Origin of the sequence: Citrobacter sp. Cu231, from assembly GCF_030332265.1 — a bacterium.
GTDB lineage: Bacteria > Pseudomonadota > Gammaproteobacteria > Enterobacterales > Enterobacteriaceae > Citrobacter > Citrobacter meridianamericanus.
In genome coordinates this window covers 1-91249 of the sequence record NZ_JAOWIE010000030.1, presented here as the reverse complement: position 1 = coordinate 91249, position 91249 = coordinate 1, and the positions used below count along the sequence as shown (strand labels likewise).

Sequence of the window (91249 nt, the reverse complement as noted above, 5' to 3'; positions counted from 1 at the left end):
GCCGGACATCAGCGCTATCTCTGCTCTCACTGCCGTAAAACATGGCAACTGCAGTTCACTTACACCGCTTCTCAACCCGGTACGCACCAGAAAATCATTGATATGGCCATGAATGGCGTTGGATGCCGGGCAACAGCCCGCATTATGGGCATTGGCCTCAACACGATTTTACGTCACTTAAAAAACTCAGGCCGCAGTCGGTAACCTCGCGCATACAGCCGGGCAGTGACGTCATCGTCTGCGCGGAAATGGACGAACAGTGGGGCTATGTCGGGGCTAAATCGCGCCAGCGCTGGCTGTTTTACGCGTATGACAGGCTCCGGAAGACGGTTGTTGCGCACGTATTCGGTGAACGCACTATGGCGACGCTGGGGCGTCTTATGAGCCTGCTGTCACCCTTTGACGTGGTGATATGGATGACGGATGGCTGGCCGCTGTATGAATCCCGCCTGAAGGGAAAGCTGCACGTAATCAGCAAGCGATATACGCAGCGAATTGAGCGGCATAACCTGAATCTGAGGCAGCACCTGGCACGGCTGGGACGGAAGTCGCTGTCGTTCTCAAAATCGGTGGAGCTGCATGACAAAGTCATCGGGCATTATCTGAACATAAAACACTATCAATAAGTTGGAGTCATTACCCATCACACTAAAGAATGCGATAACCAGCAGCAGTGCAATAAACGTTCTGGCCTTCAACAGGTACATATAAATCATATATTTCTGGTTCATGATGGATTCCAGCCTGATTAATCTTGAGGTGTCGAAGCCGCGATTAAGGTCTCGCGGGTGACCGCATGACGGGGGACATCAGCGGTGATTCGGCCATCAGCCATCACCAGAATACGGTCCGCCAGCGCCATCACTTCGTCCAGCTCTGATGAAGAGAACATCACCGCCAGCCCTTGCTGCGCCATTTTGCCAATAAGGTGATACACGTCGGTTTTCGCGCCCACATCAATGCCTCGGGTGGGCTCGTCAAGGAAAACCACCTGCGGTTGCGTCATTAATGCCTTACCCAGCACCACTTTTTGCTGATTACCGCCGCTTAATGAGGTGATAGGCAGTTCGGGATCGCTCACTTTGATAGCCAGTTGCTGGATCATTGCCTTCACACTGGTCTGCTCTTTGTGCGGATTCAGCCATTTCCAGGCTCGGCGAAAGCCTTGCAGGCTGAAGTCAGACAGCGTCATGTTGGACTGAATCGACATCATCTGAACAACGCCTTCGCCCTGTCTGTCTTCAGGCACCAGTGCCAACCCCTTTTTAAGGCGTGACTGAAAATGGGCTTTATCAATGCATTCGCCGTTAAGCTGCACACTCCCACTCTGGCAGGGCATAAGTCCCACCAGGCCTTTGAACAGTTCCGTCCGTCCTGCGCCCAGCAGACCATAGATTCCGATGACTTCGCCTTTACTGAGGCTAAACGTCACGTCATTAAGCTTATAGCCGCCGCTCGGATGAAGGGCTGTGAGACCCTGTACGGATAGAACCGTTTCACCTTTTGGTGCGGGTTGATAATCAAAATGTTTTTTCTTGTCTCCCACCATTTGTTCAATGATCCACGGAATACTGGCATCATTGACTGGGCGTTCACTGATAAAACGGCCGTCGCGGAAAATCGTGATGTAATCACCAATTTCCATCAACTCTTCCAGACGGTGGGATATATAGATGATGGTGACGCCGCGCCGTTTGAGTTGCTCAATGACGTTAAACAACACTTTCACCTCAGACTGGCTGAGGGCGGAGGTCGGTTCATCCATGATTAAAACACGGGTATCTTTGGAGAGCGCACGAGCAATTTCGACCAGTTGCTGATGACCGATCCCTAGTTCTTCCAGAGGTGTATACGGATCAACATCCAGCTCGAGTCTTTCCAGTAATGATTTTGCCAGTGCGTATTGGTATTTTTCGTTGATTTTCCCTTTCTGAAAGAACTCGTTAGCCATGAAAATATTATCCATGACATTCATGTTTGGGAATAAATTCAACTCCTGAAAAATAATGCTGATACCCAGTTTTTCGGCCTGATGAGTAGAATTTAATGTGACAGGTATGCCATCCATAATAATTTTCCCGGAAGAGGGGCTTTCGACACCAGCAAGCATTTTCATCATGGTGGACTTACCCGCACCATTTTCTCCGATCAGCACGTTTACTTTATTTCGATATACCCGATAGTTGACGCTATCTAATGCCACCACCCCAGGGTAAACACGCGATAAATCTTGTGTTTCGATAATAACTTCAGATTCGACGGAATGAGGAGTGACGATATCTTGCTGCTGCATGTTATTGTCCTCCTACGGATTCAATTTTCGCTGGTGTAATAACCGGGATGGATTCTGGAATCTCCCACTCAGAAAAAACACCATAAACGTGCACTGATTCTCCGGTTTTAAGTTGCGCAGATTGGACCATCTTTATTGCTTGTTCGTTAATTCCTCGACCATATTCACCAAATAATACCTGGTCATTGAAATCACTATAACTTGCGCCTTTAAAGGCATCGCGTAATTGTGTGCCGCGCAGCGTCGGACCAATCTGCACAATAATGTTGTTGCCGCTTTTATCGACGATGGTCATTTTTCCACTACGAGAGGCGGTATCAAGATTGCTAATTTTTCCCTCCACTTGTACGTAAAAGATGCAGGGATTCTCTTCCTGAGAGCGATAGCCGAGATTTTTACAGGCGCTGTCAAAATCTTTTTCAGCATGCAAGGCCATTAATAAATCGGCCACCGGACGAGCCTGCCCGACAATTTGCGGGACAATCTTGTTTTGCCACGTTTGGGCTATATTACCCATGTGTGGATTCGGTGGCGACTTGAGGTCCGCAAGTTCCTGCTGCGAGACGATGCGACATCCTCCCACGGTCAGCACGACCAGCGCAAGCCAGGCTTTCTTAGACATAATGTTCTCCTCTGCGCCTCCTGAGAGGCGCAACAACCCGGGATCAGGACTTGATATTGAAATCCTGCACTTTATCTGCGTTTTCTTTAGTGATAAGAATTCCGCGGAACATGACGCGTTGTTTTTCTGGTTTTATGCCTTTTTGCAGGTAGTTATCCAGATCGGTAACTCCTTGCGCTGCGATAGCCTGTGCCTGGAGCATGACGGTCGCCTGTAGAGTGCCAGCTTTCACTGCATCACGTTCGTCGTTGCTACCGTCGATACCGACCACGACCACGTCACTGCGGTTCGCCGCTTTTAATGCAGCAATAGCCCCCAGTGCTACTGGACCGTTACCGCAGATAATACCTTTCACGTCCGGGTGGGCCTGTAGGATGCTGTCCATAATACGTTTACCGTCGATAAGCGTGCCTTTGGCATCCTGTCTGGCGACACTAACCATATCCGGGAACTGATCAATAACCTGATGAAAGGATTTGGAGCGCGTAACACAATTATTATCGGCAAGGTTACATGTCAGTTCAGCATATTTACCTTTTTCACCCATTTTCTCGACGAAAATATTTGCAACTTCTGAACCAGCCTGGAAGTTATTATGGGTAATTTGCACCAGTGCAACATCATCAACGGGAATTTCACGGTTGATCAATATGACGGGAATTCCAGCTTTTTTCGCTTTTTCAATTGCCGCAACGCTGGCCGTTGAATCTGCATTATCCAGAACAATACCCTGGACTTTTTTGCCGATTGCCGTATCAATCAATTCATTCTGTTTTTTTACATCTTCACTGTGCGACAAAATTGTGGTTTTGTAGCCTAGTTCCTGGGCTTTTTCACTGGCACCTTTTGCTTCTGAGGCGTAATACGGATTATCCAGTGAATTCACCATAATCATGATTGTCCCTTTTTCCGCTGCATGAGCAGTAAAAGACAAAGCAGTCAGGGTTGCAGCAGTTAACAGCGTTAAACGTAATTTCATGACAATGTTCTCTCTGTGTTGTTATTGTCGGGTACGGTGAAACAACGTAAAGCCTGAGTTTTTTATGATCCGGTGCCCTCCTGTATATGTGGTAAATAACGTCGCGTGTTTTCCCTGGCGAGGCATCAGGCGGACGGGGCCGGTTTCCATAATGTTCTGTTTACCGCATGGCGCCATTCCTGCCATCTTTTTTGCAACCGATGATGGCGATCCATGTCGGGTTTAAATGTGCTATGTACGGTTAAAAAAGCTTTTAAATCAGTCAGTGAGCCAGGATAAAGCGCTTTACGCGCCAGTAATGCCGCGCCAATGGCGGACAGTTCTGGCACATCGCTACGCATAACCGGATAACCAAGCAGATCTGCCTGATATTGCATTAGCCAGTCGTTTTTGGTGGGGCCACCGTCAACCATTAATGCCGTTAACTTGAAATCATCGTGCTGCTGCATGGCAACTACAACATCGGCGATTTGATAGGTAATCGACTCAAGTGCGGCACGGATCAGATGGGCACGTTTAACTCCCCGACTGAGTCCGCAGATAACTCCACGGGCACTGTCATCCCACCACGGCGCCCCAAGCCCGGTCAGTGCTGGCACAAAATAAACGCCGAGGGTTGAATCAACAGAGGCGGGAAGGGTGTTGAGTTCGTTTGCCAGTTCGGCATCCGAAAGTTCGCTCAAACCCGTACTGTCCGCCATCCATGCCACCGCATCACCCGTGTGCGGGATATTGCCCTCCAGACCGTATATGATGCTATTGCCATCGTGCCAGGCGATGGTGGTAGCCAGAGCGTCAATATCGCATTGGGCTGATTTGACCGGCGACATCACTGATGACCCGGTACCATAAGTTGCTTTAACGCATCCCATTTCGCCAAGAGCATGACCAAACAGAGCGGCATGTGAGTCACCCACCATCGACATCACAGGAATGCCGTCTGGAATGCCATCCAGTCCACGAGTATGACCAAATAATCCACTGGAGGGTTTTATTTCCGGTAAGGCGACACGCGGAATGTGGAAGAGTGCCAGCATGGCTTCATCCCACTCTCCAGAGTGCAGGTTTAGCAACTGTGTGCGGGCGGCGTTGGAATAGTCACAGCAGAAGGTTTCACCAGCGGTTAAATTCCATAGCAACCAACTGTCGATCGTTCCCAGGCAAATTTGTCCCTGCGCAGCCAGCTGTGGGCCATCGGTCACGGATTCCAGTAGCCAGCGCATTTTTGATGCGGAGAAAAGTGGTGCGATTGGCAGACCAGTGGTTGATTTTATTAGTTGTTCTTTATTTTCATGCCGCAGTTCCTCGCAGTAAGCCGCACTGCGCGTACATTGCCAGGTGATTGCGGAATTTAGCGGTCTGCCAGTCTGGCGATACCAGCCTATGGCGGTTTCACGCTGATTACTAATAGCCAGTGCTGCGACGTTTTCAGCACCAACATGATTCATAGCTTTGGCTATGACGCTAATAGACGCATCAATCAACGCCTCCCCAGATTGTTCAACCCAGCCATCCCGGGGGGTCTGAATCGCCAGTGGCTGAGAAAACTTTGCGACCACATTGCCCTGTGCATCAAGCGCGATTGCTTTGGCGTTAGTTGTGCCTTCATCCAGCGCAATGATGAACTCTTTCTTCGCTGCACACATAGATTATCTCCTGAGTCACATTGCGTCCCGGTTTAGAGGATAAAACCCTCTCATTGTCGCGTCATTACTGCATCAGGCCTGGCTGTGACATCGCTTTTTTAATTATTGAATATATATTCGGTATTGATTATTTATTTAATACCTTAGCTACAATCTTTCCGTTGGGCTACAGAAAAAATCATCAATTGTGCTGAGAATCACACTTACACAGACGGGACAATAACAGAAAAAAGAATAAATTAAGGCGAGGTGAAACCTTTCAGTCTATTGAAATATATAGATTTTAGTCACAGCCTTTGCTTTTTATCTTTCGTGCAAAGGCTACCAGCGAATTAAGGATCAGGAGGTGACCAGCATACGGGCCGTAGGATAGTCGGTAATGAGCACGTCGATATAACCTCCGTTCAACGCCCCTTTAATTGCCGCGACTTTGTCTGTACCGCCAGCAAGCGCCACGACATTCGGGCATTTTTTTACCTTGTCCAGTGCCATGCCAATCACTGGATCTTCGTCATCTTGTAATACCGGCTGTCCCTCGTTGTCGTAGTAATGCAGGCAAATGTCCCCGACCGCGCCGCGATCGGCCAGTACCTGCAACATATCTTCGTGGTAGTAGTTACCTGATGTTTTCAGCAATTGGGATGGTTCGAGGATCCCGACGCCAACAATGGCGATGTCGACATTATCAAAGCGTGAAATCACATCGGCGACATCTTTGCTGGCAACGAGACGGTTTTTCTCTTCAACCGAACCTTCGATACTCTGAGAAGGAAGTAGCCAGGCTTCACAATTCAGATGTTGCGCCAGCGTCTGCGTCAGAATTGTGGCTTGTACGTTGCCGTTGGGACCTACGCCGCCCAACAATTGAATTACGCCGCCGGCTTTCAGATTCTGTGTATGGACTTCATCCACCATCGCTCGGATAGTCGAACTCCATGAGGAAACGCCCACCAGGTCTTTGGGGCGCAATCGGGTTTCCAGATAGTGGGCTGCGGCAGAACCAATGGCGCGTTTGATGGTGTGGTCGCTGGCATCCTCTTCGGTATCAACCACTATGGCCTGCTTAATGCCGTAACGTTCCTCGATCCCTTTTTCAAGATTCAGGAAGATATTTGAGGGCTGGACAACGCTGATTTTCACCACCCCTTCTTTCTGACAGCGGGTGATGGCGCGGGAGATAAACGACTGAGAAAGCGAGAGAAGTTGAGCAATATCGGACTGTTTGCGTCCTTCAAGATAGTAAAGGGTAGCGATTTTAACCAATAGCCGTTGTTCGTCCTGCTTAGCCATATATTTCCCCGAAAATCATTTACGTACCGCCATTATCTTAATGCGTTTTATCATACGCGAAAATTTAAGACAGGTAAGTGTGATAAAGCTCTAACTTTAACCAATCCTCAAAAACAGCTATGGACAAATACGAAAATTAGGTTGCATAATTGAATAAAGAATCATTTATGAATATATATTCATAGTGGTGACAGGTCAACTTATTATTACCAGCGTCAGTGTGGTCGCGGTAAGGAGGCAGAATGTACCTGAGTATGATACAAGGGCGTAAGCCTGATGATGTGACGTATGGGAAATTCTGGTTTTTTTAGTCCCATACGGAATAAATATTCCACATTGAAAATAAATTCAGAGGTGCTAAATGAATCCCTGGAACTATGATATCCAGACTCTTGAGCGCAAAGCGCGGGCGGTTCGCCGTCACATCGTCAGATTAAATGCTAACAGTCCTGCGGGTGGGCATACTGGTGCGGACCTGTCTCAGGTTGAACTGTTGACGGCACTCTATTTTCGGATACTCAATGTCGCTCCGGAGCGTATCGCTGATGAAGCTCGGGATATCTACATCCAATCTAAAGGTCACGCGGTGGGCTGTTACTACTGTGTTCTGGCGGAAGCGGGTTTTTTCCCCGTTGACTGGCTGGAAACCTATCAACATGCCAATTCCCATCTTCCCGGACATCCGGTTCGCCAGAAAACGCCGGGTATTGAACTGAATACAGGTGCTCTGGGCCACGGTTTACCTGTTGCGGTGGGACTGGCTCTGGCTGCGAAGAAAAATAACAGTTCACGCCGCATCTTTTTAATCACAGGTGATGGTGAACTGGCCGAAGGAAGTAACTGGGAAGCGGCACTGGCTGCTGCTCATTATGGCCTCGACAACCTGATCATTATTAATGACAAGAACAATCTTCAATTAGCCGGACCGACTCGCGAAATCATGAATACCGATCCGCTTGCCGCAAAATGGCAGGCATTTGGTATGACAGTGACTGAATGTCAGGGGAATGATATGGCGTCGGTTGTCGCCACTCTGGAAGGACTTAAGCAGGAAGGAAAACCTAACGTCATCATTGCCAATACCACGAAAGGCGCGGGTATATCGTTTATCCAGGGGCGCTCTGAATGGCACCATCGGGTGCCAAAAGGTGAAGAGATCGAACTGGCTCTGGAGGAGTTAAAAGATGAGTAATGCAGAACACCTCGCAAACGTCATGGTTCAGGCGTTCATTGATGCAGTTGAAAAGGGGGTTGACCTGGTTCCGGTCGTAGCGGACTCGACATCAACAGCGAAAATTTCTCCTTTTATAAAGCAGTTTCCTGATCGGTTGGTCAACGTAGGTATTGCTGAACAAAGCATGGTTGGAACGGCGGCAGGACTTGCTCTTGGCGGTAAGGTAGCCGTCACCTGTAACGCTGCGCCATTTCTGATCTCCCGTGCCAATGAGCAAATTAAAGTCGATGTTTGCTACAACAATACCAATGTGAAGCTATTCGGTCTTAATGCCGGTGCCAGCTATGGCCCGTTGGCGAGCACTCACCATTCGATCGATGATATTGCCATTATGCGAGGCTTCGGCAATATCCAGATTTTCGCCCCATCTTCGCCACGAGAGTGCCGACAGATTATCGATTATGCGATTGGCTATCAGGGACCGGTATATATTCGTCTTGATGGAAAAGCACTGCCGGAACTTCATGACGAGAGTTACCGTTTTGTTCCGGGGGCGGTGTTAACACTGCGCGAGGGGGAACATGTGGCGCTGGTGGCAACTGGCTCGACAGTTCATGAAATTGTTGATGCCGCTGCGCTGTTGGCTGATGCAGGTATTCAGGCGAAAGTGGTCAGTGTACCTTCAATTCGACCATGTGATACCAAAGCTCTGTTATCAGTATTACAGGGCTGCAAAGCGGTGATTACCGTAGAAGAGCACAATATTAATGGTGGGTTGGGAAGCCTGGTGGCAGAAGTACTGGCTGAGGGCGGAGTCGGGGCAGTGTTAAAGCGTTTAGGTATTCCGGATGGAGAGTACGCAGCGGCAGCGGATCGTGGCTGGCTACGTCAGCATCATGGTTTTGACGCCGCAGCTATCGCTGCTCAGGCGCGAGACCTGCTGTGACGTTCACACTGTTGCCAGTGTGATTACATCATTGCCCGAGAACCGCCATTGCACGCGATACATTTGGCTGTGAGCACGTAGTATCATTTGGTTGTGTTGCAACTCAACGATTTGATACTGCGAAAATCCGGCGTTTGCCTGTTGTGATGCCAGGGTTACTTTAAAAGCACTTTCTTTGGCGGAAAATGCCAGTGTGAGAGCCTGTTCCACTGTCAGGCCGCTATTGGCCAACCACTCTTTTTCTGTATTGGTGACAATACTACTTAACAGTTCGTTCGCGGTTTGCAGCGTAAATATAGTTTCTATATCCAGCCCGACGGGATGCGTCGATACCGTCGCCAGGGCAATTGTTGCGCAATGACTGATGCTGCCAAACAGATTTTGCGGCCACAACGGTTGGCGTTGTGCGCCGATGCCGGGTACGGCTTTGTGGCCAAATTCACGCAGCGCGTGCACGGCGGCAATACGGCCTGCCAAGTGCTCGGCTTTACGCTTACGTCCACTGGACAGAAGTTGAGTGTGGTGGGGCAGCCAGAGCATGTCGTGCTCATGGAAGCTGTCGGGATCGAACTCGACAACGTGCAGCGTATGGTTTGCGAAGGTGAGTGGTGTGTGAGTTGTGCGCATGATAGTGATGAGTTCCCTCTCCCCGCAGTGAGGAGAGGGAGAAACGTTATCAGAAGTGCGTGTTAACGCTCATGAACCACGTGCGGCCCGGTTCGTTATAGGTGTGCGCGCCAGCGCCCGCCATATAGTTCCCGGTGACGATATCACCCGTGGTCTGGGCATTACCTTCACGCCACAAACGTTTATCAAAGACGTTATCCACGCCGCCGGTCAGGCTGACGTTTTTCGTCACGTCCCAGGTCGCACTCAGGCCGACGATACTGTACGGACTAACTTCGCTGGCCGAGCTGCCGGTCACCGGTTTACCCTGGTAATCGTATTTCTTAGGCTGCTGTTTGCCATACCAGGTGAAGGTTGACTGCAGCGACAAATCTTCGCGTGCCTGCCAGCTCAGGGTCGAATTCAACGTGTATTCAGGAATAATCGACAGGCGCTCGCCGGTCTCTTTATTCTTACTTTGCAGCATGTAGGTGATGTTGTTGGTCCAGGTAACGGTTTCGCTAACTGGCACGTTCAACGTACCTTCCAGACCCTCAACCACCGCTTTAGGAATGTTTTCCCACTGATAGATATCGGTGTAAGTCGTCTTTCCTTTATTGGTGATAGATGTTCTGTCGAAAGGTACCGTACCCGCTTCAATCTTGTTGCGATAATCATTGCGGAACCAGGTTACCCCGGCCAGCCAGCCGTCACGTTTGAACTCAAGACCAATCTCTTTATTGATACTGGTTTCGGCCTTCAGATCGTCATTGCCCATCATGTAGCAACCAATACCGGTCGCGGAGCCGGTGGCGTAGCAACCCTGCCCCTTGCTGTACAGAATGTAATTCGGGTTGAGCTGGTACAGACTTGGCGCTTTATAGGCGCGCGCAATGCCCATTTTCAGCGTAAAGTCATCTCCCAGACCTTGGGACAGGTTCAGAGACGGACTCCAGTTGTCGCCGACGATGCTGTGATGGTCGAAACGTAGACCCGGCGTCAGCATGGTGCTGTCGGTCAGTTCCATGTTGTTTTCAGCAAACAGAGAGAAAATCTCTGCGTCTGAGTACGGGCTACGGTTGGTGCTGCTCGAACCTGGAATATCACCGCCCATAAAGGTCTGTGAATTGGACAACATATCCTTCATGCGCTGCTGATTCCATTCGGTACCGAGCGTCAGGTTTTGGTTGACCAGTAGATCTAACGGAATGCTGACCTCACTGTGCAGCATGACGTCACTCAGGTCGGCGTCGAGATATTTTTGTGACGCATTCGGGTCGAAGATCCCCTCAGTACCGCCCGCCAGACCTTCCGGCGTACGGGAGTTACGCGTATGTTCGTACTGTACCCAGTTGCTGGTGGTGACGCCGTTATCCCAGCCACCATTCCAGGTCAGAGAGTAGTTCTGGCGGTAAAGACGGTTGGTCTCTTTCCCGTAGTTATCTTTCACCAGTTGGTTGGTGTTGGTGTTTTGGGTGTCACCCGCATAAAGATTGCCTTGACGGCTATAGCCAGCTTCCAGTTCCAGTGACTGGAGCGGGGCGAAATCCCAGCGAACCACGCCGTTAATATCTTTGTTGATCACCCCTTCACGACCGGCTGGTAGGGTATTTGAATATGTGCCGGTACGTTCTGACTGATACCCTGGTTGATGTCCCATGCGTCGGCCTGGGTTTTATCGAGATTACCGTAAAGACGGAAGCTGAAATCTCCGCCCATTGGACCATTCAGGCTAAAGTTGGTACGTTTGGTCGAACCTTCGTCTTTGTGTTCCGGGGCATTGAAATAGGTATCCCAGGAGCCGTGCCATTCGTTGCTGCCTTTTTTGGTGATGATATTCACCACGCCGCCAGCCGCACCGTTGCCATAGCGTGCCGCGGCAGGACCGCGCAGCACTTCAATACGCTCGATCATTTCCGGCGGCACCCAGGCGGTATCGCCACGGGTATCACGCTCGCCGCGCCAGCCCTGACGCACGGAGTTGCGGCTGGTGACCGGTTTGCCGTCGATAAGAATCAGGGTGTTTTCCGGCCCCATACCGCGAATATCGATCTGGCGGTTGTTGCCGCGTTGGCCGCTGGTTGAGTTACCGGTCAGGTTAACGCCTGGCATGGTACGGATGATTTCCGACACGTCGCGAGCGGGAGGATTCTTACGGATTTCATCAGCGGTAATGGTTGAAACGCCCGGCGCCTGCAGGTTCTGCTGGGCGGCGGTAACCACAATAGTGTCTTCATGAGAGACTGCGGCGTTCTCGGTTTGATCTTCTGCCATTGCTGGCAGGGCTACCCCGTAAATCCCTAAATTGACCAATAAGGCCAGTGAATGAATCTTGTTGTTCATTGTTTGTCCTGCTGTTCTTTTAGCCACGAGTCCCAATCTGCCGTAGTACGGCATTTGGCCTGATGTCGCCCGTATCCGCGTAAACCCTCCATTCCAGAAAAAGTACGCAGCGTCAGGTCGGTTTATAAGTGGTGAAAAACTGTGCGCGCTTCCCACAGCGCGACAATACGCTATTGCAAATGCAAATAGTTATCAATAATATTATCAATATATTTCACGCTAAATCATAAAATTTCACAATAAACATGGGGTTATGGCGGTGACGACGTTAATGATGGGAAGCGAGGCGTGGTGGCAGTCGAAAAAGGGCCCGGAGTGGGAGCGTGAAGACAACGGAAATTATCGGGTAACTTTTTGGTGGCGTGACCCGCAGGGAACGGAAAAAGAGTCCGCTATTCGTCGCGTATGGGTCTACGTCACCGGCGTCACCGATCACCATCAAAACGCGACCCCTCAGTCGATGCAACGCATTGATGGAACAAATGTTTGGTGCTGGCGTATTTCACTCAGCGCCAACTGGCGCGGCAGTTACTGCTTTATTCCAACAGAACGAAACGATATTTTTGCTGCGCTGGCAGCGGGCGAAGCGCCTGACCGAACAGTGCTGCGTGAAGGCTGGCGAAAATTGCTGCCGCAGGCCATTGCCGATCCGCTTAATCCACAGAGCTGGCAGGGCGGTCGTGGTCACGCGGTGTCTGCGCTGGAGATGCCGGAGGCTCCCGTACAACCTGGATGGGATCGACCTGAAAACCCCGGTTCTCCCGCAGTTTGCCTGCAATGGCGTAGCGGCAGGCTTGGCAATACGCGCCGCGTGTGGGTGTTTACCACCGGTGATGCCCAACCGGAAGCACGTCCGTTGGCTATCCTGCTGGACGGACAGTTTTGGGCGCAGAGTATGCCGGTCTGGCCTGCGCTAACTTCACTTACGCATTGCGGACACCTCCCTCCCGCCGTTTATCTCCTGATTGATGCCATCGATACGGCTCACCGCAGCCACGAATTGCCGTGTAATGCCGATTTTTGGTTGGCAGTACAGCAGGAGCTATTGCCGCTGGTGAAGGCGACGACCGCGTTCAGTGACGACCCGCAGCGTACCGTGGTCGCCGGGCAAAGTTTTGGCGGGTTGTCATCGCTGTATGCCGGACTGCACTGGCCGGAACGCTTTGGCTGCGTACTCAGTCAGTCTGGATCTTACTGGTGGCCGCATCGCGGTGGTCATCAGGACGGAGCGATCGTCGAGCAACTGAAGACCGGGACCATCAGCGCTCAGGGGCTGCGGATTGTCCTGGAAGCGGGGATACGAGAGCCCATTATTTTTCATGCAAATCAGGCGCTATATGCCCAGTTACCCTCTGCGCCACAGTCTATTTTCTGGCGTCAGGTTGATGGTGGACACGATGCGCTTTGCTGGCGCGGCGGTTTGATGCAAGGGCTAATGACGCTCTGGCAGCCGCTTACCGACACGATTTAACCGGACGATGTTCCACGACAGGAGTTGAGTATGGAATTCAGTAATCCCTTCGATAATCCGCAGGGTCAGTTTTACATTCTGCAAAATCCCCAACGCCAGTTTAGTCTTTGGCCGCAACAGTGCTCACTTCCTGCTGGCTGGAAGGTCGTGTGTGAACCCCAATCCCAGGAAGCCTGCCAGCAATGGCTGGATGCAAACTGGACCGCGCTGACGCCAGCGAACTATGTCGATGTGCAGGAGGCTCCATGACTCAACGTTTACCGTTAGTGGCGGCTCAGCCGGGGATCTGGATGGCGGAAAAACTCTCCACATTGCCCTCGGCGTGGAGCGTAGCGCACTACGTAGAATTAACCGGCGAACTGGACGCGCCGTTGCTGGCGAAAGCGGTTGTGGCTGGCCTGGAGCAGGCCGATACCTTGCGAATGCAGTTTAGCGAAGATAACGGCGAGGTCTGGCAATGGGTGGATCCTGCGCTCACTTTTGCGCAACCCGGAATCATCGATCTGCGCGAAAAATCCAACCCACATGAGGTGGCGCGGGCGTTGATGCAAGCTGACCTGCAGCAGGATCTGCGTGCTGACGGCGACAAGCCGCTGGTTTTTCATTTGCTTATACAGGTGGGAGACAAACGCTGGTATTGGTATCAACGTTATCATCATCTGCTGGTTGATGGCTTCAGTTTCCCGGCTATTACCCGACAGATAGCCGCAATTTACCGCGCATGGCTGCACGGCGAGTCAACGCCAGACTCACCGTTTACGCCGTTTACTGAGGTGGTGGAAGAGTATCAACAGTATCGTCAAAGCGATGCCTGGCAACGCGACGGCGCATTCTGGCGCGAGCAGCGAAAACAACTACCACCACCGGCTTCGCTGTCGAACAAACCGTTGCCGGGGCGATCGGCCAGCGCGGAGATTATTCGCCTGAAGTTAACCGCGCCTGAAGGCGTGTTCCGCCAGCTTGCGGCACGCATGCCTGATGTTCAGCGTGCGGATCTGGCTCTTGCGCTGGTGGCGTTGTGGCTGGGACGCTTATGCAGCCGAATGGATTATGCCGCCGGGTTTATCTTTATGCGGCGCATGGGCTCGGCGGCGTTGACGTCCACAGGACCGGTTTTAAACGTTCTGCCGTTTGGCGTGCAACTGGATGCGACAGAAAGCTTGCCTGCGCTTGCACAACGACTGGCCGGACAGTTGAAGAAAATGCGTCGGCATCAACGTTATGATGCCGAACAAATCGTTCGCGACAGCGGGCGTGCAGCCGGGGCCGAACCGCTGTTTGGCCCGGTGCTGAACGTGAAAATATTCGACTACCAGCTGAATATTCCCAGCGTACAGGCGCAAACCCATACGCTGGCGACAGGGCCGGTGAATGATCTTGAACTGGCATTGTTCCCGGATGAAAACGGCGGGCTGAGTATTGAAATCCTGGCCAATAAACAGCGCTACGATGCAGCGACGCTGGCGCAGCATGCCTCGCGTTTAATCGCGCTTATTGAGCAATTTGCCGACAATCCGTCGCTATGCTGTGGCGACGCTGAAATGTTGTTGCCGACAGAACATGAACGGCTGGCGAAGATTAACGACACGAGCGTGGAGATCCCGTCCACTACGCTGAGCGCGCTGGTGGCGCAACAAGCCGATAAAACACCGGATGCCCCGGCACTGGCCGATGCCCGCTATCAGTTTAGCTATCGCGAAATGCGCCAGCAGGTTGTGGCGCTGGCGAGCCTTCTGCGTGAACGCGGCGTACAGCCGGGTGACAGCGTTGCCGTGGCATTACCGCGTTCCGTGTTCCTGACGCTGGCGCTGCATGGCATTGTTGAGGCGGGAGCCGCCTGGCTGCCATTGGATACCGGATACCCGGACGATCGCCTGCGGATGATGCTCGAAGATGCGCAGCCAAAACTGTTGATCGCGACCGAGGAACAACTGGCGCGCTTTAGTGACATCCCTGGCCTGGAAAGCCTGTGCTACGACGCGCCGCTGCCAGCAGATGATGCAGCTCCGTTGGCGCTATCTCGACCCAATCATACGGCCTATATCATTTTTACTTCCGGTTCAACCGGCAGGCCAAAAGGGGTGATGGTTGGGCAAACCGCCATCGTTAACCGTTTGCTGTGGATGCAAAATCACTATCCGCTGACCGCAGATGATGTGGTGGCGCAAAAAACACCGTGCAGTTTTGACGTCTCGGTATGGGAGTTTTTCTGGCCGTTTATTGCCGGGGCAAAACTGGTCATGGCAGAACCTGAGGCGCACCGCGATCCACTGGCGATGCAGCAGTTTTTTGCCCAATACGGGGTGACGACCACGCACTTTGTTCCTTCTATGCTGGCTGCTTTTGTCGCTTCATTGACGGCGGAAACTGCGCGGGAGAGTTGTGCCTCGCTGAAACAGGTATTTTGTAGCGGTGAAGCCTTGCCTGCAGACTTATGCCGCGAGTGGGAACAGTTGACTCATGTGCCGTTGCACAATTTATACGGGCCAACGGAAGCGGCGGTCGATGTGAGCTGGTATCCGGCTTGGGGGGAAGAACTTGCCGCCGTAACCGGCAACAGCGTGCCGATTGGCTATCCGGTATGGAATACTGGTTTACGTATTCTGGATGCCATGATGCGACCGGTGCCTTTCGGCGTGGCGGGCGATCTGTATCTGACGGGGATCCAACTGGCACAAGGCTATTTGGGCCGTCCGGATCTGACGGCGAGCCGTTTTATCGCCGATCCGTTTAACGCGGGCGAACGCATGTATCGTACCGGGGATGTGGCGCGCTGGTTGGAAAATGGCGCGGTGGAATACCTCGGGCGCAGCGATGACCAGCTTAAAATTCGCGGACAGCGCATTGAGCTCGGTGAGATTGACCGGGCGATGCAACAAATGCCTGACATCGAACATGCCGTTGCCCATGCCTGCGTATTCAACCAGGCCGCGGCGACAGGCGGGGATGCGCGCCAACTGGTGGGGTATCTGGTGTCTCAATCGGGTCTACCGCTGGAGACGTCTGCATTACGGGAACGTCTGCGCGAAAAACTGCCTGCGCACATGGTACCAGCGGTATTGTTACAACTGGCGGAGTTGCCGCTTAGCGCGAACGGCAAACTGGATCGTAAAGCGCTACCCATGCCGCAGTTGACGTCGCGTACTTCCGGGCGCGCGCCGCGAGCAGGGACGGAGACAACCATCGCGCAGTCTTTTGCGGCCTTGCTGAATTGCGAGGTGAATGATGTAGAGGCTGATTTCTTTGCGCTTGGCGGGCATTCACTGCTGGCGATGAAGCTGGCAGCGCAGTTGAGCCGCATTTTTGAGCGTCAGGTAACACCCGGGCAGATTATGGTGGCTTCTACCGTGGAACGACTGAGTGCATTGCTGGAGAGCAATGATGATGAACAGTCGCAGCGTCTGGGATTCGAGACGCTGCTGCCACTGCGTGAAAGTCACGGTCCAACGTTGTTCTGCTTCCATCCGGCGTCGGGTTTTGCCTGGCAGTTTAGCGTGCTGTCACGTTATCTCAGCCCGCAGTGGTCGATTATTGGTATTCAGTCGCCGCGACCGGATGGCCCGATGCAGATGGCGGAAAACCTCGATGCGGTATGCGAACATCATCTGGCAACGCTACTCAGTCAGCAGCCTCATGGCCCCTACTATTTGTTAGGTTATTCACTGGGAGGGACGCTGGCGCAGGGAATTGCCGCGCGTTTACAGGCCAGAGGTGAGACGGTTGCCTTCCTGGGGCTGCTGGATACCTGGCCGCCGGAGACGCAAAACTGGCAGGAAAAAGAGGCCAATGGTTTAGATCCTGCCGTACTGGCGGAGATCGAGCGGGAGCGTGAAGCGTTTCTGGCAGCACAGCAGGGGAATGCGTCGGAGGTTTTATTTACCGCTATCGAAGGCAACTACGCTGATGCGGTTCGCCTGCTCACGACGGCACACAGCGTGCCGTTTGCGGGCCACGCCACGCTGTTCGTTGCTGAGCGTACCTTAGTGCCGGGCGTCAGCCCTGAACGTAGCTGGTCCCCGTGGATATCCAGTCTGGATGTTTACCACCACGACTGCGCGCATGTCGATATTATCTCCCCTGCCTCGTTTGAGGATATAGGGCCGATAATTAATTCTCGAATCAATAATTCGATGTAACAAAGCCATTCTTGCTATCGCGGCGATCAAATAGCTCCATAATGTAAATTATATGTTATGGAGATGATCTTTTTTGTGGGGCGGATGGCGATTAAAGGGGTGAATAAATTCCGAATATTATTATTGGTAGGGCTTCAGGCACAAAGAATGTTTCGGATAATTCTTACTAACTGGTAGACTTCTCTTTCGAAAATGTTCTTCTTTGGGCGCGGATCTCAGGTCACACAACATGTCATCATTAAATATTAAGCAAGACAACGTTTCGGAACTTACTGCTTATCCCCAGCCAACGGCTAATGCCAACGAAATTGATTTAGTGAATCTTATCGAAATTTTATGGCGCGCCAGGACGAAAATTATGGCGACCGTATTAGCCTTTGCTTGTGTGGGTATTCTGGTCTCTTTTTTGCTGCCACAAAAATGGACCAGTCAGGCCATCGTGACCCCTGCAGAACCGGTCCAGTGGCAGGAGCTTGAGAATACGTTGACCAAATTGCGCGTGTTGGATATGGATATAAACGTTAGCCGTGGTGATGTATTTAACCTGTTTATCAAAAAATTTCAGTCGCCCTCATTGTTAGGAGCGTATCTGCGTTCTTCACCCTACGTGATGGATCAACTGAAAGGCGCTGATATCGATGAAATGGACCTGCATCGGGCCATCGTCAGGCTCAGTGAGAAAATGAAAGCGGTTGACAGCAACGTAGGAAAAAAGAATGAAACCTCGTTGTATACCGCATGGACGCTGAGTTTTACCGCGCCACAGGCTGAAGAAGCCCAGTCGGTATTGAAAGGCTACATCCAGTACATTTCCGACATTGTGGAAAAAGAAACGCTGGAAGATATTCGCAATAAACTGTCGATCAAAACCAGCTTTGAAAAAGAAAGACTGGAGATGGATCGCGTCAGGCTCAAGAATCAGCTGGAAGCCAATATCCAGCGGTTGAACTACTCCCTGGAGATTGCGAATGCTGCCGGGATTAAAAAACCAGTCTACAGTAATGGTCAGGCAGTGAAAGATGACCCTGATTTTTCTATTTCACTTGGCGCCGACGGCATCGCGCGTAAATTAGAAATAGAAAAATCAGTAACAGATGTTGCTGAAATTAACGGTGAATTACGTAATCGCCAATATCACGTTGAGCAGCTGTTAGCGATGAATGTGAGCGACGTACAATTCGCTCCGTTTAAATATCAACTTTCACCTTCGCTGCCGGTGCATAAAGATGGTGCGGCTAAATCAATGATCGTTGTTCTGGCTGCTTTACTGGGCGGTATGGTGGCATGTGGTGGCGTTTTACTGAACTACGCCATGGCGTCGCGTAAGCAAAAAATGACGTTTGTTGACCAACAACTGGTGTGATGAATTGTCGTATGGCGGCGAACAGGCCGCCATACGACAAATCTTGCTATTTGTTGCGCCCGAGCGGTACCACTAACGGCGTTCCGGCAACCGGATCGTCGATTATCATACAGCGCAGCCCATAGATTTTTTCGATAAGCTCCGCCGTGACAATCTCCTTCGGCGCGCCCTCGGCAATAATATGCCCGTCACGGAGTGCAATCAGATGCGTCGCATAGCGACAGGCCTGATTGAGGTCGTGTAAAACGGCGGCCAGCGTATAGCCTTTCTCCCGGTTTAGTTCACTCAGTAGCTCCAGCAGATCGATCTGATGACTGATATCCAGCCAGGTGGTGGGCTCATCGAGCAGCATAATGGATGTTTCCTGCGCCAGTACCATCGCAATCCATGCGCGCTGCCGTTGTCCGCCGGAAAGGGTATCCACACTTTGTGATGCCAGGTGGGTGATCCCCGTCGCCTGCATGGCGTTTGAGACCGCTATTTCATCTTCATTCCGCCAGCGGGTAAACAATGGCTGGTGCGGGTAGCGCCCACGGGCAACCAGCTCCTGCACCGTAATATCACCCGGCGTAGTGGCGTTTTGCGCAAGTAAACCAATTCTGCGGGCTACTTCTTTGCTGGGATAGTGCTGAATATGCTCACCGTCGAGCCAGACCTGACCGCGTGCAGGTGTCATCAAACGACTCAACGTGCGCAGTAGCGTTGATTTCCCGCAGCCGTTTGGCCCAATAATTGCGGTGAAGTGACCGTCGGGAATCGACACATTGAGGTTTTCCGCTACGGTAAACTTGCCATAACCCAGCGTTAACTGGTCGCCACGCAAACGGGCTACTGATTCGATCATTTTTTGCGGGACTCCTGAATTAACAAGACGATAAGATAAATACCGCCGAGGCTTACGGTGACAACGCCCACCGGAAGCTGATAAGGCATAAACAGCTGTTGAGCGCACAAATCCGCCATCAGCAGCAGCAATGCGCCGCACAATGCCGACAGGGTTAATCCCCAGCGCGATGTGCCGCTAACCCGCCGCGCGATATGCGGGGCGACAAGAGCAATAAATGAGATGGGGCCTGCCAGCGCGGTGGCGGCGGCGGTCAGCACAACGGCGACCAGCATCATCATCAAACGTGAACGTTCTACGCTGACCCCAAGCGCGCAGGCACTGTCATCACCCATTTCCAGTAAACGCATCCGGCGCACCAGCAACGTGGCGCACACCAGCATAATGATGATCAACGGTGCAGCAGGCCAGGTCTTAGCCCAGGTCAGACCATTGAGCGATCCGGCGTTCCACAGCCCAGCCGTCAATGCGGTTTCTAATGAAGCCTTCAGCAGCAGCCAGGTGTTGAACGCGACCAGCATGGCACGTATGCCAATACCGATAATAATCAGTCGGAAGGTGTCAATACCGTTGCGCCAGGCAAGCGCCCAGACCACCAGAGAGGTCAGGATCCCACCCAGCATCGCCGCAAGAGCAATAGCGGTGAGATGTTGTCCAAACAGCACCATTGCCACCAGTACACCGCTCCAGGCACCGGTATTGAAACCCATCACATCCGGACTGCCCAACGGGTTACGCATTAACGACTGGAATATTGCGCCGCTCACGCCGAGCGCCGCGCCAATCAATAGCGCCATGAGCATGCGAGGCAAACGCCATTCGGTCACCACCAGCGTAATACTGCGTGGCGCATCGCCAAACAGAGCAGCAAAAATTTGCTGGGTTTCCAGCATCACGACGCCGCTACGCAGGCTCCATAAGCCAACGGCGAGACAGCCTACAATCAGCAACAGGCTGCTGATTATCAGACGGCGAGAGAGGTGCATCATGCGCCACCTCCGCGTGGTTTCCGTCGTACCAGAAAGATAAGCACCGGCGCGCCGATGAATGCGCTGACCACCGAAACACGCAGCTCCCCGGGGACAATCAGGCGACCGATGATATCGGCAATCAGTAGCAGAGACGGGGTAGCCAGCAGGGTAGCGGGCAGTGACCAACGGTGATCTGCCCCTACCAGCCAGCGCGCCATATGCGGCATCATCAGACCGATAAAGGCGATAGGGCCGACAATCGCGGTTGCACTACCACACAGTACGGTAATAACCAGCAGGCCAATAAACTGCGTGCGAGCGACTTTGCTGCCCAGTGCGGTAGCGGTGTCGCTTCCGAGGCTCAGACTATTCAGGGCGCGGCTGAGGAACAACGCAACAGTAGCGGCAATCAGCACCGGCACAAGTACTACTTTAAGCGTTTGCAGGCTGCGGATATCCAGTGAACCGGCCTGCCAGAAACGTAGCTGATCGTAGACATCCGGGTTGAGCAGGGCGATGCCGGTGGATAATCCTTCCAGCACCGCGCCCAGCGCAACCCCTGCCAGCGTCAGACGTACCGGGCTTAACTGCCCACCGCCCTGACTACCGGTAAATGCCACGATCAGCGACGCGGCCAGCGCACCGGCAAAAGCCATCAGCAGTTGTTCTTGTGCAGAGGAGAAGCCGAACAGCGCGGCGCCCAGCACAATAGCGAAGCTGGCACCGGAGTTGACACCCAGAATGCCGGGATCGGCGAGAGGGTTACGCGTGAGCGTTTGCATTAATGCGCCAGCCAGGCCCAGCGCACCACCTGCGAGCAGTCCTGCCAGTGTGCGCGGCAGGCGCGCGTCCAGCACGATGGTGCAATCAGCGCTTTGACAACTGCCGGTGAGCGCATCCAGCACCACGGAAGCAGGTAGCGATTTTGCGCCAATCACCAGGCTTAGTACCGTGATGAGAACAAGTAATAACAATAGTCCGGGCACGGCGAAGGCGCGTGTCGCGGAAACAGAGCATGGCATATCAACTTCCCTGATAATGATAGTAATTATCGTTATCGATCTTATTTGGATATGTTAGCATGTGCAGCCATCGAATGGATATTGAAAAAGTACCTGGTAAGGCTCTGTAATGAATCGACAATCATGGCTGCTCAATCTCAGCCTGTTAAAGACCCACCCTGCATTTCGTGCCGTCTTCCTCGCCCGTTTTATTTCCATTGTCTCTCTGGGGCTACTCGGTGTGGCGGTTCCGGTACAGATCCAGATGATGACGCAGTCGACCTGGCAGGTTGGTTTGTCGGTGACGTTGACTGGTAGCGCGATGTTTATTGGCCTGATGGTGGGCGGCGTGCTGGCCGATCGCTATGAACGTAAAAAAGTGATCCTGTTGGCGCGTGGAACCTGCGGAATCGGCTTTATTGGTCTGTGTCTGAATGCGCTACTGCCTGAACCGTCATTACTGGTGATTTATCTGCTTGGCTTGTGGGACGGTTTCTTTGCCTCACTGGGTGTAACCGCTTTGCTGGCAGCAACGCCGGCGCTGGTCGGGCGGGAGAATTTGATGCAGGCCGGGGCGATTACCATGCTGACGGTGCGTCTGGGGTCGGTCATTTCGCCAATGCTTGGCGGGGGGCTGCTCGCAACCGGTGGCGTGGCCTGGAACTACGGGCTGGCGGCGGCGGGGACCTTCATTACATTGCTGCCGTTGCTGAGCCTTCCCGCGTTGCCGCCTCCGCCGCAGCCGCGTGAGCATCCGCTGAAATCGCTGCTGGCAGCATTTCGTTTTCTGCTTGCCAGTCCGCTGATTGGCGGCATTGCGTTGCTCGGCGGTCTGTTGACCATGGCGAGCGCTGTACGCGTGTTGTATCCGGCGCTGGCGATTAACTGGCAAATGTCGAGCGCGCAAATTGGTCTGCTGTATGCGGCTATTCCCCTGGGGGCGGCGGTGGGCGCATTGACCAGCGGGCAACTGGCGCACAGCATTCGCCCGGGACTGATCATGTTGGCATCGACCGTGGCGTCGTTCCTGGCTATCGGGCTGTTTGGGTTGATGCCGGTGTGGGAGCTTGGGGTTGTTTGCCTGGCGCTGTTTGGCTGGCTGAGTGCGGTCAGCTCTTTGTTGCAGTACACCCTGTTACAGACGCAGACGCCGGAAGCGATGCTCGGGCGAATTAACGGTTTGTGGACCGCGCAGAATGTCACTGGTGATGCCATCGGAGCGGCGTTGTTAGGTGGTCTGGGCGCGATAATGACGCCAGTCGCTTCGGCAAGCGTCAGTGGATTTGGCCTTGCGATCGCAGGACTGCTGCTGTTGCTGCTGTTGAATGAGTTACGTCGTTTCCGTCAGACACCGCCTGAACTGGCGTGAGGCTTCAGGCCGGATGCGGCGTAAACCACATCCGGTACGAACCATTAAAACAGTGAGGAGAAGCGTTGCAGCAACAGCGTCGCGCTGTAGTAGTCCAGACGGAAAGTTTCCGTTCCCAGGGCGTAAACACGCTTGTTCTGCACGGCCGGCAGATGTGCCAGCAGCGGATTGGCATAAATGGCGTCGGCATCTTTGTTGTCGCCCGCGAACAGGAATAGCGCTTCGCCATTCAGTCCGGTCGCCAGATTCTCACCGCCGATTTGAATGATATCGTGGCGCTTGCCCTGACTCTGGCTGGTGTGCAGTCCGGCTGGCAGCTGCGCTAACGTGAAACCTAACTGCTCCATTAACTTGCCTTGCGCAGATTCCGGCGTCCACAGGTTGGCGCTGTGCGCGGCGGCGGTGTACACCAGTGCGTTAACCGGCTGTGGCGGTAGGGTAATACGTTGTTTAACCGTCTGCAGTTGCTTATCAAACTCGGCAATACGTGCTGCCGCCTGTTGCTCATGCCCGGTGATGCCTCCTAACTGCGTCAGCAGTGACTGCCAGCTTTTGTCGTCGTAATTAATGATAAGTGTGGGCGCAATGGTGGACAGTTGATCGTACAGTGCGAGGGCAGAATCCCCGCCGGTGGCGCTTATCAGAATCAGATCCGGCATTTGCGCCGCAACGGCTTCAGCGCTCGGTTCACCAATATACAGACGACTCAATTTGCGCTCTTTTGCGACTTCGCTCCACTGACGCAAAAAGCCCTGCGCATCGCCAATGCGATTGTTCGGCGTGGTGGCCCCGCTGGCGATGACCGGAGCATCAATCGCCAGTAGCGAGCCAGTGAGGGTGACGCTGGTGGAGACAATGCGCTGCGGCTTATGCTCCAGCGTATGCGTGCCGCGGCTGTCGGTAACCTGACGCGGCCACTCGGCGGCGTGACCTGAAGAAATTCCTGAAATAGACAAACCTGTCAGCAAGAGCATGGTGCGGCAAAAAGAGGGGAGACTCACGAATCAGCTTCCTGTTATCAGTATGAGTAATGCTTCTCATTTTCATTGTTAGTGAACAAGGATGCAAGCCAAAGTCGCACATTGTGCTACCTCAAGAGTTGACATACTGCCGCTTTACTTTTAGGTTAGCGACCGAAAATATAAATGATAATCATTATTAGAGCCTTTATCATTTTTGGAGGATGATATGGATACGTCACTGGCCGAGGAAAAAACGCAGACTATGCCGACGCTCGCTCCCGACAGTTTTTTCTTTATGTCGCCGTACCGTAGTTTTACGACGTCAGGATGCTTCGCCCGCTATGCGGAACCGGCAATTGATGGCGACGCGCCAGACAGCCCTTTCCAACAGAAAATGCGCGCCCTGTTTGCTGATGCCAAATCGCAGGGTATCGCTAACCCTATCATGGTCGGGGCGATCCCTTTTGACACCCGCCAGCCGTCATCGTTGTTTATTCCCCAGTCGTGGCAGACGTTTTCCCGCACGGCGAAGCAGCAGTCATCACGTTATTTTAATGCGCATCAGTCGCTGAACGTCGTGGAACGTAAATCGATCCCAGAACAGGACTTTTTTGAAGACATGGTCGCCCGGGCGGCTGCGCTGACGTCTACCCCGGAAGTTGACAAAGTGGTGTTATCCCGCCTGATCGATATCACTGTAGACGCCAATATAGACAGCGGCGCCCTGCTGGAGCGGCTGGTGGCGCAAAATCCGGCGAGCTACAACTTCCACGTGCCTCTTGAAGACGACGGCGTATTGATTGGCGCCAGTCCGGAACTGCTGTTACGCAAAGAAGACGATCGTTTCAGCTCATTACCTCTGGCCGGTTCCGCGCGCCGTCAGCCGGACGATGTGCTGGACAGGGAGGCGGGTAATCGCCTGCTGGCATCCGAGAAGGATCGCCATGAACACGAACTGGTGACGCAGGCGATGAAAAATGTATTGCGCGATCGTAGCCGTGAACTGCAACTCCCTTCCTCTCCGCAACTGGTTACCACGCCTACGCTGTGGCACCTCGGTACGCCGTTTGAAGGTAAAGCCAACGCGCAGGAAAACGCCCTGACGTTGGCGTGCCTGCTACACCCGACGCCTGCGCTGAGCGGCTTCCCGCATCAGGTCGCACGCAAACTTATCGCCGAACTGGAGCCGTTCGATCGTGAACTGTTCGGCGGCATTGTCGGCTGGTGTGATGCCGAAGGTAACGGTGAATGGGTCGTGACGATCCGCTGCGCGAGGCTGCTGCGCAATCAGGTTCGTTTCTTCGCCGGAGCAGGAATTGTGCCAGCCTCTTCCCCGGTTGCGGAATGGCGTGAAACGGGAGCCAAGCTTTCCACCATGTTGAATGTTTTTGGCCTGCATTAAGAGCCTGGTCCATCAGGCTATTTTATTTGCCAGTTTGACCCTGGGCAGTGCTCACAATCCTCACGTACCACAAGTACGCTCCGGTTGCTCCGCGCTGTCCGTGTCCAAACTGGCTGCAACAATATACGCCTTATTGACAGGCTCTAAGGAGTAATCATGAGTATTCCTTTCACCCGTTGGCCGGAAGAATTTGCCCGCCGCTATCGTGAAAAAGGTTACTGGCAGGATTTGCCGCTGACCGACATTTTGACTCGCCACGCCGATAGTGACCAGACGGCGGTGATTGATGGTGAACGCCATCTGAGCTATCGCCAGTTGAACCAGGCAGCAGATAATCTCGCCAGCAGCCTGCGCCGCCTGGGGATCAAACCCGGCGAAACCGCGCTGGTGCAACTGGGCAATGTGGCTGAACTGTATGTCACCTTTTTTGCCCTGCTCAAGCTGGGAGTGGCGCCTGTTTTTGGGCTGTACAGCCATCAACGCACCGAGCTCAACGCCTACGCGACACAAATTAAACCGGCGCTGCTGATCGCTGACCGCGCGCATACGCTGTTTACCGCAGATGACTTTCTGAACACATTTGTTGCCGAGCACAGCTCGGTGCGCGTGGTTCTGCTGCTCAATGACGAGGGTGAACACAACCTGCAAAACGCGATAAGCCAGTCGGCGACTGATTTTACCGCTACGCCATCGCCTGCAGATGAAGTGGCGTATTTCCAGCTTTCCGGTGGCACTACCGGGACGCCGAAGCTGATCCCGCGTACCCATAACGATTATTACTACAGCGTGCGCCGCAGCAACGAGATTTGCCATTTCACTGGAGAAACGCGCTATCTGTGCGCTATTCCGGCGGCGCATAACTACGCCATGAGTTCACCTGGCGCGCTGGGGGTGTTCCTTGCGGGTGGAACTGTAGTGCTGGCGGCCGATCCAAGCGCCACGCTGTGCTTCCCGTTGATTGAACAGCATCAGGTGAACGTTACGGCGCTGGTGCCGCCAGCCGTGAGCCTGTGGCTGCAGGCGATTGCGGAGTGGGGCAGTAATGCGCAATTGGCATCGCTGAAATTGTTACAGGTTGGCGGAGCGCGCTTGTCCGCGACGCTTGCCGCCCGCATTCCGGCGGAAATAGGCTGCCAGTTGCAGCAGGTCTTCGGTATGGCGGAAGGGCTGGTGAACTACACCCGCCTGGACGACAGTCCTGAGCGCATCATCAATACCCAGGGTCGCCCGATGTGTCCCGATGATGAGGTTTGGGTGGCAGACGCTGACGGTAATCCTTTGCCACAGGGCGAAACCGGACGCCTGATGACGCGTGGCCCGTACACCTTCCGTGGCTATTTCAACAGCCCTGAACACAATGCCAGCGCCTTTGATGCCAACGGGTTTTACTGCTCCGGCGATCTGATCGCTATCGATCGGGATGGCTACATCACCGTGCAGGGGCGCGAAAAAGATCAGATCAACCGTGGCGGGGAGAAGATCGCTGCCGAAGAAATCGAAAACTTGTTACTGCGCCATCCGGCGGTGATTCATGCGGCGCTGGTCAGTGTGGATGACGAGCTGATGGGCGAGAAAAGCTGCGCCTGCCTGGTAGTAAAAGAGCCGCTACGCGCGGTGCAGGTGCGTCGTTTTCTGCGCGAGCAGGGCGTGGCGGAATTCAAATTACCTGACCGTGTGGAATGCGTTGAGTCATTACCGCTGACGCCGGTTGGGAAAGTGGATAAAAAACAATTACGTCAGTGGCTGGCATCACGTTCACTGGCCTGAAGGAGAAAAAGAGATGGCAATTCCTAAACTGCAGGCTTATGCGCTACCCACAGCGCTTGATGTTCCGGTGAACAAAGTGGACTGGGCCTTTGAACCTGAACGCGCCGCGCTGCTGATCCATGACATGCAGGACTATTTTATCGGTTTTTGGGGCGATAACTGCCCGATGATGGAGCAGGTCGTCGCGAACATCGCCGCGCTGCGCCAGTACTGCAAAGCGCATAATATTCCGGTGTATTACACCGCCCAGCCGAAAGAGCAGAGTGATGAGGACCGTGCTTTGCTTAATGATATGTGGGGGCCGGGCCTGACGCGTTCGCCTGAGCAGCAAAAAATCGTTGAAGCGCTGGCACCGGATGCAGCAGATACTATCCTGGTGAAATGGCGTTACAGCGCATTTCATCGCTCTCCGTTAGAACAGATGCTTAAGGAAACCGGGCGTAATCAACTGATTATTACCGGCGTGTATGCGCATATTGGCTGTATGACCACTGCAACAGACGCCTTCATGCGTGATATCAAACCGTTTATGGTTGCCGATGCGTTGGCGGACTTTAGCCGTGACGAACATCTGATGTCGCTGAAATATGTGGCGGGACGTTCCGGGCGTGTGGTGATGACGCAGGAATTATTGCCGATGCCTGTCCCGGCCAGTAAAGAGGCGTTGCGCCGCGTTATTCTGCCGCTGCTGGATGAATCAGAAGAGCCGATGGATGATGAAAACCTGATCGACTATGGACTGGATTCGGTTCGCATGATGGCGCTGGCCGCCCGCTGGCGTAAAGTGCATGGCGACATTGATTTCGTCATGCTGGCGAAAAAACCGACCATTGACGCCTGGTGGACGCTGCTCTCCCGCGAGGTGAAGTAATGGCCGGATTTGACTTCACAGGGAAAACCGTCTGGGTAACCGGCGCGGGAAAAGGAATCGGCTACACCACGGCGCTGGCGTTTATTGACGCCGGGGCACAGGTTACGGGCTTTGACCGCGAGTTCGCGCTGGCAGAGTATCCCTTTGCCACCGAGGTGATGGACGTGGCGAACGCGCAGCAGGTGGCGCAGGTATGCGGGCGTTTGCTCGCGAATACCGAATGTCTCGACATACTGGTGAATGCCGCAGGGATCCTGCGTATGGGACCAACCGACGCGCTTAGCGTTGAGGACTGGCAGCAAACCTTCGCCGTCAACGTGGGCGGGGCGTTCAATCTGTTTCAGCAGACGATGGCGCAGTTTCGTCGCCAGCAGGGCGGGGCGATCGTCACCGTTGCATCGGATGCGGCGCACACGCCGCGTATCGGCATGAGTGCTTATGGGGCGTCAAAAGCCGCGCTGAAAAGCCTGGCGTTAACCGTCGGACTTGAACTGGCGGGTAGCGGTGTGCGCTGTAATGTGGTTTCGCCTGGCTCGACCGATACCGATATGCAGCGTACGTTGTGGGTCAGCGATGACGCGGAACAGCAGCGTATTCGTGGATTTGGCGAGCAGTATAAGCTCGGCATTCCGTTGGGGAAAATCGCCCAGCCGCAGGAGATCGCCCACACGATTTTATTTCTTGCCTCCGATTTAGCCAGCCACATTACGTTGCAGGATATCGTGGTAGACGGCGGCTCTACGCTGGGAGCATGACGATGATCTGGAAACGTCATTTAACGCTGGATGAACTCAATGCCACCAGTCAGAACACCATGGTGGCGCACCTGGGCATGGTCTATACCCGACTGAGTGATGATGTGCTGGAAGCCGAAATGCCGGTGGATGAGCGTACGCATCAGCCGTTTGGTTTGCTGCACGGCGGAGCGTCTGCGGCTCTGGCAGAAACGTTGGGTTCGATGGCAGGTTATCTGATGACTCGCGACGGGCAGTGTGTGGTGGGGACGGAACTCAACGCCACGCACCATCGGGCGGTTTCGCAGGGTAAAGTGCGCGGTGTCTGCCAACCTTTGCACCTCGGGCGTCAGAATCAGAGCTGGGAAATTGTCATCTTTGATGAGCAGGGACGACGCTGTTGCACCTGCCGTTTAGGTACTGCGGTGATGGGGTGAAGTGACCCTGAAAAGTAAAATGAAATTGCAGCGTTAACAGGTAAATGAAGTGATCTAGTTAACAATGCAATGTAAATACTCAGTGATACTTCGGGTTTGTATGGTTGTCAGGTTGTTAAATTCAGAAAAGATGTTATAGAAACAAAATGTAACATCTCTCTGGAGCGGACAACGGATAACAACTATGAACAAATCAGGGAAGTACCTCGTCTGGACAGTGCTCTCCGTAATGGGAGCATTTGCCCTCGGCTATATCGCATTAAACCGCGGTGAACAGATCAACGCGTTGTGGATAGTCGTGGCGTCGGTCTGTGTCTACCTTATCGCTTATCGTTTCTACGGCCTGTACATCGCTAAAAATGTACTGGCGCTGGACCCGACGCGTATGACGCCAGCCGTGCGTCATAACGATGGTCTGGACTATGTTCCCACCGATAAAAAAGTGCTGTTTGGTCACCATTTTGCGGCGATTGCCGGAGCGGGGCCATTAGTTGGACCTGTACTGGCGGCGCAAATGGGCTATCTGCCAGGTATGATCTGGTTGCTGGCCGGGGTGGTGCTGGCGGGTGCGGTGCAGGACTTCATGGTACTGTTTGTATCTACCCGTCGCGATGGTCGTTCCCTTGGCGAACTGGTTAAAGAAGAGATGGGCCCAACGGCAGGCGTTATTGCGCTGGTGGCCTGTTTTATGATCATGGTGATTATCCTGGCGGTACTGGCGATGATCGTCGTGAAAGCGCTGACCCACAGTCCGTGGGGAACCTATACCGTGGCGTTCACAATCCCGCTGGCGATTTTTATGGGGATTTACCTGCGTTATCTGCGCCCAGGTCGCATTGGTGAAGTGTCGGTCATCGGTCTGGTCTTCCTGGTATTCGCCATTATTTCCGGCGGCTGGGTGGCGGAAAGTCCCACCTGGGCTCCTTATTTTGACTTTACCGGCGTACAGCTGACATGGATGCTGGTGGGATACGGTTTTGTCGCTGCCGTGCTGCCGGTATGGCTGCTGCTGGCACCGCGTGATTATCTTTCTACCTTCCTGAAAATTGGCACCATTGTTGGTCTGGCGGTAGGGATCCTGATCATGCGCCCGACACTGACCATGCCTGCGTTGACCAAGTTTGTTGACGGTACAGGCCCGGTCTGGAGTGGTAACTTGTTCCCGTTCCTGTTTATTACCATCGCCTGCGGTGCAGTCTCGGGTTTCCACGCGCTGATTGCCTCCGGCACCACGCCGAAGATGCTGGCGAATGAAGGTCAGGCCTGCTTTATCGGTTACGGCGGGATGCTGATGGAATCCTTTGTCGCCATTATGGCGCTGGTGGCGGCCTGCGTTATCGATCCAGGTGTTTACTTTGCGATGAACAGCCCGATGGCGGTACTGGCACCTGCCGGAACCACCGATGTGGTTGCGTCAGCGGCACAAGTCGTGAGCAGTTGGGGCTTTGTTATCACGCCTGATACGCTGCATCAGATTGCGAACGATGTCGGCGAACAATCCATTATCTCCCGCGCAGGCGGTGCGCCGACGCTGGCGGTGGGCATGGCGTATATTCTGCACGGTGCGCTGGGTGGCATGATGGATGTGGCGTTCTGGTATCACTTCGCCATTTTGTTTGAAGCCCTGTTTATTCTGACGGCAGTCGACGCCGGTACGCGCGCCGCGCGCTTTATGTTGCAGGATCTGCTGGGCGTGATGTCACCGGGTCTGAAACGTACCGATTCGCTGCCAGCGAACCTGTTGGCGACAGCGCTGTGCGTGCTGGCCTGGGGTTATTTCTTGCACCAGGGCGTGGTGGATCCACTGGGCGGTATTAATACCCTGTGGCCACTGTTTGGTATCGCCAACCAGATGCTGGCCGGTATGGCGCTGATGCTTTGTGCAGTGGTACTGTTCAAGATGAAACGTCAACGCTACGCATGGGTGGCGCTGGTGCCAACCGCCTGGCTGCTGATTTGTACCCTGACTGCTGGCTGGCAGAAAGCGTTTAGCCCGGATGCGAAAATCGGCTTCCTGGCTATCGCCAACAAGTTCCAGGCTATGATCGACAGCGGAAACATTCCGGCACAGTACACCCAGTCACAGCTGACGCAGCTGGTGTTTAACAACCGTCTGGATGCGGGGCTTACCATTTTCTTCATGGTGGTCGTGGTGGTGCTGGGTCTGTTCTCTATCAAAACTGCACTGGCAGCGTTGAAAGAAGATAAACCTACGTCGAAAGAAACGCCATACGAACCGATGCCTGAGAATGTCGAAGAGATCGTGGCGCAGGCGAAAGGCGCGCACTAATATTCTCTTAACCAATTAGCCCTCTCCTGAACGGGGAGGGCGTTTGTACGACAGGTAACCACTATGTTTGAAACGCTCTCTAAAGCCGGAAAGTATTTAGGCCAAACCGCCCGGTTAATGATCGGTGTACCGGATTACGACAACTATGTTGAACATATGCGAGTCACGCACCCGGATCAGACGCCGATGACCTACGAAGAATTTTTCCGCGAGCGCCAGGATGCGCGTTATGGGGGCAAAGGCGGCGCGCGCTGTTGTTAATGATCTTCATAATTCAAGCTGCAGGTATGTGGGCTTTGTTACTCGGCCCATCCCTGGGCTTCGCCCCTACAGGGCCGCTGCAAGCAGTGTGCAAATCTGCTCCCGGCAGATTTTTCGCTCACCCTGTAAACGATTCTACCTTTTCGAACGCCGTGCGCAGGGTATCCGGGGTTAACGTCACCGCTAGCGCGTGAATGGATTCTACCGGGCGCAGAGTGTGGGCAATCACCTTATCAATCTCGGCCTGATTCTTGATATCCACATCTAATTGAGCCAGCCGCGTTGGCAGGTTGAAGCGCTGATAAGCGGCTATCAATTGCGCCAGTGCATCATCTTGTTCCAGCAGCGCGCTCTGCACCAGTATGCCGTACGCCACTTTGGTGCCGTGTAAAAACCTCTCCGTTTGCGGAAGGACGGTCAGGCCATTGTGTACCGAATGTGCTGCCGCCACCCGGGTGTAACGTTCGCCCAGACCGCCAACCATGCCGCCTCCGGCAATAATGGCATCAACCACATCGCAAAATGTGCGGCTTAACTTGCCTTGTTGTTTATCGGCTAGCGCCTGCTCGCTGCTTTCCAGCAGGACATCGCGGATCGTCTGTGCGGCATGGATACCCAGGCGTACGGTCAACGGCAAAGTTTCCGGCTGAGGCGCGAGAACGACAGCTTCATACCACTTCGCCAGCGTATCGCCGATCCCCGCCAGTAAATACTCCTCTGGGGCGTTGAGTATGATTTCCGGCTCTACCAGTACGAGAAAATTAGCATCATCGAAAATGTCAAAATGTAGCGCCTGGCCAGCATCGTTGTACCAGACAGAGAGCGGTGTCCAGGCCGCGCAGGTGGCGGCAATGGTCGGGATCGCCACGAAAGGCAAACCGAGACGACGAGCCAGCGCTTTGGCGGTGTCGAGCAAGGTTCCGCCGCCCACGCCAATCACCACGCTGCGATCCTCTCCTGACAGTTTTTGCAGTTCAGTTACATCGGTTTCGCTGCAGTGTCCTGTGAACAACAGGCGCTTAGCTTCGGCAAGATGAAATGCATCTGGCAGATAAGGGCGGGCCGCATCAATGGCGCGCTCACCATAAACCCAGACAGCGTGTGAGAGTTGATCGGCAGTGAAAAAATCGTTGAGTCTTGACAGGCTGCCGGTATGGGAAAAATAGTTGGCCGGGCCGGTGACGACGCGAATCTCGGTATTACTCATGTTGTGTTTGTCCTTTTGGCTGTCCTGTCCTGGCAGGTTATTTTTATATAGACGTCTGAACGTCTTGATTGCCAAATGCTAGCATCGTGCTATAGTGGCTTCAACCACAACATCACACGCTGGGATAACAATAATGAGTAATAACCCGCTGATTCCGCAAAGCAAACTACCTAATCTGGGCACCACTATTTTCACGCAAATGAGCGCGCTGGCGCAGCAGCATCAGGCCATTAACCTCTCGCAGGGATTTCCTGATTTTGACGGTCCACTTTTTTTGCAGGAACGTCTGGCGTATCACGTCGCGCATGGTGCAAACCAGTATGCGCCGATGACGGGTGTGCAGCCGCTGCGCGAAGCTATTGCGGATAAAACCACGCAGTTATACGGCTTTAGTCCCGACGCAAATAGTGAAGTGACCGTCACCGCAGGGGCAACGGAAGCATTGTACGCCGCAATTACGGCGCTGGTGCGTCAGGGTGATGAGGTGATTTGTTTTGACCCAAGTTACGATAGCTATGCGCCTGCGGTCGAATTATCCGGCGGGGTGGTGAAACGTATCGCGCTGCAACCGCCGTCTTTTCGCGTCGACTGGCGGGCGTTTAGCGCTTTGCTCAGCGAACGTACCCGGCTGGTGATCCTTAACACACCGCATAACCCTTCTGCCACCGTGTGGCATCACGCCGATTTTGATGCGCTGTGGCAGGCGATTAAAGAACGCGAGATCTTTGTCATCAGTGATGAAGTTTATGAACATATCTGCTTCGCTGAACAGGGTCATGCCAGCGTGCTGGCGCATCCCCAGCTACGTGAACGCGCTGTTGCCGTTTCATCATTTGGTAAGACTTATCATATGACCGGCTGGAAAGTCGGCTACTGCGTCGCGCCTGCCGCCATTAGCGCAGAATTGCGCAAGGTTCACCAGTATCTGACGTTTTCTGTCAATACGCCGGCGCAGCTGGCGCTGGCGGATATGCTGCGCGAAGATCCAGCGCACTATCATGAGCTGCCAGCATTTTATCAGCAAAAACGCGACATATTGGTGAATGCCTTGCGTGATAGCCGCCTGGAAATACTCCCGTGTGAAGGCACGTATTTTCTGCTGATCGATTACAGCGCTGTCTCTACGCTTAACGACGTTGAGTTTTGCCAGTGGCTAACGACTGAGGTGGGCGTTGCGGCGATCCCGTTGTCGGTTTTTTGCGCCGATCCTTTTCCGCATAAGTTGATTCGCCTCTGTTTTGCCAAGCAAGAATCGACGCTACTAGCGGCAGCCGAACGTTTGGTTTCGCTATAGCTATTTCACCGTCCAGGCTTTAGAGAATCGACGGTCGGCAAACAACTCTTGCAGGCCGTTGATTTGTTTTAGACGTAAAACCTCATCGTCGTCCATACCTAGCTCTTTACTTATTTTCTCTTCACTCCACCCCAGCTGTGATAATTCACGAACGATTTCCGACATAGCGTGAATTTGATGCCGCCCGCGAGCACGGTTATGGCGAATGGTCGCTGCCATACGTTCGTGGCGTTCGCGTTGTAAACAGGTGACGGGCAGATAGCCATGCAGGCGTGATCTCAGCAATGGCTTGCTTTTACCTAACTCATGACGGTGAAATCCATCGACGATTTCATAGTCTTCCGCCGTTGACTGGACCACCACAATAGGTTGAGTGAATCCGTCGGCTTCGATGGATCTCAGCAGCAACTTTTTCTCCGGCGGGGCAACGTTATTGGGATTGTAATCGTTGGGCGAGATATGATCATTTTTAACCCATAACACACAATCGACAGGCTCATCGCGAAAGGGGCTGACGCTGTGTATCGCCATTCTGAATTGATTGATCGCTTCAATTCGCTCTTCTTCTGACAGGCCAGAAAGAAAACCAGTGAGTTCCTGAGTTAATCGTTGCTGCATAAAATCCCCCATTCCTGGCGTTTTGTTTTCATACGTTCGTTATAACGTTGGTAGTTTTTAGGTTTTGTTGGGCTGAAAGAAAGTGCCCGGCACCAGTAGTCATTATTCAGCAAGACTTTGCAGATACGCCGCCACGATGGAATATCCTTTGAACCAATATCTTTTTCCTGAATTTGCGGGATATTGTCCATGCCCTTTTTCTTATACCACTGTAAATAAACGGCGATTTTATTGCGGTAATGTTCTGCAGTCGTCTCTGGCATGCTGTTCAATAGCAGCATGGCATATTCCTGCCAGCTTAAATGCTCTGGTTTGAGTATTTTCCGGTGACCGTAAAAATGATTATCATGTCCAGCGTAAATTCCCCCGCTTTTGACGCCGCTAACACGGGCGCACATGGCTGCCCAGCGCTCGGGTTCAATGACATGATATAGCCATAATCCCTGGCGCTGTTCCGGGCCAAAGGGCTCACAAATGCGCATGTAGCGCGTTGGGACACCAGCCTGATACATCAGGTTGTATAGGGGATTGCTCGGCATTCTGGTTTTTGCAAACCAGGTCCATATATCGGCGGTTTTCCAGTCATAAAGCGGATAAATATACCAGGTGTGCCCGCCGGGGGCGCTGGTAGTCCAGGGTTTATCATCGGCAAAACGTTGCTTATGAGAATTGGCGATAGCGACGAAACGATTGTATGACTCATCGGCGCGGATGCCCACCATCATGGCGGCTGGTCGTTTCTCTGAAAACCAGTCAGCAAATTCACGAACAAATTGTTCAAATGTCATGCCGGGTTGATAGAAAGAGAAGAACTCAGGGTCGGTTATAGCATCCGCAGGTGGTTGACGAACCCACGGTGTATCAGGTTCCCAGCACTGCCATTCGGGTTGAAATTGTGAGAGTGAATTTTGGGTGGTGAGCGGTAAGGCCACCCAATAAAATCGTTCAATGACATCGGCATAACGTTCACGTAGAGCTACTACATAGTCGATAGTGCAGGAAAATTGTGCTTCCCAGTCGATAAACAGGACGTTAATTTTTTTTCCTAACTGACGAGCGAGCGTGGCTGTCAGGTGTAGCATTAGCCCTGAATCTTTTCCTCCAGAGAATGAGACGCACACGCGTGGCAGAGTTTCTAGTGTCCAGGTTATGCGTTCCTGAGCGGCCTCCAGAACATTTTGTACCAGAGGAATTTTATAAACAGACATATCAAGTCCATATCGGCATCTTATTATTTACAGACATAATAAATGCTTGTAATTGGATATGCCAGTTTATGTGTTATGCAATTTACGCTGTATTCTTTATTTGTATGGTTCGCCAGGGATTATTCTCTGGATGAATTAAATTTATTGATTGAATATATCACTTGCTGTTTTAAATAATATTCTGGCTGATTCTTGCTATGTATTCAGCGAAAGCATTATTGTTGAGTGAGGCTCTGTTGTACATTAAATAAAGTGTAATGGATGGTAATGTAAAATCAATATTGATCTCTTTTAAATCTAAAGAAGTACGATAGTATTCGTATATAGCCCGAGGAATAACGCCGATTATGTCCGTGCTGGCAATGATATTGGTGATTGAGATCGTCGAATCGCTGCTGAAACCAATGTTACGATTGATTAAAGCATTATCTATTTGTGACTGGAAGTTTTTAATACCTTCATTTTCAGTAAGAAAAAATGTAAACTTCTCTTGTATAATGTCATCAATCGTACTTGACTCATTGATTCTTGAGTGATTTTTTCTGCAAACCAGGACATGCTCGAGTGTTGTGAATGGCGTACAGATAATGGAGCGGTTATTGATTGACTCTGTCGTAATGACCAGGTCAGCCTTGCGGTATACCAATATGTTCTCCGCCGTTTCTGAGGAGATTAATATATCGTGATGCTCAATTTCGATATCTGACTCATCTCTGAGAGAATGAATTAACTCGTTGATAATCAGTCTGGTTGCAAATTGCGGGCTGTAAATAACAAATTTTTTGCTCAGACTGGAACTGTGCATTATGTTTATTGTTTGTTCCAGATTGTTGAGGTTTTTCTCAAGATGATGATGAAGATTAATGCCTGTCACCGTCGGGGTAATACCCTTACCGGAACGAATAAACAGTGGATCATTAAATTGCGTACGCAGTCGCTGCAACGACTGACTAACAGCAGAAGGTGTAATATACAGCGTTTCAGCAGCCTTACTGATGCTCAAATGTTGATAAATACACTCAAATATAACCAGTAGATTGAGATCGAATTTTTTAAGATCGTAGAGATTAGCCATATATGCCTTCCAATAATAGTTATGTTGAGAAAAATAAAGATTTTGAATATTTTAAATGGTAGTTATTCTGGTGGTTTATGTTTCTGTGCTTAATGAATCATTAACTTTAACTAAAATAGCACAATCTGCGTAATTTTCACGAGGGGAATTTGAATTGTGCTGAGTGATTGAAATGAGAACGATAACAATCACTCATTCTATTACCTTTATTTATTTCCCATGATAATGTTTAATTTATCCTTATCGGGCAACCCGACCTCCTGTTGTAACGTATTGTCCTTGCTCATGTAATAGATAGCCGGCGTTACGTTAGCCCCCAGGTCATCCATCAACTTTTGATTGATATTCAATACTTTCATCTGTTCTGGGGGGACGGCGGTCGGGATTTCCAACTTTATTTTCCCACCAGATGCCTCATAGTCATGCCAGGTTTTGGCCGGATCTTTTGCGGCCAGAATCGCAGCGGCGGTAGCCGGACTTTCGGGTTTAATTACGCCAACCAGCAATGTGCGCAACTGAACTTTTCCGGAATCCACCCACGGGCGCGCCTGCTGCCAGAATTGTTTACAATAAGGACAGAAAGGATCGGCAAACACGTAGACAATGACTGGTGCCTCTTTTTTCCCGTCCAGGATCCAGGATGCCTTTTCCATCCGTTGCCACATCTCGCGACCTGCAGGGGCATAAACCTCTTTTTCGATTAGCGCATTGCTGAGGTTTTCTCCTTTTTCGTTATACATGTAGCCCGAGATGGCATGTTTACCGTCAGGCGTGACGTAGATAGTAACGCCCATATCCTGGTATTTTCCCAGATAGCCTTTCATTCCTCCCGGCGCGTCGAAGGGTTTCAGGATAGTAATGCCCTGTTTCTCAATCGCTTTAACAGGAGCAGGCAGTTCTTCGGCATACACCACTGCAGGGAGCAGGCTTAAAAGTAAGGTGCGTTTAAACATTGATTTTCCTTATAAAATAAGAAGGACAGGGGACTCTGTTGTAAAACCTATCGCAGCCATAGGTAAGATCGACCGTCCATCGATTGCCCTTTCTTTAGTTGGGTGATGTAATCCCAATCGCTGTTACGACCTTTGTTAAGGTAATGTAGAGCGCAACACATAGCCAGTCCTGCTGGCACTGATGTTACCTGCGGGTAGCTCGGGTAATGGGGCTCCCTGCAAAGGGGGCCTTTTTTACTTTTATCGTTAAGTTCACAACATGTGTTTGAGTGGGTTGTTAGTTATCGCTTATTGATTTGATAAAGGAAACGCATTAGCCCTGCGAAGAGATTTTCGTTAACTTATCTCTCAACGAAAACACGGAGGAAGTACAGATGTCTTTGATTAATACTAAAATTAAACCTTTCAAAAACCAGGCGTTCAAAAACGGTGAGTTCATCGAAGTAACCGAGAAAGATACCGAAGGTCGCTGGAGCGTCTTCTTCTTCTACCCGGCTGACTTTACTTTCGTATGCCCGACCGAATTGGGTGACGTTGCAGACCATTATGAAGAACTGCAGAAACTGGGCGTAGATGTCTATTCCGTCTCTACTGACACCCACTTCACTCACAAGGCATGGCACAGCAGCTCTGACACTATCGCGAAAATCAAATACGCGATGATCGGCGACCCGACTGGCGCCCTGACCCGTAACTTCGACAACATGCGTGAAGATGAAGGTCTGGCTGATCGCGCAACTTTCGTTGTTGACCCGCAGGGTATCATCCAGGCAATCGAAGTTACCGCTGAAGGTATCGGCCGTGATGCATCTGACCTGCTGCGCAAAATTAAAGCTGCTCAGTACGTCGCTTCTCACCCAGGTGAAGTTTGCCCGGCGAAATGGAAAGAAGGTGAAGCGACCTTAGCGCCATCTTTAGATCTGGTCGGCAAGATCTAAGCCAGTTTTGCCTTGCGGTGATGCGCTTGCACAGGCCTATGAAACCGTAGGCCGGTAAACGAAGTGCCACCCGGCAATCAATGGGCGCAGACGCGCCCATTTCATTCCAGCACCATGATGCAAGTTGCATTAATGCAGTCCAGCGAAGTCGGCTTGCATGATGATGTTTTCAGAGAGGGAAGAAGAATGCTCGACACAAATATGAAAACCCAGCTCAGGGCTTACCTTGAGAAACTGACCAAACCTGTTGAGTTGATTGCTACGCTGGATGACAGCGCTAAATCGGCAGAAATCAAGGAACTGCTGACTGAACTTGCTGAATTGTCAGAAAAAGTCACCTTCAAAGAAGACAATACTCTGGCGGTACGTAAGCCATCGTTTCTGATTACTAACCCCGGTTCTCATCAGGGACCACGCTTTGCCGGTTCTCCTCTGGGTCATGAATTTACCTCTCTGGTGCTGGCGCTGCTGTGGACCGGCGGTCATCCGTCAAAAGAAGCGCAGGCGTTGCTGGAGCAAATCCGCGATCTCGACGGTGATTTTGAGTTTGAAACCTATTATTCGCTTTCCTGCCATAACTGTCCGGACGTAGTGCAAGCGCTGAACCTGATGTCTGTACTCAACCCCCGTATCAAGCATACGGCGATTGACGGCGGGACATTCCAGAACGAAATCACCGAGCGCAACGTGATGGGCGTTCCAGCGGTCTATATGAACGGCAAAGAGTTCGGTCAGGGTCGTATGACGCTGACTGAGATCGTGGCGAAAGTGGATACCGGTGCAGAAAAACGTGCAGCCGAAGAGCTGAACAAGCGCGATGCCTATGATGTGCTGATTGTCGGTTCTGGTCCTGCGGGCGCGGCAGCGGCGGTGTACTCTGCACGTAAAGGTATTCGCACCGGACTGATGGGCGAACGCTTTGGTGGTCAGGTTCTTGATACCGTTGATATTGAAAACTATATCTCGGTGCCCAAAACTGAAGGTCAGAAACTGGCCGGCGCGCTGAAAGCACACGTTGATGATTATGATGTTGATGTGATCGACAGCCAGAGCGCGAGCAAACTGGTCCCGGCGGCGCAGGAAGGCGGTCTGCATCAGATCGAAACGGCATCCGGTGCAGTGCTGAAAGCTCGCAGTATTATCATTGCCACTGGTGCGAAATGGCGCAACATGAACGTGCCGGGCGAAGATCAGTATCGTACCAAGGGCGTAACCTACTGCCCACATTGCGATGGCCCGCTGTTTAAAGGCAAGCGCGTCGCAGTGATTGGCGGCGGTAACTCTGGTGTTGAGGCCGCAATCGACCTCGCTGGTATTGTTGAACATGTCACGCTGCTGGAGTTTGCTCCAGAAATGAAGGCCGATCAGGTGCTGCAGAATAAACTTCGCAGTCTGAAAAACGTCGATATCATTCTGAACGCGCAAACGACAGAAGTGAAAGGCGATGGCAGCAAAGTCACTGGTCTGGCGTATCGTGATCGCGTAAGCGGCGATGTTCACAGCGTAGAACTGGCTGGTATTTTTGTACAGATTGGTCTGTTGCCAAATACCAACTGGCTGGAAGGTGCCGTTGAGCGTAATCGCATGGGTGAAATCATCATTGATGCCAAGTGCGAAACGAGCGTTAAGGGCGTTTTTGCTGCCGGTGATTGCACCACCGTACCGTATAAGCAGATTATCATTGCGACTGGCGAAGGTGCCAAGGCATCATTGAGTTCGTTTGATTATCTGATTCGCACGACAGTAGCATAAAAAAGTAAGACACACCTGCAATACCAAAACCGCCAGTTTTCCGCTGGCGGTTTTTTTATTTCCGCCGCTCACAAATTTTCAATTCCTGAAACAATAAAACGCATAAAACATTACTTAAGTTAGCCTGATCATTTTTTTAGTCAAAGAAAGCGTTAGCGTTTCATTTATTATATTAACCCACATTATGTTCTTATTTATTTTATGAATAAATGGTTGGTTAATTCATGGGTGAAATATATAAAACCCTGACGAACTTTGAATCGACAGGGTTATTTTTGCGTGACTTTTTTATCTCTTATGACAGTAACGCGCTGAAAGAGGCTTATTCTGCCCTGGATAGAAATGCCGAGTCGCTAACAGAGCAGGAGTGGCTGGAAGTGGAGTACGACTTCAATGCACTGTTTGTCGGACCGCAGAAGCTTAAGGCCGCGCCGTTTGCCTCGGTTTATCTTGAAGAAGATGCCCTCGTAATGGGCAAATCAACCCGAAGCATTCGGGAATTCATGGCAAATATGGGCTTATCTATAAATGACAGGAATAATATTCCGGATGATCATATTTCCTGTGTATTGGAATTGGCGGTTTTATTATCAGCTAATGCCAGAGCATCATCTGAATACCAGGTGACCCTTACTCGATATGCATCTGAGTATGTCGCGGTGTGGGTGCCCAAGTATATAGAAAAAATAAATATAAATGCACAAACCGTCACGTTGAAAAACGTAGCGGGAAGATTGTCTTCTTGGCTTGATGAATTAAAAACGAGAGTATCAATATGAGTAATGAACCGGGAGTTCTGAACAGACGTTCATTTTTGAAAGGGTTGATTGCCCTTGGCACGGTCGCAGCCCTGCCAGGGGGATTGCTGACTTCACGCTGCGCATTGGCGCAACCGCCAATCCCGTTTAACCCCAAAACCTACAAAATTTATCGCAACGCTTGTCCGCGTAACTGCTATGACACCTGTAGCCTGAAAACCTGGGTGAAAGACGGTGTCATCACCTTTGTCGAAGGGGCGCCGGAGTCAACATTTACACACGGTACTCCTTGTGTAAAAGGCCTGACTTATCCCCGTCGCGTCTATAGTCCGGATCGTATTAAATATCCGATGGTTCAGGATGTTCGCGGTAGCGGGAACTGGCGTCGCATCTCATGGGAAGACGCAATGCAGCGTATTGCGACCAAGATGCTGGAGATCAAAAAGAAAGACGGCTCAATGCTGGGTCTGGCGCTGACTAAGTACTCCGGCAAATTCGGTGTGCTGAACTATGCCGTTGAAGGCATGATGTCTTCGCTGGGCTACACCACCCGTTTTGCCGGAACGCCGTGCTGGCCGGCCGGTATTGACGCGCAGAACTATGACATGGGCGACATGTGGTGTAACGACCCGGAAGATATGGTGAAAGCCAAATACATCATCATCTGGGGGGCTAACCCGGCCTGGTGTTCAATGCACACCATGAAATATGTCTATCAGGCGCGGGAAAAAGGCGCAAAAGTGGTCGTTATCGATCCGCTGTTAACCCAGACTGCCGCGAAAGCCGATCTCTACTTGCGTGTACGTCCAGGCTCAGATGGCGCTCTGGCGTTGGGAATGGCGCGCCATCTGGTGGATAAAGGTCTGGTGGATCAGGATTTCGTCAATAACTATTCCCACGGTTATCCGGAATTCGAAGCCTATCTGCGCAACAATGTGACCGTTGAGTGGGCCGCTGAAATCTGTGGTCTTTCCGCTGATGTTGTTCGTCAATTGGCGGAAGAATTTACCGCAGTTAATCCTGCCACCGTGTGGATTGGCTACGGTATGCAGCGCCATGTCAACGGCGGCGCAAACGTCCGTGCGATTGATGCCTTTGTGGCAATGACCGGCAATATTGGGGTTGAAGGCGGCGGGGCGCGTTATGGTCACCTGCATACCTGGGGCTTTAACTACAATGCCATGCTGCAGAAACCGCCGGTAGGTTCTGTTGGTATGCCCGGTGCTGCTGGGGCAACCAGCGAATTTGGCGCCGCGGGCGCAGTTGCGCAATATTCCGATCGTTCGCTTAATATCAACCAGACGGCACAAGGGTTGCTTGATGCCAACGATCCCCCTGTGCGCATGCTTTGGGTCGCTTGTAAGAACCCGTTTGCTCAGGATTTTGATCGTAGCAAGATGGAAAAAGCGTTCGAAAAACTGGAAATGGTGGTGTGCGCCGATCAGTTCTTTAACGAAACCGTTGGGCATGCCGATATCGTTTTGCCGGTGACTACCGCATTTGAAGAGTGGAACGTAGACGCCTCTTACTGGCACTACTGGCTCTCTATCAACCAGCCAGCCATTAAGCCGATGTATGAGGCGAAATGCGACCTGGAAATTGCCGTTTTACTTTCCCGCACGATCAACAAACTGGAGCCGGGTTCCTGTACGTTCCCGCAGGAGTTCGATCATAAACGTTGGTTGGATCAGGAATTCAATGACGGGATGGGCAAAATGTTTGGTATCTCTTCCTGGGACGATCTGCTGGACGGCCCGAAAAAAGCCATTCTACCAAGCTCTGCGGCCTGGTATGACCGCAAGTTCAAAACGCCCTCCGGCAAGTTTGAGTTCAAATCTGAGCTATGCGAGAAAAATGGTCATACTGCGCTGCCGGAGTACAAACCGGAAGCCAAAAGCACCTTGCCATTCCACCTGTTTACGCCACATGTGCAGTTCGGTATCCATTCCCAGTTTATCAACCTTGACTGGATGCAGGTTTTCTATCCGGAGCCGTTTGTTTATATGCATCCGCTTTCCGCAGCGAAAAGAGGAATTACTGAAAACGACCTGGTGAAAGTGTTTAACACCGCCGGAGAAGTGGAACTGCGTGCGAAGGTCACCGCTAACGTACCGGAAGATTTCCTGGTGATGTATGAGGCGTGGTTCCCGAAACGCAAATACAACGTACAAAACGTGGTGGCTGATACCCCAGCCGATATGGGGTTGATGAAAACCGGCGCACCGGGTGCGGCGATCCACAGTCAGTTTGCGGACATCATTTTGGTAAGTAAAGGAGCAGCGGCATGAGACGCGCGTTTTTAGTCAATAGCGATAAGTGCATCGGCTGCCGTGGCTGTGCGATGGCGTGTAAGAGTTTTAACCAGTTGGAGCCTGAACGCTTCTGGCGCTATGTCTATCCATTGGATAAAGAAATTTATCCGCATGAAGAGCGAGCATTTTATTCGCTGGCCTGTAATCACTGCGAAAACCCAGCCTGTCTGGCGGCGTGTCCGGTAGAGGCGTATACCAAACGTGAAGATGGTGTAGTGGTGCATAACCCGGAGCGCTGTATCGGATGCAAAAACTGTATCCGCAACTGCCCATACGGTGCGCCGCGCTTTAATGAGGAGACGAAGAAAGCGGAAAAATGCAGCATGTGCTACGAGCGACTTGATGTTGGTATGCAGCCGGCGTGCGTGAATGCCTGTCCGGTCGGTGCGCTGACGCTTATCGACCTGGATGCCGACCCGATCCCCAATAATGCCGTACAGTATCCGCCGGGATTCCCGCGTATGCCGCAGCTGAATCCGGGCACGCGTTTTATCCTTGCGCGCCAACCGAAGCAGCCGGAGGGCAAGTAATGGAAAAGTATGAACTTCCGCTGGTTATTTTTACCGTATTGAGCCAGATGTCGGTTGGGATCACACTCATTCTGACGCTGCGTGCCTTGCAGGGAAAACTGGAGAGCAAGCGCCTGTATTGGCTGATAAGCGGGCTGGTTCTGGCTGCTGCGTCCGTGGCGGCAGTATTGCACCTTGCGCATCCGGATCGCGCCTACAACGCCCTGATAAACCTGCAGCACGCCTGGCTGAGCCGTGAAATTCTTGGCGCAACCTTATACGGCGCGGCGGTGGGCGTGACGTTTTTGGCGAAAGGGCACAAAGCCCCAGCTTTACTGGCATCCATTCTCGGGATCGCGCTGGTGGCGGTACAGGGGATGACTTATGCGGCCCCAGCTATGGCGGCGATCGCCAATGGTCTGACGATGCTGCTGTTCTTCATCACGGTGTGGGTGATGGGGTGTGCCGCGATTCCGTTGCTTAATCTCACGCCTGCCATTGCCGCATTACGCCAGGGGATTGTCGCTTGTCTGGCGGTCATGATTGCCGCGCCGATTATCTGGTTAAGCGGCGGTACTATCATGCAGATGACGGCGCATGCCTGGCTGACGTCGCCGCTTTATCTGGCAAGTTTGGTTTGTCTGGCGGTGGCCTTTGTACTCAGCCGCCAGGGAGAGCGTCGTGCAAAAGCGCTTTTTGTTCTGCTGTTTGTTGGTCTGTTTCTGAGTCGTCTGACGTTCTTTGGCGATACGGTCAGTACCATTGTGAATATCGGTCACTTGTATTGATTGTGAGCGAATAAAAACCCCTGTCAGGCGGTTAACCTGGCAGGGGTTTTCTATCTATCGCAAAGATAGTAAATCAGCGGCTGTTAGCGGACAACCAGCACCGGCAGTGTTGCGTGGCGAACAACGCTGGACGCGTTTGAGCCTAGCAGATGGGTGCTGATTGATGGATTGCGTGACCCAATGACAACGACATCCGCATTCAACTCTTCACCTAACTCGTTGACCACGTCACGTACGCTGCCAAAGCGGACGTGTTGTTTGATACGAGAAGGATCGATACTGAAATGACCGACCATCGTTTGCAGACGGGATTCCGCTTCGTGTTGCAGATGCTCTTCAAAACGACGAACGTCAGCGGCAAAGCGATGCAGACTTAAGCTCGCCGATCCTGGCAACACGTGCAGCAGATGGATAACGCCTTTTTCCTGTGCCAGAAATTCTGCATGGCGAATAGCCTTATCGCTCAGTTCCATCTCGAATACATCAACAGGCATTATGATTGTGTTGTACATAAACATTCTCCTTGTCATTACATGAACACATAACAGCATAGTATTAAAAATGATTCTGTCAGTCACGACACAGATTTATGTTTTGCGAACAGGAAGAAAAACAAGGAACTGGGGCTAACCGGAAAGAGGATGCGGATGCATCCCCTGTAAGATAAAGCGAGTCGCTTTGATAAGACAGAGTTAGCGCAGGTAATCGCCAGCAGCTTCAGGTTGGTACTCAAGCTCAATGACTTCGAGATGTGTTGATGTCCCGCCTGGCAGTTCCCAGTGAATGGTGTCGCCAACGCGCAGACCCAAAAGTGCAGCGCCAACCGGCGCCATTACCGAAAGCTGTGTGCTGCTGTCAGTCATATTAGCTGGATACACCAGGCTACGCACGCGGACTTCGCCATCACTCAGATTGCGGAATTTCACGCGGCTGTTCATGGTCACAACATCGTGCGGCATGGTTTCTGGAGAACACATTTGGGCACGATCCAGCTCGGCGTTCAGGGCGTCGGCAATCGGTAAACCAGCAAACGCAGGTTGCTCCAACAGGCGGTCAATGCGTTCCGCATCGAGGTCGTTAATGATGATAGTTGGTCTGGACATTTATTACTCCATGTCGTCGATACTGCGGGTGCGCAGGTAAATAATCCCAAAAGAAAACCCTCACCGTCAGGCGGCAAGGGTTTAGCTTTTATGATGATACTGAGACTTACCCCATGTTTGAAGTGATTTAGTTCACATTCAGGCAAATCATCAATATTGTCGCGTATGGTGTGATTTTAGCCGAAAAACGTGATCGTTCTCCAATTTGCATTATGCTTTTTAAGCGCTCGCTGCGGGCGCGTCAAACAACTCAGTGTTCCGCGACAGGAGATCTCATGAGCCAGTACGACAAACTAACCTTGAAAGACGGCAGCTATTTGCATTTTAAAGACTGGGGAAGTGGACAGCCCATTGTCTTTAGTCATGGTTGGCCGCTGACGGCGGATGCGTTTGAGGATCAGATGTTGTTCCTCGCGTCGAAAGGATTTCGTGTGATCGCCCATGACAGGCGTGGGCATGGGCGCTCGGCCCAACCCTGGGATGGTCACAATATGGATCAGTATGCTGACGATCTGGCTGAACTTACCGCGTATCTCAATCTTAAAGATGCCGTCCATGTCGGACACTCTACGGGCGGTGGGGAAGTGGCGCGGTACATTGGTCGCCATGGAACGCAACGGGTAGCAAAAGCGGTATTAATCGGCGCGGTGACGCCCATTATGATCAAGACCGATTTTAATCCAAACGGCGTGCCGAAAGAGGTGTTTGAGGGTATCCGTGAAGGGGTGATAAACGATCGCGCTGCCTTTTTCTATGAACTGACCGCAGCATTCTATGGCTACAACCGACCGGGCGTAAATGAGTCGAAAGCCGTACGCGAAAGCTTTGTTGCACAGGGCTTACAAGGCTCCATCAAAGCGTTGTACGACTGTATCCATGCGTTTTCAGAAACTGACCTGCGTGAGGATCTCAAAAAGATGACTATCCCGACGCTGGTGATCCACGGTGATGACGATCAGATTGTCCCGTTTGAAACCTGCGGGAAGGTCGCGGCGGAAATATTACCGGACTCGCAACTGAAGGTGTATGTTGGTGGATCGCATGGCATTTGCACCACCCATAAACATCAGATCAACGGCGATCTGCTCAACTTTATTCAGTCTTAATCTTTGGGGACGTACTACGCTGTTCCGCCCGACGAGGGAGCAGCGTAGTGTTCGATCAGGCTGTTTAGTATCCCACTTTGTCGATAATAAACTGTTTACCACAGTTACCCGGATGCGGTTGCGGTAAGAATGACTGTGCGGATAACGTCTGGTTGATGGTGTCGGCTTTCAGAGATAACTGGATCTCCGTGAGATAAGCCGGATTACCGTGGCAGCTTAACTTCACGGCTTTAACGTTCTCTTTACCCCAGCTTTTGGCGACGGCGGCGTCAAATGCGCTACGGCTGACGGTTTTACCGTAGTTGTCTGCCAGGAACTTGCCAGCTTCGCTGTTTTTAACCTCATTATTCAGCCGTACCATCGTGCCGAAGTACGCGTCGGGGTCAAAACCGAAACAGGCGCCATGTTTGGCATACTCGTAACGCTCCAGACAGGATCTCCCACCGGCGCCGGGCATTACGGCGCTGAGCTTTGCCGCGCTTTCCAGAGAAAGTCCCGTTTCAGGTGCCGCGCATTTACGGCTGGCGCGCGCTTCAGGTAGGTTGGGAATTGGTCGCGTCGCGCAGCCAAAACGCATCCAGCGGCGGTTGTCGACTCCCCGGGCGGCGATAGATTTTGGCAGGCTGGGCCATAAACCGTGAACGGTCAGGAAATCCGCTTTGTTCGCGCTCTCTTTTTGCAGGCGACATTCGTCAGGCTCCTGACGATTACGCTCATGCTGGCTCTGACAAAATCCGGTTTGCCAGGAGAGGGCCAGCACGTAGCTGTCAAAATCAGCGTACTGTTTTGCCTGAAGTTCATCGGCCTGAGCCGCAGAAACTGGCAGCAGAAGTGCTGCCAGCAACGAAGAATAACGCCATGTTGATCTCATGATGATGTCGAATACTTATATAAATTCTGAATATCATCTATTTAATCATAAAAAATGCCAGTCAGGTTCAGCTGACTGGCATCATTTTCATCAGGCGTGAACCGAAATGATTAGCTCCACATTGCCAGAATCGGCCAGCCGACCAGCAGAAGCATAGAGATGTAGATAACGCCGAAGATAGCACCCAGACGCCAGTAGTCTTTGGATTTCACATAACCACAGCCGTAGATGATTACGCCAGGGCCTGTTGCATACGGAGTCAGACAGCCCATGATACCGATGGACAGCACCAGCAAGATACACAGGTGTTCCATCGGAACGCCCGGGATACCTTTACCAACCGCCAGAATAACCGGCAGCATGGTGGCGGTGTGTGCAGAAAGACTGGCAAACAGGTAGTGAGCAAAGTAGAACACCAGCACCAGCACGATTACGGTCGCGTTAGGCGAGAAGCCTTCCAGGTGCGTACTCATGGTGTTGGCGAACCAGTCGATAAAGCCTGAACGGGTTAATCCATTCGCCATAACGACCAGTGTGGCAAGGTTGACCAGGGTGTTCCATGCGCTGTTATAGCGGGTAATGTCTTTCCACGGTACCACGTGCAGCGCCAGCATCAGGGAGACTGCCAGCAGGCCCACTGCGGTTGCGTCAATCAGCTTACCACCGAAAACCCACAGACCCAGGCTCAGTATAACCAGACCGATCAGAGTCAGCTCTTTACGGGTCAATTTACCCATGGTTTTCAGTTCATCACCAGCCCATGCGGCAACTTCAGCACTGTGCGTAACTTCTGGCTTGTACAGAACATAGGACAGCCACGGAGCAACGATCAGCAAAATAATACCAACTGGCAGGAAGCTGAGGAACCACTGCAACCAGCTGATTTGAATACCGGCAATTTTGTTGACGAATTCCAGACCCAGCACGTTAGGCGCAGCGCCGGTTACGAACATAGAGGAGCTCAGGCTGGTACTGATAACCATCATCCACATCAGATATCCGCCGATACGGCGCGCGGAAGGATCGTTTGGGAATGATTTAAACAGCGGCGGCAGGTTTTTGATAACCGGGAATACGGTCCCACCGGTACGCGCGGTGTTAGATGGTGTAAACGGCGCCAGCAAAATGTCGATAATAACAATCGCATAGCCCAGCGTCAGGGTACGTTTCCCCATGAATTTCACCATAAACAACGCGATACGGCGACCCAGACCGGTGACTTCATAGCCCAGCGCGAAAATAAACGCGCCAAACACCAGCCACACGGTCGTGCTGGAGAAGCCTGCCAGACCCCATTTCAGCGCTTGCTTACCCGCTTTAAACGCCGGGTCGGCCAGCTCTGAAGCATCAAATAGCAGATAGTTGCTGCCGATGACGCAGATCGTTACGGCGATAAAGCTAATCGCTGTTGCCGGGATTGGCTCAAGGATCATCCCGACAATCATTGCCACGAACACGGCAAAGTAGTGCCAGGCCTGCGGGGGCATTCCATCAGGGACGGGGATAAGAAACATGACGCCCATGACGATCAGTGGGGCCAGCAACTTCCATATTTTATCTTTTGCTAAAGACATGTGTGTGATTCTCCGGAAAGGATCTTTAATTGTGATAATGATGAACTTGTGAAATCTGAGCTAAGAACCAGGTGATGATCAGCAGATCGGCACAGCCTCCAGGGCTGAGATTGCGTTCAATGCACTGTTGGTCGAACTGGCGCAGGTATTCGAGATCGGCAGGGGTGCGAATTCCCCCTTGCTGCAACAGTGTGGCGGCCTGTTGTTGTAGCCAGCGCAGACCTTCAGCGCCACCGCGAGAGGCCACGTTGGTATCGCCATTGATGGACATCAGCAGCAGTAACGTATCGAGTAACGCCAGTTCAGGATCGCGCCCCTGTGCCAGCAGGGCACGGTAGTGCGGCAGAGCATGCTGGATGACTAACGGGTAACCCGCTTCGGCTTCACCTCGTGCGCCGGTTAATCCCAGTTGCTGATAAAGACGTTGGCCAGCCGTGAGTTGTTGATTATTCTGGCGCAGTTCGCGCTCGGTCAGGCCACGGCAAAATGCGGCTGCCGTAGAGCAAAGGATTTCAGGAGTGACGGTCAGGCCTAGCTGGAGCAGGCGGCCAATGGCGGCACACAGTAGTCCCAGTGAAAAGATGCTCCCTTTATGGGTGTTCACCCCGGCGGTGGCGCGAAACATGTCGGCTTCGCAGGCCATGCCCAGCGGCCGCAGCCCTTGCAGCACATCTTCAGGCGACAATTGCGCGCTAAACGCCCCGTATTCAATAAAACGCGGCAGCCAGGCCTGAATCGCCTCAGCGCTGCGATGGAAATCTTCCAGCGCCATATCTTTATGTGCGCCGTTGTTAAAACGATCCACCAGACCCGGTTTGGGCGACAGGTTGACTTCAGTCAACATGGCGCGCCACGCAAGCGTTGCGTAGGCATCCGGGAGATCCAGAGGAAGGACTGCGTTATGGGGTGATGTTGCGGGAATCGGCATCATGCAGCAGTGCCTCCATTTGAGTCAGTAAATCGGAAAGCGCGTGAGTTTTACCCCGCGCACAGTCGGCAGCACTTTGCCCGCACAGCAGACAGCGACGGGCAGGGAGTGCGAAATGACGCCGGGACAGAATTTCCCCTTCTGGGGTCAGGACATCGATGTCCCACAACCGTCCCAGCGGGTGAGAATGCTCAAGCTCAATGGTGGCGAGCTTGAGGTCATGGGCCGGAGCCTCAATAGACAAAAGACCTTCCGGACCGCTGGCCGAAACCAGCGCTGTTTGCTCCCTGATAATCCAGGCAGATTTTTCTGCCAGTGCGAGCAGGGCGGTTACGCCGTGATTAAAGATGCGACGGGTTAATGCGCTGTCTTTAATCGGACCCGGTGCAACCACAGTGAATGAGACCAGTGGCGCGTGGTGGCGCGTCAGCCAGGCATGTTGCCTTGCTTGTCTCTCATCGCGGCTGGCGAGCAGCTCGGGAATCGAAACCGCGTGTTGGGTGGCGAATTCAGGGAGCAGGTGCATGGCTTATTCCTTCACCTGATGCACAACGTCAATCACCGAGCCATCGCGATAACGCACAACGGCAATCACACGATCGGTGAATTCGATAGCGCGTGGTTGACCAGTAAGTTGCTGAGCTCGTTCGCGCAGCCATTCAATGGATACCACTTTCATACCAGCTTCTTTCAGACGTTCTGCCAGTTCAGGACGCGCAGGGTTGACGGCGATACCGTGGTCAGTGACCAGGATATCGACGCTGGAGCCCGGCGTTACGCAGGTCAGGACGTTATCAACCAGCGTCGGAATGCGTCCGCGAACCAGTGGAGCAACAATGATGGAGAGCGCAGCGGCAACTGCGGTATCGCAGTGACCACCGGATGCGCCGCGCAGTACGCCGTCAGAGCCGGTCAGGACGTTAACGTTGAAGCTGGTGTCAACTTCCAGCGCACTCAGTACCACGACGTCCAGACGATCGACAGATGCGCCTTTCGAGCCCCAGTTGGCATACTGGTTGGCACTGATTTCAATGTGGTTTGGGTTGCGGGCCAGCGACTCAGCCGCGTTACGGTCGAAGCTCTGCACGTCCAGCAGTTTGCGGATCAGACCTTTTTCGTGCAGATCCACGATGGTGGCGGTGATGCCGCCCAGCGCGAAGTCAGCACGGATATCGCGGCTGCGCATTTTGTCTTCCAGGAAACGCGTCACGGCCAAAGAGGCGCCGCCGGTTCCTGTCTGCAGTGAGAAGCCTTCATTGAAGTAGCCGGAGTTAACAATGACGTCTGCTGCGCTACGGGCGATTAACAGTTCACGTGGGTTGGTGGTCATGCGGGTCGCATCAGCACCGATTTTGTCTGCATCGCCAACCTGATCGATCTGGACGATCAGATCCACCTGATCCTGCGTAATGCTCGCCGGGTTATGTGGGTAGGTCAGTAGCTGTTCTGTCAGCAGGACAACCTGTTTTGCGTTTTCGGCATCAACGCGAGCATAGCCCAGTGAGCCGCAGCATGCTTTACCGGTATAACCGTTGGCGTTACCAAACTGATCGCAGGACGGTACGCCGAGGAAGGCGACATCAATGCTGAGTTCGCCGCTTTGTACCAGGTGTACACGGCCACCGTGGGAGTGGATCTGGACTGGTTCTGCCAGCAGGCCACGGGAGATCTCTTCCGCCAGCGGGCCACGCAACCCGGAGGTATAAATACGGCTGACTACACCCTGACGGATGTGCTCAACCAGTGGTGCATGGCAATCGCTCAGAGAGCTGGAGGCCAGCGTCAGGTTTTTGAAACCCATCCTGGCGATGGCGTCCATCACCAGATTAATCGTCAGATCGCCACCGCGGAAAGCGTGGTGGAAAGAGATGGTCATGCCATCCTGTAAACCCGAACGACGAATGGCGTCTTCCAGGTTAGCGCACAGCTTTTTGTCGCGCGGTTTTTGCGCCTGTAATTCTACTTTTGCGGTGCTCTGATAAGCGGAAAGCTCACTTTCTGCATGACGGCTCCAGGTCGCCACGCGATCCTGGCGTTGAGACTGTTCGATTTTCTGCGTCATTTTTTTGCCTTATTCTTCGCGAATGCCTGAAAGTTCTGCACGGGAGATAACCAGAAGGGCGCGCTCGATAACCGGGCTGTCGACCATTTTGCCGTTGAGGGAAACTACGCCACGACCCTCGCGAGCGGCGGCTTCAGCTGCCTCCACGACCAGGCGCGCATGAGCCAGCTCTTTGCGCGTTGGGGCGTACAGGTTGTGCAGGAGTTCGATCTGGCGCGGGTTGATCAGCGATTTACCGTCAAAACCCAACTGCTTGATGTGTGCAGCTTCGTGCAGGAAACCTGCTTCGTTGTTGGCATCGGAATACACGGTGTCGAACGCCTGAATACCGGCAGAGCGTGCCGCCTGCAAAATAGAACAGCGGGCAAACAGCAGTTCAGTACCCTCCGGCGAGCGCTCAGTACGCAGGTTACGCACATAATCTTCCGCACCCAGAGCAATGCCGATCAGACGCTCGGAAGCGTGGGCAATTTCTACCGCGCGGGTAATGCCTAACGGCGATTCGATAGCGGCTAACAGACCGGTGCTGCCGGGCTCACGGCCACAGGCTTTCTCGATACGCAGAATTTCGCTTTCGATGTCGATGACATCCTGCGCGGTATCAGTTTTCGGTAAACGCACGATGTCTGCACCACCGCGTACCACGGCTTCGAGATCGTTAATGCCCCATTCGGAGTCGAGGGCGTTTACACGCACGATAGTTTCAACGTCGTGATACAGCGGATGCTGCAGGGCGTGATACACCATACGGCGGGCAGTATCTTTCTCGCGCAGCGCGACGGAGTCTTCGAGGTCGAACATCAACGCATCTGCCGGGTAGATGAACGAGTTGCTGACCATGGCGGCATTGGCACCAGGTACGAACAGCATGCTGCGGCGGGTACGGGTTTTACGTTGATGTAAAGATGCGGAAATCACTGGCAATCCTCCCATGGCAGTGCCGAAATACCACCAGCGCGGGCCAGTAGTGCTTCCAGTCGCGCACGTAAAATGCAGTCCAGTGCGCCTTTATCATCAACATTTAATTGCACGCCGCGTACGTTGTAGCGGGACAGAACGTCCAGAATGGTGGTCCGGATGGCATCACCGAACTGTTTTTCGACGCTACTGTTAACCTGCAGGTCAATATCCTGCGAATCGAGTGGGGCGATGCGAATCATCACATCACCGGACTCAAGTGTGCCTGCGACGGCTGCCTGGTTTATTTTCATTTTTCACCTGTTGCTAATGCGGGGGTATTTTGGCGGACTGCCGCACCCGATGAGGCTCGTTCAACCATGCTTTGCAAGTAGTGCAGCGTGGCGTCAGGGACCAGGGATGCGATAGCCGTGAGATCTTTTTTAACCAGCAGCTTGCGCACCCAGGAGGCGGAAATCGGCATCTCCTGGAAACACAGCCGCTCAATTTCCACCAGTTCAATTGGTGGGGCGGGAAGCGTTGGGGTCTCCAGCCAGTAACGCATATCGTTGTTGTACTGGGAGGTGACGGTGCAATACGGCTCGGTACCGACGAAGCGGTGCGTAACGCCGAGAGCCGGGGCCAGATATTGGCGGAAGATTTTCAGGTCAATTTCGGTGTAGCAGTGGTTAATAACGCTCTGCTCTTTGATGAAGTAGCACGGGAATGTGGCGCGGGAAATGATATATTCCGAACCGCGATGCACGGTTAAACGTGGAATGTCTTTTGTTCCTTTAAGCACCAGATCCAGTCGGTCTTCATACGGAAAACGCGAAGTATCCTCTTTGACCAAAAACAGATGCAGCCAGTCACATTGTGCGGCTGCCTGTTGGATCAGAAAACGGTGTCCGTTGGTGAAGGGGTTGGCGTTCATGACGATACAACCAATTTTTTTCCCTTCACGACGCAGTTTTGCCAGAGATTCAGCGTAACGCTTCAGACGCGTGGTGCTGTTTTCCATCAGCACCATAATGCCGGGAACGCTGGTCAGCGTAGAAAAGCCACACTGTTTAAACAGCGATTCGTACTCGGTTTTGGTATAGATGAAGAGGTGCGTACAGTGGCGCTCATAGGCGAGGTTGATTAACTCGGTCGCCAGTGTCAGCGCTAAGCCTTCGCCGCGTACGGATTCGCAGATGGCGACACACTTAATGATATTGCCAGCAATACCGCCACAGGCGATCAGGCGGTCATCACGGGTGACGGTGATAAATACTTCAACGGTGGTATCAACGCTCAAATCATTTTCTTTCAGAAATTGCGCGATAGCCGCCATCTTTTTATTTTCTGAGCGTTTAACTTGCGTGAATATATTATTACCGAACATAGTGAAAAGAGTCCCGATGCTATATTTTGTTACTGGGTTTCTGTTTTTGTTGCTCCGCTTAGCAACTTGATAACGTTTTGTTCGCAATTGAAGGGAATGGTTTTTTATTACCGAGTATTTCTTTTTTTCCCTGATGCATACATCGTAAGGGGTATTTTGGAGGTAATTTTTGATTTATTTCACAATAAGTTAGAAGGTTTTAATGTGTTTTATGGTTTTAAGTTTTTTAATTAATTTAACCCCCAAATAACCGGTGGTTTTTATTTGTTTAATTGATTTAAGGTGGGGAATCTGCAACGATCTTGCTTTATACCGTAACGTGTAAATAGAACATTTTAATTACAACTACAATGATAAATAAGTTTTGGTTAATGTCGGTGAGGGAAGGGGTGATGACAGAACAGAAAAATAAAACAAGGTTTCCTTTTTTTCGTCGCCTGGCATTTCCATTGCGTATCTTTCTGCTTATTTTGGTCGTTTCCGTTTTTATTATCGCCGCGCTAGCGCAATACTTTACCGCCAGCTTTGAGGATTATCTGGCAACGCATGTCCGAGATATGGCGATGAACCAGGCCAAAATCATCGCCTCTAACGACAGTATCATCACTGCGGTGAAACATCGCGATTACAAGCGTCTGGCGACCATTGCCGACAAACTGCAGAGCGGGACTGACTTTGACTATGTGGTTATCGGGGATACCCACTCTATCCGGCTTTATCATCCGAATCCGGAAAAAATTGGCTACCCGATGCAGTTCACCAAGCCTGGTGCGCTGGAAAAAGGGGAGAGTTATTTTATTACCGGCAAAGGGTCGATTGGGATGGCGATGCGCGCCAAAACCCCGATCTTTGACAACGATGGTAAAATCATTGGTGTTGTCTCCATTGGCTATCTAATCAGTAAAATCGACAGCTGGCGTTCGGACTTTTTACTCCCCATGGCAGGGGTGTTTATTCTGTTGTTGCTGGTACTGATGCTGCTCTCCTGGTTCTTTGCCGCCCATATTCGGCGGCAGATGTTGGGGATGGAGCCCAAACAAATCGCGCGGGTGGTGCGCCAACAGGAAGCGCTCTTCAGCTCGGTGTATGAAGGGTTGATTGCCGTGGATCCTGATGGATATATCACCGCAATAAACCGCAGCGCGAGGAAGATGCTGGGGTTGTCTTCACCTGGGCGAAAGTGGCTGGGAAAACCGGTTAACGAGGTGGTTAAACCCGCAGACTTTTTTACCCAGCAGATTGCGGAAAAACGTCAGGACGCAATGGTGAACTTTAATGGCCTGAGCGTTATCGCCAACCGGGAGGCGATTCGCTCCGGCGATGAGCTGCTCGGCGCCATCATCAGTTTTCGTAGTAAAGATGAAATTGCTACCCTTAATGCGCAATTAACGCAAATCAAACAGTATGTAGAAAGCCTGAGAACGCTGCGCCATGAGCATCTGAACTGGATGTCGACCATTAATGGCCTGCTGCAAATGAAAGAATATGATCGGGTTCTGGCAATGGTGCAGGGGGAATCCCAGGCGCAGCAGCAGCTGATTGACAGCCTGCGCGGTGCGTTTGCCGATCGCCAGGTCGCTGGTCTCTTATTTGGCAAGGTGCAGCGCGCGCGGGAGCTGGGCCTTACTATGATCATCGTTCCTGGCAGCCAGTTGCATCAACTCCCCGAGGGGCTGGATAGCACAGAGTTTGCAGCAATTGTTGGCAATCTGCTTGATAATGCATTTGAAGCGAGTTTGCGCACCCAGCAAGGCAACAAGGTCGTCGAACTCTATTTGAGTGATGAAGGGGATGACGTCGTCATCGAAGTTGCCGATCAGGGATGCGGTGTGCCGGACGCGCTACGTGAAAAAATATTTGAGCAGGGTGTGAGCACCCGTACCGATGAACCCGGTGAACATGGCATCGGTTTGTATCTGATTGCAAGTTATGTGAGGCGCTGTGATGGGGTGATTACGCTCGAAGATAACTCCCCTTGCGGTACCTTATTTTCTTTATTTCTTCCGAAAGTGAAAAAAAATAATGACGGAACCATTAACGCTGTTGATCGTTGAGGATGAAACGCTACTGGCGGAAATGCATGCTGAATATATCCGCCATATACCCGGATTTAGCCAGATATGGCTGGCGGGTAATCTTGCACAGGCAAGGATGATGATTGAGCGTTTTAAACCCGGTCTGATACTGCTCGATAACTACTTGCCGGACGGCAAGGGAATTACGTTGTTGCATGAGCTGACTCAGGCGCGCTATCCGGGCGGCATCGTGTTTACCACGGCTGCCAGCGATATGGAAACGGTCTCCGAGGCTGTGCGCAGCGGCGCGTTTGATTACCTGGTCAAACCCATAGCCTACGAGCGCCTGGGGCAGACGCTGACGCGCTATCAACAGCGCAGACGCATGCTGGCCGGTAATGACAGCGCCAGTCAAAAACAGATTGACGAAATGTTTAATGCCTATGCCCGTGGCGAGCCGAAAGGTGATTTGCCGACCGGGATTGATGCGTTAACCCTGAATGCGGTGTTGAAGTTATTTGCCGATCCGACGGTACAGCACACAGCGGAAACGATCGCTCAGGCTCTCACCATCAGCCGTACCACCTCCAGGCGCTACCTCGAGTACTGTGCCAGCCGTCATTTGATTATTGCGGAAATTATTCACGGTAAAGTAGGCAGACCGCAGCGTATTTATCACGGCGGTTAATACACGTCATCCTTTAAGCTGCCACTTTGTTGGCGGCGTGAAGAAACCCCAGTCACATAGTTATCTATGCTCCTGGGGATGTCTTCACTTGCCGCCTCAATGCAGCTTAAATGATTTTGTGTATCACGGTCAGATAATGAAAGTTATCGTCAACCGCCAATCAGAGCAGACGTAGCGGGTACCATCACTTCAGTGGCGATAATCACCACCAGCAGTCCAACCAGAACCGGAACCGAGGTACGTTTAACTACTTCGAACGGAGATATTTTTGCCATACCTGCGACAGCGACAACCACGCCGGAGACCGGGGAGATGGTGCGTCCAAGATTTGATGCCTGCAACATCGGGATAGCAAGATATGCTGGGTTAATGCCAGAAGAGTGAGCCAGTTTAGGGATCATCTCAACGAAGGCATAGAACGGTGCGTTACCGGAACCTGTGGTCATTGCCGCCAGCATGGTCAGGATAACCAGCACCAGCATCAGAATAATACTCGCTGAGCCAAACGAGGTGGCGATAGAAATCAGGCTCTGAATAAAGCCGATAGTGCTCAAGCCCTGGGCAAATACACCCGCCGCGACGAGCAGCATCACTACGTTAGCAAAGGCGTCCGCCATGCCCCGGTAAGCGACTTCCAGACCTGAAAACACCTTCTGGGTGTTGAATCCGCGCACAAATTCCAGAACAGCAGCGATGAGCATGCACAGCACCAGAATTGTGATGATGTGCAGTTGTGGACCCCATTTACCATCAAAAATCAGCACGCCAACGATCGGTGTAAACGGCAGGATGGCATAAAACGACGGAGCGGTAGTGGTGATTTCTGCCACGTCTAACATTTCGTGAGAAATGTGCTCTTTTTTATCCAGGTAGCGCTGCCAGAAAAAGTGGGCAATCGCCATAGCAATGATGGCGGCAATGGAAATCGGCAAAGTGGTTTTAAACGCGAAATCGATGAGCGGCATTTCTGCGGCTTTTGCCGCTAGCACCACATCACCGGATGTCGGCGAAAGAATAATAGCAGCAGGAGAGGCACAAATAGCCGCTGCAGCACCACGGCTGATTCCAACGTTAACCATGACCGGGAACAGCGTTGCCATCAGCAATACGCCCAGGCCGGTAGCTGACGAGACGGCCAGGGACATCAGACAGGCGACAAAATAGGCGGCAATCATAAGCAGATAAGGTGAATTGATGTACTGCAGCGGCTTAGAGGCAAGCTTAACTACCATATCGTTTGCGCCAATATGCGTCATATAGGCAGCAAAACCACACAGCATCATAATCATCATGCCGAGATCGCCACCACGGCTCATCAGCAAAATTTTAATATATTCAACAATATCTGTTGCGGTATAGCCCGTCGTTGCCGCGCTGGACGGCAAAACTTTATGCCCCATCAGCGCACTGATAATCAGCAAAACCAGACCACCAACAAACAGTACGCCTGTGGCTGAATAACCTTTAATGATGTAGCGCGCCACACCCACAATAACCACAACCCCAATAAGGAGTTCAATAATTGTCAACATTGTTTCCCCTGTCGCATTGCTGCCCGGAAAGTAAAAAAAACTAAAAAAAGTAAAAAGTGGTGACAGAATGTGCCTAATAAACTGATAACTCTTGCTGATTGAAATCAATAAAAATACGGATTAAAGCGATAGCTAAGTCGTTTTTTCAGCATCGCGGCAAACAAAAGAATCTCACAATAAAAAACTGTGATGCGCAGCACTGATGTGAGTGTTTTGTAGCTATATTGATTCCCATTTGTTAATTTATTGTGATTTTATTTAACTTTTTCCGGAGGGAAGAGCAATTTATTGGCAATAAAGAGAAAATAGTTCCTCTGAGATGGCTCAATATATAAAGGGATAATTATCTTAAAAATTATAGGCTGAGGATTATTCTGATTTTTTATTTGTGCGTTTTTGTTAAGCTAACATTAAGGTTGGGTTTGCTAAAATTAGTAATAAATCCCAGGATGGTAATTAAGTTGTGATTGTTGCTAAACGATATTTTCTCATTTTTTCATTTCTTTTTATTCAGTTAGCTTTCATTCCACAGGGAGCAGCTGATGATAAAGGCTGGTTTGCTACTTTTAAAGATAATGTCAGTGAAACCTGGCAGCAACCAGAACATTATGATCTGTATGTACCTGCTATTACCTGGCATGCGCGTTTTGCCTACGATAAAGAAAAAACGGATCGCTACAATGAACGTCCCTGGGGGGCTGGATTTGGTCAATCCCGTTGGGATGATAAAGGTAACTGGCACGGACTTTATATAATGGCCTTTAAGGATTCCTACAATAAATGGGAACCCATTGGCGGTTATGGCTGGGAAAAAACCTGGCGACCACTGGCTGATGAAAATTTCCATGCGGGCCTCGGTTTTACCGCCGGTTTCACTGCGCGCGATAACTGGAACTACATTCCGATCCCGGTGCTGTTACCGCTGGCATCAATTGGCTATGGTCCGGCAACGTTTCAGATGACCTACATTCCAGGAACGTATAACAACGGCAACGTCTACTTTGCCTGGATGCGTTTTCAGTTTTGATAGACTACCTGTATTGTCAGGTGGTTTATTAAAAAACTTTTTAAAAACAGATATATAAGAGGTTTAACTGAAAAATAACGCGACATTTATCACTTTTTGATAAAGTTCGACTGGACAAAGTGCATCACAATTGTTGTACTGATACCCGACACAGCATTTGTGTCTATTTTTCATGTAAAGGTAATTTTGATGTCTAAGATTAAAGGTAACGTTAAGTGGTTTAATGAGTCCAAAGGATTCGGTTTCATTACTCCGGAAGATGGCAGCAAAGATGTGTTCGTACACTTCTCTGCAATCCAGACCAATGGTTTTAAAACTCTGGCTGAAGGTCAGCGTGTAGAGTTCGAAATCACTAACGGTGCCAAAGGCCCTTCTGCTGCAAACGTAATCGCTCTGTAAGCATACGACAGCAAGCATTCAAAACCCGCTTAATTGCGGGTTTTTTTCGCTCTAATGTGCGGGTGAGGCGGAAATCAGCCAGAATGCCAGGGCGGTCATCGCAAATGATCCCAACAGATTAACCAGTACATTCACCATAGCCCAACCTAAGCGTCCTTCCTGAAGTAAAAACACCACTTCGGCTGAAAAGGTGGAGAACGTTGTTAACCCACCGCAAAAGCCTGTGGTGATCAACACTTTCCACATAGGGTCAATGTTGGTCATGCGATTAAACCATGCCAGACCCATCCCAATGATAAACGCCCCAAGTAAGTTTGCCGCAAGCGTACCGAACGGAATAGCCTGATGCAGCGGGTTAAACCGCATACTCAACATCCATCTTGCTACGCTACCTGTACCACCGCCGATAAAAACCGCTAAAAGGAGTTGTAACACTACGTAATCCTGCTATTTGATTGTATAGAGAGTGAGTTTAACGCTGAATAATCATTGTTGGCGAGCTTAACAAAGATTTCTGGAGGGAATATGTTTGTTGCAGCAGGGCAATTTGCCGTAGGACCTTCATGGAAAAAGAATGCAGAAACCTGTGCCTTACTGATGTCTCAGGCGTCAGGTGAGGGGGCGTCGCTGCTGGTATTACCGGAGGCTTTGCTGGCACGCGACGATTCTGACCCTGATCTGTCCGTGAAATCAGCCCAGTTGTTGGAAGGTGGGTTTATGACGCGTTTATTGCGTGAAAGCGCGCAAAATGAGATGACGACAATCCTGACCATTCATGTCCCCTCTGTTCCAGGGCGGGCATTTAACATGCTGGTGGCGCTACGTGCAGGCCGGGTCGTGGCCCATTACGCGAAATTACATCTCTACGATGCCTTTTCGATTCAGGAGTCACGTAATGTGGATGCTGGGGACACCATCGCGCCGCTGCTGGACGTTGGCGGATTAAAGGTAGGGTTAATGACCTGTTATGACCTGCGCTTCCCTGAGCTGGCCTTGGCGCACGCATTGCAGGGGGCAGAGATCCTCGTTTTGCCCGCGGCCTGGGTGCGAGGAGCGCTTAAAGAGCATCACTGGGCTACGCTTTTGGCGGCAAGAGCGTTAGATGCGACTTGCTACCTGATTGCGGCTGGAGAGTGTGGTAACAAGAATATTGGTCAAAGCCGGGTTATCGATCCCTTTGGTGTAACCATTGCCGCCGCGGCAGAAACGCCCGCACTCATTATCGCCGAGGTTTCTGCCGAGCGGGTGAGACAAGTCAGGGCACAACTTCCGGTGTTAAGTAACCGGCGTTTTGCGCCACCGCAATTATTATGACGTTTTTTTAAACAAGGCTTGATTCACCTTGTTACAGATTGCTATTGTGTGCGCGCGTCGAAAGGCCGTTAATATTCTCAGGTTAATATGGCGCTTTATGCAGCCTGGTTTAAGTCAAGAAGGTATCTATGGGTGAGATTAGTATTACCAAACTGCTGGTGGTTGCCGCACTGGTTGTTCTGCTGTTTGGTACCAAGAAGTTACGTACGCTGGGTGGAGACCTGGGGACGGCAATCAAGGGCTTCAAGAAAGCTATGAACGATGATAATGCTGATGCCAAGAAAGAGGCTGATGGTAGCGTTCAGGCTGAGAAGCTTTCTCATAAAGAGTAATGTCAGGAGCATGATGCTCATACTGCATACTCTGCATGAAAAAAAACCGGCAATTTGCCGGTTTTTTATTGGTGATATGTAAGTGAGTATTACACGATTACTTCACTTCCAGCCCTTTGGCCTGCATGTCAGCATGGTATGAAGAGCGAACGAATGGGCCGCAAGCTGCATGGGTAAAGCCCATGGCCATGGCCTCTGCTTTCATCTCATCAAACTCATCCGGGCTTACATAGCGTTGAACCGGCAGGTGGTGACGGCTTGGCTGTAAATATTGCCCCAGCGTCAGCATGGTCACGCCATGATTACGCAGGTCACGCATAACCTCAATGATTTCAGCATTGGTTTCACCCAGACCCACCATCAGACCTGATTTCGTCGGAATCTCAGGGTGTGCTTCTTTGAAACGTTCCAGAAGCTTCAGCGACCAGTTGTAATCTGCGCCAGGACGTACATTGCGATAAATACGCGGTACGTTTTCGAGGTTGTGGTTAAACACGTCCGGCGGTGTGGCTGTGAGGATATCCAACGCACGATCCATACGACCACGGAAGTCAGGCACCAGCGTTTCGATTTTAATTGACGGGCTCTTCTCACGAATAGCAGTGATGCAGTCAGCAAAGTGTTGAGCACCGCCGTCACGTAGATCGTCACGGTCAACGGAGGTAATGACCACATAGCGCAGCGCCATGTCAGCAATCGTCTGAGCCAGTTTTAACGGCTCGTTGGCATCAGGGGCAACCGGGCGGCCATGGGCAACGTCACAGAATGGGCAACGGCGGGTACAGATTGCGCCGAGGATCATAAAGGTTGCGGTTCCGTGATTGAAACATTCCGCCAGGTTAGGGCAGGACGCTTCTTCGCAGACAGAGTGCAGGCCATTTTTGCGCATTGCTGCTTTGATGCCCTGGATGCGGGTGGAGTCCGCTGGCAGTTTTATTTTCATCCATTCCGGTTTACGCAGCAGGGCTTCACGCTCTGTTGCCACATTTTTTACCGGGATAAGAGCCATCTTATCGGCATCGCGGTATTTAACACCGCGTTCCATCACAATGGGTTTACTCATAGCTTGCGTGTTCCAGTTGCGAATTACGAAGGAAAGCGTTTCAATTCAAGGGAATGTTGCATTTATCAACTATTTTTGAATTAGTGATACGCAGTATATCATTGAAACGGGCCAGAAAGCAGCCTGACAGGCTGGCAAAATGTAAAATAGTTGTTGTTTTGTGCCATTTGCCACAACATTTGCCGTGGCAAAGTATGACCGAATTTTAGTCTGCAACGTACTCGTGCGGTGGGTTACCCAACAGCGCTAAGATGTTGGCTAGCAGTAGGGGGCGAACGCTCTCGGTCGTGGCTGCGCTATCCCACTGCGATACTTTCGCCATCTCCATCCCGGCGTAACCACAAGGATTGATACGCAAGAAAGGCGACAAATCCATATCTACGTTGAGCGCTAAGCCGTGAAACGAACATCCTCTACGAATACGTAATCCCAAAGAGCAGATCTTCTTCTCCCCGACGTATACGCCAGGCGCATCGGCTCGCGGGTGGGCATCAATACCGATTTCCGCAAGCGTATTCACAACGGTTTGCTCCAGCAGCGTTACCAGTTCGCGAACGCCAAGTTTACGACGTTTCAGGTTCAACAGCACATACATGACCTGCTGGCCTGGCCCGTGGTAGGTCACCTGACCACCACGATCGCTCTGGATCACCGGAATATCTCCTGGCATCAATACGTGTTCTGCTTTACCTGCCTGGCCCTGGGTAAAGACAGGATAATGCTCTACCAGCCAGATTTCGTCATGGCTGTTTTCATCGCGGGTATCGGTGAATTCGTGCATGGCCAGAGAGACTGGCTCGTAGGATTGCAGACCGAGCTGGCGGACAAGAATTTTATCCTGATACAAAACGGCATCTCCGTAGATACTCACATAGAGTAGAGAATGTTAAAGAGGGGAAAGTATATCACAGGGGGAGAGGGGTTACCCGGGCGGGGATGCGCGGGTAACCGACAGGTTTTTACAGCACCATGCGTACGATATCGATATTACCTAACTCTTCGTACAGCGTTTCAACCTGCTCAATGTGCGTAGCGGTAATGGTGATTGAGACCGAGTGGTAATTGCCTTTGCTGCTCGGTTTTACCGTCGGAGAGTAATCACCTGGCGCATGGCGCTGTACCACTTCAACCACCTGATCAACCAGCTCAGGCAACGCCTGCCCCATTACTTTGTAAGTAAATGGAGTAGGGAATTCAAGCAGTTCGTTAAGTTTGGTTTTCATGTCAGCTCCGGCGTTACATCAATAAATAATAACTCCCACGGCGTGTGGGAGTTATCTGGATACCTAGTATATGGGGACGTAAATCACACTTTCAAGTGTTCGATTTTTAGCCAAACCAGTGATGGAACATTAATTTAATGTAATCAATGATTTTCCCAAAGAAGTTGCCTTCAGGGATTTCCTGCAGGACTACCAGCGGGCGCTGCTCAATGGTTTTACCATCCAACTGGAAGTTGATGGTGCCGACCACCTGGTTTTTCTGCAGCGGTGCGTGCAGTTCCGTAGTGTTCAGCACATAGCTTGCTTTCAAATCTTTCATGCGGCCGCGCGGAATCGTCAGGTACACGTCTTTATCGACGCCTAACGATGCACGATCGGTATTACCAAACCAGGCTGGTTCTGAAGCAAACTCTTTACCCACTTTCAGCGGATTCACTGTTTCGAAGAAACGGAAGCCCCAGGTCAGCAGTTTTTTACTTTCAGTTTCACGGCCTTTATAGGTGCGCCCCCCCATAACGGCGGAGATCAGACGCATCTGGCCTTCGGTTGCGGATGCAACGAGGTTATAGCCAGCTTTGTCGGTGTGACCGGTTTTGATACCGTCGACATTCAGGCTGTTATCCCACAGCAAGCCGTTGCGGTTTAACTGACGAATGCCGTTAAAGGTGAACTCTTTTTCTTTATAGATAGAGTATTCGTTAGGCACGTCGCGAATCAGCGCCTGGCCAATCATTGCCATATCGCGGGCCGAGCTGTACTGACCGTCAGCATCGAGACCATGAACAGTCTGGAAGTGGGTATTTTTCAGGCCCAGCGCGTTCACATAGCTGTTCATCAGACCAACGAAAGCATCCTGGCTACCGGCCGCGAAGTCCGCCATCGCCACGCACGCATCGTTCCCTGATTGCAGGTTAATACCACGGATCAACTGAGAAACAGGAACCTGCATACCAGGTTTGAGGAACATCAGCGATGAACCTTTAAACACCGGGTTACCTGTAGCCCATGCGTCATTGCCGACGGTGACCAGATCGGTTTCTTTAAATTTCCCGGCTTTCATTGCCTGGCCGATGACGTAGCTGGTCATCATTTTGGTCAGACTGGCGGGGTCACGGCGAGTGTCCGCATTCTGTTCTGCGAGAACTTTACCTGAATTGTAATCAATCAGGATATACGACTCCGCATCGATCTGCGGAACACCCGGGATCATGGTTTTAATATTCAGGTCATCGGCATGGGCAGCAGAGAGAGAAGCTGCGCAGAGAGCCGCGGTGAGCGCCATACGCTGCACGAAACGAGCGGAAAAAGTGGTCTTCATGGTCAGAACTACGACGTCCGTGATGAAATTAAAAAAAGAGCCCTACTATAGCAAATACATAACTGGCAGGCATCTGACTTTCCGCGTGACTTTGTTAATGTCATTTACAGAAATTGACAATTCAGATGCCTGATTGAAGTTATTACACGCCAGTGATGAAGGACTGTAATTGCGCTTCGGATTGAAGACGCTGCTGCAATGTGGAGGCTTCAGTTTTGCTGGCGAAAGGCCCCATCTGGATACGCCAGACTGCACCGTTTTGCACCACTCGCCCTGGGACGCCAAACTGCTGACTTAAGCGTTTTTGGTACTGTTGCGCACGAGCTTGATCGCTCACCGCACCAACCTGAACCACGTAACGTCCGTTAGCCGTTGCTGCCGGAGCAGGAGCTGCGACGGTTGCTGGTGTTGTTGCCGGTGTGGTTGGTGTTACCGGTGTGGTGGTTGCCGGTTGCGGTGCAGGAGTAGGTTCGCTGCCTTCCAGCACGCCTGCCGCGAGCGTAGTCGGCGCACCGAGGAATCCACCGCTGTTTACTGGCGCGCCGGTTGGATCATCGCTTTTCAGCGTGGAATTGCTGATCGGACGAATATCGCCCTGCGGCTGACCTGCATCCGATGGAGAAGGCATGCTTCCCATGTTGCCGCCACCGCTTAAATCAGGACGCGAAGGCAGGGCATACGTTTGTTTCGCGACGGTGGTACAGGCCATACCCGGCCCGGACAATGAACCATCCTGGGCGACGATGATCGGGTCGATACGCACTTTGGTATTGTTGGAGGTGTTCAGACGATCGGCGGCGGCACGCGAAAGTGAAATTACACGATCGTTGCCATAAGGACCGCGATCGTTAATGCGTACGACGATCATTCTGCCGTTTGCCAGGTTAGTAATTCTGGCATAGCTTGGAACGGGCAGCGTCGGATGCGCAGCGGTCAGCTGCATCGGGTCGAACGTTTCACCAGAGGCCGTCAGGTTGCTTCCTGGCTCCGCATCATAAATAGCGGCAAGCCCGGCCTGGCTAAAGCGAGAGGGATCCTGGACTATTTTGTAACTCTTACCATCTCGTTGGTAATCCTGATTCGCCGTTGGGTTCAGGGGTTCAAAGCGCGGATCGGCCCCGCTGATTTCAACAATCGGACCATTACACACCGCAGGCTGCGGGGCGACAGCAACCTGTTGCTGACCATCATCATTCGAACACGCCGCGAGCATTCCTGCTGCGATGCAGATACCAAGCCACTGCTTACGCATTGCGTACCCCTTACACGCTTTTCGACAACATTTTTCTATGGGTGTGGATCGACATAACAATCCCGAACCCGGCCATCAGCACGATAAGTGCTGAGCCTCCGTAACTGACCAGTGGGAGTGGAACGCCAACCACGGGCAGAATACCGCTCACCATACCAATATTTACGAAGACATAAACGAATAATATCAACATTAAGCCACCCGCCATGACGCGGCCAAAGGTGGTTTGCGCGCGAGCAGCGATCCATAACCCGCGCATAATCAGCAAAATGTACAGCGTCAGCAGAATCAAAATGCCCACCAAACCCAGCTCTTCTGCTAACACCGCGAAGATAAAGTCGGTGTGACGCTCGGGTAAAAACTCAAGCTGCGACTGCGTGCCGTGCAGCCAGCCCTTGCCGCGCAGCCCGCCGGAGCCAATAGCAATTTTTGACTGAATGATGTGATAACCCGCGCCCAGCGGATCGGTTTCCGGGTCGAACAACATCATGACGCGCTGACGCTGGTAATCATGCATCAGGAAGAACCACAGTATCGGGATAAACGCCGCAACCAGAACCACCGCAACACCGATTAAGCGCCAGCTCAAGCCGGAAAGGAACAGGACAAACAGACCGGAAAGGGCAACCAGAATAGAGGTGCCGAGGTCAGGTTGTGCAGCAACCAGCAGCGTCGGCATGAAAATCAATACCAGCGCGATGGCGGTATTCTTCAACGACGGTGGACAGACGTCACGGTTGATAAAGCGCGCGACCATCAGTGGGACGGCAATTTTAGCGATTTCTGAGGGCTGAAAACGCACAATACCCAAATCCAGCCAGCGCTGCGCGCCTTTGGAAATGGCGCCGAAGGCGTCTACCGCGACTAACAGAATAATGCAAAAGATATAGAGATAAGGCGCCCAGCCTTCATAAACCCGGGGCGGAATTTGCGCCATTACCACCATGATGACCAGACCCATTGCGATCTGGCCGACTTTGCGCTCCATCATGCCAATATCCTGGCCGCTGGCGCTCCAGATGACTAACGAACTGTAGACCAGCAGTGCCAGTAAGATAAGCAACATTGTGGGATCGATGTGAATTTTGTCCCAAAATGTTTTTTTGTTCGGATTATCCGTCACGATTATTGGTCCTCAGCTGCTGCAACCGCGGGGTTTTCTGCTGGCAGATTGGTGTTGTTGTCGCCCAACATAATGTGGTCAAGGATTTGGCGCATAATGGTGCCTACCGCCGGACCTGCTCCGCCGTTTTCAAGGATCATGGCGACAGCGACCTGGGGTTTATCATAGGGTGCGAAGGCCGTCATCAGCTTGTGGTCACGTAAACGCTCGGCGATCTTATGCGCGTTATAGGTTTCATTCGCTTTCAGGCCAAAGACTTGTGCGGTACCGGATTTCGCCGCAATTTTGTAAGGTGCGCCAGCAAAATACTTGTGTGCAGTCCCGTTCGGGCGGTTCGCTACGCCGTACATACCATCTTTCGCGATTTCCCAGTAACCAGAATGAATATCGCCAACGGGCGGTTCTTGTGGCTGTACCCACGGTACCTGTTTGCCGTTTTCTGCCGTGCTCATCAACAGATGTGGGACTTTTATCAAACCGTCGTTGATAAGGATCATCAGCGCTTTACTCATCTGGATTGGGGTTGCTGTCCAGTAACCCTGACCGATGCCGACCGGAATGGTATCACCCTGGTACCATGGCTTTTTAAACCGTTTTTGCTTCCACTCGCGGGTTGGCATATTACCGGAGCGTTCTTCAGCAAGATCGATGCCGGTATATTTGCCGTAGCCAAATTTACTCATCCACTCTGAAAGTCGGTCAATCCCCATATCATAGGCGATTTGATAGAAAAACGTATCCGCGGACTCTTCCAGAGAGCGGGTGATGTTCAGATGACCATGCCCCCATTTTTTCCAGTCTCGGTAACGTTTCTCAGAGCCAGGTAGCTGCCACCAGCCCGGATCGAACAGGCTGGTATTACGGGTGATAACGCCTGCACTTAACGCAGAAACCGCAACGTAAGGTTTAACCGTTGACGCTGGAGGGTAAACGCCCTGCGTGGCGCGGTTAACCAATGGGGTGTTCGGGTCATTGAGCAACGCGGAGTAATCTTTGCTGGAGATGCCATCCACAAACAGGTTCGGGTCATAGCTTGGCATGGACACTAGCGCCAGTACACCGCCGGTACGTGGGTCGGTAACCACCACGGCAGCGCGACTGCCTGCCAGCAACGTTTCAATGTACTGCTGAAGTTTCAAATCAAGGGTAAGATAGATATCATGCCCGGCCTGCGGCGCCACTTCTTTAAGCTGGCGAATGACGCGGCCACGGTTGTTCACTTCAACCTCTTCATAGCCGGTCTGACCGTGAAGCACGTCCTCGTAATAACGTTCAATACCCAGCTTGCCGATGTCGTGCGTCGCCGCGTAGTTGGCCAGCTTGCCGTCTTTGTCCAGGCGATCCACGTCTTTATCGTTGATCTTCGATACGTAGCCGATCACGTGAGTCAGTGCTGAGCCGTATGGGTAATAGCGGCGTTTATAGCCTTTAACTTCGACGCCCGGAAAACGATACTGATTAACGGCAAACCGTGCTACCTGAACTTCAGTCAGGTTGGTTTTTACCGGGATAGAGGTGAAGCGATGTGAACGGGCGCGCTCTTTTTTAAAGGCGGCAATGTCGTCGTCCGTTAGATCGACGACGCTACGTAGCGCGTCGAGCGTATCCTGAATGTTGTCGACCTTTTCCGGCATCATTTCTATTTGATAGATGGTGCGGTTAAGGGCGAGCGGAATTCCGTTGCGGTCATAAATGATGCCGCGGCTGGGGGCGATAGGCACCAGTTTGATGCGGTTCTCGTTCGAGCGAGTCTGGTAATCAGTAAAGCGAACGATTTGCAGATTATAAAGGTTGGCGATTAGCACGCCGGTGAGCAGCAAAATCCCCAAAAAAGCGACCAGCGCCCGGCGCACAAACAGCGCGGACTCAGCCGAATAGTCGCGAAAAGAATTCTGTAGTTTCATCCGCTGCTTAATCTACTCAAGAATCAATGATCACTCACGGTGATAAGGATGGTTGGTGGTAATGCTCCACGCCCTGTACAGACTCTCCGCGACCAGAACCCGAACAAGAGGGTGAGGGAGGGTTAACGCAGAGAGTGACCAGCTTTGTTCCGCTGCCGCTTTACAGGCCGGTGAGAGGCCTTCCGGCCCGCCAATCAGCAGGCTGACATCACGACCGTCCAGTTTCCAGCGCTCCAGTTCGGTCGCCAGTTGCGGCGTATCCCAGGGTTTTCCCGGGATATCAAGGGTGACGATGCGGTTTTTGCCTGCGGCGGCCAGCATCTGCTCACCCTCTTTGTCGAGAATGCGTTTAATGTCCGCGTTCTTGCCGCGTTTTCCTGCCGGGATTTCGATCAGCTCAAAGGGCATATCTTTCGGAAACCGACGCAGATACTCGGTAAATCCGGTTTGCACCCAGTCAGGCATTTTCGTACCGACAGCGACAAGTTGCAGCTTCACGCATTAACTCCAGAGTTTTTCCAGTTCATACAGGCGACGACTCTCTTCCTGCATTACGTGGACAATCACATCGCCGAGGTCAACGACGATCCAGTCAGCGACATTCTCGCCTTCTACGCCGAGCGGCATCAGGCCAGCAGAGCGGGACTCCTGAACAACGTGGTCTGCAATAGACATAACGTGACGGCTGGAAGTACCGGTGCAGATAATCATGCAATCAGTAATGCTGGATTTGCCCTGAACGTCTAAGGCGATGATGTCTTGACCCTTCAGGTCATCAATTTTGTCGATTACAAAATCCTGGAGTGCTTTACCCTGCAAGTGTTCCCCCTGGGTGAAAAAGAGTTAAAAACGTCTGTTAGTATACCTGAACCAGAGGCGATATCGGGACAAATGTCTCCGAAAGCGCTTGTGAAGTGCGCTATCATCCCACCCCACGCCACAGAATGCATCGCCATTTTTGTAAAACAATTTTTGCAAAGCTCTGAAGGGCAGGGAAAGTCAGGTTGCGGAGAATAACAGCCTGTCATGGGGTGTCAATGGGAGAGAGGCCCTTCAACAGAAAAAACAGCGCTTTCACTCGCCTTCACGCCATACGGCCCGGCTATTGAGTACTTTCAGAACCGCAAAATCGTCACAAAAATCAATGGCGCTCCAGCAGCCTTGTTCGACGCGGAAATGCCACATTGCTGCGGCTGGCATGGAAAGCAGGCGGGCTATCAACACACTCAACACGCCCTGATGACTGACTACCAGCAGGTTTTGGCTCGCTTTATATTCAGTAAGTTGGGTAATAAAGCGTTCCACTCGCTGGGAAAACACCTGAAAACCTTCGCCATTGGTGGGCGTCGCATTCTGCCAGTCGTTACACCACACGGCGTAATTTTCGGCATCTTCGTGCGCCAGATCGCGATGGTGGCGCATTTCCCAGTCGCCAAAAAACATCTCATTGAGCTCAGGCATATTACGCACGGGAATCTCGCGATCGCCTAAGATCAACTGCGTTGTATGGCGGGCGCGCTCCAGCTCGCTGCACAGAACGTTATCGACAGGGACATTGCGTAATAGTGTACTCAGCGTTTGCGCCTGAGCTATTCCCCTTTCTGTTAGCGGTGTGGGGGCGTGTCCGCTATATAAACCCGCGACATTGGCTTCTGTTTCGCCATGACGCACTAACCAGAGTCTCATGTTTCCCTCGTAAGGCTATTCGCGCAAAATATGATGTTTGCCCTGATTGCACAGAGATTTTTCACTAAAATACCCTTTTTTATGTGGAGCGGCACGATGTCTTTATTCAAGAGCGCGCATGGCGGTAATACCCGAGAAGCCGCCGAACTGTTGGGCATCTCGCCTGAGCAATTGCTGGATTTTAGCGCGAATATTAATCCACTGGGTATGCCAGCAGGTTTAAAACGCGCAATTATCGACAATATGGACTGCGCGGAGCGTTACCCGGATGTCGATTACGCGCAGCTGCATGCAGCGCTGGCGGAGCATCATCAGATTCCGGCCTCGTGGATCCTTGCGGGAAACGGTGAGACCGAGTCTATTTTTACCCTGGTAGATGGCCTGAAGCCACGTCATGCGATGATCGTGACCCCCGGGTTTGCGGAATATCGTCGGGCGCTGCAATGGGGAGACTGTACGATCCATGAATTTGCGCTGCGCGAAGACGATGGCTGGCAGCTTACCGATGCGATCATCGATGCGTTAACCTCAGAGCTGGACTGCCTGTTTCTCTGCACGCCCAACAACCCCACCGGGTTACTACCGGATAACCGCCTGCTACGTGAGATTGCCGCACGTTGTAAATGGCTTGGGATCAATCTTATCCTGGATGAAGCGTTCATCGATTTTATAGCCGGGGAACCGGGGTTTATTCCGCTGCTGCATGAGAACCCGCATATTTGGGTGCTACGCTCTCTCACCAAGTTTTATGCGATACCGGGGCTGCGTCTGGGATATCTGGTCAACAGTAACGAGCAGGCCGTTGCACAAATGCGCAGCCGACAAATGCCATGGTCAATTAATGCGTTTGCTGCTCTGGCCGGCGAGATTATTTTATGCGACAGCGCTTATCAGCAGGCGACGTGGAAATGGCTGGAACAAGAGGGAGCGCGGTTTGAGCAACAGCTACAAAACCTGCCTGGCCTGACGGTGTATCCCGGCCAGGCAAATTATCGTTTATTACGCTGCGATCGCGCGGATATTGATTTGCAACGGACGTTGCTGGAACAGCATGTCTTGATTCGCAGTTGTGCCAATTACCCTGGGTTGGACGCGCGTTATTATCGGGTTGCTGTTCGCAGTCAGGAAGAAAATGACCGCCTGCTGGCGGCATTAAACAACACGCTTAGCGGTACAACCCCTGCTGATTGATATAGTCAAGCACTGCGCCTGGCATCAGGTCGTCGCACGGCTCGCCTTTTTCCAGACGCTCGCGAATGAGCGTGGCGGAGATGTTGAACCACGGCGTTTCGGCCAGGTAAATTTTCCCGCAAGGCAGGTTGTGCAGGTCATCCGGCGAATGAGTCAGATGATCCTCCAGCCATTGCTGGTGCTTTTCCTGCACCATTTCGAGCGGATAACCCGGACGTCGGCACACGATGAGATGGGTATTGCCCAGAATCGTGTGGTAGTCGTGCCAGGAAGGGAAGGTCAGCAGCGAATCCTGACCAATGATAAACGCTAACGGCACGTTCGGGCCTTGCTCTTCGCGCCACTCTTTTAGCGTTTGCGCGGTGTAGGAGGCGGTATCGCGTTTAAGTTCTCGTTCATCCAGGGAAAACAGCGGTTTATCAGCAATGGCCAGTTCAACCATGCGCTTACGTTGCTCACTGGATGCTTCAGGCTGTGCGCGATGTGGTGGGACGTTATTGGGCATGATGATGACCCGGGAAAGGCCAATCAGATTCGCCAGAATTTCAACCGGTTTAAGATGACCATAATGCACCGGATCAAAGGTGCCGCCGAACAGAGCCTGCAATGATTTCATATCAACCATCAATAAAAACATCGGCCAGTGATTTATGGCAGAGCAAAAGGGAAAGTCCCTCAAGTTCAGCCCACACTGACTGACCATAGTCTTGTTTAAGCGTAATTTCTGTACGCGTTAACAGCGTTACTGCCTGACGTAGCTGTGCCGGGTTCAGCCGGTTTAGTGCATCACCCATCATGCCCCGGCGATTTTGCCACACCCGGTGTTTATCAAACAACGTGCGCAAGGGGGTATTCGCCGACTGCCGTTTTAGGTTGACCAGCAACAGCAATTCACGCTGTATCGTACGCAGCAAAATAACCGGCTCACTGCCTTCCAGACGTAGCTGTTGCAGAATGTGCAGCGCGCGTTTGCTTTTGCCCATCAGCAGCGCATCCACCCAGTGGAACGGGGTAAAGTGCGCGGCATCGTTAACGGCTTTCTCCACGCGAGGTAGCGTTAGTTTGCCGTCAGGCCAAAGCAATGCTAACCGTTCCAGCGCTTGCGCCAGTGCTAACAGGTTGCCTTCATAGCAATAGCACAATAGCTGATTGGCTGCGTCATCCAGTTGCAGGTTGTTAAGTTTTGCCCTCGCGGCGACCCAACGTGGGAGCTGCGCCTGCTCTGGCGTCTGACAGCTTACCTGAACCGCGTTATTCGCCAGTCCGATACACCACGCGGCGTTCTCCTGCGCTTTGGTGAGTTTGTTGCCGCGAACAATCAGCAGCAGATCGTCATGTAACAGCGTGACGAGCGAAGCGAGTTGTTCGTTAATGGCAGCGTTAGGCCCATTTTCAGGCAGTTGCAGAAGTAGCGTTTGGCGGCTGGCAAACAGGCTCATCGCCTGGCAGAGCGAAAAAATCTCTCCCCAGTCGGTGCTGTTGTCCAGAGTGAAAGCGTGATGTTCTTCGAATCCTTGCGTTGCGGCAGCCTGACGGATGGCGTCCTGACTTTCCTGCAATAAAAGGGGATCGTTACCTAAGAGTAAATACGCCGCGCGCAGCCCTTCATTGAGCTGTGCGCGGAGTTGTTCAGGGTACAACTTGAGCATCAGTTACCCAGCGTGGTGGAAACACGCGCCGGAGATGACGCCGGCGTCGCGGCTTTATTTACCGCCGGTTCAGCATCAGCATTGGATGACTGAGTATCGGCCAGATGTACGCTTGGCAGCTTACGAATCAACTGTTCAGCCGCTTTGTCATACATCTCTTTGATGATCATGTCCTGCTCGTTATCTTTCGCCAGTGCAGCCTGCGGGTTGTCAAAGAACGAACGATAAACTTTGGCGCTGATTGGGTATATATCATGACCTGGAATCAGCACAGTAGCACTTACGGACAACACCATCTGGTATTCAGCCGTTTGACCGTTCTGGAATACCGACGCCGTATCCTGTGAAATGCTGACCGCGCCAAGACGTAAGGATGTTACGTCTTTACGCATTGTACCGTCTTCAAGCAGCGTCACACCGTTCAGACGCAGCTGGTTACGGACTGCACGGCTTAACGGGCCGTTCGGATCGCCAGAGTTCAGGATCATGGTTTTCATTGAGGGTGGAACCTGCGTAGTGCTACGCAGATGCCAGCCACACCCGGCGGTGACCAGCACCGCCAGAGATAACAACAATGTTGTCAGAAATCGCACGCTTCCTCCCGCGCTTAGCCAACGACCAGATTGAGGAGTTTACCCGGTACATAAATCACTTTACGTACGGTAACGCCATCAAGATATTTTGCCACCAGAGGCTCCTGGCCCGCACGTTCACGAACCTGCTCTTCAGTGGCGTTTACCGGAACGGTGATTTTGCCACGTACTTTGCCGTTTACCTGAACCACAACCAGCGTTGAGTCTTCAACCATTGCGGCGTCGTCAGCTACCGGCCACGGCGCGTTGTCGATATCGCCTTCACCTTTCAGCGCTTGCCACAGGGTGAAGCAAACGTGTGGAGTGAACGGGTTGAGCATGCGTACAACGGCAAGCAATGCTTCCTGCATCAGAGCTCTGTCCTGCTCGTCTTCCTGCGGTGCTTTCGCCAGCTTGTTCATCAGCTCCATAATCGCCGCAATTGCGGTGTTAAAGGTCTGACGACGACCGATATCATCGGTAACTTTAGCAATGGTTTTGTGCACGTCGCGACGCAGCGCTTTTTGATCTTCTGTCAGTGCTGCAACGTTAAGCGCCGGTGCATCACCCTGTGAAGTGTGTTCGTAAACCAGTTTCCAGACACGCTTCAGGAAGCGGTTCGCCCCTTCAACGCCGGATTCCTGCCATTCCAGGGTCATGTCAGCCGGAGAGGCGAACATCATGAACAGACGTACGGTGTCGGCACCATAGCGTTCAACCATAACCTGCGGGTCGATACCGTTGTTTTTCGACTTGGACATTTTGCTCATGCCGGTATACACCAGTTCATGGCCTTCTGCGTCCTTAGCCTTAACGATACGACCTTTTTCGTCGCGTTCAACGATGGCATCAACCGGAGAAACCCAGTTGCGTTCACCGTTTGCGCCCACGTAGTAGAACGCATCGGCCAGCACCATCCCCTGACACAGCAGTTGTTTAGCCGGTTCGTCAGAGTTGACCATGCCCGCATCGCGCATCAGTTTATGGAAGAAGCGGAAGTAGAGCAGGTGCATGATGGCGTGTTCAATACCGCCAATGTAGATATCAACCGGCAGCCAGTAGTTGGCGGCTTTGGAATCCAACATGCCTTCCTGATACTGCGGACAGGTGTAGCGCGCGTAGTACCATGATGACTCCATAAAGGTATCGAAGGTGTCGGTTTCACGTAGCGCAGGCATACCATTAACGGTGGTTTTTGCCCACTCCGGGTCGGCTTTGATCGGGCTGGTAATACCGTCCATGACCACGTCTTCCGGCAGAATAACCGGCAGTTGATCTTCTGGCGTCGGCAGCACGGTGCCATCTTCCAGCGTCACCATCGGGATTGGCGCACCCCAGTAACGCTGACGGGAAACCCCCCAGTCACGCAGGCGGTAGTTAACTTTACGTTTACCCACGCCTTTATCGACCAGTTTGTCAGCAATGGCGTTGAAGGCAGCGTCGAAGTCGAGGCCGTCAAACTCACCGGAGTTAAACAGCACGCCTTTGTCGGTCAGCGCCTGTTCAGACAGATCCGGCTCTGCGCCTTCAGAAGTCAGAATTACCGGCTTGATGGTCAGGCCGTATTTGGTGGCAAATTCGTAGTCGCGCTGATCGTGACCCGGAACGGCCATGACGGCGCCTGTGCCGTATTCCATCAGGACGAAGTTTGCCGCCCAAACCGGGATTTCTTCGCCAGTCAACGGATGAACGGCTTTAAAGCCAGTGTCGACGCCTTTTTTCTCCATGGTCGCCATTTCGGCTTCAGCAACCTTGGTATTACGGCATTCGTCAATGAAGGCAGCCAGTTCAGGGTTATTTGCAGCGGCTTTCTGCGCCAGCGGATGACCTGCGGCAACGGCCAGGTAGGTCGCCCCCATAAAGGTGTCCGGGCGGGTAGTGTAAACGGTCAGCGTGTTGTCGTAACCGTTCACATCAAAGGTGATTTCCACGCCTTCAGAACGGCCAATCCAGTTGCGCTGCATCGTTTTCACGGTGTCAGGCCAGTGATCCAGGTTATCCAGGTCACGCAGCAGTTCGTCAGCGTAAGCGGTGATTTTGATAAACCACTGCGGGATCTCTTTACGCTCTACTTTGGTATCGCAACGCCAGCAGCAGCCGTCAATAACCTGTTCGTTCGCCAGTACGGTCTGGTCGTTCGGGCACCAGTTGACCGCAGACGTTTTCTTGTACACCAGGCCTTTTTTGTACAGCTCGGTGAAGAATTTCTGTTCCCAGCGGTAGTATTCCGGGGTACAGGTTGCCAGCTCACGGCTCCAGTCGTAACCAAAACCCAGCATTTTGAGCTGGTTTTTCATATAAGCGATGTTGTCGTACGTCCACGGTGCTGGGGCGGTGTTATTTTTAACCGCCGCGCCTTCCGCAGGCAGGCCGAAGGCATCCCAGCCAATGGGCTGTAGGACGTTTTTACCCAGCATACGCTGATAGCGGGCGATCACATCACCGATGGTGTAGTTACGTACGTGGCCCATGTGTAGTCGACCAGAAGGATAGGGAAGCATAGACAGGCAGTAATACTTCTCTTTGCTCTCGTCTTCGGTAACTTCAAATGTGCGCTTCTCATCCCAGTGAAGCTGTACTTTGGATTCTATCTCTTCCGGGCGGTATTGCTCTTGCATGGCAGCCAGTGGTCCTGTTTTCAATACAGCTACAAACGTAGCTCTAGATGTGGTGTTTCAGATCCGCATAGCATAGCCCAAACGCCCGCGTCAAAACAGCCTTTCGCGCATTCAGCGTTGAATTCCTGCAAGGATAATTCTTGCACAAATTTACACACTCTGTGGGCAGCCTTGCAAAGCGTTGTGTAAATAACGTCTATTATTATAGACAGTTAACGACCCAGGAGGCGAAGCGATGAACAAGGTTGCTCAATATTACCGTGAACTGGTGGCTTCACTGAGCGAACGTCTGCGCAACGGCGAACGCGATATTGATGCATTGGTGGAGCAGGCGCGGCAGAGGGTTATGCAGACCGGGGAGTTAACGCGAACCGAGGTGGAAGAACTCACCCGGGCCGTCAGACGCGACCTGGAAGAGTTTGCTCTGAGCTATGAAGAGAGCCTTGATGAGGAGACCGACAGCGTCTTTATGCGGGTTATCAAGGAGAGTATCTGGCAAGAGCTGGCCGATATCACCGACAAAACGCAGCTTGAATGGCGTGAGGTATTTCAGGATCTTAGCCATCATGGGGTTTATCACAGTGGCGAGGTAGTGGGACTGGGAAATCTGGTCTGCGAGAAGTGCCATTTCCATTTAGCGGTTTACACGCCGGATGTGCTGCCGCTGTGTCCGAAATGCGGTCACGATCAGTTCCAGCGGCGACCGTTTGAGCCGTGATAATTAGGCGTGCTAATCGTCAATTGCAGGCCTGATAACATGCGCCACCATCAGGCCTGCAGTTTTTATGCGTAGTACCTTAAACGCTCCGCTAGCAGATCGACAAACCCTTCGCGATCCACGTCCACCATCACGGTGGCGTTTGGCTTATTGCCACTCAGGAAGTAGTAATCCACCACGGTCATGCCCTGCGTGTATTTGCCCTGGGTTTCCACACCAACCCAACGCTCAACGGTAGTAAACAGCTCAGGTTTCAGCAGCCAGGCAACGGTGCAGGGGTCGTGCAGCGGCGCGCCAATGAATCCCCATTTTTCGTCTTTGTGGTATTCGAAGAAGAAGTCGAGTAGTTCAGCAACGATCGTTGAAACAGGATTGCCGATAGCGCGGAACCGCTCGGTATCTTCGCGATGAATTTGCGCTTTATGTGTCACGTCCAGACCAGCCATCACCACCGGAATGCCTGACTGGAATACAATTTCAGCAGCTTCAGGATCCACAAAAATATTGAACTCGGCGGCGGGCGTCCAGTTTCCGAGACCCATTGCCCCACCCATTATCACGATACGGGCGATGTTGGCGTGCAGTTCTGGATGGCTATTCAGCAGCAATGCCACGTTTGTTTGCGGCCCGGTGGAGACGATGGTCACCGGTTCCGGGCTTTCACGCAGTGTTTTCGCCATCAGTTCCACAGCTGTGCATGGCTGCGGCGCAAAGGTTGGTTCCGGGAGCGCCGGGCCATCTAACCCACTCTCGCCGTGGACGTTATCGGCAATAATCAGATCGCGCATCAGCGGTTTCACAGCGCCACCGGCGACGGGAATATCACTACGATTGAGCAGCGTTAGCATGCGCAATACGTTACGCAGCGTCTTGTCGGGCGTCTGATTCCCGGCAGAAGAGGTTATCGCTTTAACGTCCAGCTCTGGTGAGGCGAGGGCGAGAACAATTGCGATAGCGTCGTCATGACCTGGATCGCAATCAAACAGGATAGGAAGTGCCATTGTTGCTCCTTGTAAGTGGGACTCTGTGACAAGGTTAACGCTGGGCTGTATCTGTTTCGAGAAGTGAAGAGGTAAATCGTGAGATGGCGCGCACATGGCGGTGCGCGCCAGCAAGATTAGTGCAGGATTTTTGCGAGGAAGTCTTTGGCTCGGTCTGATTTCGGATTGGCGAAGAACTCTTCTTTCGGCGAGTCTTCAACAATCTTCCCTTCATCCATGAAGATCACTCGGTTCGCCACTTTACGCGCAAAGCCCATTTCGTGGGTGACTACCATCATGGTCATCCCTTCATTGGCCAGTTCAACCATGACGTCCAGCACTTCGTTGATCATTTCAGGATCAAGCGCTGATGTCGGTTCGTCAAACAGCATGGCGATAGGATCCATACACAGCGCCCTGGCAATGGCGACACGCTGTTGTTGGCCCCCGGAGAGCTGAGCCGGAAACTTATCGGCGTGCGCTGACAGACCAACGCGTTCCAGTAACTTTTGCGCTTTGTCACGAGCAGGCTTTTTATCGCGCTTAAGCACTTTTACCTGCGCCAGAGTCAGGTTCTCAATGATCGACAGATGCGGGAACAGTTCAAAGTGCTGGAACACCATGCCAACGCGTGAGCGCAGTTTGGCCAGATCGGTTTTTTTATCATTTACCACGGTGCCGTCAACGGTGATGACGCCCTTTTGTACCGGCTCCAGTCCGTTCACCGTTTTGATAAGCGTTGATTTACCTGAACCTGACGGGCCGCAGACCACCACTACTTCACCTTTTTTCACTTCCGTGGAGCAGTCGGTCAGCACCTGAAAGTGACCATACCATTTAGAAACATTTTTCAGGGTAATCATTAAACTGTCCTTTTCTTCAAATAGCTGACCAACAACGATGCGCTCAGACTGAATACAAAATAAACGGCGCCAGCAAACAGGATCATTTCAACCTGCGTGCCGTCACGCTCGCCAATGGTGGAGGCGGTACGGAAGAAGTCTGCCAAACTCAATACATACACCAGCGAGGTATCCTGGAACAGTACGATGCCCTGAGTAAGCAGTAGCGGCACCATTGCGCGGAATGCCTGTGGCAGAATGATCAGCTTCATCGACTGCCAGTGGGTCATTCCCAGCGCCAGCGCGGCACTCGACTGCCCACGAGAAATACTCTGGATACCGGCACGGATAATCTCGGAATAGTACGCGGCTTCAAACATCGAAAACGCGACCATCGCCGAGATCAGGCGAATATCGGTTTTTGGCGACAGGCCCAACACGTTTTGCAGGAAGCCGGGCACAATCAGGTAGAACCACAGCAGTACCATTACCAGCGGAATGGAGCGAAATACGTTGACGTAGCCTTTCGCAAACCAGGCAATTGGCGCGAAGCTGGACAGACGCATGACGGCAAGGATGGTCCCCCAGACGATACCAATGACGACCGCTGTAACGGTGATTTTCAACGTGATGATCAGCCCGTCCAGCAGATACGGCAGGGAAGGGACGATAGAACTCCAGTCAAATTCGTACATTATTTGCCTCCCAAATTGCCAGGCAGGCGGATTTTGCGTTCGACGAGATTCATTACCAGCATGATGACGGCGTTAATCAATACGTAGGCCAGCGTGATGGCGGTAAACGATTCCCACGCGTGAGCGGAGTAATCCAGCAGTTTTCCTGCCTGCGCAGCCATATCCACCAGACCGATAGTGGAGGCGATCGCGGAGTTCTTCACCAGATTCATCATCTCTGAGGTCATTGGCGGAACAATCACGCGGTAAGCGTTTGGCAGCAGGACATAGCGATAGGCTTGCGGCAGCGTTAGGCCCATCGCCAGCGCGGCGTTTTTCTGCCCGCGAGGCAGGGACTGAATCGCTGCACGAACTTGCTCACAGACGCGCGCGGCGGTAAACAGCCCAAGACAAAGCATGGATGAGAGGAAGAACTGAATGTTGGGATCCAGTTCTGACTTGAACCACATGCCAATGTTTTCCGGCAGCAGTTCAGGAATGACCAGATACCAGGTAAAGAACTGGACGATGAGTGGAACGTTACGAAACAACTCAACGTACAGCGTGCCGATCCCGGAAAGGAAACGGTTTGGTACGGTACGTAATATGCCGAATAAAGAGCCTATGAGGAAAGCGATAATCCAGGCGGTGATAGATAACGCGACTGTGACCTGGAAACCACTCCAGAGCCAGCCGAGATAGGTGGTGTTGCCGAACGGGGCCTGTTGTAAAAAAATACCCCAGTTCCAGTTTATAGACATAAATCTACTCCAGAAAAAAAAGGGTAGCAGCGCTACCCTCGAAGATTGTTATTCGGCGTTTTGCGGTTTTCAGGCCTGATGGGGAACGACCATCAGGCTTATAGTCTGTCCGTACCGAATAGCAATCGAGAGGGAGGGGAAGCCTCCCATTTATTTTAGTTAGTTAAGCGCTTTATCATTCGGTTCTTTGAACAGGGCTTTCATCTCGTCTGACAGTTCGAAATTCATGTTCAGGTTCTTGGGTGGAATTGGATTTTTAAACCACTTATCAAACCATTTCTCAGCTTCGCCTGAGGTCTGAGCCTTGGCGATAGTGTCGTCCATCAGCTTTTTGAACTGCGGATCATCTTTGCGCAGCATGCAGCCGTAGGCTTCCTGAGACTGCGGTTTGCCGACGATCTCCCAGTTGTCTGGTTTCTTCGCCTTTGCGCGTTCGCCAGCCAGCAGTGCATCATCCATCATAAAGGCAACGGCGCGACCGCTTTCCAGAGTACGGAAAGAGTCACCGTGGTCTTTCGCGCTGATGATGCGCATATCCATTTTTTGTTCTTCGTTCAGTTTGTGCAGCAGTACTTCTGAGGTCGTACCCGAAGTCACGACCACGGCCTTACCTTTCAGGTCCGCAAAATCTTTGACGTCGCCGCCTTTTTTCGCCAGCAGACGGGTACCGACAACGAAAATAGTGTCAGAGAAAGCCGCTTGTTTTTGGCGCTCAACGTTGTTAGTGGTGGAACCACATTCAAAGTCGAAAGTACCGTTTTGCAGCAGTGGGATACGGTTCTGTGATGTAATCGGGATCAGTTTCACCTGCAGATCGGGCTTGTTCAGCTTTTTCTTCACCGCTTCAACGATCGCGTTGGAGTAATCCTGTGAATAACCGACCACTTTTTGCTGGTTATCGTAGTAAGAAAACGGCACCGAGGATTCACGGTGACCAACCACGATCACACCGTTTTTGGCGATTTTGTCCAGCGTGCTGCCTGCCGCTGGTGCTGCGTCTTCTGCGTGCGCCAGACCGGCGGACATTCCCATGACCAGCATGGCAGTGGCGAGCTTACGTAATTGCATATCCAACTCCTTTATCGTCTGCGCCAGGGACGCATTGATACCCATTGTGATGTTGTTATTGTTTGCTACTAAAAAGTGCAGTCTTGTATGTGTTTGTTAACATTTAGTTTGGATGAATGTAAAGAATTTGATGTTTTATTGTTTATTTTTGCGAGGTGCGCCGCACCATTTGGGGGCAAAAATATCCTGTTGCACTTTCCAGGTGCTACCTATGCTCAACTTTGGTGCGACCAGGTTGCACATTCAGCCAAAACTACGTTTGCCTTGTAGAACAAAGCAATAGGCGTGCCAGAATGGGATGCGGGAATGTGTGTGGGCCGGATAAGCGAGGTGTTATCCGGCCAGGGGAAGAAGGGTTACTTACGACGTTGACGCAGGCTCATTACCACCGCACCAAAGCCAAACAGTGCGGTCAGCAGCCAGAGCGGCCAGTTACCGGTACGGGCATAAGGGGTCAGGCCCGTCGTTGGCGTCACGCTGGTGGTCAGAACCTGACGGGTAAACTGCGGGATCATCGCCTGAATCTCACCCTGAGGACCAATCACCGCCGTAATACCGTTATTGGTGCTACGCAGCAGAGGGCGCGCCAGCTCCAGGGAACGCATCCGCGCCATCTGGAAGTGCTGCCACGGTCCAATAGACTTACCAAACCAGGCATCGTTGGAGATAGTTAACAAGTAGTCCGTATCCGGACGGAAGTTATCCCGAACCTGTTCGCCAAGAATGATTTCGTAGCAGATGGCTGCCGTCAGCTTAAAGCCGTGTGCATGCAGCTGCGGTTGTACATAAGACCCACGGCTAAACGAAGACATAGGCAGGTCAAAGAACGGCGCTAACGGACGCAGGATCGATTCCAGCGGGACAAACTCGCCAAACGGCACCAGATGGTTTTTGTTGTAGCGATTGTTGGAATCGTAGCTGTACGGACTGTCTTTACCCAGCGTGATGATAGTGTTGTAGGTATCGTAACGATTCTGCTTGTTCAGACGTGCATCTACGATCCCGGTAATTAGCGTGCTGTTTTTCGATTTCAGCAAGTCATCCATCATGCTCAGAAAGCGCTGCTGGTTAATTTCCAGATCCGGAATAGCAGATTCTGGCCAGATGATGAGCTGTGATTTGCCCATCTCGGGCTGGGTGGCGTCGAGATAAATCTTCAGGGTGTTGAGTAACTGACCTTCATCCCATTTGAGTGACTGCGGAATGTCACCCTGCACCATCGATACCTGAGTGGTTTTTTCCGGCTCAAGCGTGTACCACTGGATATAGCGCAACGGAAAGGGCAGGGCAAAGAGCACCAGCGCGGCAATCAGCGGCTTCCAGTTACGCGTCACCAGCGCCAGCGCCAGCAGGCCGCTGACCATCATCAGCAGGAAGTTAATCGCCTCAACGCCCATCACCGGCGCCAGCCCTTTTAACGGACCGTCGATCTGGCTGTAGCCGAATTGCAGCCATGGGAAGCCGGTCAATACCCAGCCGCGCAGGAATTCAGTGATTTGCCAGACTACCGGCGCGGCAATCGCCACGCGTAGCCAGGTGGTTTTCGGCCACAAGCGCGCCAAAACGCCGGCAAACAGACCGGTATAAAGGGAAAGGTATGCGGCAAGCAGAACCACGAGGAAAACATTAACCGGGCCCGGCATACCACCAAACTGCGCGATGCTGACGTAAACCCAGTTAATACCTGAGCCAAACAGCCCTAGTCCCCAGAAGTAGCCGATAGCGGCAGACTGGAGCGGGCGACGGTTGAAGGTAAGAGCCTGCAGGCCCATCAGCGAAACGATCGCGGCGGGCCAGATATCATACGGAGAGAAAGCCAGCGTCCCGCAGGCACCGAATAATAACGCCAGCAGCAGGCGAATGCGCTGGCGTTCGATTAATGGGGCAAATGCCATGTAGTCTTAGATCCAGTTTCGGGTTTATTCGTCCAGTTTGGGCTGGGGTGAGTCGTCCGGAATTCTGACATGAACCTGAATAATACGACGGCTGTCGGCCATTGCCACTTTAAACTGGTAACCATCAATGTCGATAGTTTCCCCACGTGCGGGCAGATGACCAAAGGCCTGCATAACCAGCCCGCCAATGGTATCGACTTCTTCGTCGCTAAAGTGGGTCCCAAAAGCGTCGTTGAAGTCTTCAATCGACGCCAAAGCGCGGATAGTCCAGGTGTGGCGACTGAGCTGACGGAAGTCAATATCGTCTTCTTCGTCGTACTCATCTTCAATTTCACCGACGATCAGTTCAAGGATGTCTTCAATGGTCACCAGACCTGAGACACCGCCAAATTCGTCGATGACGATAGCCATATGATAACGCTGGGAGCGAAACTCTTTCAGCATGCGGTCAACCCGCTTGCTTTCAGGTACGACAACCGCCTGGCGTAACACTTTCTCCATGCTGAAGGCTTCGGCATCGCTGCGCATAAACGGCAGCAGATCTTTGGCCATCAGAATCCCTTCAATGTGATCTTTATCTTCGCTGATCACCGGGAAACGCGAGTGGGCAGACTCGATAATGACATCGAGACATTCATCCAGGGTCTGGTTGCGTTTCAGGGTAATCATCTGAGAGCGGGGGATCATGATGTCGCGCACGCGTTGGTCCGCAATATCCATCACCCCTTCGAGCATATCGCGCGTATCTTCATCGATAAGGTCGTTTTGCCCGGAATCACGGATCAGCTCCAACAGTTCGTCGCGGTTTTTGGGTTCACCGTGGAAAAGTTGGCTCAGTAACAGGGAAAAAAATCCCTTTTTGCTGTTTAAGGTGTCACTACTGTGTGAATTGTCGTCGCTCATGGCGTCGTATGGGTTCTCATGTTAGTTAATAGGTCGCTCAATGCGCGTAAACTCAGCGCATGGCTTTATGGGAAGCCCGGGCTGATGCCCGACGGCTTATTCCTTCTCGGCAATGTACGGATCCTCATAGCCCAGAGCAAGCATAATCTCAGTTTCGAGGGATTCCATTTCCTCTGCTTCACCGTCTTCGATATGATCGTAGCCGAGTAAATGCAGGCTTCCGTGCACCACCATGTGCGCCCAGTGGGCTTCAAGCGGCTTACCTTGTTCCTGCGCTTCCTTCTCGACGACCTGACGGCAGATGATCAAATCGCCCAGCAGCGGCATCTCAATGCCCGGCGGAGCTTCAAACGGGAAAGAGAGCACGTTGGTTGATTTATCTTTCCCGCGATAGGTCAGGTTTAGCTCATGGCTTTCCGCGTCATCGACCAGACGAATAGTTACTTCAGACTCTTCCTGAAACTGCGGGATCACCGCATCGAGCCACCCCTGAAACTGACTTTCTGTGGGTAAACCGGATTCGTCTTCACATGCCAGCTGTAAATCGAGAATAACCTGACTCATTTTTGTTCCTGCTCCTGAGCTTCGCGCTTGCGTTCTGCAGCCTGCTCGGCTTTGCGTTTCTGTTCTGCTTCTTCCCAGGCTTCATACGCCGTGACGATACGGGCCACCACCGGATGGCGAACCACGTCTTCGCTATGGAAGAAATTAAAACTAATCTCGTCGACCTCAGCCAGCACTTCAATGGCATGACGCAGACCGGATTTGGTGCTACGCGGCAGGTCAATTTGGGTGATATCGCCGGTGATAACCGCTTTGGAGTTAAAGCCGATACGGGTCAGGAACATTTTCATCTGTTCGATGGTGGTGTTCTGGCTCTCATCAAGAATGATGAACGCATCGTTGAGTGTACGTCCGCGCATATAGGCCAGCGGCGCAACTTCAATGACGTTACGCTCAATCAGCTTTTCAACCTTCTCAAAACCGAGCATTTCGAACAGCGCGTCATACAGCGGTCGTAAATAGGGATCGACTTTCTGGCTCAGGTCGCCAGGCAGGAAACCGAGTTTTTCACCTGCTTCCACTGCTGGACGGGTCAGCAGAATACGACGGATCTCCTGACGCTCAAGCGCATCGACCGCGGCAGCAACCGCAAGATACGTTTTACCCGTACCCGCAGGGCCAACGCCGAAGGTGATGTCGTGGTCGAGGATATTCGCAATGTACTGCGCCTGGTTCGGCGTACGCGGTTTAATGACTCCGCGCTTGGTTTTGATATTCACCGCTTTGCCAAATTCCGGCACGCTGTCTGCGCTTTGCTCAAGCACACGCGCTTCTTTGATTGCCAGATGAATTTGTTCAGGCTCAATATCCTGCGTCTGACCGCGCATGGGGGCGGTATCGACGTACAGGCTGCGTAAAATATCTGCCGCTGCGATGACGCAAATTGGGCGACCTGTCAGTTTAAAATGGTTATCACGGCGGTTAATTTCGATGCCGAGGCGACGCTCCAGCTGTTTGATGTTGTCATCAAATGGGCCGCAAAGGCTCAACAGGCGGGCATTGTCTGCGGGTTCAAGGGTGATTTCGCGAGTGTCTATGTTCAAACTGTTCCTCTTATGCATGTCTTGCCGGACGTTGAACATTTACCGGCACCTAAGGAAATTATTCACGCCATGGGGGAAAGGCGCAAGCATTGCAATAAATATGGGGGTGCCAGGGCAAATTACAAGGCTCGCCGGAGCAGCGAGCCAGGAAGTTTAGGCCCGATAGGCGTGGTGCCATCGGGCATTGTTTGCGTTTTTCAGCAGGATTAAGGCTGATAAATACCGACGCCCAGATCGTTTTCTTTGCGGGTACGCGCAATAACCGACTCAGGGGATTCTGCGATGCGCAGGCCCATTTCGTCTTCAGTACGTACCACTTTGCCGCGCAGGGAGTTCGTCCAGACATCGGTAATTTCAACATCCACAAACTTACCGACCATATCCGGAGTACCTTCAAAGTTCACCACGCGGTTATTTTCGGTACGCCCTGACAGTTCCATGATGCTCTTACGCGATGTGCCTTCAACCAGAATGCGCTGGGTCGTGCCGACCATACGACGGCTCCAGGCCATGGCTTGCTGGTTAATACGTTCCTGCAGAATGTATAAACGTTGTTTTTTCTCTTCTTCTGGTACGTCATCAACCATATCGGCGGCAGGTGTGCCTGGACGTGCAGAGAAGATAAAGCTGTAGCTCATATCAAAATTGACGTCAGCAATCAGCTTCATGGTCTGCTCGAAATCCTGCGTAGTTTCACCCGGGAAGCCAACGATGAAATCGGAGCTAATCTGGATATCCGGACGTGCTGCGCGCAGTTTGCGGATGATCGCTTTATATTCCAGTGCGGTATGGGTGCGCCCCATCAGATTCAGCACGCGATCTGAACCGCTCTGTACCGGCAGGTGCAGGAAGCTGACCAGTTCCGGCGTATCGCGATAAACTTCCACGATATCGTCGGTAAATTCGATCGGATGGCTGGTGGTGAAGCGGATACGGTCAATGCCGTCGATCGCCGCGACCAGACGCAGCAGATCGGCAAAAGATCCGATCGTGCCGTCGTAGTTCTCACCGCGCCAGGCGTTGACGTTTTGCCCCAGCAGGTTCACTTCACGCACGCCTTGCGCTGCCAGCTGGGCGATTTCAAACAGGATATCATCCGCCGGACGGCTGACTTCCTCACCGCGGGTGTAGGGCACCACGCAATAAGTACAATATTTATTACAACCTTCCATGATGGACACAAACGCGCTTGGACCTTCAGCACGCGGTTCCGGCAGGCGATCGAACTTTTCGATCTCCGGGAAACTGATATCAACCACTGGGCTACGAGTCGTGCTTCCACGCACTTTGTTGATCATTTCCGGCAGACGGTGCAGGGTTTGCGGCCCAAAAATAATATCGACATAGTGGGCGCGCTGGCGAATATGGTCGCCTTCCTGAGACGCAACACAACCACCGACACCGATAATGAGCTTGGGATTCTTCTCTTTTAACAGCTTCCAGCGACCTAACTGATGGAAGACTTTTTCCTGAGCCTTCTCACGGATAGAGCAGGTATTCAGCAGTAGCACATCTGCTTCTTCGGCCACGTCGGTCAGTTGATAGCCATGGGTGGCATCCAGCAGATCGGCCATCTTCGATGAATCGTATTCGTTCATCTGACAGCCCCAGGTTTTAATATGGAGTTTTTTGGTCATCGACTTGCTCTTGCGAAATTGTGGCTGAAATGCAGGGCGCATAGTGTACTGCTTTGGCGCGGTTGTGACCAGTATGACGGATGTCAGCCTCAAGGGGTAAAAAATCCTGTAAACTTAAGCAATACATGTAACAGGATAATTGACCATGACAAATCAACCAACGGAAATTGCCATTGTCGGCGGGGGGATGGTCGGCGGTGCGCTGGCGCTGGGACTGGCGCAGCATGGATTTACGGTAACGGTTATTGAACATGCCGCTCCTGCGCCATTTGTGACTGACGGACAGCCTGATGTCAGAATTTCGGCCATTAGCTCCGCGTCCGTGTCGTTGCTGAAAGGGCTGGGTGTCTGGGATACGATTCAGGGGATGCGCAGTCATCCTTACCGTCGTCTGGAAACGTGGGAATGGGAAAATGCCCATGTAATGTTTGATGCCGCCGAACTTAAGTTACCTTTGCTCGGCTATATGGTCGAAAACACGGTTCTGCAACAGGCACTCTGGCAGGCGCTGGAAGTTCACCCCAAAGTTACGCTGCGCGTGCCTGCATCGCTTCTCTCTTTGCATCAACATCACGATCGGCATGAACTTGAGCTGGCAGACGGTGAAAAAATCAGCGCGAAGCTGGTCATCGGTGCGGATGGGGCCAATTCTCAGGTGCGTAAAATGGCCGGGATTGGCATTCATGCCTGGCAGTATGCGCAGTCCTGTATGTTGATAACCGTACAATGCGAGAATTCGCCGGGAGACAGTACCTGGCAGCAATTTACGCCTGACGGTCCGCGCGCGTTTTTACCGCTGTTCGATAACTGGGCCTCGCTGGTGTGGTACGACTCACCGGCGCGCATCCGCCAGTTGCAAGGCCTGAACATGCCCCAGCTGCAGACGGAGATCGCCAAACATTTCCCGTCTCGACTGGGCAACGTGACGCCTGTGGCGGCGGGAGCATTTCCGCTTACGCGTCGCCACGCACTGCAATATGTGCAGCCGGGCCTGGCGCTGGTGGGTGACGCTGCGCATACCATTCATCCGCTGGCAGGGCAGGGCGTTAATCTGGGATTCCGTGATGTGGATGCGCTGATTGACGTGCTGGTGAATGCGCGTAGCTACGGCGAGACCTGGGCCAGCCAACCGGTGCTGAAACGCTATCAGAATCGTCGTATGACTGACAATTTCATTATGCAAAGCGGCATGGATCTGTTTTACGCCGGTTTTAGCAACAACCTGCAGCCGCTGCGTATCATGCGTAATCTCGGGCTAATGGCTGCAGAGCGCGCAGGTGTGCTGAAGCGTCAGGCGCTGAAGTATGCGTTAGGATTATAATTCAGACAGGCCTATAGCAAACGTTGTAGGCCTGATAAGCGGAGTGCCATCAGACAATCAATCCAGGAATGCAGAAAAGCAAAAAGCTCGCCGAAGCGAGCTTTTTTTATATGGCTGGGGTACGAGGATTCGAACCTCGGAATGCTGGTATCAGAAACCAGAGCCTTACCGCTTGGCGATACCCCAACGGGCGCATCCACAAAATGGACGACTTGTTAAAATTGGCTGGGGTACGAGGATTCGAACCTCGGAATGCCGGAATCAGAATCCGGTGCCTTACCGCTTGGCGATACCCCAACATTTTTTTGACTTTATCGAGCGAGTCGACAGGCCTTTAATATGGTGGCTACGACGGGATTCGAACCTGTGACCCCATCATTATGAGTGATGTGCTCTAACCAGCTGAGCTACGTAGCCATATACTACTTAATCTTCGATGGCTGGGGTACCTGGATTCGAACCAGGGAATGCCGGTATCAAAAACCGGTGCCTTACCGCTTGGCGATACCCCAATGACCGTTGCGGTGAACCGCTATATCGAAGAAAAAATGGCTGGGGTACCTGGATTCGAACCAGGGAATGCCGGTATCAAAAACCGGTGCCTTACCGCTTGGCGATACCCCATCCGTGCAACGCTTACGGGTGAATGGTGCGGGAGGCGAGACTTGAACTCGCACACCTTGCGGCGCCAGAACCTAAATCTGGTGCGTCTACCAATTTCGCCACTCCCGCAAAAAAGATGGTGGCTACGACGGGATTCGAACCTGTGACCCCATCATTATGAGTGATGTGCTCTAACCAGCTGAGCTACGTAGCCAT

General features: G+C 52.2%; 82 protein-coding genes, 7 tRNA genes and 3 pseudogenes. 32 read left to right on the top strand and 60 right to left on the bottom strand.

All coding sequences use genetic code 11. From position 1 onward, the window contains the following. A pseudogene (locus OGY15_RS06445) lies at nucleotides 1–626 on the top strand (IS1-like element IS1B family transposase); the annotation flags it as partial. Here OGY15_RS06445 and OGY15_RS06440 read toward each other — a convergent pair. The 6 genes and pseudogenes from OGY15_RS06440 to OGY15_RS06415 all read right to left on the bottom strand — a co-directional run. After that, nucleotides 615–731 (bottom strand): annotated as a pseudogene (locus OGY15_RS06440) (ABC transporter permease); the annotation flags it as partial. The pseudogenes OGY15_RS06445 and OGY15_RS06440 overlap by 12 nt on opposite strands. A gap of 17 nt (nucleotides 732–748) precedes the next feature. Further along, a complete protein-coding gene (locus OGY15_RS06435; RefSeq protein WP_286538826.1) occupies nucleotides 749–2293 on the bottom strand; it encodes a sugar ABC transporter ATP-binding protein in 1545 nt (514 codons plus the stop codon). Between the two features lies 1 nt (nucleotide 2294). Further along, a complete protein-coding gene (locus tag OGY15_RS06430; protein WP_151218714.1) occupies nucleotides 2295–2915 on the bottom strand; it encodes a DUF2291 family protein in 621 nt (206 codons plus the stop codon). Between the two features lie 43 nt (nucleotides 2916–2958). After that, the gene (locus tag OGY15_RS06425) at nucleotides 2959–3894 is read right to left on the bottom strand and encodes a D-ribose ABC transporter substrate-binding protein (RefSeq protein WP_043015525.1); all 936 of its coding nucleotides are present in this window, start codon (nucleotides 3892–3894) and stop codon (nucleotides 2959–2961) included. A 125-nt stretch (nucleotides 3895–4019) separates the two neighbouring features. Beyond that, nucleotides 4020–5540 carry an FGGY family carbohydrate kinase gene (locus tag OGY15_RS06420; RefSeq protein WP_286538825.1) on the bottom strand — a complete coding sequence of 507 codons (1521 nt, stop codon included), beginning with the start codon at nucleotides 5538–5540 and terminating at the stop codon, nucleotides 4020–4022. Nucleotides 5541–5879: 339 nt separating this feature from the next. Beyond that, the gene (locus tag OGY15_RS06415) at nucleotides 5880–6830 is read right to left on the bottom strand and encodes a sugar-binding transcriptional regulator (protein ID WP_187252848.1); all 951 of its coding nucleotides are present in this window, start codon (nucleotides 6828–6830) and stop codon (nucleotides 5880–5882) included. 361 nt (nucleotides 6831–7191) lie between these two features. On the opposite strand from OGY15_RS06415, the gene OGY15_RS06410 reads away from it, so the two are divergent. Both OGY15_RS06410 and OGY15_RS06405 read left to right on the top strand, forming a co-directional pair. Next, nucleotides 7192–8022, top strand: a complete 831-nt coding sequence (locus tag OGY15_RS06410; protein ID WP_151224903.1) for a transketolase — start codon at nucleotides 7192–7194, stop codon at nucleotides 8020–8022. Then, nucleotides 8015–8950, top strand: a complete 936-nt coding sequence (locus OGY15_RS06405; protein WP_286538823.1) for a transketolase family protein — start codon at nucleotides 8015–8017, stop codon at nucleotides 8948–8950. The genes OGY15_RS06410 and OGY15_RS06405 overlap by 8 nt, the downstream gene beginning before the upstream one ends. A 3-nt stretch (nucleotides 8951–8953) precedes the next feature. Here the strand turns inward: OGY15_RS06405 and entD are convergent, their stop codons facing one another. Together entD and OGY15_RS06395 are read right to left on the bottom strand one after the other, a co-directional pair. Beyond that, a complete protein-coding gene (gene entD / locus OGY15_RS06400) occupies nucleotides 8954–9577 on the bottom strand; it encodes an enterobactin synthase subunit EntD (protein WP_286538822.1) in 624 nt (207 codons plus the stop codon). 49 nt (nucleotides 9578–9626) lie between these two features. Then, nucleotides 9627–11899, bottom strand: a pseudogene (locus OGY15_RS06395) (TonB-dependent siderophore receptor). A gap of 253 nt (nucleotides 11900–12152) precedes the next feature. Here OGY15_RS06395 and fes point away from each other — a divergent pair. The 4 genes from fes to wzz(fepE) all read left to right on the top strand — a co-directional run bounded on the left by fes (nucleotide 12153) and on the right by wzz(fepE) (nucleotide 18869). Continuing rightward, complete coding sequence (gene fes / locus OGY15_RS06390) at nucleotides 12153–13370, top strand: enterochelin esterase (protein ID WP_187259410.1); 1218 nt, start codon at nucleotides 12153–12155, stop codon at nucleotides 13368–13370. Between the two features lie 30 nt (nucleotides 13371–13400). Continuing rightward, nucleotides 13401–13619: an MbtH family protein gene (locus OGY15_RS06385; RefSeq protein WP_151218720.1), complete on the top strand. Its 219-nt coding sequence runs from the start codon at nucleotides 13401–13403 to the stop codon at nucleotides 13617–13619. Next, nucleotides 13616–17506, top strand: coding sequence for an enterobactin non-ribosomal peptide synthetase EntF (gene entF, locus OGY15_RS06380; protein ID WP_286538821.1), 3891 nt, complete (start codon nucleotides 13616–13618; stop codon nucleotides 17504–17506). The genes OGY15_RS06385 and entF overlap by 4 nt, the downstream gene beginning before the upstream one ends. A 229-nt stretch (nucleotides 17507–17735) precedes the next feature. Then, a complete protein-coding gene (gene wzz(fepE), locus OGY15_RS06375; protein WP_187252843.1) occupies nucleotides 17736–18869 on the top strand; it encodes an LPS O-antigen length regulator Wzz(fepE) in 1134 nt (377 codons plus the stop codon). 46 nt (nucleotides 18870–18915) lie between these two features. Here wzz(fepE) and fepC read toward each other — a convergent pair whose 3' ends face one another. From fepC to fepD, 3 genes are read right to left on the bottom strand one after another with little or no spacing between them, the layout of a single operon-like run. Next, entirely contained in the window at nucleotides 18916–19713 is a 798-nt protein-coding gene (gene fepC, locus OGY15_RS06370; RefSeq protein ID WP_151218722.1) for an iron-enterobactin ABC transporter ATP-binding protein, read from the bottom strand. Next, the gene (gene fepG / locus OGY15_RS06365) at nucleotides 19710–20702 is read right to left on the bottom strand and encodes an iron-enterobactin ABC transporter permease (RefSeq protein ID WP_187252842.1); all 993 of its coding nucleotides are present in this window, start codon (nucleotides 20700–20702) and stop codon (nucleotides 19710–19712) included. Before fepG ends, fepC begins: the two co-directional genes overlap by 4 nt. Next, a complete protein-coding gene (gene fepD, locus OGY15_RS06360; protein ID WP_151224907.1) occupies nucleotides 20699–21706 on the bottom strand; it encodes a Fe(3+)-siderophore ABC transporter permease in 1008 nt (335 codons plus the stop codon). The genes fepG and fepD overlap by 4 nt, the downstream gene beginning before the upstream one ends. Nucleotides 21707–21815: 109 nt before the next feature. On the opposite strand from fepD, the gene entS reads away from it, so the two are divergent. After that, nucleotides 21816–23054: an enterobactin transporter EntS gene (entS, locus tag OGY15_RS06355; protein WP_210904808.1), complete on the top strand. Its 1239-nt coding sequence runs from the start codon at nucleotides 21816–21818 to the stop codon at nucleotides 23052–23054. Between the two features lie 44 nt (nucleotides 23055–23098). Here the strand turns inward: entS and fepB are convergent, their stop codons facing one another. Continuing rightward, complete coding sequence (gene fepB, locus OGY15_RS06350; protein WP_151225084.1) at nucleotides 23099–24028, bottom strand: Fe2+-enterobactin ABC transporter substrate-binding protein; 930 nt, start codon at nucleotides 24026–24028, stop codon at nucleotides 23099–23101. Between the two features lie 214 nt (nucleotides 24029–24242). Between fepB and entC the strand changes: the two genes are divergently transcribed. The 7 genes from entC to OGY15_RS06315 all read left to right on the top strand — a co-directional run bounded on the left by entC (nucleotide 24243) and on the right by OGY15_RS06315 (nucleotide 31778). After that, complete coding sequence (gene entC / locus OGY15_RS06345) at nucleotides 24243–25418, top strand: isochorismate synthase EntC (RefSeq protein WP_187259413.1); 1176 nt, start codon at nucleotides 24243–24245, stop codon at nucleotides 25416–25418. Between the two features lie 156 nt (nucleotides 25419–25574). Further along, nucleotides 25575–27185, top strand: coding sequence for a (2,3-dihydroxybenzoyl)adenylate synthase EntE (gene entE, locus OGY15_RS06340; protein ID WP_151218727.1), 1611 nt, complete (start codon nucleotides 25575–25577; stop codon nucleotides 27183–27185). 13 nt (nucleotides 27186–27198) lie between these two features. Beyond that, nucleotides 27199–28056, top strand: coding sequence for an isochorismatase (locus OGY15_RS06335; RefSeq protein ID WP_210904810.1), 858 nt, complete (start codon nucleotides 27199–27201; stop codon nucleotides 28054–28056). Then, complete coding sequence (entA, locus tag OGY15_RS06330) at nucleotides 28056–28811, top strand: 2,3-dihydro-2,3-dihydroxybenzoate dehydrogenase EntA (RefSeq protein WP_187259415.1); 756 nt, start codon at nucleotides 28056–28058, stop codon at nucleotides 28809–28811. Before OGY15_RS06335 ends, entA begins: the two co-directional genes overlap by 1 nt. A 2-nt stretch (nucleotides 28812–28813) precedes the next feature. Next, a complete protein-coding gene (gene entH, locus OGY15_RS06325; RefSeq protein ID WP_151224911.1) occupies nucleotides 28814–29227 on the top strand; it encodes a proofreading thioesterase EntH in 414 nt (137 codons plus the stop codon). Between the two features lie 184 nt (nucleotides 29228–29411). Next, nucleotides 29412–31517, top strand: a complete 2106-nt coding sequence (cstA, locus tag OGY15_RS06320) for a pyruvate/proton symporter CstA (RefSeq protein ID WP_187252835.1) — start codon at nucleotides 29412–29414, stop codon at nucleotides 31515–31517. A 63-nt stretch (nucleotides 31518–31580) separates the two neighbouring features. Further along, nucleotides 31581–31778 carry a YbdD/YjiX family protein gene (locus tag OGY15_RS06315; protein WP_151218731.1) on the top strand — a complete coding sequence of 66 codons (198 nt, stop codon included), beginning with the start codon at nucleotides 31581–31583 and terminating at the stop codon, nucleotides 31776–31778. A gap of 118 nt (nucleotides 31779–31896) precedes the next feature. Here the strand turns inward: OGY15_RS06315 and OGY15_RS06310 are convergent, their stop codons facing one another. Continuing rightward, entirely contained in the window at nucleotides 31897–32985 is a 1089-nt protein-coding gene (locus OGY15_RS06310) for an oxidoreductase (protein WP_210904811.1), read from the bottom strand. Between the two features lie 133 nt (nucleotides 32986–33118). Here OGY15_RS06310 and OGY15_RS06305 point away from each other — a divergent pair, with 133 nt between their 5' ends. Next, a complete protein-coding gene (locus OGY15_RS06305; protein ID WP_151218733.1) occupies nucleotides 33119–34279 on the top strand; it encodes a pyridoxal phosphate-dependent aminotransferase in 1161 nt (386 codons plus the stop codon). Here the strand turns inward: OGY15_RS06305 and OGY15_RS06300 are convergent, their stop codons facing one another. The 4 genes from OGY15_RS06300 to dsbG form a co-directional block, all read right to left on the bottom strand. Then, complete coding sequence (locus OGY15_RS06300; protein WP_151218734.1) at nucleotides 34280–34897, bottom strand: IbrB-like domain-containing protein; 618 nt, start codon at nucleotides 34895–34897, stop codon at nucleotides 34280–34282. Then, complete coding sequence (locus OGY15_RS06295; RefSeq protein ID WP_187252832.1) at nucleotides 34882–36105, bottom strand: phosphoadenosine phosphosulfate reductase; 1224 nt, start codon at nucleotides 36103–36105, stop codon at nucleotides 34882–34884. Before OGY15_RS06295 ends, OGY15_RS06300 begins: the two co-directional genes overlap by 16 nt. A 169-nt stretch (nucleotides 36106–36274) precedes the next feature. Then, the gene (citR, locus tag OGY15_RS06290) at nucleotides 36275–37180 is read right to left on the bottom strand and encodes a DNA-binding transcriptional repressor CitR (RefSeq protein ID WP_286538811.1); all 906 of its coding nucleotides are present in this window, start codon (nucleotides 37178–37180) and stop codon (nucleotides 36275–36277) included. Between the two features lie 206 nt (nucleotides 37181–37386). Continuing rightward, nucleotides 37387–38133 (bottom strand): thiol:disulfide interchange protein DsbG, encoded by a 747-nt coding sequence (dsbG, locus tag OGY15_RS06285; RefSeq protein ID WP_151218735.1) that lies wholly within the window; start codon nucleotides 38131–38133, stop codon nucleotides 37387–37389. A gap of 374 nt (nucleotides 38134–38507) precedes the next feature. On the opposite strand from dsbG, the gene ahpC reads away from it, so the two are divergent. The 6 genes from ahpC to OGY15_RS06255 all read left to right on the top strand — a co-directional run bounded on the left by ahpC (nucleotide 38508) and on the right by OGY15_RS06255 (nucleotide 45190). Then, nucleotides 38508–39071: an alkyl hydroperoxide reductase subunit C gene (gene ahpC, locus OGY15_RS06280; protein ID WP_004859485.1), complete on the top strand. Its 564-nt coding sequence runs from the start codon at nucleotides 38508–38510 to the stop codon at nucleotides 39069–39071. A gap of 186 nt (nucleotides 39072–39257) precedes the next feature. After that, nucleotides 39258–40823 (top strand): alkyl hydroperoxide reductase subunit F, encoded by a 1566-nt coding sequence (gene ahpF / locus OGY15_RS06275; RefSeq protein ID WP_286538808.1) that lies wholly within the window; start codon nucleotides 39258–39260, stop codon nucleotides 40821–40823. A 224-nt stretch (nucleotides 40824–41047) separates the two neighbouring features. Beyond that, nucleotides 41048–41602 (top strand): TorD/DmsD family molecular chaperone, encoded by a 555-nt coding sequence (locus OGY15_RS06270; protein WP_151224915.1) that lies wholly within the window; start codon nucleotides 41048–41050, stop codon nucleotides 41600–41602. After that, nucleotides 41599–43869: a molybdopterin-dependent oxidoreductase gene (locus tag OGY15_RS06265; RefSeq protein ID WP_151224916.1), complete on the top strand. Its 2271-nt coding sequence runs from the start codon at nucleotides 41599–41601 to the stop codon at nucleotides 43867–43869. The genes OGY15_RS06270 and OGY15_RS06265 overlap by 4 nt, the downstream gene beginning before the upstream one ends. Further along, on the top strand, nucleotides 43866–44423 hold the full coding sequence (locus OGY15_RS06260; protein WP_047412739.1) for a 4Fe-4S dicluster domain-containing protein: 558 nt from the start codon (nucleotides 43866–43868) through the stop codon (nucleotides 44421–44423). Before OGY15_RS06265 ends, OGY15_RS06260 begins: the two co-directional genes overlap by 4 nt. Next, nucleotides 44423–45190 carry a dimethyl sulfoxide reductase anchor subunit family protein gene (locus OGY15_RS06255; protein ID WP_210904815.1) on the top strand — a complete coding sequence of 256 codons (768 nt, stop codon included), beginning with the start codon at nucleotides 44423–44425 and terminating at the stop codon, nucleotides 45188–45190. Before OGY15_RS06260 ends, OGY15_RS06255 begins: the two co-directional genes overlap by 1 nt. A gap of 83 nt (nucleotides 45191–45273) precedes the next feature. Here the strand turns inward: OGY15_RS06255 and uspG are convergent, their stop codons facing one another. Both uspG and rnk read right to left on the bottom strand, forming a co-directional pair. After that, nucleotides 45274–45702, bottom strand: a complete 429-nt coding sequence (uspG, locus tag OGY15_RS06250; RefSeq protein ID WP_151218738.1) for a universal stress protein UspG — start codon at nucleotides 45700–45702, stop codon at nucleotides 45274–45276. Between the two features lie 180 nt (nucleotides 45703–45882). Continuing rightward, nucleotides 45883–46293, bottom strand: coding sequence for a nucleoside diphosphate kinase regulator (gene rnk, locus OGY15_RS06245; protein ID WP_286538803.1), 411 nt, complete (start codon nucleotides 46291–46293; stop codon nucleotides 45883–45885). 275 nt (nucleotides 46294–46568) lie between these two features. Between rnk and OGY15_RS06240 the strand changes: the two genes are divergently transcribed. Continuing rightward, nucleotides 46569–47399 (top strand): alpha/beta fold hydrolase, encoded by an 831-nt coding sequence (locus OGY15_RS06240; RefSeq protein WP_151218739.1) that lies wholly within the window; start codon nucleotides 46569–46571, stop codon nucleotides 47397–47399. Between the two features lie 64 nt (nucleotides 47400–47463). Here the strand turns inward: OGY15_RS06240 and rna are convergent, their stop codons facing one another. From rna to citC, 8 genes are all read right to left on the bottom strand, one after another. Then, nucleotides 47464–48270, bottom strand: a complete 807-nt coding sequence (gene rna, locus OGY15_RS06235) for a ribonuclease I (protein ID WP_286538801.1) — start codon at nucleotides 48268–48270, stop codon at nucleotides 47464–47466. Between the two features lie 110 nt (nucleotides 48271–48380). Beyond that, nucleotides 48381–49844 carry a citrate/succinate antiporter CitT gene (gene citT, locus OGY15_RS06230; protein WP_151218741.1) on the bottom strand — a complete coding sequence of 488 codons (1464 nt, stop codon included), beginning with the start codon at nucleotides 49842–49844 and terminating at the stop codon, nucleotides 48381–48383. A gap of 25 nt (nucleotides 49845–49869) precedes the next feature. Beyond that, the gene (citG, locus tag OGY15_RS06225) at nucleotides 49870–50775 is read right to left on the bottom strand and encodes a triphosphoribosyl-dephospho-CoA synthase CitG (RefSeq protein WP_151218742.1); all 906 of its coding nucleotides are present in this window, start codon (nucleotides 50773–50775) and stop codon (nucleotides 49870–49872) included. Beyond that, nucleotides 50744–51298 carry a citrate lyase holo-[acyl-carrier protein] synthase gene (citX, locus tag OGY15_RS06220; protein ID WP_151218743.1) on the bottom strand — a complete coding sequence of 185 codons (555 nt, stop codon included), beginning with the start codon at nucleotides 51296–51298 and terminating at the stop codon, nucleotides 50744–50746. The genes citG and citX overlap by 32 nt, the downstream gene beginning before the upstream one ends. 3 nt (nucleotides 51299–51301) lie before the next feature. Continuing rightward, nucleotides 51302–52834, bottom strand: a complete 1533-nt coding sequence (gene citF / locus OGY15_RS06215; RefSeq protein ID WP_187259426.1) for a citrate lyase subunit alpha — start codon at nucleotides 52832–52834, stop codon at nucleotides 51302–51304. Nucleotides 52835–52843: 9 nt separating this feature from the next. Next, nucleotides 52844–53752, bottom strand: a complete 909-nt coding sequence (locus OGY15_RS06210) for an aldolase/citrate lyase family protein (protein WP_286538798.1) — start codon at nucleotides 53750–53752, stop codon at nucleotides 52844–52846. Beyond that, a complete protein-coding gene (gene citD / locus OGY15_RS06205; protein ID WP_151218745.1) occupies nucleotides 53749–54045 on the bottom strand; it encodes a citrate lyase acyl carrier protein in 297 nt (98 codons plus the stop codon). Before citD ends, OGY15_RS06210 begins: the two co-directional genes overlap by 4 nt. Further along, the gene (gene citC / locus OGY15_RS06200) at nucleotides 54042–55118 is read right to left on the bottom strand and encodes a [citrate (pro-3S)-lyase] ligase (RefSeq protein ID WP_187252823.1); all 1077 of its coding nucleotides are present in this window, start codon (nucleotides 55116–55118) and stop codon (nucleotides 54042–54044) included. The genes citD and citC overlap by 4 nt, the downstream gene beginning before the upstream one ends. A gap of 392 nt (nucleotides 55119–55510) precedes the next feature. On the opposite strand from citC, the gene dpiB reads away from it, so the two are divergent. Together dpiB and dpiA are read left to right on the top strand one after the other, a co-directional pair. Next, entirely contained in the window at nucleotides 55511–57172 is a 1662-nt protein-coding gene (gene dpiB, locus OGY15_RS06195) for a sensor histidine kinase DpiB (RefSeq protein ID WP_286538796.1), read from the top strand. Further along, nucleotides 57141–57821, top strand: coding sequence for a two-component response regulator DpiA (dpiA, locus tag OGY15_RS06190; protein ID WP_151218747.1), 681 nt, complete (start codon nucleotides 57141–57143; stop codon nucleotides 57819–57821). Before dpiB ends, dpiA begins: the two co-directional genes overlap by 32 nt. Nucleotides 57822–57970: 149 nt before the next feature. Here the strand turns inward: dpiA and dcuC are convergent, their stop codons facing one another. Beyond that, nucleotides 57971–59353: an anaerobic C4-dicarboxylate transporter DcuC gene (dcuC, locus tag OGY15_RS06185; protein WP_151218748.1), complete on the bottom strand. Its 1383-nt coding sequence runs from the start codon at nucleotides 59351–59353 to the stop codon at nucleotides 57971–57973. A 463-nt stretch (nucleotides 59354–59816) separates the two neighbouring features. Between dcuC and pagP the strand changes: the two genes are divergently transcribed. Continuing rightward, nucleotides 59817–60380 carry a lipid IV(A) palmitoyltransferase PagP gene (gene pagP / locus OGY15_RS06180; protein ID WP_151218749.1) on the top strand — a complete coding sequence of 188 codons (564 nt, stop codon included), beginning with the start codon at nucleotides 59817–59819 and terminating at the stop codon, nucleotides 60378–60380. Nucleotides 60381–60569: 189 nt separating this feature from the next. Then, entirely contained in the window at nucleotides 60570–60779 is a 210-nt protein-coding gene (gene cspE, locus OGY15_RS06175; RefSeq protein ID WP_000034825.1) for a transcription antiterminator/RNA stability regulator CspE, read from the top strand. A 51-nt stretch (nucleotides 60780–60830) separates the two neighbouring features. Here cspE and crcB read toward each other — a convergent pair whose 3' ends face one another. After that, entirely contained in the window at nucleotides 60831–61214 is a 384-nt protein-coding gene (crcB, locus tag OGY15_RS06170) for a fluoride efflux transporter CrcB (protein ID WP_151218750.1), read from the bottom strand. A 90-nt stretch (nucleotides 61215–61304) separates the two neighbouring features. Here crcB and OGY15_RS06165 point away from each other — a divergent pair, with 90 nt between their 5' ends. After that, complete coding sequence (locus OGY15_RS06165; protein WP_151218751.1) at nucleotides 61305–62093, top strand: deaminated glutathione amidase; 789 nt, start codon at nucleotides 61305–61307, stop codon at nucleotides 62091–62093. 128 nt (nucleotides 62094–62221) lie between these two features. Beyond that, the gene (gene tatE / locus OGY15_RS06160) at nucleotides 62222–62425 is read left to right on the top strand and encodes a twin-arginine translocase subunit TatE (RefSeq protein WP_016152230.1); all 204 of its coding nucleotides are present in this window, start codon (nucleotides 62222–62224) and stop codon (nucleotides 62423–62425) included. A 97-nt stretch (nucleotides 62426–62522) separates the two neighbouring features. On the opposite strand, the gene lipA is transcribed toward tatE, so the two are convergent. The 10 genes from lipA to OGY15_RS06110 all read right to left on the bottom strand — a co-directional run bounded on the left by lipA (nucleotide 62523) and on the right by OGY15_RS06110 (nucleotide 71994). After that, a complete protein-coding gene (gene lipA / locus OGY15_RS06155) occupies nucleotides 62523–63488 on the bottom strand; it encodes a lipoyl synthase (RefSeq protein ID WP_151218752.1) in 966 nt (321 codons plus the stop codon). A 205-nt stretch (nucleotides 63489–63693) separates the two neighbouring features. Then, the gene (lipB, locus tag OGY15_RS06150; protein WP_151218753.1) at nucleotides 63694–64335 is read right to left on the bottom strand and encodes a lipoyl(octanoyl) transferase LipB; all 642 of its coding nucleotides are present in this window, start codon (nucleotides 64333–64335) and stop codon (nucleotides 63694–63696) included. A 112-nt stretch (nucleotides 64336–64447) separates the two neighbouring features. Continuing rightward, complete coding sequence (gene ybeD / locus OGY15_RS06145; protein ID WP_003022706.1) at nucleotides 64448–64711, bottom strand: DUF493 family protein YbeD; 264 nt, start codon at nucleotides 64709–64711, stop codon at nucleotides 64448–64450. A 106-nt stretch (nucleotides 64712–64817) separates the two neighbouring features. Beyond that, nucleotides 64818–66029, bottom strand: coding sequence for a D-alanyl-D-alanine carboxypeptidase DacA (dacA, locus tag OGY15_RS06140; protein WP_003022711.1), 1212 nt, complete (start codon nucleotides 66027–66029; stop codon nucleotides 64818–64820). Between the two features lie 142 nt (nucleotides 66030–66171). Next, a complete protein-coding gene (gene rlpA, locus OGY15_RS06135) occupies nucleotides 66172–67281 on the bottom strand; it encodes an endolytic peptidoglycan transglycosylase RlpA (protein ID WP_210904816.1) in 1110 nt (369 codons plus the stop codon). A gap of 10 nt (nucleotides 67282–67291) precedes the next feature. Continuing rightward, entirely contained in the window at nucleotides 67292–68404 is a 1113-nt protein-coding gene (mrdB, locus tag OGY15_RS06130; RefSeq protein ID WP_286538794.1) for a peptidoglycan glycosyltransferase MrdB, read from the bottom strand. A 2-nt stretch (nucleotides 68405–68406) separates the two neighbouring features. Beyond that, on the bottom strand, nucleotides 68407–70308 hold the full coding sequence (mrdA, locus tag OGY15_RS06125) for a peptidoglycan DD-transpeptidase MrdA (protein ID WP_187252818.1): 1902 nt from the start codon (nucleotides 70306–70308) through the stop codon (nucleotides 68407–68409). A 30-nt stretch (nucleotides 70309–70338) separates the two neighbouring features. Further along, nucleotides 70339–70806 (bottom strand): 23S rRNA (pseudouridine(1915)-N(3))-methyltransferase RlmH, encoded by a 468-nt coding sequence (rlmH, locus tag OGY15_RS06120; RefSeq protein WP_003022725.1) that lies wholly within the window; start codon nucleotides 70804–70806, stop codon nucleotides 70339–70341. Between the two features lie 3 nt (nucleotides 70807–70809). Next, nucleotides 70810–71127: a ribosome silencing factor gene (gene rsfS, locus OGY15_RS06115; RefSeq protein WP_151224921.1), complete on the bottom strand. Its 318-nt coding sequence runs from the start codon at nucleotides 71125–71127 to the stop codon at nucleotides 70810–70812. 255 nt (nucleotides 71128–71382) lie between these two features. Beyond that, nucleotides 71383–71994 (bottom strand): adenosylcobalamin/alpha-ribazole phosphatase, encoded by a 612-nt coding sequence (locus OGY15_RS06110; protein ID WP_151218755.1) that lies wholly within the window; start codon nucleotides 71992–71994, stop codon nucleotides 71383–71385. Nucleotides 71995–72090: 96 nt separating this feature from the next. On the opposite strand from OGY15_RS06110, the gene cobD reads away from it, so the two are divergent. Beyond that, nucleotides 72091–73185, top strand: coding sequence for a threonine-phosphate decarboxylase CobD (gene cobD / locus OGY15_RS06105; RefSeq protein WP_286538793.1), 1095 nt, complete (start codon nucleotides 72091–72093; stop codon nucleotides 73183–73185). Here the strand turns inward: cobD and nadD are convergent. Genes nadD through leuS form a run of 4 tightly spaced genes read right to left on the bottom strand, consistent with a single transcriptional unit; the run spans nucleotide 73160 to nucleotide 78024 of the window. Then, entirely contained in the window at nucleotides 73160–73801 is a 642-nt protein-coding gene (gene nadD / locus OGY15_RS06100; RefSeq protein WP_151218757.1) for a nicotinate-nucleotide adenylyltransferase, read from the bottom strand. The genes cobD and nadD overlap by 26 nt on opposite strands. A gap of 1 nt (nucleotide 73802) precedes the next feature. After that, complete coding sequence (gene holA / locus OGY15_RS06095; RefSeq protein WP_286538791.1) at nucleotides 73803–74834, bottom strand: DNA polymerase III subunit delta; 1032 nt, start codon at nucleotides 74832–74834, stop codon at nucleotides 73803–73805. Beyond that, nucleotides 74834–75427 carry an LPS assembly lipoprotein LptE gene (gene lptE / locus OGY15_RS06090; protein WP_151218759.1) on the bottom strand — a complete coding sequence of 198 codons (594 nt, stop codon included), beginning with the start codon at nucleotides 75425–75427 and terminating at the stop codon, nucleotides 74834–74836. Before lptE ends, holA begins: the two co-directional genes overlap by 1 nt. Nucleotides 75428–75441: 14 nt before the next feature. Next, nucleotides 75442–78024 carry a leucine--tRNA ligase gene (gene leuS, locus OGY15_RS06085; RefSeq protein ID WP_252837996.1) on the bottom strand — a complete coding sequence of 861 codons (2583 nt, stop codon included), beginning with the start codon at nucleotides 78022–78024 and terminating at the stop codon, nucleotides 75442–75444. Between the two features lie 235 nt (nucleotides 78025–78259). On the opposite strand from leuS, the gene OGY15_RS06080 reads away from it, so the two are divergent. Further along, nucleotides 78260–78742 carry a zinc ribbon-containing protein gene (locus OGY15_RS06080; protein WP_003022748.1) on the top strand — a complete coding sequence of 161 codons (483 nt, stop codon included), beginning with the start codon at nucleotides 78260–78262 and terminating at the stop codon, nucleotides 78740–78742. 65 nt (nucleotides 78743–78807) lie between these two features. On the opposite strand, the gene rihA is transcribed toward OGY15_RS06080, so the two are convergent. From rihA to miaB, 10 genes are all read right to left on the bottom strand, one after another. Beyond that, a complete protein-coding gene (gene rihA, locus OGY15_RS06075) occupies nucleotides 78808–79743 on the bottom strand; it encodes a pyrimidine-specific ribonucleoside hydrolase RihA (protein ID WP_187252814.1) in 936 nt (311 codons plus the stop codon). 116 nt (nucleotides 79744–79859) lie between these two features. Then, nucleotides 79860–80585 (bottom strand): glutamate/aspartate ABC transporter ATP-binding protein GltL, encoded by a 726-nt coding sequence (gene gltL / locus OGY15_RS06070; RefSeq protein WP_151218761.1) that lies wholly within the window; start codon nucleotides 80583–80585, stop codon nucleotides 79860–79862. After that, nucleotides 80585–81259: a glutamate/aspartate ABC transporter permease GltK gene (gltK, locus tag OGY15_RS06065; protein ID WP_003022757.1), complete on the bottom strand. Its 675-nt coding sequence runs from the start codon at nucleotides 81257–81259 to the stop codon at nucleotides 80585–80587. Before gltK ends, gltL begins: the two co-directional genes overlap by 1 nt. Next, complete coding sequence (gene gltJ / locus OGY15_RS06060; RefSeq protein ID WP_187252813.1) at nucleotides 81259–81999, bottom strand: glutamate/aspartate ABC transporter permease GltJ; 741 nt, start codon at nucleotides 81997–81999, stop codon at nucleotides 81259–81261. Before gltJ ends, gltK begins: the two co-directional genes overlap by 1 nt. 159 nt (nucleotides 82000–82158) lie before the next feature. Continuing rightward, on the bottom strand, nucleotides 82159–83067 hold the full coding sequence (gltI, locus tag OGY15_RS06055) for a glutamate/aspartate ABC transporter substrate-binding protein GltI (protein WP_016152242.1): 909 nt from the start codon (nucleotides 83065–83067) through the stop codon (nucleotides 82159–82161). A 356-nt stretch (nucleotides 83068–83423) separates the two neighbouring features. Then, a complete protein-coding gene (gene lnt, locus OGY15_RS06050; protein ID WP_151218762.1) occupies nucleotides 83424–84962 on the bottom strand; it encodes an apolipoprotein N-acyltransferase in 1539 nt (512 codons plus the stop codon). Nucleotides 84963–84986: 24 nt separating this feature from the next. Beyond that, nucleotides 84987–85865 carry a CNNM family magnesium/cobalt transport protein CorC gene (gene corC / locus OGY15_RS06045; protein ID WP_048212288.1) on the bottom strand — a complete coding sequence of 293 codons (879 nt, stop codon included), beginning with the start codon at nucleotides 85863–85865 and terminating at the stop codon, nucleotides 84987–84989. Nucleotides 85866–85961: 96 nt separating this feature from the next. Beyond that, complete coding sequence (gene ybeY / locus OGY15_RS06040; RefSeq protein ID WP_151218763.1) at nucleotides 85962–86429, bottom strand: rRNA maturation RNase YbeY; 468 nt, start codon at nucleotides 86427–86429, stop codon at nucleotides 85962–85964. Continuing rightward, entirely contained in the window at nucleotides 86426–87472 is a 1047-nt protein-coding gene (locus OGY15_RS06035; RefSeq protein WP_286538788.1) for a PhoH family protein, read from the bottom strand. The genes ybeY and OGY15_RS06035 overlap by 4 nt, the downstream gene beginning before the upstream one ends. A gap of 206 nt (nucleotides 87473–87678) precedes the next feature. Further along, nucleotides 87679–89109, bottom strand: coding sequence for a tRNA (N6-isopentenyl adenosine(37)-C2)-methylthiotransferase MiaB (gene miaB, locus OGY15_RS06030; protein WP_003022779.1), 1431 nt, complete (start codon nucleotides 89107–89109; stop codon nucleotides 87679–87681). Between the two features lie 145 nt (nucleotides 89110–89254). On the opposite strand from miaB, the gene ubiF reads away from it, so the two are divergent. Continuing rightward, nucleotides 89255–90430, top strand: a complete 1176-nt coding sequence (gene ubiF / locus OGY15_RS06025) for a 3-demethoxyubiquinol 3-hydroxylase (RefSeq protein WP_252837998.1) — start codon at nucleotides 89255–89257, stop codon at nucleotides 90428–90430. Between the two features lie 111 nt (nucleotides 90431–90541). Here ubiF and OGY15_RS06020 read toward each other — a convergent pair. From OGY15_RS06020 to OGY15_RS05990, 7 genes are all read right to left on the bottom strand, one after another. Next, nucleotides 90542–90616: transfer RNA gene (locus tag OGY15_RS06020), tRNA-Gln, on the bottom strand. A gap of 36 nt (nucleotides 90617–90652) precedes the next feature. Beyond that, nucleotides 90653–90727 (bottom strand) — tRNA-Gln (locus tag OGY15_RS06015). A 43-nt stretch (nucleotides 90728–90770) separates the two neighbouring features. Beyond that, nucleotides 90771–90847: transfer RNA gene (locus OGY15_RS06010), tRNA-Met, on the bottom strand. A gap of 20 nt (nucleotides 90848–90867) precedes the next feature. Continuing rightward, a tRNA-Gln gene (locus OGY15_RS06005) sits at nucleotides 90868–90942 on the bottom strand. 37 nt (nucleotides 90943–90979) lie between these two features. Continuing rightward, a tRNA-Gln gene (locus OGY15_RS06000) sits at nucleotides 90980–91054 on the bottom strand. 23 nt (nucleotides 91055–91077) lie between these two features. Continuing rightward, nucleotides 91078–91162, bottom strand: a tRNA-Leu gene (locus OGY15_RS05995). 8 nt (nucleotides 91163–91170) lie between these two features. Then, a tRNA-Met gene (locus OGY15_RS05990) sits at nucleotides 91171–91247 on the bottom strand. Nucleotides 91248–91249 lie beyond the last annotated feature (2 nt).

Excerpts from the sequence above, each read along its gene's own strand:
- OGY15_RS06435 (WP_286538826.1), bottom strand. The coding sequence starts at position 2,293 with ATGCAGCAGCAAGATATCGTCACTCCTCATTCCGTCGAATCTGAAGTT.
- OGY15_RS06430 (WP_151218714.1), bottom strand. The coding sequence starts at position 2,915 with ATGTCTAAGAAAGCCTGGCTTGCGCTGGTCGTGCTGACCGTGGGAGGA.
- OGY15_RS06425 (WP_043015525.1), bottom strand. The coding sequence starts at position 3,894 with ATGAAATTACGTTTAACGCTGTTAACTGCTGCAACCCTGACTGCTTTG.
- OGY15_RS06420 (WP_286538825.1), bottom strand. The coding sequence starts at position 5,540 with ATGTGTGCAGCGAAGAAAGAGTTCATCATTGCGCTGGATGAAGGCACA.
- OGY15_RS06415 (WP_187252848.1), bottom strand. The coding sequence starts at position 6,830 with ATGGCTAAGCAGGACGAACAACGGCTATTGGTTAAAATCGCTACCCTT.
- OGY15_RS06410 (WP_151224903.1), top strand. The coding sequence starts at position 7,192 with ATGAATCCCTGGAACTATGATATCCAGACTCTTGAGCGCAAAGCGCGG.
- OGY15_RS06405 (WP_286538823.1), top strand. The coding sequence starts at position 8,015 with ATGAGTAATGCAGAACACCTCGCAAACGTCATGGTTCAGGCGTTCATT.
- entD (WP_286538822.1), bottom strand. The coding sequence starts at position 9,577 with ATGCGCACAACTCACACACCACTCACCTTCGCAAACCATACGCTGCAC.
- fes (WP_187259410.1), top strand. The coding sequence starts at position 12,153 with ATGGCGGTGACGACGTTAATGATGGGAAGCGAGGCGTGGTGGCAGTCG.
- OGY15_RS06385 (WP_151218720.1), top strand. The coding sequence starts at position 13,401 with ATGGAATTCAGTAATCCCTTCGATAATCCGCAGGGTCAGTTTTACATT.
- entF (WP_286538821.1), top strand. The coding sequence starts at position 13,616 with ATGACTCAACGTTTACCGTTAGTGGCGGCTCAGCCGGGGATCTGGATG.
- fepC (WP_151218722.1), bottom strand. The coding sequence starts at position 19,713 with ATGATCGAATCAGTAGCCCGTTTGCGTGGCGACCAGTTAACGCTGGGT.
- fepG (WP_187252842.1), bottom strand. The coding sequence starts at position 20,702 with ATGATGCACCTCTCTCGCCGTCTGATAATCAGCAGCCTGTTGCTGATT.
- fepD (WP_151224907.1), bottom strand. The coding sequence starts at position 21,706 with ATGCCATGCTCTGTTTCCGCGACACGCGCCTTCGCCGTGCCCGGACTA.
- entS (WP_210904808.1), top strand. The coding sequence starts at position 21,816 with ATGAATCGACAATCATGGCTGCTCAATCTCAGCCTGTTAAAGACCCAC.
- fepB (WP_151225084.1), bottom strand. The coding sequence starts at position 24,028 with ATGCTCTTGCTGACAGGTTTGTCTATTTCAGGAATTTCTTCAGGTCAC.
- entC (WP_187259413.1), top strand. The coding sequence starts at position 24,243 with ATGGATACGTCACTGGCCGAGGAAAAAACGCAGACTATGCCGACGCTC.
- entE (WP_151218727.1), top strand. The coding sequence starts at position 25,575 with ATGAGTATTCCTTTCACCCGTTGGCCGGAAGAATTTGCCCGCCGCTAT.
- OGY15_RS06335 (WP_210904810.1), top strand. The coding sequence starts at position 27,199 with ATGGCAATTCCTAAACTGCAGGCTTATGCGCTACCCACAGCGCTTGAT.
- entA (WP_187259415.1), top strand. The coding sequence starts at position 28,056 with ATGGCCGGATTTGACTTCACAGGGAAAACCGTCTGGGTAACCGGCGCG.
- entH (WP_151224911.1), top strand. The coding sequence starts at position 28,814 with ATGATCTGGAAACGTCATTTAACGCTGGATGAACTCAATGCCACCAGT.
- cstA (WP_187252835.1), top strand. The coding sequence starts at position 29,412 with ATGAACAAATCAGGGAAGTACCTCGTCTGGACAGTGCTCTCCGTAATG.
- OGY15_RS06315 (WP_151218731.1), top strand. The coding sequence starts at position 31,581 with ATGTTTGAAACGCTCTCTAAAGCCGGAAAGTATTTAGGCCAAACCGCC.
- OGY15_RS06310 (WP_210904811.1), bottom strand. The coding sequence starts at position 32,985 with ATGAGTAATACCGAGATTCGCGTCGTCACCGGCCCGGCCAACTATTTT.
- OGY15_RS06305 (WP_151218733.1), top strand. The coding sequence starts at position 33,119 with ATGAGTAATAACCCGCTGATTCCGCAAAGCAAACTACCTAATCTGGGC.
- OGY15_RS06300 (WP_151218734.1), bottom strand. The coding sequence starts at position 34,897 with ATGCAGCAACGATTAACTCAGGAACTCACTGGTTTTCTTTCTGGCCTG.
- OGY15_RS06295 (WP_187252832.1), bottom strand. The coding sequence starts at position 36,105 with ATGTCTGTTTATAAAATTCCTCTGGTACAAAATGTTCTGGAGGCCGCT.
- citR (WP_286538811.1), bottom strand. The coding sequence starts at position 37,180 with ATGGCTAATCTCTACGATCTTAAAAAATTCGATCTCAATCTACTGGTT.
- dsbG (WP_151218735.1), bottom strand. The coding sequence starts at position 38,133 with ATGTTTAAACGCACCTTACTTTTAAGCCTGCTCCCTGCAGTGGTGTAT.
- ahpC (WP_004859485.1), top strand. The coding sequence starts at position 38,508 with ATGTCTTTGATTAATACTAAAATTAAACCTTTCAAAAACCAGGCGTTC.
- ahpF (WP_286538808.1), top strand. The coding sequence starts at position 39,258 with ATGCTCGACACAAATATGAAAACCCAGCTCAGGGCTTACCTTGAGAAA.
- OGY15_RS06270 (WP_151224915.1), top strand. The coding sequence starts at position 41,048 with ATGGGTGAAATATATAAAACCCTGACGAACTTTGAATCGACAGGGTTA.
- OGY15_RS06265 (WP_151224916.1), top strand. The coding sequence starts at position 41,599 with ATGAGTAATGAACCGGGAGTTCTGAACAGACGTTCATTTTTGAAAGGG.
- OGY15_RS06260 (WP_047412739.1), top strand. The coding sequence starts at position 43,866 with ATGAGACGCGCGTTTTTAGTCAATAGCGATAAGTGCATCGGCTGCCGT.
- OGY15_RS06255 (WP_210904815.1), top strand. The coding sequence starts at position 44,423 with ATGGAAAAGTATGAACTTCCGCTGGTTATTTTTACCGTATTGAGCCAG.
- uspG (WP_151218738.1), bottom strand. The coding sequence starts at position 45,702 with ATGTACAACACAATCATAATGCCTGTTGATGTATTCGAGATGGAACTG.
- rnk (WP_286538803.1), bottom strand. The coding sequence starts at position 46,293 with ATGTCCAGACCAACTATCATCATTAACGACCTCGATGCGGAACGCATT.
- OGY15_RS06240 (WP_151218739.1), top strand. The coding sequence starts at position 46,569 with ATGAGCCAGTACGACAAACTAACCTTGAAAGACGGCAGCTATTTGCAT.
- rna (WP_286538801.1), bottom strand. The coding sequence starts at position 48,270 with ATGAGATCAACATGGCGTTATTCTTCGTTGCTGGCAGCACTTCTGCTG.
- citT (WP_151218741.1), bottom strand. The coding sequence starts at position 49,844 with ATGTCTTTAGCAAAAGATAAAATATGGAAGTTGCTGGCCCCACTGATC.
- citG (WP_151218742.1), bottom strand. The coding sequence starts at position 50,775 with ATGATGCCGATTCCCGCAACATCACCCCATAACGCAGTCCTTCCTCTG.
- citX (WP_151218743.1), bottom strand. The coding sequence starts at position 51,298 with ATGCACCTGCTCCCTGAATTCGCCACCCAACACGCGGTTTCGATTCCC.
- citF (WP_187259426.1), bottom strand. The coding sequence starts at position 52,834 with ATGACGCAGAAAATCGAACAGTCTCAACGCCAGGATCGCGTGGCGACC.
- citD (WP_151218745.1), bottom strand. The coding sequence starts at position 54,045 with ATGAAAATAAACCAGGCAGCCGTCGCAGGCACACTTGAGTCCGGTGAT.
- citC (WP_187252823.1), bottom strand. The coding sequence starts at position 55,118 with ATGTTCGGTAATAATATATTCACGCAAGTTAAACGCTCAGAAAATAAA.
- dpiB (WP_286538796.1), top strand. The coding sequence starts at position 55,511 with ATGACAGAACAGAAAAATAAAACAAGGTTTCCTTTTTTTCGTCGCCTG.
- dpiA (WP_151218747.1), top strand. The coding sequence starts at position 57,141 with ATGACGGAACCATTAACGCTGTTGATCGTTGAGGATGAAACGCTACTG.
- dcuC (WP_151218748.1), bottom strand. The coding sequence starts at position 59,353 with ATGTTGACAATTATTGAACTCCTTATTGGGGTTGTGGTTATTGTGGGT.
- cspE (WP_000034825.1), top strand. The coding sequence starts at position 60,570 with ATGTCTAAGATTAAAGGTAACGTTAAGTGGTTTAATGAGTCCAAAGGA.
- OGY15_RS06165 (WP_151218751.1), top strand. The coding sequence starts at position 61,305 with ATGTTTGTTGCAGCAGGGCAATTTGCCGTAGGACCTTCATGGAAAAAG.
- tatE (WP_016152230.1), top strand. The coding sequence starts at position 62,222 with ATGGGTGAGATTAGTATTACCAAACTGCTGGTGGTTGCCGCACTGGTT.
- lipA (WP_151218752.1), bottom strand. The coding sequence starts at position 63,488 with ATGAGTAAACCCATTGTGATGGAACGCGGTGTTAAATACCGCGATGCC.
- ybeD (WP_003022706.1), bottom strand. The coding sequence starts at position 64,711 with ATGAAAACCAAACTTAACGAACTGCTTGAATTCCCTACTCCATTTACT.
- dacA (WP_003022711.1), bottom strand. The coding sequence starts at position 66,029 with ATGAAGACCACTTTTTCCGCTCGTTTCGTGCAGCGTATGGCGCTCACC.
- rlpA (WP_210904816.1), bottom strand. The coding sequence starts at position 67,281 with ATGCGTAAGCAGTGGCTTGGTATCTGCATCGCAGCAGGAATGCTCGCG.
- mrdA (WP_187252818.1), bottom strand. The coding sequence starts at position 70,308 with ATGAAACTACAGAATTCTTTTCGCGACTATTCGGCTGAGTCCGCGCTG.
- OGY15_RS06110 (WP_151218755.1), bottom strand. The coding sequence starts at position 71,994 with ATGAGACTCTGGTTAGTGCGTCATGGCGAAACAGAAGCCAATGTCGCG.
- cobD (WP_286538793.1), top strand. The coding sequence starts at position 72,091 with ATGTCTTTATTCAAGAGCGCGCATGGCGGTAATACCCGAGAAGCCGCC.
- nadD (WP_151218757.1), bottom strand. The coding sequence starts at position 73,801 with ATGAAATCATTGCAGGCTCTGTTCGGCGGCACCTTTGATCCGGTGCAT.
- holA (WP_286538791.1), bottom strand. The coding sequence starts at position 74,834 with ATGCTCAAGTTGTACCCTGAACAACTCCGCGCACAGCTCAATGAAGGG.
- leuS (WP_252837996.1), bottom strand. The coding sequence starts at position 78,024 with ATGCAAGAGCAATACCGCCCGGAAGAGATAGAATCCAAAGTACAGCTT.
- OGY15_RS06080 (WP_003022748.1), top strand. The coding sequence starts at position 78,260 with ATGAACAAGGTTGCTCAATATTACCGTGAACTGGTGGCTTCACTGAGC.
- rihA (WP_187252814.1), bottom strand. The coding sequence starts at position 79,743 with ATGGCACTTCCTATCCTGTTTGATTGCGATCCAGGTCATGACGACGCT.
- gltL (WP_151218761.1), bottom strand. The coding sequence starts at position 80,585 with ATGATTACCCTGAAAAATGTTTCTAAATGGTATGGTCACTTTCAGGTG.
- gltK (WP_003022757.1), bottom strand. The coding sequence starts at position 81,259 with ATGTACGAATTTGACTGGAGTTCTATCGTCCCTTCCCTGCCGTATCTG.
- gltJ (WP_187252813.1), bottom strand. The coding sequence starts at position 81,999 with ATGTCTATAAACTGGAACTGGGGTATTTTTTTACAACAGGCCCCGTTC.
- gltI (WP_016152242.1), bottom strand. The coding sequence starts at position 83,067 with ATGCAATTACGTAAGCTCGCCACTGCCATGCTGGTCATGGGAATGTCC.
- lnt (WP_151218762.1), bottom strand. The coding sequence starts at position 84,962 with ATGGCATTTGCCCCATTAATCGAACGCCAGCGCATTCGCCTGCTGCTG.
- corC (WP_048212288.1), bottom strand. The coding sequence starts at position 85,865 with ATGAGCGACGACAATTCACACAGTAGTGACACCTTAAACAGCAAAAAG.
- ybeY (WP_151218763.1), bottom strand. The coding sequence starts at position 86,429 with ATGAGTCAGGTTATTCTCGATTTACAGCTGGCATGTGAAGACGAATCC.
- miaB (WP_003022779.1), bottom strand. The coding sequence starts at position 89,109 with ATGACCAAAAAACTCCATATTAAAACCTGGGGCTGTCAGATGAACGAA.
- ubiF (WP_252837998.1), top strand. The coding sequence starts at position 89,255 with ATGACAAATCAACCAACGGAAATTGCCATTGTCGGCGGGGGGATGGTC.